The organism is Comamonas brasiliensis, assembly GCF_018292285.1.
Lineage (GTDB): Bacteria > Pseudomonadota > Gammaproteobacteria > Burkholderiales > Burkholderiaceae_C > Comamonas > Comamonas brasiliensis.
On sequence record NZ_JAANES010000003.1, the window covers coordinates 517,110 to 628,524 of the forward strand.

Below are 111,415 nucleotides of genomic sequence, written 5' to 3' on the forward strand. Positions count from 1 at the left end.
CAACCGCCTCAAGCGCGAGGCACCTGCGGCACCGGAGCAAGCACCTGCTACGCCTGAAGACATTCAGCTGCTGCGTGAGATCCGCGACAGCCTCAATCGCAAGGCTTGAGATCCTTCAGGTCTGATGACTGCAAGCCTGCCGACCCCGGCAGGCTTTTTTCATGGGGCGCTGGCGTGCATGCATCCGGACGGATGTCGCACCGAACTGCCGCCGAGAAACAGTCAAATCGCCAGACTGCGTGCCATATGTACGGCTTCGAGCAGGCTGGCCTCGTCAGCCACGCCCTGGCCGGCAATGTCAAAGGCCGTGCCATGGTCGGGACTGGTGCGCACCAGCGGCAAACCAAGGGTCACGTTGACGCCTTTTTCCACACCCAAATATTTGACTGGGATCAACCCTTGGTCGTGGTACATCGCCAACACCACATCGAATTCACCCGGATGGGCTGGCGTATTTCGCGCCCGCATGAAGACAGTGTCCGGCGCAAACGGCCCCTGCACATCCATGCCTTCGGCCTGAGCTGCCGCGATCGCCGGGGCAATGATCTCGATTTCCTCACGACCGAAGATGCCGCCCTCGCCCGCATGCGGATTGAGCCCGGCCACGGCAATGCGAGGCGCGCGTCCCAGATTCCTGCTCAGCGCCTGATGCGTGATGCGCAAGGTCTGCAGGATCTGCGGCCCGGTCATGGCCTCGATGGCCTCGCGCAGCGACACATGGATGCTGACCAGCACGGTGCGCAACTCTTCGTTCGCCAGCATCATGCGCACCGGCATCTGCTCGAGCGAAACGCCCGCATGGGCGGCCGCCTCGGCCTGCAGAAGTTCCGTGTGCCCGGGGAAAGTCACACCCGCCAGATGCAGCGCCTCCTTGTGCAGGGGCGCCGTGACCAGGGCGGCAATCTCGCCACGCAAAGCCGCTTGCGCGGCCCAGACCACGCATTGCGCTGCGGCCTGCCCGGCAGCTGCGCAAATCTGGCCATAGGGCTGAGGCCCCGCCAGTCCCGGCAGATTCAGCAGCGCGACAGCACCCTCCGGGACAGACCAGGCTTCGCCCGGCTCATCGATCACCACCACGGGCTGAGCGATGCACTGATCGCCCTCAGCAGCACGGGCGGCCAGCGCTGTGGCACGGCGCAGAGTCTGCAACTCGCCCACCACAAAGCAGCCGCGCATGGCCTGCGGCGCGGCCCGGAAGGCCTTGGCGATGATTTCAGGCCCTATGCCTGCGCAGTCGCCCTGGGTGATGGCGATGGTTTGGGTTGAAGCATTGACGGACATAGGCATCAGGGTCGCCGCAAGCTCCTCTGTTCTCAAGTGCTTGCAGCCATCAAAAGTGAGAGACGAAGGTCCGGGACCGGATCAGGCCGGGTTGTCGATATCGATGAAGCGGTGCTCCAGCCCGCACTCCTGGGCCACATGAGCCGCCACGGCCGGCGCGCCATAGCGCTCGGTCGCATGATGGCCGGCAGCAATAAAGCTCACACCCATCTCGCGCGCCAGATGCATCTGGGGCTCGGAGATCTCGCCGGTGATATAGGCATCGGCGCCGGCGGCAATCGCGGACTCGAAAAAGCCCTGCGCCCCTCCGGTGCACCAGGCCAGCTTGCGGATCGGCCTGTGCTCCTGTGCACCGGCCAGCGTCACCTTGCGCCCCAGCACGGCTTGCACATGTTCGGCCAGAGCGGCGGCATCGGCAAAGTCCGCATCGGCCAGCCAGCCCAGGTTCTGGTCGCCGAATGCGGCCTGTCCCTGCACTCCGAGCCGCGCCCCGAGTTGCGCGTTATTGCCCAGTTCGGCATGGGCATCCAGCGGCAGGTGATAGGCAAACAGATTGATGTCATGTGCCAGCAGCAGGCGGATGCGCTCCTTGAGCCAGCCCGTGATGCGACCATCCATGCCGCGCCAGAACAGACCGTGGTGCACGAAGACGGCATCGGCCCCGCCCTCGATCGCTGCCTCGATCAGGGCGCGACTGGCCGTCACACCGCTGACGATGCGACGAATCTCGCTCTTGCCTTCGACCTGCAGGCCGTTGGGTCCGTAGTCCTTGAAGCGTTCGGGCTGCAGCAAGGCATCGAACGCCTGCAGCATGTCTTGGCGGGTGGTCATCATGGGCATGATTGTCGCATCCGCCGCACTTCAAAATAAGGAGCTGCTAGCTCATGCAATTAAAGCATTTCAGTACTAAATACATCTGAACACACTTTCTAACATGCGATATAAGCTATTGTTTTCATAGTAACAAATCCCGGTAACGATCACGCAGCAAGTTTTTCTGCACCTTGCCCATGGCGTTGCGCGGCAGCTCCGAAACGACAACGCAGCGCTTGGGAATCTTGAAGTTGGCAAGCCGGGACTTGAGCGCGGCGACGATGGCGGCGCCGTCGAGCGAATGGCCGCTCCTGGCGACGACCACCGCCACCCCCACCTCTCCGAAATCCGGGTGCGGCACACCGACCAGGGCGCTCTCGGCCACGCCGGGCATATCGTTGATAAAGCCTTCGATCTCCGCCGGGTAGACGTTGTAGCCGCCGCTGATGATCAAATCCTTGCTGCGACCCACGATGGTGACATAGCCGCGCTCATCCACCCTGCCGACATCTCCGGTCCTGAACCAGCCGTCCGCAGTGAACTCCTGTGCCGTTTTTTCAGGCATGCGCCAGTAGCCCTTGAAGATATTGGGTCCCTGGACCTCGATGGCACCGATCTCGCCCGTGGGCAGCGGCAGCCCGCTGTCGCCCGCCACACGCACCCCCACACCGGGCAGCGCAAAACCCACGGTGCCACCGCGGCGCTCGTCCTGGCCACCGTGGCGCGCATCGGGCGCATAGGGGTTGGAGGTGAGCATGATGGTCTCGCTCATGCCATAGCGCTCCAGGATGGTGTGGCCGGTGCGCTGGCGCCACTCGCCAAAGGTTTCGATCAGCAGCGGCGCGGAGCCGGAGATGAACAGCCGCATCCGGCTGGCCGCCTCCCTGGTCAGCGCCGGCTCGGCCAGCATGCGCACATACAGCGTCGGCACGCCCATGAACACGGTGGCGCGCGGCATGGCGGCGATCACGGCCCTGGCGTCGAATTTCGACATCCAGATGATCTTGCTGCCATTGATGAGCGCGCCATGGATGGCGACGAACAGCCCGTGTGCATGGAAGATCGGCAAGGCGTGGATCAGCACGTCGCCGCCCTGCTCGCGCGTGCGCCAGCCCCAGTACTGCCTGAGCATGAGAGCGTTCGAGAGCAGATTGCCATGCGAGAGCATCGCCCCTTTGCTGCGGCCGGTGGTGCCGCTGGTGTAGAGAATGGCGGCCAGATCGTCGGCCCGGCACGGCACAGGCACCTGCACGTCGTCGAAGCGCAGCGCCTGCTCCAGCAGGCTGCCGTCCTGCGCTTCGCCCAGCGTGAAGACATGCTGCGTGCCGCAGGCCGCGGCCACCTTTGCCACCCAGTCCGCATTGCCGGGCGTGCACACCACCACGGCGGGCTCGGCATTGCCGATGAAATATTCGATCTCGGCGCTCTGGTAGGCGGTATTGAGTGGCAGGAACACATGGCCCGCCCGCAATGTGGCCAGGTACAGCATCAGCGCTTCGACCGACTTTTCCACCTGCACCGCAATACGGCTGCCGGCGGGCAGACCGAGCGAAGCCAGCCAATTCGCCATGCGCGCACTCATGCGGTCCAGATCGCGCCAGCTGTAGAGAAGCGGCTCACCTGCGGATGCCTGGGGCGACACGGCCTCGATGGCGACCTCATCCAGATCGGCTGGAAAGGCGGCACGCAGTGCGGTGAACATATTGTTATCAGACATACGAAGAACTCTCTTTGGTGGAAACCGATTCATTGCCCGGCCATGGCCCGCTCGGCAACGGCTTTCTGCTTCTTGCCATCGGCCTGGGCCCAGGCCTCGAACTCCTGGGGCGATGCCGAGGGATAGGCCACAACGCCCTGTTTTTCAAGCTTGGCCTTGACTTCCGGGTCGCTCAAGGCCTGGCGGCTGGCCTCGAACAGCTTTTGCGTGATCTCCCTGGGCAGCTTGGCCGGTCCATACAGACCGAACCAGAGCGTGAAGTCCGCCCCGTCGATGCCGGACTCCTGCATGGCCGGCAAATCGGGAAACAGCTGCGAGCGCTGGGCCGTCGTCACGGCCATGATGCGCAGCTTGCCGCCAGCGGCCATCGGCATCACCGAGGGCGGCGTGCCGAAGGTCATGTCCACATCGCCCGCGCCCACGGCCTGGATCGACGGCGCGCCGCCCTTGAACGGCACATGCAGCATGTCGATGCCGGCGGCATGTGCAAACGAGGCCCCCGCCAGATGGGTGACCACACCGGAGCCGGACGAGGAATACGTCAGCTTGCCGGGATGCTTGCGGGCCTGCTCGATCAGTCCGGCCACCGTTTTCTCGGGAAAGTCCTTTTTCACCGCCAGCAGCATCGGCGAATCGCTCCAGCGCATGATGGGCGTGAAGCTCCTGACGCCGTCATAGCGAGCACTCTTGTAAAGAATCTGGTCCGTGCCATACAGATTGGCAGAGCCCAGCAGCAAGGTGTAGCCGTCGGCTGGCGCCCGCGCCACCAGGTCCGACGCGATCGTCGTGCCTGCACCGGGGCGGTTGTCCACCAGCACCGGCTGGTTCAACACCCGCCCCAGCTTTTCGCTGACGATGCGCGCCACCGCGTCGGCGCCGCCGCCGGGTGGAAAACCTACCATCAGCGTGATGGGCCGCGACGGATAGCTGTCTGCCAGCACCAGCGCGCTGGCGCTCAGCAGGCAGGCCGATACCAATGCTTTCTTGAACATGCTTGTCTCCTTGGTGGAAGGTATGGATGTCTTTCGGCGGCAGGGCCAGTGCTAGCGGCCCTTGAAGAGCGGCGTGCGCTTTTCGCGCCAGGCCAGGCCGCCCTCGCGCAGATCCTCGGACTCGACCGAGCGCTGCACGTCGCGCGCAATCGCCTCGCGGTCCTGGCGACCGCAGGCAATCAGGTTCAGGTGTTTTTTCATGCCGGACAGCGGCAGGGGTGCCATCGCCCCCAGCGTCCCGGCCAGACTCGCCACGGTCTCGTCGAGCTCGGTGTGCGCCACCAGATGCGTCAGGAAGCCGCAGGCCTTCATCTGCTCTGCATCCAGGCGTTCGCAGGTCAGAAACAGGCGCTTGGCGGTATCGAGCCCCAGACGGCTGACATAGCGCTCCAGCCCCGAGGCATAGAAATGCAGGCCCAACCGCGCGGCGGGCATGAACATGTCCGCCGCCATCGAGCCCACGCGAAAGTCGCAAGCCAGTGCCAGATCGGTTGCGCCGCCATAGACACCCCCTTGAATGGCGGCAATGGTCACCGCGCGGCATTGCTCCACCACGTCCACCATCTCGCCGAAGCTGCTGCCTTCACTCTGGCTGTTTTCGATTTGTGATATATCGTAGCCACTGCAGAAATGCCTGCCTTCGCTACGCAACACCAGCACCCGCACATCCTCCCTCTGATTGACGCATGCTATGCATTCAATGAGCACCGGCAAATCATCGGGCGCCAGACGGTTCGCCACCGTGGGGCGCTGGAGTGTGATGGTTGCAACACGGTCCTGGAAATGCAGTCTTGGATTCATGCGTATCAGAAATATAAATAGATATATCTAATATTGAACAATGAAGCCCAAACATCCACCAACCGCAGAAACCCTAGACGCGCTCAGCATGCAGGACCGTATCCGGCTGGCACTGGAGCAAGACCTGCGCAACGGCGCATTGCGGCCGGGCGCCGCCATCGACGAACAGGCGCTGTGCGAGCGCTTCCAGGCTTCCCGCACGCCGGTCCGCGAGGCCTTGCTGCTGCTGTCTGCCAAGGGGATGGTGAGCATTCTTCCGCGTGTCGGCATCTACGTGCGCCACCTCGATCCCCGGGAGCTGATTGCAATGATGGAAGGGCTTGCCGAACTGGAAGGCGTGCTCGCGCGCCTGGCGGCCAGGCGCATCAACGCGGAGCAGAGAGCGCAGCTGCAAGCGGCTCTGGCGCAGACGGCGGCCCATGCGCAGACGGCCGACTCCATTGGCTACGAACAGGCAAACGCCAGATTGCATGATTTGATATATCAGTACAGCGGAAACACCTTTATCGTCGAGCAGACCCGCGAGGCCAGACTCAGGGTCGCACCGTACCGCAGCAAGATGTTTGAAAAGCCGGAGCGCCTGCTGCACTCCCAGACGGAGCATGAAACCGTGGTGGCCGCCATTCTGTCCGGCAACAGCGAAGTCGCTGCCGAGGCCATGCGCAACCATATCTCGGCGGGCGGGAGCGCCTTTGCCGACATGGTGCTGGGCACAGCCTCCGCACCCGCCATGCAGCCGCGCCGCCGCAAACGTGCGATCGGCGAAAAAAAAGGCAGCCACTGCTGACTGCCTTTTCTCATTCGCCTGTGCAGGCTCACGCCTTGCGCGGCTGCCAGCCCTTGCAGGCCAGCGGCCAGAAGCCCATGGCCATGCCCAGCACGCCCATGGCCGCCACATAGTGGGCAGGAGCCATCACGTCCACCTGCTGCCACACGGACACCAGCATGGGAGTCAGACCGCCGAACACGGCATAGGCCATGTTGTAGGAGAAGGACAGGCCGGTGAAGCGCACCTCGGGCGGGAAGGCCCGGACACCCACCACGGGCAGCAGCGAGATGGAGCCGACAAAGAAGCCCACGGTCGCATAGTTGCAGATCAGCGATGCCTCGTTGCCGGGCAGGTTCAGGTAGAACAGATAGGCCGTGGCCGTCATGCCGCCCCAGCCGATGAGCATGGTCAGCTTGGTGCCGATCTTGTCGGACAGCCAGCCCCAGAACACGCAGCCAATGGTCAGTGTCACGGTCGCCACGGCGTTGGCCTTCAGGGCCATGGCAGGCTCGATGTGGAACACTTTTTGCAGATAGGCCGGCGTGAACAGAATCACCACCACAATCGCCGTGGACAGCACCCATGTCATCAGCGCCACGACGACGCAGGCTTCGCGGTGGTCGCGCAGGATGGTCTTGATCGGCAGTTCTCGGTCGGCGGCCTTGCGGGCCTGCAGCTCCTGGAAGATGGGAGTCTCGTGCAGGAACTTGCGCAGATACACCGACACCAGACCGAAGACACCGCCCAGAATGAAGGGTAGGCGCCAGGCCCAGTCGTGGATCTCGCTCTGGCTGTAGGTGCTGTTGAGCCAGACCCCGATGATGGAGCCCAGGAAGATACCGCCGGTAATGCCGGAAGTCAGTGCACCGATCGCGAAGCCGTAACGCTTTTCGGGAGCATGCTCGGCCACGAACACCCAGGCACCGGGCATTTCACCGCCGATGGCGGCACCTTGCATCACGCGCATCAGCAGCAGCAGGATGGGAGCGGCCAGGCCTATGGTTTCATAGGTGGGCAGCAGGCCGATGACCAGCGTGGGCACGGCCATCAGGAACACCGACAGCGTGAACATCTTCTTGCGGCCCAGGATGTCGCCGAAGTGGGCAATCAAGATGCCGCCGATGGGGCGTGCCAGATAGCCGGCCGCGAAAATGCCCAGCGTCTGCAGCTGGCGCATCCACTCGGGCAGCGAAGCCGGAAAGAACAGGCTACCGATCACATTGGCAAAAAAGACGAACACCACGAAGTCATAAAACTCCAGCGTTCCGCCCAGGGCCGATAAGCCCAGGGTCTTGTAGTCCTCCCGATTCAGGAGGCGATTCTTCGCAGCAGCCGGCGCTTTGGCCGATGCAGCGTGGTCAAGCGTAGTCATGGTGTTTCCCAGATCGAACAACAGGACAGCGCGGATAAGGCCGCTGATCACGGGTCAACGTGCAGTGGCATACCGATTGCAGCGGGCTTCAGATGCAAAGCCACACCAGGCCGAATATGAGCACCTTGTGGGCAGTCATGGCGGCGTAAGCGCAGTCGAAAAAACATTCTAGGGTTTTCACTCATGGTTTCTGGCCGCGCAAAACTTTAGATGCCTGCAGTCCTATAGCCATCGCTCCTGCAATCTGCAAAGCTTTGCGTTATGCAATTGCGCGCAAGCAAATGTTCGCTTCGACGCCCGGTGCAGCCATGCTTCACAATGTGGGCTTGTTCTCCTCACTACCTATACGCATTACATGAAACGCACCTGGTTGCTGTTTTCGCAGGTCGTCACCGTGCTGGTGGCTATCTATTTTGTAGTGGCTACCCTACAGCCCACTTGGCTTCAGCGCGGAAACATCCGCAGCAATGCCGGAGTTTCGCTGCTGCAGGCCCCCTCTGCCCCGGCGGGTGAAGTCGCCCCGGGCAGCTTTGCGCCAGCCGCACGCAAGGCCTCGCCCGCCGTGGTCAGCATCAACACGAGCAAGGCGGTCCGCCACCCACGCGCCAACGATCCCTGGTTCCAGTTCTTCTTTGGCGATCAGGGCCCGCAGGAGCAATCTGGTTTGGGCAGCGGCGTCATCATCAGTCAAGATGGCTACATCCTCACCAACAACCATGTGGTGGAAGGCGCCGACGATATCGAGGTCACGCTGACCGACAGCCGCCAGGCCAAGGCCAAGGTCATTGGCACGGACCCCGAGACCGATCTAGCCATTCTCAAGGTCGAGCTCGACAAGCTGCCCGTCATCGTGCTGGGCAACTCCGACCAGGTCGCCGTGGGTGACCGCGTGCTGGCCATCGGCAACCCCTTCGGTGTGGGCCAGACCGTGACCAGCGGCATCGTCAGCGCCCTGGGCCGCAGCCAGCTGGGCATCAACACCTTCGAGAACTTCATCCAGACCGATGCCGCCATCAACCCGGGCAACTCCGGCGGTGCCCTGGTGGATGCCAACGGCAATCTGCTGGGTATCAACACGGCCATCTACTCGCGCTCGGGCGGCAGCATGGGCATCGGTTTCGCGATTCCCGTCTCCACGGCCAAGATGGTGCTGGACGGCATCGTCAAGGACGGCAAGGTCACACGCGGCTGGATCGGCGTGGAGCCCAACGAACTCTCGCCCGAGCTGGCCGAGACCTTTGGCGTCAAGGCCGATGCCGGCGTCATCATCACCGGCGTGCTGCAGGCCGGCCCCGCCGCCCAGGCCGGCATGCGCCCTGGCGACGTGATCGTCAAGGTGGGCGAGACCGCGACCCGCAATGTCTCCGAGCTGCTGACGGCCGTGGCCTCGCTCAAGCCCGGCGAAGCCGCCAAGTTCGATGTGCGCCGCGGCGACAGCGAAGTGGTGCTGAACATCACTCCGGGCGCCCGCCCTGCAGCCAGCACCCTGCAGCAGCAAAGCCGCCCCCGCCGTTGACGGACGCTTCCGCGAACCACACCAGCCAGCGCCAGTCGCTGGCTTTTTTCATGCTGCGGCCTGTTGCAAGCTGCAGCGAGCCATCACAGATCATCAGGAAATACGGCTCAAACGCTTGCAGGGAAAGCGCTGACAGCTATCAAAACAAAAGCCCTTGAATCACTTCAAGGGCTTTGCCGGGAGTTGGAGACGAAGATCAGTGGCCGTCCGTGGATTTCTCCACTTCCGTGCCCGTACCCTCCTCGGCATCGGGCGCACGCGACACCCGGCTGAACCAGCCGGCCCCCAGAATGCCGATCTCGTAGAGCAGGCACATGGGCAAGGCCAGGGCCAGCTGAGAGATCACATCGGGCGGCGTGATGACGGCAGCAATCACGAAGGCCAGCACCACGAAATAGCCGCGGAAGGCCTTGAGCTTCTCGATCTCCACCAGACCAAAGCGCACCAGCAGCATCACCACGATGGGCACCTGAAAGGCCGCCGCAAACGCGATGTAGAGCGAGAGGATCGCTTCCACATACGAGGCAATGTCGGGCGTGGCGGCCACGCTGGCCGGCGTGAAGTGCTGGATGAACTTGAACATATTGCCAAGCACAAAGAACTGTACGAAGGCAATGCCGGCATAGGCCAGCAGACTGCCGAACATGATCAGCGGCAGGGCGAACTTCTTCTCGTGGCTGTACAGACCCGGCGCCACAAAGGCCCAGATCTGGTACATGATCCAGGGCAGCGCCAGCAGCACGGCCACCATCATCAACACCTTGAGCGGCACGAAGAAGGGCGAGAAAACGCCCACCGCAATCAGCTTGGCGCCGGGCGGCATGTGCTCCTTGATGGGCAGGGCGATGAAGTCGATCAGGCCGTCGGGGCCCGGCCAGAACATCAGCAGCCCGACGCCGATCAAAACGCCATACAGGCTGTAGAGCAGGCGATCACGCAGCTCCATCAGGTGCTGGACAAACGGCTGCTCCGTGCCGGCGAGTTCGTCTTCTTTAGAGGGTTCGGACATGGTGCAAAACCGCGTCGGAGCCCGATCGGCTCCACACGCTTGAGAAACAACAACGCCCGTGAATCACGGGCAAAGAGCGACATGCGGGCAGCCAAGCCGGCCCACTGGGACCGGCCATGGCCGACCTTTCGGCCGGCAGGCTGCTGAGCTGCATGTTCAATGGAACTTCTTGGGGCGAAAGCGCGCCACGCGTGCCGCACCCGACTGGACCTTGCTGCGTACCCCGGCACGGGCCTTGTACCACTGGGGCACGGCACCGCGCTTGACGCGCCAGTTCTTGCGCGGATGGCGGTAGCTGGGCACCACGCTGCTGTGCGTATCCAGACCGGTGTAGCCACCTTCTGCGTCATAGGAGCCGAAGGACGAAGCCGAAGTCATGTTCGAGTCGTCGCGCAGGTCCTTGGTCGCATCGCTCCAGTCCTTTTCAAGATCGGAGGCCTGATTGCGCATGCTGGACTCCACGTCCCGCGCGGCGGTCTCGACCGTGTCCTTCATCTTGCGCAACTCATCGAGCTCCATGGAGCGGTTGACCTCGGCCTTGACGTCGGACACATAGCGCTGTGCCCTGCCAAGCAAGGTGCCCACCATGCGGGCCACGCGCGGCAGCTTCTCGGGACCGATGACCACCAGGGCCACGGCACCGATCAGCGCCATTTTGGACAGGCCAATATCAAACATCTAAATGTCAGTCCTGCCGCGATCAGCTCTTTTGCTTGGCTTCCACGTCGATGGTGGCCTTTTCGGCAGCCTGCTGGTTGGCCACTTGGCCGGTCGCGGCGTTGGCGTCGGCATCAGTCGCACCGTCCTTCATGCCGTCCTTGAAGCCCTTGACGGCGCCGCCCAGGTCGGAGCCGATGTTCTTGAGCTTCTTGGTGCCGAACACCAGAACCACGATGAGCAGCACGATCGCCCAGTGCCAGATAGAAAACGAGCCCATGAGAATCTCCTAGAAATTGCAAACCATTTTAGACGGGGCTTGTGACAGATACGAATCAATCACCCAAAAAGCCTGCAGTGCACAGCTCTATCGCCGCGTGCAGGCCCGCTGCGCCGCCAGATCAGCCCTTGAGCCAGGGGCGCGGACCGCCCATGACGTGCAGGTGCAGATGGTGCACTTCCTGGCCGCCCTCGCTGCCGGTGTTGACCACGATGCGGAAACCGCCATCGGGATAAGGGTTGCAGCCCTGCTCCAGCGCCAGTTTGGGAGCCAGCGCCATCATGCGGCCCAGCAGGGGCGCATCTTCGGCGCCGACCTGGGCCATGGAGGGGATGTGCTTCTTGGGAATCACCAGAAAGTGCACGGGCGCACCGGGGTGGATGTCATGGAAGGCGAACAGCTCCTCGTCTTCATAGACCTTGCGCGAAGGAATCTCCCCCTTGGCGATGCGGCAGAAAATGCAATGGGCGTCGTAATCGTGGTCGTGCATGGTCTCTGGTATCTCTACGGTTCATTACTCCGAACGCCCTGCCCTGCCCATGGCCCAGGAGGCCAGAAAGCAGGCAACGGCGTCGCCCCCTGCGGAGGCTATCCCCTATTCTCGTTGAATCGCAGCGTCTGCTTGACGCCAAGGTGCTCGCGGTTGAGCTGCAGCCATTGCTGGCCGCGCTCGCGGCCCAGCTCGAACAGCTTGCGCACCATGCCCATGTCTGCGCGCACCTTGCTCGAGGCGCCAAAGGGTTTGAGCACCGAGCCGCCGTCGATGCGGTGCATCAGCACATGCTTGTAGCGCTCCGGGTCCAGACGCTTTTGCTCCAGCAGCTTGACCACGAACTCGATGGCCCGCAGCTCGGCCAGCAAGCTGGCGTTGAAGGTGATCTCGTTCATGCGGTCCATGATCTCGCGGGCGGTATCGGGCGAGACATCGGACTCCTTGGGATTGATCTGCACCAGCAGGATGTCCCGGCTCCGGGTCTCGTAGATCAGCGGATACAGTGCCGGATTTCCCGAGAACCCGCCATCCCAGTAGCACTCTCCGTCAATCTCCACCGCCTTGAACAGCTGCGGCAGGCAGGCCGAGGCCATGATGGCGTCTGCCGTCACCTGCTCGCCCTTGAAGATCTTGCCGCCGCCCGTGCGCACGTTGGTGGCGCAGATGAAGAGCTTGGGCACCACGCTTGGATGAGCGGGATGGGCCAGCGTCTCGAAATCCACCACCCGTGTGAGCAGCTGCCGCAGCGGGTTGATATTGAGCGGATTGGTCTGATAGGGCGACAGAAACTGGTTGAGCACCCCCATGAACTGCTTGCTGCCCGGCAGCGGTGCGGCCCAGAACATCTTGCCCACGCTGCCCATGGTGCCCACGCCCTCCCACAACTCGCGCAGAGACTGGCGCGCCAGCTGACGCCCGAGGTAACGGGCGTCGTCCAGATTCTTTTCCTGCGCGGCCGCTTGCGCGAAGCCATGGGCCAGCGCCACGGCATTCATGGCACCGGCACTGGTGCCGCTGATGCCTTCAAAGATCAGGCCGTCATCGTCGAGCAATGCATCCAGCACGCCCCAGGTCAGCGCACCATGCGATCCCCCGCCCTGCAGGGCCAGGTTGAGGGTGTGGGAAGTCTCTGCAGCCATGGCACGATCCTGTGAAGGTTGAGGAACCAGGTAAGGGGCTTGGAGCCGTCGCTACGAACGCACAGCGGACCTATCCAGCGAATCTGCGCAATTTCCGCAGCTTATCCAGCACCGCGAGCATTGCACAGGCCCGGCACCCGTGTCAGCCTGCCGACCCGAATCTGTTGCAGTGCAGCAAAACCGCTTGCAAAAACAAAAAAGCCCCGGCCGTAAAGCGGGGGCTTCGATGTCGGGCAAAACCGGCTCAGGAGCGGATCGCGCGATTCTTGTTCATGGCGATCATGCCGCTGACGATGCGGTAGAGGAACCAGATGGAGATCAGCACCCAGGCCGGGTTGAAGATCAGCAGGCCCAGCAGGAAGAACGGGAAGGTCACCGCATAGAGCACGATGGCCCAGAGCACGCTGCGCAGACGCCAGGAAAAATGGCTCTCCTGCCAGGTGCCGCGCGCATCGTCGCGCTTGACCAGATCGATGACAACCGCAATCAGCAACAGCAGCACGCTGACCTGCGCGCCCGGCAGCACCGCGGCCACGGCCACGATCAGGTGCAGCAGATAGCTGACCCAGCCCCAGGCCTTCAGGCCCTCGACCTCGGCAGAGCCGCCGGGGCCTACATCGATGATGTCGCGATCGTCATTCATTCGTGCTTCCTTATTACTTGGCCGCCCCTTCCTGAGCAGCGCGTTCCTGGGCCTTGCGCAGGGCTTTTTCCTCCAGACCGCTGGTGCCTTCGCGGCGCTCCAGCTCGGCCACCACCTCTGCGGGCGTCAGGCCGTAGTGCGACAGCGCAATCATGGAGTGAAACCACAGATCCGCCACTTCATAGAGGAGCTTGCCCTTGTCCGCGCCATGATCGACATCCTTGGCGGCCATCACGACTTCGGTGGCCTCTTCGCCGATCTTCTTCAGAAAGGCGTCCGGCCCCTTGTGCAGCAGGCGCGCGACATAGCTTTTTTCGGGGTCACCACCATTGGCGACCTTGCGGCTTTCGATCACGGCGGCCAGACGGGCCAGTGCGCCCTCTACCGACGCGGTGTTTTGTTCAGACATGACTTTATTTATAGATGGAAGCAGGATCTTTCAAGACCGGATCGACAGCAAGCCACTGTCCGTCCTTGAAAACGCTGTAGAAGCAGGAGTGGCGACCGGTGTGGCAGGCGATACCGGGATCATGCCCCTCTTGCGTGATCTTGAGCAAAACCACGTCGTTGTCGCAGTCGATGCGCATCTCGTGCACGGTCTGCACATGGCCGGACTCCTCGCCCTTGAACCACAGCTTGTTGCGCGAGCGGCTGAAGTACACGGCGCGCCTCAGCTCGGCGGTCTTCTCCAGTGCCTCGCGGTTCATCCAGGCGAACATGACCACGTCGCCACTGCTTTGCTCCTGCGCAATCACGGGCACCAGCCCCTGCGCATCCCATTTGACTTGATCGAGCCAGCTCATTGCAGACCTTTGTTTTGTATAGCTGCCAGCGCAGGCCACCAGCCGATTTCAACCACAAAACATATGGAAAGCCGCTTGTACCCTGCGCAAGCCGCTCTCAAAATAATCTTATAAACGCACGGGAATGCCGCGTGCGCGCATGCATTCCTTGGCCTGCTGCACGGTGTACTCGCCGTAGTGGAAGATGCTGGCGGCCAGCACGGCATCGGCGCCGCCAATGGTCACGCCATCGGCCAGATCTTCCAGATTGCCGACACCGCCCGAGGCGATCACGGGCACGGCCACGGCATCGGCCACGGCACGCGTGAGCTTCAGATCGAAGCCGCTCTTGGTGCCGTCCTTGTCCATGCTGGTCAGCAGTATCTCGCCGGCACCGCGCCTGGCCATCTCCTCGGCCCAGCGCACCACATCCAGCCCCACGTTCTTGCGCCCGCCATGGCTGTACACATCCCAGCCCGGCCCCATGGGCGTGCCGCCGGGGCCGATGCGCTGCTCGTCCTCGGGCGTGCGGCGCTTGGCGTCGATGGCCACCACGATGCATTGCGCGCCGTACTTGTCGCTGCAGGCATTGATGGTGTCCGGGTTGGCAATGGCGGCGGAGTTGAAGCTGGTCTTGTCGGCTCCGGCATTGAGCAGGCGGCGCACATCTTCCACGCTGCGCACGCCACCGCCCACGGTCAGCGGAATGAAGACCTGCGAAGCCACGGCCTCGATGATGGGCAGGATCAGGTCGCGGCCATCGCTGGTGGCCGTGATATCCAGGAAAGTCAGCTCGTCCGCACCCTGGGCGTTGTAGCGCGCGGCAATCTCCACCGGGTCGCCCGCATCGCGCAGCTCCAGAAAATTGACGCCCTTGACCACGCGGCCGCCGGTCACGTCAAGGCAGGGAATGATGCGTTTGGCAAGCATGGACAAGTCTCGGAATATCTAGGAACAAGGGGGCCAAAGATACCACGGCCCCGCCTCCGCCCTGGACATCCATCCCCTTGCGCAGCCTGGCCGTGCAGGCATTGCACAACGCGCAAACCGTCCGGGCCGGAAAGCGGGCCGGCACCATTGCATCGCCGCCCGATCACCGGCCATTTTCTGAACGATTGGAAACACGCAGGTTCAGAAACCGGCCAGGGGCATTGGGATTCACCGATTCCTGCTGCTTCCAATTGAGTAACAGAAAACCCAGAGCCGGCTTCGGGATTCAGGACTTTCAGCTTTAGTTTCTTATCGAAACCAGCACGCCAGCACTTATTAACTGTCAGGCATGGGGCCATCGTCCATGTCCGGCCAGCCCGAAAACAGAAACCCTGTTACCAACCATGGACGGCAGCCATGCGGCAGGAAACCGCGTCAGTCAGGACTTTGAAAACCCTCGCCAGGCCAAGTCTGGCTTCATTGCAAGCCATTTTTCGGCCCTGACGGGCATACCCTGGATCATGTAAATAGAAACCCAATTTAGCTTCCAGATATACATAACGTAAAAAGATGTTATTTTTTACGCGGCGTTCTTGTTTGGATTGTTTTTATTAGTGAAACTATGAAAAAAATAAATCAATAGTTTTAGTATTTTCAAATCCACATTCCTCTGAATCAATGGGCGGAATCGGAATGCCATCCCGCTCGATGACCGTACTCAAGCGCAGGTGATCATCATGGATATGAGACGCCAATATTTCGGTACCGACGGAATTCGTGGGCGGGCTGGGTACTTCCCGATTACGCCGGACTTCGCCTTGCACCTGGCCCATGTGGTCGGACGGATGCTTCACCGCAGTGAAGAGCGCCCGACCGTGCTGATTGGCAAGGACACGCGCATCTCGGGCCATATGCTCGAAAGCGCGCTGGTGTCGGGCTTCAATTCCGCGGGTGTGAATGTGATGCTGGTCGGCACGCTGCCCACACCGGGCGTGGCCTACCTCACACGCGCCTTGCGGGCCAGTCTGGGGGTGGTGATCAGCGCCAGCCACAACACCTTCGAAGACAACGGCATCAAGTTCTTCAGCGCCAAAGGCACCAAGCTGCCCTATGTCTGGGAAGTGGCCGTCGAGCAAATGCTGCTCGACGAGCCGCACTGGGTCTCGGCCATCGCGCTCGGAAAAACGCAGGTCCTCGATGACGCCGCCGGCCGCTACATCGAGTTCTGCAAGAGCACCTGCGACCATGCATTCACCTTGCGCGGACTGAAGATCGTGGTCGATGCAGGCCATGGCGCGGCCTATCAGATTGCGCCCATGGTCTTTCATGAACTCGGCGCCGAGGTGGTGGCCATCGGCTGCGCTCCCAATGGTCTGAATATCAACCAGGGCGCCGGAGCCGCTCACCCTGAACTACTGGCCACCACCGTCTCGGGTTGCGGTGCGGATTTCGGCATCGCTCTGGATGGCGATGCCGATCGCCTGCTGGTCGTGGATGCGGCCGGGCGGCTCTACAACGGGGACGAATTGCTGTACCTGGTCGTCGCGGATCGCCTGGAGCATGACGAGAGCATTGCGGGCGCCGTCGGCACGCTGATGACGAATATGGCCGTGGAGCAGGCCTTCGAGCTGCTGGATGTGGATTTCATGCGTACCAAGGTCGGTGACCGCTACGTGCTCGAGGAGCTCAGCCGCCGCGGCTGGACCTTCGGCGGCGAGGGTTCTGGCCATCTGCTGATCCTGGACCGGCACAGCACGGGCGACGGTCTGGTCAACGCGCTGCAGATTTTGCAGGCCTGCGTGCGCACCGGCCGAACGCTGTCGCAATGGCTGTTGCCGGTGCAGCTCTATCCCCAGGCCCTGCTCAATGTGCACCTGCCGCCGGAGCGCGATTGGCGCAGCAATGCCCTGCTGGCACGGGTGCAGGCGCAGGTCGAGGCGGAGCTGGGCTCCACCGGACGGGTGCTGGTGCGGCACAGCGGCACGGAGCCGGTGCTGCATGTGATGGTGGAAGCCCAGGATGGCGATCAGGCCAGCCGCTGCGCCGAACGACTGGTCTCCGCAGCCAGGGATGGTTAGTTGGCCGACGCGACGGCTTCGCTCATGCCATAGAGGAAGCCGGATCCGATCGCTGCCAGCACGAGGAACTGGCTGACATACCCAAAGCAGCGCGTGAAAGATGATTTTTGAGCAGGTACGAATGGAAAACGTCTGTTACCGATTGACTCAAAGGGAGAACGCCATGAACCAGGACTCCGGGACTCTTCGCGCACAGCCAGATATCGCACAGTTGCTCATCGTGTCCGGGACCAGGCCTGAAATCATCAAGCTGGCCCCCGTCTACCATGCCTTGAAGCTGTCGCAATGGGCCAGGCCCATCTGGCTGCACACCGGCCAGCATGGCGATATGGCCGCTCAGATGCTGGACTGCTTCCATATCCAGCCCGACCATGTGCTGCAAAGACAGGGCAGTTCGCTGCTGGAGTTCGCCACCGGCTGCCGCACGCAACTGGAGTCCGTGCTGATGGAAACGGCCTGCGAGGCGGTGATCGTGCAGGGCGACACCGAGAGTGCTTTCCAGGGGGCATTGGCCGGCTTCTACTGCAAGGTGCCGGTCGTCCATGTCGAGGCCGGCCTGCGCACCTACAACCTGCATCGCCCTTTTCCCGAGGAAGGTCTGCGGCAGATGATAGGGCGCATTGCCAGCCTGCATCTGGCCCCCACGCTCAGAGCCCAGCAGGCGCTGGAGCGCGAAAACGTGGCCACGGAAAATATCGAGATGACGGGCAACACCGTCGTCGATGCCCAGCTATGGGCCAGCCAGCATCACCACATCCATCGCCGCATGCAGGGCCGAGGCCATATCTTGGTCACCATGCACCGGCGTGAGAACTGGGGCCCCGATGTGGACCATGTGTGCGAAGCCATTGCCGATATCGCGCGCGAGTTTCCCCAGGTGCCGGTGCTGTTCCCGGTCCACCTCAATCCGGTGGTCAAGGAGCCCGTCCATCGGCTGCTGGGCGGACTGCCCAATATCAAGCTGACGGAGCCTCTGGACTATCTGGCCATGCAGCAGGCCCTGGCCGATGCCTGGCTGGTGCTGACCGATTCCGGCGGGCTGCAGGAGGAAGCCCCCACCTTCAAGGTGCCGGTGCTGGTGTTGCGCGACGAAACCGAGCGCCCCGAAGTGCTGGAAGCCGGCTGCGCCGCCCTGGTGGGCGCAGACAGGAGCAAGATCGTGCAGTCCGTGCGCCAGCTGATGCATGACGATGCCGCCTATCGCCACATGCAGGCCAGCTCCAACCCGTTCGGCGACGGGACTGCCGCGCAGCGCACCGAAAAAAGACTGCAGCAGATGCTCAGGCCCGGGCATCCAGGTCTGGCACAGCAAGCCAGGGAAAGGACGCCCCATGTCCTGGCTTGACCTGTTCACCGGATACCTCTATGTGCTCAAGAGCATCGCCATCGTCATTGCGGTGGTGATCTTCATCAGCGGACTGGACGACCTGTTCATCGACCTCTTTTACTGGGGGCGGCGCACCTGGCGCGCACTGACCGTGTACTCGCGCCATGAGCATATGAATTACAAGGCCCTGATGGGGGTGGACGAGAAGCCGCTGGCCATCATGGTGCCCGCCTGGCAGGAGCATGGCGTGATCGGCAAGATGGCGCAGCTGGCGGCCACCACGCTGGACTACGAGAACTACCATATCTTCATCGGCACCTACCCCAACGATCCCCAGACCCATGCCGATGTGGAGCAGGTCAGAGCCCATTTCCCGAATGTGCACAGCGTGGTTTGCGCCCGCCCCGGGCCGACCAGCAAGGCCGACTGCCTCAACAATGTGCTTGATGCCATCTTCCAGTTCGAGCAGCGCTCGGGCATCGAGTTTGCGGGCTTCATCCTGCATGACTCGGAAGACGTGCTGTCCAAGCTGGAGCTGAGGCTGTTCAATTTCCTCGTGGATCGCAAGGATCTGATCCAGCTGCCGGTCTACCCCCTGGAGCGGCCGCTGCGCGAATTCACCGGCGGGCATTACCTGGACGAGTTTGCCGAGCTGCATGCCAAGGACATCGTGGTGCGCGAGGCCATGGTGGGCCAGGTGCCCAGCGCCGGGGTCGGAACCTGCTTCAGCCGCCGCGCCATCACGGCGCTGCTGGAGATGGGCGACGGCGTGGCCTTCGACACCCAGAGCCTGACCGAGGACTACGACATCGGCTTCCGGCTCAAGCAGCTGGGCATGCGCGAGATCTTCGTGCGCTTTCCCGTGCACGATGCGGACCAGCCGACCGATCCCGACCAGCCACGCCGCCCCGGGCGCAGCGCGCGCGAAGCCAGCGTCATCTGCGTGCGGGAGTTCTTCCCCGATACGCTGAATGCGGCGGTGCGACAAAAGTCCCGCTGGATCACCGGCATCGTGATCCAGGGCTTCAAGACCCTGCGCTGGACCAATAGCGGCGTGCTGAACTATTTTCTCTGGCGTGACCGCAAGGGAGCTCTGACCAATTTCGCCAGCTTCCTGGCCATGCTGCTGGCGATGCAGCTGATTGCCATCTGGCTCTACCAGCGCCTGGTGCCGGACAGCTACCGGTTTCTCTCCATCTTCCAGGGTGACTGGTGGCTGTACGCGCTGCTGGCCGCGAACTTCGTGCTGATGCTCAACCGCATTGCCCAGCGCATGTTCTTCGTCACCAGCTACTACGGCATCGTCCAGGGACTGATGTCGCTTCCGCGCCTGCTGTGGGGCAATCTGGTGAACTTTCTGGCCAACTGGCGGGCCATCGCCCAGGCGCTGCAGGCCAAGGATATCCGGCGCATGGCCTGGGCCAAGACCGACCATGACTTTCCCATGCTGGGGGAGGGACCCCGACTGCGCCAGCCCCTGGGTCAGATACTGATCGCGCAAGGCGCCTTGACCGAGAGCCAGTTGCAGGAGGCCCTGGTGCGCCCCACTCCGGGCCTGCGTCTGGGCAGTGCGCTGGTGCACAAGGACCTGATCAGCACCGCACAGCTGGCAGCCGCCGTGGCCCAGCAGGCCGGCGTTTCCTGGGAGTTCCTGGGAGAGCGCCTGATCCCCGACGAGATCGCGGCGCTGCTGCCGGCGCATCTGGCACTGCATTACAGCGTGGTGCCGCTGCGCGAAGAGGGAAAGACGCTGGTCCTGGCCAGCGAGTCGGTCATAGACCCGGTCTCGCACGCGGCCCTGGAGCGCAAGCTGGAGAGGCCTGTGCGCTACCTCATTGCCCCCAAGGGAGAGGTCACGGTCGAGCTGCGGCGTCTGTATGCAAGACAGCATGGGGAGCCGGCTCGCGAACTGCTTGCCTGGGCCGTGGAACGCAAGCGCGTCTCCCCCGAACAGGCGAAAGAGCTGTGGAAATTCTATGTGTCGCGACAGCTGATGCTGGGCGAAGTGTTGCAAGCCCTGGGCCGCATCGATACGGCCGTGCTGAATGCCTTGCTGCTCAGGCATGAGCAAAGCGATGACAGCCTGGGCATCTTCCTTGTGAACCAGGGGGCGTTGACCCAGGCCACGCTGGATGAAGCTCTGCGCCTGCAACAACAGTTGCAGGTCACCATGGCGCAGCTTCTGCGCCGCCTTGATGCCGCCCCGATCGTCTCCGTTGCTGCCTAGGTACCCATTTATGAAGCTTTCTCGCCCCATTCTGGTTCTTTCCCTTGCATGTGCCACCCCTTACGATGGAATGGCGCAGGTGGTGGATCTAGGTCCGGATATCAGCCCCAGACAGCGCTTTCAGGTCTATCCCCGGATAGACAAGGCGTATGAGGCCATGGCGCGCGGCGATGGCCAGCGCGCCATCTCCGAGCTGCAGCAAGCTCAGCGCCTGGCACCGGAGAACACCGAGATCGCCCTGCAGCTGGCTGCAGCCCATCGTCGCTTTGGCCAACCCGCACAGGCCGAAGCCGTATTGAAGGCCCAGCTTCAGCGTCACCCCGGCGATGCGCGTCTGGCCCAGGCCCTGCGCGATATGCACCAAGGTGCCGTACCGGCCAGACAGCCCGAACCTCAGGCCGTACCGGCCCCCCTGGCCCAGGAAGTGCCCAAGGCGCCCAGCGCTGCAGCGCCTGCCGCAGCCACGACAGCGCAGCCTGCGAAGGCTGCAGCACCGGCTGTGGACACCCCGCAGCGCCCGCGCAAGAACCCGGCGCCACCGGCCATGCCCCCGGGCTACGCCAAGGCCAGCCAGGCCTATGCCGCCACCGAGCGACGCGACTTCGCCGCTGCCCTGCCTCTGGCCAGGCAAGCCGTAGCGGCGGCCCCGGCACGTCTGGACTACCAGCGTCTGCTGGTCTATCTGCTGGTGGAGAACGGACGCTTCGACGAGGCCGAGGCCCGTGCAGCAAGACTGGACAATGTGAAACAGCTGCAGTCGGACGCCGATTGGCAGATGCTGCGAACCTCCATACGCCAGCGCCAGGCCCTGCGCCCCTTCGAGCAAGCCTTGCAGGCTCGCGAGCAAGGCGACATGGCCAAGGCCCTGCGCCATGCCGAGTCCAGCGTGCGTCTGGCACCGCAGGCGCTGGCGCCGCGCCTGCAATGGCTGGGCCTGCTGCTTCAGGATGGGCAGGCCGCCCAGGCACAGCGCGTGGCGGAACAAGGACTGGCGCTGCAGCATGATCCGGCACTGCAGGTGCTGCAGGGCGTGGCCCTGCATGTCCAAGGTCGCGGCATGGCCTCCGAACAGGCCTTCGACGCAGCGCTTGCCGCCCCCCATCTGTCGCGGTCGGAGCGGCAGAACTACGGCGTGATTGCCCTGGACGCAGCACTGGCAGCCGGCCAGACAGAACGAGCCCAGCGGCTGCTGCAAGCGCTGGAGACGGACAGCAATGCCGATGTCAGCAGCCGCCGCGAGCAGCTCAAGGCCCTGCGCTCCGCAACCCTTTCACGCGGCTATGAGCTGCCCTTGCCCCTGGTCAACTGCTTCAGCGCCGGCGATGTGCCCGGCTGCGAAATCTGGCCCGGACAGGAAGCGCCGAACCCTGCCTACAAGGTCGCCCAGGAGGCCTATCAGGCCTACGGCGATGGGCAATATGTGCTGGCGGCAGACAAGGCCGCTGCCGCCATAGAACTCAACCCCAGGCATCTGCCCTATCGCCAGCTGCGCCTGCAGGCCCTGCTGGCTGCAGGCCAGAAGGCGCAGGCGCTTGAAGAAGCCGATCAAACCCTGCAGCTGCAACCCGATGCCGTCGAAGTGCTGGCCCTGCGCAGCCGTCTGCGTCGCGAGCAGGGCATGACCGAGGCGGCCAATGCCGATGCACAGACAGCCTTGCAAATAGGCGGCCTGTCTCTGTCCAGCGAGGTGGATCTGCTGCTGCAACTGGGACGACGCGAAGAGGCTGCAGCACGTTTTGCCCAGGCCACCTCGGAGCCCGAGCTGCAGCAGAGCGCCGATCCAAATCTGGCCTATATGGCCATCCGCGTGGGCGATGATCGCAGTGCCCTGTCCATCTTCAACCGCGCACGGGACCAGGACCGCCTGCCGGACACGGCGCTGCGCGATGGCGCCTACACCGCCAGCAGGTTGGCCGAGAACGAGCAATCCATAGGCTACTTCAAACAGGCGATCAGCGCGGTCCATGAAGGCAGGCTGGACATGACGCCGCAGCAGCAATACGAAACGCGGCGCGAAATCTCCGACCGGGACCGCTCCTGGGGTGTCAACACCTTGCTGGGCTATCGCGGCATTTCCCTGGGTGCAGCCGGTGCCCAGCCTGGCCTGTATGGCGACGTGGCACAGCTCGTCAGCGAGGTGTACTGGCGCCCGCAGAAGTTCGGCGACGGCCGCTTCTGGGAGCTGTACGGCGGCGCAGCGCAAACCGTCTACAGCCGCCACGATGTACCCACCGGCGGCGAAACCACCCAGGGCGCCCTCGGCGTTCGTGCCAAACCGCTGAGCGATCACAACCTCATACTCGCGGTCGAACGGCGCGTGCGCATCGGCTCGCTGTCCAGCAACGACTGGTTGCTGCGCATGGGGTATTCGGGCGGCATGGGCACCGACCTGCGCGTCGATGTGCCCAGCTGGAACACCGTCAATGTGTACACCGAAGTGGGCCGTTTTATTCATCGCAAGCAAAACTACGCGACGTTCGAAGCCCAAGCAGGGCGCAGTTTCCGTATGGGGGGGGGCGACTCGAGACTGGTGCTGTTTCCGCACGCAGTCCTGGGCGCTGATTACAACTCTGAACGCACAGCCTCGGGCAAGCAAAGCTCAGTAGGCGCTGGCGTTGGTGTGAACATGCGTTTCTGGTTCCGCGAGGACCGTGACCATGCTCCTCGCTCCTACCTCGACCTCTCCCTGCAGTATCGCGCCCGGCTTGCCGGGGACGAACGAGGGAAAGGCGTGTTTCTACGTGCTGCCTTGGTATTTTGAGACGGCACGCCTGCAAGGCCGGAACCCATCGCCATTTCTAGAGTTTGTGGAGATGGTGTTCTTTGACACTTTTTCTTTCTGCCCCCCAGAAAGGAGACTCTCATGCACTCCCTCGATCAAAGGCAGGCCATGCGCGCGCTGCTCGCGCTGGCGCTGCTGAGCTGGGCCAGCTGGTCCCAGGCCTCCAACGTCATGCCGCCTCCCCTGCCACCTGGAAGCACCCAGATCCGCATGGATGTGGGCTCAGCCCCCGAAGAGCGCAAGCGCAACGAACGTGCGCACCACCACAAAGGACATTTCAAGAAGGATTTCACACGGGATGACACGCTGGATGCGCTGCCGGTCAAACCCGGCAACCCGTCCCCCGGCAGTCCACCGAAGGACAAGCCCAGTCCGGGCGGTCCATTCCGTGGCCAGCAGCAATAGACCCCATCGTGTAAAGATCTCAGGAGAGTCTCATGAAAACCCTAGGACGCATTCTCGGGGCATGGCTGCTCGCCATGCTCTTTGCGAGCCCTGGCGCTTTTGCGCAAACAGGCCCGCGCACGCTGATCCTCTATGACGCGCCGCCCAACACGGCCTACACAAAGCTCGGATTCGGCTACGCCATCATGCTGCGCAATCTGCTCGGACATTTCGACAGCAAGGTCGACATGGTCCCGGTGCAGAACTACACGGCAGGCCAGCTCAGCGGCTACGACGCCACGTTCTACCTCGGCTCGTACTACGACAACCCGGTTCCCGCCGCCTTCATGGCAGATGCCGCCAGCTCGAGCAAGACCATCGTCTGGTTCAAGTACAACCTCTGGCAGTTTGCCTGGGACCCGACCTACGGCTTCCAGGCCCGCTATGGCTTCAACCTGACGGCGCTGCGGGGCCTCAATGCCGCGCCGACCTCCAGCAACACCACGCCGGGGTTCTTTGACACCATCACCTACAAGAGCCTGCCCTTTGTCAAATACTACGCATACGACAGCACCACCGGCGCCGTCAATGCGGATCCCGATGTGGGGCTGACGGCCATCACCGATACCACCAAGGCGCAGAACCTGGTCTCCATGTCCAACCCCAAGACTGGCGAGCAGGCACCCTATGTGGTGAGGTCGGGCAACTTCTGGTATGTGGCGGATCTGCCATTCAGCTATATCGGGCCACGTGACCGCTATCTGGTGCTCACCGACATCCTGCACGACATGCTGGGAGTGAACCATGCCGAAAGCCACAAGGCCATGGTCCGGCTTGAAGACGTCAGCGCACTGGTCAGCGTGACGGCAATGAAATCGCTGACGGACTATCTCTACCAGCTGCGGATACCGTTTTCGATTGCGACCATTCCGTACTACAAGGATCCTCTTGGCGTCTACAACTCGGGAGTGCCGATGCAGGTCCCCATGTCGCAGGCCACGAACCTGAAGACTGCGCTCAACTATGCGCTGGCGCGCGGCGGCGAAGTCGTGATGCATGGCTATACGCACCAGTACAGCAATGTGCGCAACCGCTACACGGCCGTGAGTGGCGATGACTACGAGTTCTGGGACATCGTCAACAACAAGCCTGTTCCGGAAGACTCGACCGCCTGGGCATTGGGACGCTACCGGGCCGGTCTGCTGGAGCTGAGCCTCAACGGCTATCGCCCGACCGCCTGGGAGACTCCGCACTACCATGGCTCAGCGCTGGCATCCAAGGCCAGTACGCAGGTCTTTGCCAAGACCTATCAGCGCGTCGTGTACTTCACGGCTGACAAGCCCAATTTCAACGCAACGGTGGAAAAGGATTTTTCCTTGGGCCAGATCTTCCCCTACCCGATCAAGACCGACTACTACGGCCAGAAGGTGCTGCCTGAAAGCCTGGGAAATATCGAATACGACATCTCCCAGATCGACCCCACCTCCTCTTACAACTACACATGGCAGGACATTCTCACCAATGCCCAGTATGTGAAGACGGTGCGTGACGGTTATGCCTCGTTCTTCTTCCACCCGTTCTGGCTGGAGCCGCAAGTTGGAACCCCTGGTCTGGCGGACTTCAAGAGCCTTGTCAGCGGCATCTCCAATCTGGGCTTCACCTGGACGGTTCCCAGTCAGCTGCCATGAAGGAAAAGCGCTTTCTCCACAGGGAGAAAGCGCTCCACCTCATCGATATGACGATGCAACGATGCAGCAGACGCGAGGCTCTGGGCCTGGGCTGGGCACTGGCCTGCGGTCTGTCCGAGGCGAAGGCCAAGCCCAGCCTGCGCCTGCCCGGCATGGTCTGGCAGCCCAGTGCCGCCACGCTGCGTCCCCATGGCGCATGGCAGCGCCTGGGCATTCGACGCCTGCTGGTGCAATGGACGGCCGTGGACCATCTGAGCCTGGTGCCCGGCACCTATCTGCCCGCGATGAGCCGCAACCTGCCGGACTGGGAGCGCATCGCGGCCGAGCCCTGGGCGCAGGAGCTGATTCTCGGCCTGGCCGGCATGCATGACGAGGCCAGGGCGCGCGCCAGCCTAGCGGATCTGGCGATGCAGTCCTATGCCTTGAAGGCGGCCATCGCAGCGCTGCCGCTGCGGGTTGCCGGCTGGTACTTCCCGGTCGAGATCGACCCGACCTGGGCAGCGCCCAGTCAGCTCACCGAGGTGCTCAACAAACTGCCGCGTCCGCTGTGGATCAGCGCCTATGACAATGCCAATATGGGGCCTCAAGCGCTGGTGGACTGGATCATGCGCTGGATACCGGAAGACGTGGGCGTGTTCTTCCAGGACGGCGTCGGCGTGCACGCGCGCACGCCTTCCGTGGCACGCGAGTATCTGCAAATGCTGACGGCCCATCTGGGACATGCGCGTGTGCGCGTGATTGCCGAAGCCTTCCGGCCTGCGCCGGGCGGTGGCTTTCGCAGCGCCATGGCAGAGGAGTTTCTGCCGCAACTGGCGGCCTACCAGGGCTGGACGGTCTTCGCCTTCGACGGCCCGCATTATTTGAACCCGCCTCTGGTCGATGCCTTGGCGGATGCCCTGGGCAGCAAACCCCGCTGAGCAGCCTTGCGCCCTGCTACTGCGGCTTGGCTCATGGAGCCGGCGACAGGATTGAACAGGCTGGCGGCCCGCACGCCCACAGGTCTGTGCACGTGGACCGATCCAGGCTCGGGGTGGCCTCACCCCTGCCCGTTCAGTGCTTCAAAAGCATTCGAAGGTCTGCGCCGCCTGCCAGCGCTGGTCGGCTGCAAGAACCACAGGCGCATCAATGGCCGCCGCCTCCACGCACAGCATCTGCTGCCAGCTGTCGGCTTCCATGTCCTTGAGCGTGGCGCACAGTGCCGGTCCAGGATTCCAGACCACGGTTTCGCTCCAGGGCATATCCTGGGCAAGCTGCAGCCAGGGCTGGCCCGAGCTTTGCAGCTGCAGGGCTGCCGCCGCACGGGGATAGACGCGATCGGTCTCCGCACCGAAGGCTACGCTGCCCGTCTGCGTGACATGGGTGTCCGGCAAGGCCGCAGCCGCGTCCCAGTAGCTCAGCCCCTCAAGGCCGTGCAAGCTGGCCTGCTCGACCTGAGCCACGCGCAGATAGCCGTGCAAGGCAGCAGTGAAAGAAAGCTCCTGCCGGCCACGGTTATGCACGGCCAGCGCCACACGTAACATGCCGGGCCTGAGCTCGACCGTGAGCACGGCTTCAAAGGCATGCGGCCAGACAGCGCGCGTGGCTTCGCTGTCCGTCAGGCGCAGGGAGATCTGCGCACCATCCTCGCCCGATGGCTGCGCGGCATCGGCCTGCCAGTGGCTGATGCGCGCAAAGCCATGCTTGACCAGGGGGCCGCGTTGATTGAACTGGGGAAAGCAGACCGGAATGCCGCCGCGAATGGCGCTCTTGCCGTCATGGGATGCGCGGGAACTGAGGAACAGGCGCTCCTGCCCCAGGCCGACCCAGGACAGCACCTGGGCGCCCTGCAGGCAGATGAGCACCGAATCCCCCTGGCCCAGCTTCAGGGCAATCGCGGGAAGCCCTTTCCAGTCCAGGGCCTGGGCCTGAAACGTCAAATCACTCACCCGTGAGCTCGTCCGCACGCTCCTGGCCTGCGGCGAAGTCCAGGTCGCCGGTATAGATGGCGCGGCCGCAGATCACGCCTTCCACGCCTTCGTCCTGCACCTTGCACAGCGCTTCGATGTCGGCCATGCCGGCCAGACCGCCCGAGGCGATGACCGGAATCTTCAGCGACTGGGCCAGCTTGACGGTGGCGTCGATATTGATGCCGCTGAGCATGCCGTCACGACCGATGTCGGTGTAGATGATGGATTCCACACCCCAGTCCTCGAAGCGCTTGGCGGTTTCGATCACGTCCTGGCCGGTGAGCTTGCTCCAGCCATCGATGGCCACCTTGCCGTCCTTGGCGTCCAGGCCCACGATGATGTGGCCGGGAAAGGCGCTGCAGGCGTCCTGCAGGAAACCGGGGTTCTTCACGGCAGCGGTGCCGATGATCAGGTACTCGATGCCCAGATCGATGTAGCGCTCGATGGTGTCCAGATCACGGATGCCACCGCCCAGCTGAACGGGAATCTCGCCATTGACTTCCTTGAGGATGCTCTTGATGGCCGACAGGTTCTTGGGCTGACCCGCAAAGGCGCCGTTCAGGTCCACCAGGTGCAGGCGACGGGCGCCAGCATCCAGCCATTTGGCGGCCATGGCTGCGGGGTCTTCACCGAAAGTGGTGGACTGGTCCATATCACCCTGAATCAGGCGAACGCAGTGGCCGTCCTTGAGGTCGATAGCGGGGATGAGCAACATGATGGTGATCTGCTAGCAAGTTTGGCCGTCAGAAATGGCCAGTGCACAAAGAAAAACTTCAGGGCTTCCAGCCCAGGAAGTTGCGGAACAGCGCCAGTCCCTGGTCCGAGCTTTTCTCGGGGTGGAACTGGGTTGCGAAAATATTATCGCGTGCGACGGCACATGCAAAGAGGCCGCCGTAATCGGTCTCGGCCGCGCAATGCGTGCTTTGTTGCACCAGTGCATAAAAGCTGTGCACAAAGTAGTAGAAGCTGCCGTCCGGAATGCCGGCCCACAGCGCATGGGGCTTGCCGCCCTGCTGCGTCTGCTGCACCTGGTTCCAGCCCATCTGCGGCACCTTGAAGCGGCTGCCGTCGGCTTGCGTCCTTCCTTCCAGGTCGAACTTGCGCACATTGCCGGGAATCAGTCCCAGGCCCGGCACATCGCCTTCATCGCTGTGGTCGAGCAGCATCTGCATGCCCACGCAGACGCCGAACAGCGGCTTGTTGACTGCAGCATCGAGCACGGCCTGCTGCAGGCCCGATTCGCGCAGCTCGCGCATGCAGTCGGGCATGGCGCCCTGACCGGGCAGGACCACGCGGTTGGCGGCGTGAACCACCTCGGGATCGGCCGTGACAACCACGTCCCAGCCGGTATCGGCCGCAGCCGTGCGCACCGCCTGCGAGACCGAGCGCAGATTGCCCATGCCGTAATCGACCACGGCCACGGTGTTGTTCTTCAAACTCATAGCAGCTACCGCTTATGGAGATTGGTTTTTACAGACAAAAAGCTTTGAAATGCATTGTGAACAGGCGCATCAAGCTCCTGATTACAGAGCACCCTTGGTCGAGGGAATCACGCCGGCCATGCGCTCATCATGCTCCAGCGCAAAGCGCATGGCGCGCGCAAAGGCCTTGAAGATGGTTTCGCACTGGTGGTGGGCATTGAAGCCCTTCAGGTTGTCGATGTGCAGCGTCACGCCGGCGTGGTTGACAAAGCCCTGGAAGAATTCGAAGACCAGTTGCGTATCGAGCTGACCGATGCTGCCGGCGGTGAACTTCACATCCATGTGCAGACCGGGGCGGCCCGAGAAGTCGATGACGACGCGGCTCAGGGCTTCGTCCAGCGGCACATAGGCATGACCGTAGCGGCGAATGCCTTTCTTGTCGCCGATGGCCTTGGCGAAGGCCTGGCCCAGGGTGATGCCGATGTCTTCCACCGTGTGGTGGCCGTCGATGTGCAGATCACCCGCGCATTCGATGTCCATGTCGATCAGGCCGTGGCGCGCGATCTGGTCCAGCATGTGGTCGAGAAAACCGATGCCGGAGTTCAGGCTGGCCTTGCCCGTGCCGTCGAGGTTGACGCGCACGGCGACGCGGGTCTCGGCCGTGTTGCGCTGCACTTCGGCAATGCGCGGCAGGTTCTGGGCGATGGAGGGGACGATATTGCTCATAGGCTTTCTTTCAGTGCCGCCAGCATCTGGGCGTTTTCTTCGCGGGTACCCACGGTCAGGCGCAGGCAGTTGTGCAGCAGGGGATGCATGGCCGATACGTTCTTGACCAGCACGCCGCGCTGTTTCATCTCGATCTGGGCCTTGCCGGCGTCGCGCACGCGCAGCAGCACCATATTGGCTTCGGAGGGCCAGACCTTCTCCACGCCGTTCAGCGCGACCAGGGCATCGATCAACGGCTGGCGTTCGGCGCGGATGGCAGCGGCCTGCTCGGCATACAGGGACTCGTGCTGCAACGCAAAAATCGCCGTCTCGCAGTTGAGCACGCTGATGTTGTAGGGCGGGCGCACCTTGTCGATCTCGTTGACGATGGCCGAAGGGCCGATCAGATAGCCCAGACGCGCACCGGCCAGACCGAACTTGGACAGCGTGCGCATCAGCAGCACATGGGCATTGCGCGCAGGATCGGCCTTCATGCGGGTGATCCAGCTGCGGCTGGCGAAGGGCTGGTAGGCCTCGTCCATCACGACCAGACCACCGATCTCGGCCACGGCATCGATCACGGCCTGCACCTTGTCCTCGGCCCACAGCGTGGCCGTGGGATTGTTGGGATAGGCGATATAGGTGATGGCGGGCTGGTGCTCGGCGATGGCGGCTTGCATGGCCGGCACATCGAGGTCGAAGTCGGACGTCAGATTCACGCCCACGAAATCCAGCCCCTGCAGCTTGGCAGACAGCGGATACATCACAAAACCCGGCATGGGTGCCAGCATCTTGGCGCGGGCATTGTTGCAAGGCTGGGCCGTGGCCAGCGCCAGCAGGGTGATGATCTCGTCCGAGCCATTGCCCAGCAGCACCGATGTGCCAGCGGGGGCGCCGGCGTAGTCGGCCAGCATCTGCTTGAGCACTTCCTGGCGCTCGCCGGGGTAGCGGTTGATTTCCAGCGCGCCCAGATGCTCACCCAGCTTCTGCTGCAGCTCGGGCGGCAGACGGTATGGGTTCTCCATCGTGTCCATCTTGAGCAGGCCTTGCGCAGGCTGCACATGGTAGCCCTGCATGGCGCGCACATCGGCGCGGATGCGTTGCAGGGCTTTGGTCTGGATGTCTTGAGCAGTCATGGGTTCACTCCTTCACACGAGGCTTGCGTTGGCCAATGCAGTCGATACCAATCGCTGCGATTGTGGCGCTCAAGCCTCAAGATTCTGCGTGGCGGCTTGCTCCAGCGGGTGCACCACGGTTACGCCGCCAAACTCCGCCCCGTGGGGCAGATGCAGGCTCAGCATCTGGTTGCAGCCGCTGTGCTGGGCGCAGGCCACGGCCAGGCAGTCGCCAAAGTCCAGTGCATGGCGGGCCTGTACGGCCCAGGCCGTCTCCAGCGTGGCGGCGTCGGTCTTCCAGGGCGTCCAGGTCTGGTAGCGGCGGATGGCGGCGCGGGCATCGCCCTGAGGCAGAGGCAGGGCGGCCGTGGTCGCCTGGTCATAGAACTCCACCAATGCCTGATTGCTGGTGCGGCCGCTGCGGCTACGCCACAGCAGATCCAGCCATTCCAGCGTGGCCGCATACAGCGCACCGCCGGCCGCATCTTCCGCGGCAATCAACACCGAGGTATCGACAAACACGGGGTTCACTTGGCCACCTCGGCTTCGGCATTGCTGTGCGCTGCAGCCCGTTTGCTGCTGGCACTGCGCGCCAGGGATTTCGCCGACTGGCCGGCAGCTTGCCAGGTGCGCTCATCCGTGCGCCAGGCCAGATAGGCTCGCTCGTAGGCATCCTCGCGCTGCATCAGCTCGGCCATGAAGTCACCCAGCATGCGCGAGACGCTGCTGCCGCGCCTGGCCGCTTCGATGCGTGCCCAGTCAAGCACGCTGTCTTCGACAGTGATGGTGACGTTCTTCATGCCTCGCATGGTACACGAATTTCGTGCAACACGAAATTCGTGTACCCCGAAATCACACCGGAGCCAACATGGAGCAGGCGATGGCTCCCACCTGACGCAAGGCCTGCAGATGTTGCGCCGTCCAGTCGCCTCCCAAACCCACACGGACTCCGTGCCGGAAGCGACCGGCAGCACCAAACAACATTCCGGGCGCGATCAGGATCTGCCGGGACAAACAGGCTTGATGCAAAGCCATGCCATCCAGTGGCGCCGGCAGCTCCAGCCACAGCAGCAACCCGCCCGGAGGATCGCTGACCCGCGTGCCGGCAGGAAAGCTCTGCGCAATCACTTGCCTAGCTTGCTCGACCCGTGCAGCAATGACGGCACGCAACTGGCGCATGGCGGCATGATGGCCGGCCTGCGAGATCAGGTCGGCCAGAGCCAGCTCCAGGACTGCCGATTGACCGCCTGCCTGCATTTCCTTGATCTTGCGCACCTTGTCCGTCCAGCGCCCAGCCTCCAGCCACCCCAGGCGCAGGCCCGGCGCCAATGTTTTGGAAAAGGAATGGCACAGCATCACCTGGCCCGTGCCGTCATAGGACTTGAGGCTGCGCCGGGCAGCATCGCCTTCGGCCAGATCGGCATAGATGGCATCCTCGATCACCGGCAGCTCATGCTGAACTGCAAGCTGCACCAGCTTCTTGCGTTCAGCCTGGGGCATGCAGCTGCCCAGCGGATTGCTGAGCGTGGGCACCAGCAGCAAGGCCTTGACCGGCTGGGTTTCCAGCGCCAGTTGCAAAGCATCCAGCGACAAACCGTGGCGCGGGTGGCAGGGTATCTCCAGGGCCTTCAGCTGCAAGGCCTGCAGCACCTCCAGAAAGGAAAAATGTGTGGGCGACTCCAGTGCCACCACATCGCCAGGCTCGGTCACGGCACGCAGACACAGGGCCACACTGTCCATGCAGCCGCCAGTAATGAAAATGCGATCCGGGTCCAGACTGCAGCCCAAGCCCACGGCGTAGCGCGCCAGTGCACGGCGCGCCTCTTCATGACCGTCCGAACCTGGATAGGTACACAGCAGGTGGCGGTGCTTTTGCACGGCACGGGTCAAAGCACGGCGTACCCGGTCGGGGTTGAGCAGATCGATGCCCGGGGTACCGCTGCTGAACGACACCATGCCTTCCGGCTGCTCCCGCCCCAGCACGCGCTGTCCCAGCCAGTCCAGCGACACGGCCCGTGGACGACGCATGGGCCGGGCAATCTTGGGCTCGGGCAGTTGGACGGCGCGCGGCGCCACAAAAAAACCCGAACGCGGCCGCGCCGTGACCTGCCGGGCATCCTCCAGCCAGTGATAGGCCTGTACCACGGTGGTCTGCGCCACACCATACTGCCGCGCCAGCATGCGTACCGAAGGCAGTTTTTGCCCATGAGCCAGCGCCCCCTGTCGTATGGCCTGACTCAGTTGCCCGGCAATCTGCAGATATAGCGGTGTCGACGCATCAAAATCCATGGGCAGATTCTGTACTGGCACAGACAAGCACATGCAGCACAGATGAAAGCCAGGACGAGCAGTACAGATGCCCTGCCCCAGGTATCTGTACTCATCCAGATCCACTGCCGCTGTGGCTGGCAGTACAGATCCATCCTCGGCAAAGTCGGAGGCATGAACTCAGCTCTCGCCACCTCCTCCTGGAAAACCTTGTCCCTGCAAGCCGCCACCTCGGTGCAGACCATGCATCTGGGCGCCGGTCTCAGCCTATGGTTGCAGACACAAAGCGGCATTGTCTGGCTGACCTGCGAAGGACAGCCGAGGGACTACTTTCTGCAGGCCGGTGAATCACTGCGCTTTGACGGCCCCGCCCGACTCTATCTCGGCACGCAAGGCTCACAGGACGCGACCCTGCGCTGGAGCCGTGCTCGCGTTCGTACTTCATCGTCTCCTGCCGCAACTGCAGCACCCACAGTGCCGGCCACAGCCGCAGCGGCCTGAGGCCTCATGTCAAAGGCCGACCAGCTTCGGGCCACGGCAGCGCAGAACCGGCCTCAGCGCCGATACTGCGGCGGCGGCGCATACTGCCGGCCATCCGCCGGGAAGGCTACGGGGTCCCGGGAATCGCGTGGTTCCATCCCTTGCGTAGAGCGACGGGGCAGATCCGGGTCGCGCTCGTCAAGACGCACATCAAACAGCGCCGTACCAATCACACCCACATTGCGCGCATCGCCTGCGGGCGTATTGTTGGCATAGGCCCGGCCCTTGCCTGCAAAGCGAAATGCCGCCACCTCACGGTCGTTCTTGCGAAAGCCGTCGATCACCAGTCGCTCACCAGGGCGCAGCAGATAGCCGCTGCTGTGCACGCTGCCAGGCTGGCCGCTCAGCACATCCAGACCATCCACCGTCGCCACCACTTCGTAGAAGCGATTGCTGCGGTTGGTGTAGACCAGCTCATAGCGCTCACCATGGCGGCCCGCGACATGGAAGTCCCGGGCTCCGCGCGCGGAAAAAATGCGCAGCACCGACCCGCTTCCGTCGAGCAGCTGCAGCTCCACATCACCGTCTGCCAGCAGCGCATTGGTCTGCCGCTCAGCAGAGTTGCCGAGCGCACGCAGAATACTGTGCTCGTCCGAATAGCGAAGCTGGCTGACATCGCGCGGACGCTCGGGCGTCAGGCGCGATGCGTGCACCACCTTGGTGGCGGACTCCCGCCCTTCGCCCCATTGCGTGCCCAGCGTGGACTCGACCCTGGGCGTGCGCGGCGCTGCCGCCGCGCTCTCTGCGACCTGGGCCGAAGGCGGTGCACCGCAGGCGGCCAGCCCCGCGACCAGCAGCAGTCCGCCCAGCAGCCTCCAGCCGCGTTGCGGCCAGGAACTCATGACCTGATTCATCTTCACGCTCCCTTGTTGTGATTGGCTATTGAATGCTGCGCTGCCACGCAGCTCGCCGAGTGTCACAGCAAACCAGCGCTTTCCTGCACCATGAAACATCTGGAGATGATTTGCCCCGGAACGGGGGACATGCCGACCTGCCCGGCAATGAAGAAAGCCGTGGGCTGGCCACGGCTTCAAGGGACAAGCGCTCGCCGATTTACTTCAGACGCATTTCGGCTGCACGGGCGTGACCCTGCAGACCTTCGCCATAGGCCAGCACGGCAGCGGTCTTGCCCAGGATCTGGGCCCCAGCCTCGCTGACTTCAATGATGGAGCTGCGCTTCTGGAAGTCATACACCCCCAGAGGCGAGGAAAAGCGTGCCGTGCCGCTGGTGGGCAGTACGTGATTCGGGCCGGCGCAGTAGTCGCCCAGGCTCTCCGACGTATATGCGCCCAGGAAGATAGCGCCGGCGTGCCTCAGCAGAGGCTCCCAGCGGTGCGGGTCGCGGCTGGAGACTTCCAGGTGCTCGGGCGCAATGCGGTTGCTGATCGCGCAAGCCTCTTCCATGTCCTTGGTCAAAATCAGCGCGCCACGGTCGCTCAGGCTCTTGGCGATGATGGCCTTGCGCGGCATCTCGGGCAGCAGGCGGTCGATCGCGGCCTGGACGGCATCGAGATAGGCCGCATCGGGGCACAGCAGGATGGACTGGGCCAGCTCGTCGTGCTCGGCCTGACTGAACAGATCCATGGCCACCCAGTCGGGTGGGGTCGTGCCGTCGGCCAGCACCAGGATTTCCGAAGGACCGGCAATCATGTCGATGCCCACGATGCCGAACACGCGCTTCTTGGCGCTGGCCACATAGGCATTGCCGGGGCCGGTGATCTTGTCCACCTTGGGCACGGTGGCCGTGCCGTAGGCCAGCGCCGCCACGGCCTGGGCGCCACCGACGGTGAAGGCGCGGTGCACACCTGCCACATAGGCAGCAGCCAGCACCAGCGGGTTCTTCTGGCCCTGGGGCGTCGGCACGACCATGATGATGTCCTGCACACCAGCCACATGGGCGGGAATGGCGTTCATCAGCACGCTGGACGGATAGGCCGCCTTGCCGCCGGGCACGTAGATGCCCACGCGATCCAGCGGCGTGACCTTCTGGCCCAGCAGCGTGCCGTCCTCGTCACGGTAGCTCCAGCTCTCGCCATTGGCCTTCTTCTGCGCCTCGTGGTAGCTGCGCACGCGGCGTGCCGCCGACTCCAGCGCTTCGCGCTCGGCAGCAGGCAGGCTGTCGAACGCGGCTTTCAGCTCCTGCTTGGTCAGCTCCAGCGCCGCCATGGAATCGGCCTGCAGGCCGTCAAAGCGTGCCGTGTATTCCAGCACGGCGTCGTCGCCTCGGGCCTGGACATCGGCCAGGATGTCGGCGACCCGCTGCTCGATGGCTGCATCCGTGTCCGCCGACCAATGCAGACGCTGCGCGAAATCATGCTCGAACTGGGCATCAGCGGTTGACAGACGGGCGGGGGCAGCTACGAATTCCATAGTATTCACCAGTGGGGAAAATCAGTTGTTCTTGGCGGCAACGGCCTGCGCAAACGCATCGATGATGTGGCGCAGCGGAGCCTGTTTGAGCTTCAGCGAAGCCTGGTTGACAACCAGACGCGAGCTGATGTCCATGATGGGCTCGACCTCGACCAGATCATTGGCCTTGAGCGTGTTGCCGGTGGACACCAGGTCGACGATGGCATCGGCCATGCCGGTCAACGGAGCCAGCTCCATGGAGCCATAGAGCTTGACCATGTCCACGTGCACGCCCTTCTTGGCAAAGAAGTTGCGGGCGATCTCGGGGTACTTGGTGGCGATGCGCAGACGCGCGCCCTGCTTGACGGCCAGCTGGTAGTCGAAGCCGTTGCGCACGGCCACGCTGACGCGGCACTTGGCAATCTGCAGGTCCAGCGGCTGGTACAGGCCCTGGCCGCCATGCTCGATCAGCGAATCCAGGCCCGAGACACCCAGATCCGCGCCGCCGTATTGCACATAGACAGGCACGTCCGAAGCACGCACCAGCACCACGCGCACATCGGAGCGGTTGGTGTCGAAAATCAGCTTGCGCGACTTTTCCACATCCTCGGTCACCTCGATGCCGGCAGCGGCCAGCAGGGGCAGGGTTTCTTCAAAAATGCGGCCCTTGGACAGGGCGATGGTCACAGGCGTTGCGGTGCTCATGCGGAAATTCTCTCGATATCGGCGCCCAGGGCGCGCAGCTTGTCTTCCATGCGGTCGTAGCCACGATCCAGGTGGTAGATGCGATCGACGATGGTCTCGCCCTCGGCCACCAGACCGGCAATCACCAGGCTGGCCGAAGCGCGCAGGTCGGTCGCCATCACGGTGGCGCCGGACAGGCGCTTGCCGCCTTCGATGGTCGCCACGCGGCCATCGGTGGTGATGCGCGCGCCCAGGCGCACCATCTCGTTGACATGCATGAAGCGGTTCTCGAAGATGGTCTCGGTCACCATGCTGGTGCCTTCGGCCACCAGATTCAGCGCCATGAACTGGGCCTGCATATCGGTGGGAAAGCCCGGATATTCGGTGGTGCGAAAGCCCTGAGCCTTGAGCTTGCCGGAGGACGCCACCTTCAGGCCGCCATCCACGCAGTCCACGCTCACGCCCGCATCCTTGAGCTTGTCGATCACGGCGCCCAGATGATCGGCGCGTGCGTGGTGCAGCCAGGCTTCGCCGCCGGTGGCCGCCACGGCGCAGAGGAAGGTGCCGGCCTCAATACGGTCGGCCACCACCTGGTGCTCGCAGCCATGCAGCTTGTCCACGCCCTGAATCACGATATGGCTGGTGCCGTGGCCGGTGATCCGGGCTCCCATCTTGATCAGCATCTCGGCCAGATCGGTGATTTCGGGCTCCATGGCGGCATTTTCCAGCACCGTCTCGCCTTCGGCCAGCGCAGCCGCCATCAGGAAGTTCTCGGTACCGGTCACGGTCACCATGTCGGTGGTGATGCGTGCGCCCTTCAGGCGCTTGCGGCCTTCGGGCAGGCTGGCAAGCATATAGCCGTTTTCCACGGTGATGATGGCACCCATGGCCTGCAGGCCCTTGATGTGCTGATCCACGGGGCGCGAGCCGATCGCGCAGCCGCCGGGCAGCGACACCTTGGCATGGCCGAAGCGAGCCAGCAGCGGACCCAGGGCCAGCACCGAGGCGCGCATGGTCTTGACCAGCTCGTAAGGTGCTTCGGGCGTCAGGCTGTCGGGAGCCACAAAGCTCATGCCGCCGCGTTCGCCATGGGTCTCGGTCTGCACGCCCATATTGGCCAGCAGCTTGCGCATGGTGGCGACATCATGCAGACGCGGCACATTGTGCAGATGCACGGGCTCGGCGGTGAGCAGTGCGGCACACATTTCAGGCAGAGCGGCGTTTTTGGCGCCGGAAATGATTACTTCGCCCTTGAGGGGACGACCACCGTGGATCTTGAGTTTGTCCATGGCTTCAAGCCTTGAATGTTTATAGGTAAAAAATGCACTCAGCGCTTGTGTATCAAGCGCTGACAGCTATCAATCTTGCTTTGCAAGCCGCCTCAGGCCTGGGCAGCCGTCCATTCTGCCGGGGTATAGGTCTTCATGGACAGAGCATGGACTTCATCGGTGGCCATGCGATTGCCCAGCGTGGCATAGACCAGGCGCTGACGACCCAGCAGACGCTGGCCTTCGAACTGCGCAGACACGATGGTGGCAAACCAATGTCGGCCATCGCCTTCCAGCGCAATATGCTCGCAGGGCAGGCCGGCGGCGATCAGGTCTTTGAGTTGGTCTGCAGTCATGGGGAACCTTTATGCGCAAAAGCTGGCGAAACCGGTCATTGTCTCGCAAGCAGCCCTGCGTCAATTCTAAAAATCAGTTACGAATCTTGTAGCCGATGCGCAGCAGGTGCACGGCCAGCGCGCTCACGGCCAGCCAGGCAGCGCCCACGATGGCAAAGCTGAGCCAGGGCGAGACATCGCTCTGGCCGAAAAAGCCATAGCGGAAGCCGTCGATCATGTAGAAGAACGGGTTGACATGGCTGACCGCCTGCCAGAAGCCGGGCAGCGAGTGCACGGAATAGAACACGCCGGACAGAAAAGTCAGAGGCATGATCAGAAAGTTCTGGAAGGCCGCCATCTGGTCGAACTTCTCGGCCCAGAGGCCGGCGATCAGGCCCAGCGTGCCCATCAGGGCGCAACCCAGAAAGCCGAACACCAGAATCCACAGCGGCGCGGCAAAGTCGGGCACCGCAAAGAACAAGGTGACCACAAACACGCCCAGCCCCACCAGCAGGCCGCGCAGAATCGCCGCGCCCACATAGGCGCTGAACCAGGCCCAATGCGACAGCGGCGTGAGCAGCACGAATACCAGCGAGCCCATGATCTTGCTCTGCACCAGGCTGGACGAGCTGTTGGCAAACGCGTTTTGCAACATGCTCATCATCACCAGACCGGGAATCAGAAACGCGGTGTAGGGGATGCGGTCGTAGACCATGACCCGGCCTTCAAGCACATGGCCGAAGACCAGCAGATACAGCACGGCCGTGAGCACCGGTGCGGCCACGGTCTGAAAGCTCACCTTCCAGAAGCGCAGCACTTCCTTCTTGAGCAGGGTCTGCCAGCCGTTCATTGGACACCTCCTGCAGGAGCCTGTGTCCTGGAGCCTTCATTCATGATGTGGATGAACACATCTTCCAGATCCGCACGGCGGATCTCCACATCCTCGGGGGTCACGCCCGCCTCGCGCAAAGCGGCCAGCAGTTGCTCCACATCGCCGGCATGGGCTGCGGGAATCTGCACGATTCGACCGGTGACCCGCGCCCTGTCGGCCACGGCCTGGGGCAAGGCGCTGTCGGTCTTGAACTGCAACACATTGCTGGAAGCCGACTTGAGCAGCTCGCTCATGGGCGAGAGCTTGATGATCTCACCGCGCTTGAGCATGGCCACGCGGCTGCACAGTGCCTCGGCCTCTTCCAGATAGTGAGTGGTCAGCAGCACCGTATGGCCCTGCTTGTTGAGCTTGGCAATGAAATGCCACAGCGTCTGGCGCAACTCCACGTCCACGCCGGCCGTGGGTTCGTCCAGCACGATGATGGGCGGCTTGTGCACCAGGGCCTGGGCCACCAGCACTCGGCGCTTCATGCCGCCCGAGAGCTGACGCATATTGTTGTGGGCCTTGTCCGTCAGGCCCAGGCTGTCGAGCAGCTCGTCGATCCAGTCGTCGTTGTTCTTGACGCCGAAGTATCCAGACTGGAACTTCAAGGCCTCGCGCACATTGAAGAAGGGGTCGAACACCAGCTCCTGCGGCACGATGCCCAGCTTGCGGCGTGCATCGGCGTAATCGGCCTGCACATCGCTGCCCTGCACCAGCACGCGCCCGCCCGTGGCTTGCGCCAGTCCGGCGAGGATGCTGATCATCGTGGTCTTGCCGGCACCGTTGGGGCCGAGCAGACCGAAGAATTCACCTTCCTCGATATCCAGGCTCACCGATTTGAGGGCCTGGAAATCCCCCTTGGGGGTGCGGTAGGTCTTGGAGACGGATTGGAATGAGACTGCGGACATGGAGCCCATGATTCTAGGGCTTGCCCACAGCCTCTGCCTTGGCGGGGCTTAGCCGGACACAGTGATTCGTCAGCCTAGCCCTGCTGAGCGGTGGCGGCCGCATCGGGCACAGGAGCGGGCATCAGCAAGCCATCCACGCCATACAGCGCGGCCATGGACTGCAGCCCCTTGGGCAGACCTTCGACAACGAGCTGCTTGCCCGCCTCCTGCGCAGCGCGCCGGCAGGCCAGCAGCACGGCCAGGGCCGCCGAGTCGAAGACCTTGACGGCGCTGGCATCCACCACCACCCGGGCATCCGCATGGCCGATGACCAGCGGGCGCAGGCGCAGCAGACAGTCGCGTCCCTGACGATAGGTCAGTTCCTTGGGCAGTTGCAGAGGGTTGCTAGCTGAGCGGGCCATGACGTCTGAAGCGCTTTGCTTACTTGGTGGCCGTGGCCGGCATGGAGCTGCGCGAGGCCAGGGTCTTGATCAGGCCGTCGATGCCGTTGGCATTGATTTCCTGGGCAAACTGGTTGCGGTAGGTCTCCACCAGCCACACGCCGAGCACGTTGAAGTTGTAGAGCTTCCAGCCCGTAGCCTGCTTTTCCAAACGGAAATCGAGCTGCACGGGGTCGCCACGACCGTTGACCTGGGTGCGAACCAGCACATCGGTGTCACCGGCAGCCATGCGCACAGGCCTGACGGTAATGGTCTGATCGCCGACCTGGGACAGGGCTCCCGCATAGGTGCGAATCAGCAGGGCCTTGAACTCGTCCTGCAGCTTCTGGCGTTGCTCGGGCGTGGCCTGGCGCCAGGCCGGACCGACGGCAGCCGATGTCATGCGGCGAAAGTCCACATAGGGCATGACCTTCTCGTTGACCAGCGCATTGATCTTGCTGGAGTCGCCGTTGCGCAGCGAGGCATCCTTCTTGATGGTCTCCAGCACATCGGCAGAGACGCGCTTGACCAGGGCATCGGGCGCCTCCTCAGCGGCCTGGGCAGGCAAACCCAGATTCAGGGCGAGCATGGCACCTGCTGCCATGCCCCACATGCGACGAGTAATCTTCATTGCGTTTTTCTCCTAGGCCCGCAAGTGTCACCGCACTCGCGCAGCCTGTGCATCATGTTTGTAACCAAGCTCTACCGGCTCACTGGCCTTCGGGAGGCAGCTTGCCGGCGTTGTCGTCATCATAGTTTTCGAGACGACCATCGCCGCCGGACGCCGCGCCGCCAATGCGTGAGCGCAGATAGACATCGCGCACCAGGCTGTATTTGTCGAGCGCAACGGAGTCCAGCACATCGCCGGCCTTGAGCAAATTGGCCCGGTTGTTGACCATGCGCAGGCCGAACAGGCTGTTGCGCCAGCGCACATCGTCCATGGTGTTGGCGGGATAGCCGAAGGCGTCGACCGCCAGACCGGCCGAGTCACGCACCGTGGAAGGGCCCCAGAAGGGCAGCACCAGATACGGCCCCGTGGGCATACCCCAGCGGCCCAGCGTCTGGCCGAAGTCCTGCTTGCGGCGCTCGATGCCTGCCTCGCTGGCAATATCGAACAGGCCGCCTATGCCCAGCACCGTGTTCACGCTGAAGCGAACCATGGAGTTGTAGGCACCCTGGCCCTGCCCCTGCAGCACGTTGTTGACAAAGGACCAGGCATCGCCGAGATTGTCGAAGAAGTTGGTCACGCCCTGGCGCGCCACGCGCGGCGTCACGTTCTGATAGGCCGTGGCCACGGGCTTGAAGACAGCTTCGTCCACCCCTTCGTTGAAGGAATAGATGCTGCGGTTCATGGACTCCAGCGGGTCGGCCGGGTTGCCGGAGCCTGTGGTAGTCGCGCAACCGGACAGCAGTGCCGCTGCGCACACGCCAGCTGTCAGCGCTGCATGCTTGAGCGCCCGAGTCTTGTTCGACGCCAGTTTCGTTTGTGGGCTTGTTGTAGTCATCATTCTTTCGCTCCCCCGTTGGCTCCGTTGGCTGCGCCAGCACCGGAATCACCGCCCTGCTCGGCCTTGCTGTAGAGGAACTGACCGATCAGATTCTCCAGCACCACGGCAGACTGGGTGGCCGTCACGCGGTCGCCGGCCTTGAGGTTTTCTTCGCTGGCACCCGCTTCAATACCAATGTACTGATCGCCCAGCAGACCGCTTGTCAGAATTTTCAGCGAGCTGTCCTTGGGAAAGGCATAGCGGTTTTCCATGCTCATGGCCACGTCGGCCTGAAAGGTCTGGTCGTTGAAGGTGATGGACTCGATACGGCCCACAACCACGCCGGCGCTCTTGACCGCGGCCTTGGGCTTGAGCCCGCCGATATTGTCAAAACGCGCCGTGATCGCATAGGTCTTCTGGAAATTCAGGCTCAACAGATTGGCCGACTGCAAGGCCAGGAACACCAGGGCCAGAGCACCGATCAGCACAAACAGGCCGACCCAGACATCACTTTTCTTTTGCTGCATGATTTTTTACCTCTATCTGCTGTGCAGCCTCAAATGCTGAACATGGTTGCGGTGAGCAGGAAGTCCAGGCCCAGAACCGCTAGCGAAGCTACGACCACGGTACGGGTGGTGGCCCGGGAAACCCCTTCAGGCGTGGGCTTGGCCGCATAGCCTTGGAGCAGAGCCACAAAGGTCACGGCCAGGCCGAAGACAAAGCTCTTGAGCACGCCGTTGCCCAGATCGCTCCACCAGTCCACGCCCTGCTGCATCTGGCCCCAGAAGGCACCACTGTCGACGCCGATCATCACCACGCCCACCAGCCAGCCGCCCAGCACGCCGACGGCGCTGAAGACTGCGGCCAGCAGGGGCATGGTGATCAACCCGGCCCAGAAGCGCGGCGCCAGAATGCGTTTGACGGGGTCGACCGCCATCATCTCCATGGCCGACAGTTGCTCACCGGCTTTCATCAGGCCGATTTCGGCCGTCAGGGCCGTGCCGGCACGGCCCGCAAACAGCAGAGCCGTGACCACGGGTCCCAGCTCGCGCAGCAGGCTCAGGGCCACCATCATGCCCAGCGCCTCGGCCGAGCCATAGCGCTGCAGAATGTAATAGCCCTGCAGACCCAGCACAAAGCCCACGAACAGTCCGGAGACGCCGATGATGGCCAGCGAATAATTGCCCAGAAAGTGAATCTGGTCGCCGATCAGGCGCGGACGCCTGAGCGCCGGCCCCATCAAGCCCAGCAAACGCCACAGCAGGCGCGCACCGATCCCCATGTTGACCAGCTGGCAGCGCACTGCCAGGCCAATGCGTGCGAGAAAGTTCATGCACGCCTCCTGCTGCCGAAGTCCTCGTCGGCACTGACGCCGGGATAGTGGAACGGCACAGGCCCCGCGGGTCTGGCATGGATGAATTGCTGCACCAGCGGATCGCTGCTGGCGCGCACCTCTTCGGGCGTGCCCTGGGCGGCAACGCTGCCGGCCCCCAGAATCACCACATGGTCGGCCACGCGGAAGGTTTCCTCCAGATCGTGGGAGACCAGAATTGAAGTCAGGCCCATGGCATCGTTGAGCTGGCGGATCAGCTGCGCCGAAGTGCCCAGCGAAATAGGGTCCAGGCCCGCAAAAGGCTCGTCGTACATGATGAGCTCGGGGTCCAGTGCAATCGCACGGGCCAGTGCCACGCGGCGGGCCATGCCGCCCGAGACCTGGGAGGGCATCAGATCGCGCGCCCCGCGCAGGCCGACGGCATGCAGCTTCATGAGCACGATGTCGCGAATCAGCTCTTCGGGCAGATCGGTGTGCTCGCGCAGCGGAAAGGCCACGTTGTCGAACACGCTCATGTCGGTGAACAGCGCACCGAACTGAAACAGCATGCCCATGCGGCGACGCGCGGCATAGAGCTGCTGCGCATTCATGGCGGTCACATCCTGGCCGTCAAACAGCACCTGGCCCTGCTGGGCGTGGTTCTGCCCGCCGATCAGACGCAGCACCGTGGTCTTGCCGCCACCCGATGCGCCCATCAGCGCCGTGACCTTGCCGCGCGGCACTTGCAGGGACAGATCGCGCAGGATGACGCGGTCACCATAGCCAAAGGTGACATTGCGCAGTTCCACAAAGGGTGCGTTGGGTGACATGCGTGAATAGCCGCTCAAGAGAAAGCAAACTGGTATTGTGCCGACAAGCACGGCAAAAAGCTCGGGTTAGCCCCAAGTAAACATACATTCGTGAATGTTTCTTCAAGCCTTGGCCTGGATCATGGAGTCTTCACTCCTGTTTCAGGAGCTGTCAGCGCTTGCTGTGTATGCGCAAACTGCCTTTTTTGCGATATGAAACCGCATCGACAGCTGCGACTTATTTACAACATATTCTGCAGAAACGCCTTGGTGCGCTCATGCTGGGGCGCCGCAAAAAACGCCTCGGACGGGCCTTGCTCGACGATGTAGCCGCCGTCCATGAAGATGACGCGGTTGGCCACCTCGCGTGCAAAACCCATCTCGTGGGTCACGACCAGCATGGTCATGTGCTCCTCGGCCAGCTCGCGCATGGTGCGCAGCACCTCGCCGGTCAACTCGGGGTCCAGCGCCGAAGTGGGCTCGTCGAACAGCAGAATGTCCGGCTCCATGGCCAGCGCACGCGCAATTGCCACGCGCTGCTTCTGACCGCCGGAGAGGTGGTTGGGATAGGCATCGCGCTTGGCCGCCAGACCCACCTTGGCCAGCAGAGCCTCGGCCTTGGGGATGATGTCTTCGCGCTTCATGCCCTTGACGATGACGGGCGCCTCAATGATGTTTTCCAGCACCGTGAGGTGGGGAAACAGATTGAAGGACTGGAACACCATGCCCATCTTGCGGCCGATCTTGCGGATCTCGGCCTCGCTCACATACTGCGCCCTGGCCTCGCCCTCGGAGCGCGCCAGCACCGCACCTTCGATGCTGATGGTGCCTCGGTCAATCGTCTCCAGGTGATTGAGGCAGCGCAGGAAAGTGCTCTTGCCCGAGCCGGACGGGCCGATCACGGCCACCACCTCGCCGCGCAGCAAGTCCAGGGAGACGCCGCGCAGCACTTCGTTGTTGCCAAAGGCCTTGTGGATGCCCTGGGCGGAAATCATCACGTCAGGCGTCGTACTTGGCATATTTTTTCTCAAGATATTGGAAGCCCCAGGTCAGCACCAGGGTCATGATGAGATAGAAGGCCGCAGCCACGATGAAGGGCGTGAAGCTGAAGTCGCGCTGCACCACGCCGCGCGCCACGCGCAGCAGATCGTTGAGTGCCAGCACATAGATCAGCGAAGTGTCCTTGACCAGGGTAATGGTCTCGTTGCTGACGGGCGGCAGAATGCGGGCCCACATCTGGGGCAGCACGATGCGGCGCATGGTCTGTGCATAAGTCATGCCCAGCACCTTGGCACCTTCGTACTGGCCGCGGTCCACGGACTTGATGCCGGCGCGGAAGATCTCCGCGAAGTAGGCCGCGTAGTTCAGCGCAAACGCCACCACGGCGGCAGGAAAGTCGGGCAGGCGCACACCGATGTAGGGCACAAAGGGCAGCGCGAAGTACACGAACAGCAGCTGCAGCATCAGCGGCGTGCCGCGCATCAGCCAGATATAGGCGCCCACGGCGCTGCTCAGCGGCTTGATGCTGGAGATGCGCATCAGCGCCAGCGCCAGGCCCATGGGAATGGACAGCGCCAGCGTGATGAAGAACAGCTTGAGTGTGACAAGGGCACCAGCCGACATGGGCCCCAGGAGCGAAATTACATAGTCCATCAAATGGCCTTCAGTGTGGCGCTGCAGCTATCGAAAGCCCGCCACAGGCACGGGCGTGCGCAGGAGGAAGTGTTTGCACGCATTGTCGTCGCAAAAAAAACCGGCAATGCCAGGCATTGCCGGTGCAGTCCGTCAAAAAGGGATTAGTGCTTGATGACGTCGGCGCCGAACCACTTCTGGGCGATTTCAGCAGCCTTGCCGTCCTTCTTCATTTCGGTCAGCACGTCGTTGACCTTGTTGCGAGTGGCTTCGTCGTCCTTGCGGAAGCCCACACCGTAGTCTTCGGTACCGAAGTCCTCGGCCAGCACCACGTAGTTGTCGGGCTTCTTGTTGACGTAGTAGCGACCCACCACCTCATCCACCACCACCACGTCCAGACGGCCGGCCTCCAGGTCCATCATGGCAGCGATGTTGTCGCCGAAGAGCTTGGTTTCCTTGAACTTGTCCGACAGTTCCTTGTCCTTGGTCAGGGCGGTCACGGCGCTGGAGCCTTCCTGGGCACCCACGACCTTGCCAACCATGTCAGCCTTGCCCTTGATGGGCGAGCCGGCCTTCACGATGATGATCTGCTTGTTCACCATGTAGGGATCGGAGAACAGGATCTTTTCCTTGCGCTCTTCCAGAATGGTCAGGCCGTTCCACAGAGCGTCCACGCGCTTGCCCAGCAGCTCGGCTTCCTTGGCATTCCAGTCGATGGGCTTGAACTGCACTTCGATATTGGCGCGCTTGGCCACTTCACGGGCCATGTCGATATCGAAACCGACCAGCTCGTTCTTTTCGTCACGGAAACCCATGGGCGGGAAGTTGTCGTCCAGGCCCACCACCAGCTTGGCGGCAACCGCAGCAGGAGCGGGCGCAGGAACTGCAGCGGTGTTGCTTGCGGGCTCGTTCTTGCCACAGGCAGCCAAAATTGCAGTCAGGGCCACCGAGGCCAGCAGGGTACGTTTTTTCATGGCGTCAAAATTTGAAGTGGAAAAAGCGGAGACAGCAGGCTTTGTCTCCCGTCCGGGGCCACCGCAGCCGCTCCGAAGCCGGGCTGCCGCCAGCGCCGAATCCGCTATTGTCGCGCAGACGGGACAGAACGTCACTCGCCGGTCGCAAAACCATCACGACTTACGCAAAACAGGTTCAGGCATGACGGTTTCCTCAGAGGGCGGGCCGTTGTTGCATTCCTGTCTGCGCAAGTCCTCATCATGTGCAAGCTTGCCAAACTCCACACCATGCCACCACCGTCACCCGACACCAGCCAGCTCCCCGACGCCCTGCAGCAGGCCTATCGCAGCGCGCTCTACCGGGTCAATGCAGCCCAGGGCGCTGTCGCACAGACGCTACGCGCAGGTGAACACAACGACTGGCTCGGGCAACAACTGGGACGGCAGCTCATCCAGGCCGCCTGCTATCTCACGGCCTGCAATCCCTGGGGACAGCTCCTGGAGCCGGCAGAGAACGCCCGCCGCATGCGCGCCCTGCGCCAGGCTCTGGACAGCGAGGGCTGGCAGTATCTGGACGGCTGCGGCCAGGACCCGCTCGGCCATTGGCCTGCGGAAGACAGCGTGCTGATCTGGGGCATGGATGCCGACACGGCCCTGCAATGGGGCCGGCACTGGCAGCAGAACGCCGTGCTGTGGAGCGATGCCGACGCCCGTCCCCGGCTTCTGTGGCTGCGCTGACTTTTTGATAGCACCTTGCGCTTTACAGCAATCAAAAACCTATTGAAATCTATCTGAATTCTATTAAAGGCAAGCGCTTGCAGCTATCAAAAACAAAAGGCATTCCGGGGAATGCCTTTTGTGTGTTTTGTGTGATGACCCGCTGTGAATGATCAGCGAGGCAGTTCGCTGGCGCCCATCAGGAACTCGTCCACGGAACGCGCGGCCTGGCGGCCTTCGCGAATCGCCCACACGACCAGCGACTGGCCGCGGCGGATGTCGCCGGCGGCGAACACCTTGGGCACGCTGGTGGCATAGCCGCCGATGAAGTCGGTGCTGGCCTTGGCGTTGCCGCGTGCATCCTTGTCGACGCCAAAGGCTTCGAGCACGGTGGCAACCGGGTTCACAAAGCCCATGGCCAGCAGCACCAGATCGGCGGGCCAGACCTTTTCCGTGCCGGGCACTTCGCTCAGCTTGCCGTCCTTGAACTCGACCTGGACGGTGGTCAGGCTCTTGACCTTGCCCTTTTCGCCGCCGAATTCCTTGGTCGAGATCGCAAACTCACGCACCACGCCTTCGTCGTGACTGGACGAGGTACGCAGCTTGATCGGCCAGTAAGGCCAGACCAGGGGCTTGTTCTCCTGCTCGGGCGGCATGGGCATGACCTCGAACTGGGTCACGCTCTTGGCGCCGTGGCGGTTGGAGGTGCCCACGCAGTCGGAGCCGGTGTCGCCGCCGCCGATGACGATGACATGCTTGCCGTCGGCACGGATCTGGCCCTTGAGCTTGTCGCCCGCGTTGACCTTGTTCTGCTGGGGCAGGAACTCCATCGCGAAGTGCACGCCTTCCAGATCGCGGCCGGGCACGGGCAGATCACGCGACTGCTCGGAGCCGCCGGTCAGCAGCACGGCATCGAACTCGGCATTGAGCTGCTCGGGGCTGATGGTTTCCTTGGCCCAGTTGGTGACCTTGGAGTCCTTGCCCAGACCGTCCTTGCCGGCAATCAGCACGCCGGTGCGGATCTTCAGGCCTTCGGCCACCATCTGCTCGACACGGCGGTCGATCAGGCCCTTGTCCAGCTTGAAGTCGGGGATGCCGTAGCGCAGCAGGCCGCCTACGCGGTCGTTCTTCTCGAACAGGGTCACGTCGTGGCCGGCGCGCACCAGTTGCTGGGCCGCTGCCATGCCTGCAGGGCCGGCACCGACCACAGCCACCTTCTTGCCGGTCTTGTGCTTGGCAGGCAGGGGCTTGACCCAGCCTTCGCTCCAGGCACGGTCGATGATGGAGTGCTCGATGGACTTGATGCCGATGGCGTCGCCGTTGATATTGGCCACACAGGCAGCTTCGCAGGGCGCGGGGCAGATGCGGCCCGTGAACTCGGGGAAGTTGTTGGTGCTGTGCAGCGTGGTGATGGCGTTCTTCCAGTCACCCTGGTACACGAGGTCGTTGAAGTCCGGAATGATGTTGTTGACCGGGCAGCCGTTGTTGCAGAACGGCGTGCCGCAGTCCATGCAGCGTGCAGCCTGCACCTTGGCCTGATCGGTCGTCAGGCCGATGACGAATTCCTTGTAGTGCTTGAGACGTTCCGCAACGGGGGCATAGCCCTCTTCGATGCGCTCGTATTCCATGAAGCCGGTGGTCTTTCCCATGATCTTTAATCCTTGAAATCTGTGTTCGCTTGCAGTGCGGTGGCCGCCTGGCCGCCACCGCTTCGAGCCGTGTTTACTTGGCGGCTACTGCTTCTTTTTGAGGAGCTGCTGGCGCTTTCGCAGCTTGCTTTTCCTTCTGTTTGCGTTCAAAGATCTCGCCGAGTGCACGCTGGTACTCGGTCGGGAACACCTTGACAAACTTGGCACGCGCTGCGGCCCAGTTGTCCAGCAGATCACGGGCACGCTTGGAACCCGTCCAGCGGCTGTGAGCCTCCACCATATTGCGCAGCTGCTGATCGTCGCTCTGGCCGCGGTGCCAGATGCCGGGATCGACACGCGAGACAAACTCGTCGTGCGGCAGCACCTTCTCCAGCTTCACCGAAGCGGTGTTGCAACGCTCGGCAAACTTGCCGTCCTCGTCGTAGACATAGGCCACGCCGCCGCTCATGCCGGCCGCGAAGTTGCGACCGGTCTTGCCCAGCACGACCACGGTACCGCCGGTCATGTATTCGCAGCCGTGGTCACCCACGCCTTCGACCACCGCCGTGGCGCCGGACAGACGCACGGCAAAGCGCTCGCCGGCCACGCCGCTGAAGAAGGCTTCACCGCTGGTGGCGCCGAACATCACGGTGTTGCCCACGATGGTGTTGGTGGTGGTGGAGCCACGGAACTCATGGCTGGGATGCACCACCACTCGGCCGCCGGACAGACCCTTGCCGGTGTAGTCATTGGCTTCGCCGCTGAGGTTCAGCGTGATGCCGTTGCACAGGAAGGCACCGAAGGACTGGCCGCCCGTACCTTCAAAGTGGATGCGGATGGTGTCGTCTGGCAGGCCTTCGGCGTGATGCTTGGTCACCACACCCGAGAGCATGGCACCGACGGAGCGGTTGACGTTGCGCGCCACTTCCATGATGCGCACCTTCTCGCCGTTTTCGATGGCGGGCTTGCAGCGCTCGATGAGCTTGACGTCCAGCGCCTTGTCCAGCAGGTGATCCTGGCTGTCCACGTGGTAGCGGGCCACGTCGGCAGGCACTTCGGGCTGGGCGAACAGACGGCTGAAGTCCAGGCCCTGAGCCTTCCAGTGCTCGATGCCCTTGCGGGTGTCGAGCAGATCGGAGCGGCCGATCAGGTCGTCGAACTTGGCGATACCCAGCTGGGCCATGATCTGGCGCACTTCTTCGGCGATGAAGAAGAAATAGTTCACCACATGCTCGGGCTTGCCGGTGAACTTGGCACGCAGCACGGGGTCTTGCGTGGCCACGCCCACGGGGCAGGTGTTGAGGTGGCACTTGCGCATCATGATGCAGCCTTCCACCACCAGCGGAGCCGTGGCGAAGCCGAACTCGTCAGCACCCAGCAGAGCGCCGATGATCACGTCGCGGCCGGTCTTCATCTGGCCGTCGGCCTGCACACGCACACGGCCACGCAGACGGTTCAGCACCAGGGTCTGCTGGGTCTCGGCCAGGCCGATTTCCCAGGGACCGCCAGCATGCTTGATGGAGGACCAGGGCGAGGCACCGGTGCCACCGTCGTGCCCTGCGATCACCAGGTGATCGCTCTTGCACTTGGTCACGCCTGCAGCGATCGTGCCCACACCGACTTCGGACACCAGCTTGGTGCTGATGCTGGCGTGCGGAGCCACGTTCTTCAGATCGTGGATCAGCTGTGCCAGGTCTTCGATCGAGTAGATGTCATGGTGGGGTGGAGGCGAGATCAGGCCCACACCGGGCACCGAGTGACGCAGTGCACCGATGTAGTCGGAGACCTTGCCGCCGGGCAGCTGACCGCCTTCACCAGGCTTGGCGCCCTGAGCCATCTTGATCTGGATCTGGTCCGAAGAGGCCAGATATTCGGCAGTCACGCCGAAACGACCGGACGCGACCTGCTTGATCTTGGAGCGCAGCGAGTCGCCGGCCTGCAGTTCGATATCGGACTCGACCTTGTCCTTGCCGATGATGGAAGCCAGGGTTTCGCCCTTGCTGATGGGGATGCCCTTGAGCTCGTTGCGATAGCGCTTGGGATCTTCGCCGCCTTCGCCGGTGTTGCTCTTGCCGCCGATGCGGTTCATGGCAACGGCCAGCGTGGCATGGGCTTCGGTGGAAATGGAGCCCAGCGACATGGCACCCGTGGCAAAGCGCTTCACGATTTCCTTGGCCGACTCGACCTGGTCCACGGGAATCGCCTTGGCGGGGTCGAACTTGAACTCGAACAGGCCACGCAGCGTCATGTGGCGCTTGGTCTGGTCGTTGATCAGCTGGGCGTATTCCTTGTAGGTGCTGAAGTTGTTGGCACGTGTGGAGTGCTGCAGCTTGGCGATCACGTCAGGCGTCCACATATGCTCTTCGCCACGGGCACGCCAGGCGTACTCGCCGCCGGCATCCAGCATGGTTTCCAGCACAGGGTCGTCGCTGAAGGCGGCTTCGTGGTTGCGGATGGTTTCCTCGGCAATCTCGAAGACACCGATACCTTCCACGCGGCTGGCCGTGCCCGTGAAGTACTTGTCCACGGTCTCGCTGTTCAGGCCCACGGCTTCGAACAGCTGGGCGCCGCAGTAGGACATATAGGTGGACACGCCCATCTTGGACATGATCTTGGACAGACCCTTGCCGATGGCCTTCACATAGTGATAGATGGCCTTGTCGGCAGTGATGGGCGCAGCTTCGCGGCTGAAGATGTCGACCAGGGTCTCCATCGCCAGATAGGGATGCACGGCTTCCGCACCGTAGCCGGCCAGCACGGCGAAGTGATGCACTTCGCGGGCCGTGCCGGTTTCCACCACCAGACCGGCGGTGGTGCGCAGACCTTCACGCACCAGATGCTGGTGGATGGCGGACAGCGCCAGCAGCGCAGGGATGGCCACTTGCGTGGCGCTCATGTTGCGGTCGCTGATGATCAGGATGTTCGCACCGCCCTTGATCTCGTCCACGGCGTGGGCGCACAGCGAGGCCAGCTTGGCTTCCACACCCTGCTTGCCCCAGGACAGCGGGTAGGTGATGTCGATCGTCGAGCTCTTGAACTTGCCGTTGGTGCGCTTTTCGATATCACGCAGTCTGGCCATGCCTTCGAAGTCGAGCACGGGCTGCTGCAGCTCCAGGCGCATGGGCGGGTTGACCTGGTTGATGTCCAGCAGGTTGGGCTTGGGGCCCACGAACGACACCAGCGACATCACGATCGCTTCGCGGATCGGGTCGATGGGGGGGTTCGTCACCTGGGCGAACATCTGGCGGAAGTAGTTGTACAGCGGCTTGTTCTTGTCGGACAGCACGGCCAGCGGGCTGTCGTTGCCCATGGAGCCAATGCCTTCCTCGCCCTTTTCGGCCATGGGGGTCAGCAGGAACTTGATGTCTTCCTGCGTGAAGCCGAAGGCTTGCTGGCGGTCCAGCAGGGACAGCTCGGTCTTGGCTGCGGGTGCCTTGAAGTCGGCGGGGATTTCCACCTCGTCGAGCTTGATGCGCAGGTTCTCGATCCACTGCTTGTAAGGCTTGGTGTTGACGACGTTGGCCTTGAGCTCTTCGTCTTCGATCATGCGACCCTGCTCCAGGTCGATCAGCAGCATCTTGCCGGGCTGCAGGCGCCACTTGCGCACGATCTTGCTATCGGGCACGGGCAGCACGCCGGCTTCGGAAGCCAGGATCACCATATCGTCGTCGGTGATGCAGTAGCGCGAGGGGCGCAGACCGTTGCGGTCCAGCGTGGCGCCGATCTGGCGGCCATCAGTGAACACGATGGAGGCGGGGCCGTCCCAGGGCTCGATCATCGCAGCGTGGTATTCATAGAAGGCGCGGCGGCGCTCGTCCATGGCTTCGTGCTGCTCCCAGGGCTCGGGAATCATCATCATCACGGCCTGGCTGATGGGGTAGCCGGCCATGGTCAGCAGTTCCAGGCAGTTGTCGAAGGTGGCGGTGTCGGACTGGCCGGCAAAGCTGATGGGATAGAGCTTCTGCAGGTCTTCGCCCAGCACGGGAGAGGCCATCACGCCTTCGCGTGCCAGCATCCAGTTGTAGTTGCCGCGCACGGTGTTGATTTCACCGTTGTGGGCCACATAGCGGTAGGGGTGGGCCAGAGGCCACTCGGGGAAGGTGTTGGTGGAGAAACGCTGGTGCACCAGACCGATGGCCGAGACACAGCGCTCGTCGGCCAGATCGCGGTAGTAAACGCCCACCTGATCGGCCAGCAGCAGGCCCTTGTAGACCACGGTGCGGCTGCTCATGCTGGGAACGTAGTATTCCTTGCTGTGCTTGAGGCCCAGGTTCTGGATGGCGGCCGAGGCCGTCTTGCGGATCACGTACAGCTTGCGTTCCAGCGCGTCCTGCACGATGACATCGGCACCACGGCCGATGAAAACCTGGCGCAGGATGGGTTCCTTTTCCTGCACGGTGGGCGACATGGGCATGTCGCGGTTCACCGGCACATCGCGCCAGCCCAGCAGCACCTGGCCTTCGGCCTTGATGGCGCGCTCCATCTCCTGCTCGCAAGCCAGGCGCGAAGCATGTTCCTTGGGCAGGAAGATCATTCCCACGCCATATTCGCCAGCAGGAGGCAGAGCCACGCCCTGCTTGGCCATTTCTTCGCGGTAGAGCTGATCGGGAATCTGGATCAGGATACCGGCGCCGTCACCCATCAGAGGGTCAGCACCCACGGCACCGCGATGGTCGATGTTCTCGAGGATCTTCAATGCCCCCAGCACGATGTCATGGCGCTTCTGACCCTTGATATGGGCCACAAAGCCCAGACCGCAGGCATCGTGTTCGTTGCTCTTGGAGTACAGACCGTGGTCCTGGAGATACTTGATCTCGGCAGCAGTCGTCATGGGGAATCCTCTTATATCAATCGCGGGGAACGCAAGATTACGACATGACATGAAGTTATGCAATAAGTATTAATTGGGGTCAGATTCCAATTAATTACCAACTTTTTTTATTTGCATTTAATTGGGGACATATAAAAACAGAGAGAAGCAATCCAATAAAAACAAGGAGTTGGAAAAACTCCCTACTCCTCGTGCACCGAAGCTGTGCGTGCAGAAGGCCTGCCGGCCTTCTGCCGCTTCACGCGCCTCTCGGTTTTTTGTTGCAAATTTTCAATGAAATCAGGCTCGCCCAGGGCCCAGCCACGCAGTGCGGCATGGCTGATCTGTGCCTGGGTATCGGCATCCAGACCGGCCTCCACGGCCCTGACATAAGCAGCATCTCTGGCAAAGGGCGTGTTGCCCAGAGCCCAGAAAAGCGCGTGCGGGCTGATGAGCGCATCGCTTTGCAGGCCTGCGTTGTGCGCATAGCTGGACCAGGGCCAGTCCACCGCGCGCTGCACCAGCCCGTCGCGCACGGGGTTGAGATCCATGGAGACCATGGTGGCCATCAGCCATTGCTCGGCCTGCAGCACGGTGCAGCGGTAGCGCCCTTCCCAAAGAGTGCCGGTGCGCCCGTGCCGATTGTTGAAGTAACGCACATAGCTGCGCCCCACGGCCTGCATGAACTGGGGCACGCCCTGCTCCGTCCTGGGCGTCAGCAGCAGATGGAAGTGATTGGGCATGAGCACATAGGCATGCACATCGACCTCGAAGCGCCGCGCCATCTCGCGCATCAGATCCAGCATGACCAGACGATCCTGCGCGTCCACAAAGATCTCGCCGCTGTTGTTGCCACGCTGGATGATGTGGTGCGGCATGTTTGCCAGCGTGAGACGGGGAAGACGGGCCATGGAGCGGACTTGGACAGGGGCGACAGGGAAGGCGTTTCGGTCATTATGAAGCGTCGCGCCAGGGCCGACGCCCCCTCATCACAGATGCATGCGGCCCGAAGCGCTCAGCAACTGGCTGATGTGGCGCGTAGCGGCCAGCAGTTGCGGCAGCAGCCGCTCGCGCATCATCTGCTCGCTGGTGCGGTTGGCCTGGCCACTGATGTTGAGCGCCGCCACCGTCTGGCCGCGCGCATTGCGTATGGGAGCGGCAACCGAGATCAGGCCCTCTTCCAGCTCCTGGTTGAGCAGGGCCCAGCCCTGCTCGCGCACGCGGGCAATCTCGGCATACAACTCGTCGTCGCCGGTCAGCGTGTGGCGCGTGAAGGCGCGCTGCTCGCGCCGGGCCATCAGCGCCCGCAGTTCCTCCGGGGGCAGCGCCGCCAGCAGCACCCGACCCATGGATGTCCAGAAAGCAGGCAGTCGCGAACCCACGCCCAGATTGGTACTCATGATCTTGTGCGTGTGCACGCGCAGCACATAGACCACGTCCAGACCTTCGAGAACGGCGGCCGAGCATGACTCCTTGACCTCGTCCACCAGCGCCTCCATGGCCGGTTCGGCCAGATTCCACAACGGCGTGGAGCTCAGATAGGCAAAGCCCAAATCCAGGATGCGCGGAGTGAGTGCGTAGTACTTGCCGTCGCTGCGCACATAGCCCAGCGTCTGCAGCGTCAGCAGGATGCGCCTGGCACCGGCACGTGTCAGACCCGTGGCGGCAGCCACTTCGCTGAGCGTCTGCTCCGGCGCCCTGGCACTGAAAGAACGTATGACTTCCAGCCCCCGGGCAAAGGACTGCACATAGCTGTCGCCGGGCTTGAGCGGGCTCGCATCGGCCTCTCCAGGGGTTTTCCCTGATGTGGTTTTTACAGTCTCCATTTTCTTCATCCTTTCCTACAATTCTTTTAGCGAACAAATGTTCTATATGCGAACATTTTAGCGCCAATAGCGCAAGTCTTTGTAGAGAAAATTGGAGACACCCATGATCAACAAGATCGCCGACTCGGTCGCTCAGGCCCTGTCCGGCATTCAAGACGGCTCCACCGTGCTCATCGGCGGCTTCGGCACCTCGGGCATCCCCGGCGAGCTGATCGACGGCCTGATCGCCCAGGGTGCACGCGAGCTCACCGTGGTCAACAACAATGCCGGCAATGGCGACACCGGCCTGGCCGCCCTGCTCAAGACCGGCCAGGTACGCAAGATCATCTGCAGCTTCCCGCGCCAGGTGGACAGCTGGGTCTTCGACGAGCTGTACCGCAGCGGCAAGATCGAGCTCGAGCTGGTGGCCCAGGGCAATCTGGCAGAGCGCATGCGCGCCGCCGCCGCAGGCATAGGTGCCTTCTTCTGCCCCACGGCCTATGGCACCGAACTTGCCAAAGGCAAGGAAACGCGCGAGATCAACGGCAAGCACTATGTGCTGGAGTACCCGATCCATGGCGATGTGGCCCTGATCAAGGCCGAAAAAGGCGACCGCTGGGGCAATCTGACCTACCGCATGTCGGCGCGCAACTTCGGCCCCGTGATGGCTTCGGCCGCCAAGTTCACCGTGGCCACCGTGCATGACATCGTGGAGCTCGGCCAGCTTGACCCCGAATCCGTGGTCACCCCGGGCATCTATGTGAGCCAGGTGGTGAAGATCGAGCGCGTGGCCACCCAGGCCGGCGGCTTCAAGAAGGCGGCCTGAGCCAGCCAAGGTCCAGCAAGGAGATACAAGCGTGAGCTATCAAAAACGAAGCAAGGACGAACTGGCACTGCGGGTGGCCCAGGACATTCATGACGGTGCCTATGTGAATCTGGGCATAGGCCAGCCCACTCTGGTGGCCAACCACATCCCCGCAGGACGCGAAATTGTTCTGCAAAGCGAGAACGGCATTCTGGGCATGGGCCCGGCACCGGCGCCCGGCTCCGAAGACTACGACCTGACCAATGCAGGCAAGCAGCCCGTGACCCTGCTGCCCGGCGGCAGCTATTTCCACCACGCCGACAGCTTCGCCATGATGCGCGGCGGCCATCTGGACATCTGCGTGCTCGGAGCCTTCCAGGTTTCGGCCACGGGCGACCTGGCCAACTGGAGCACCGGCGAGCCCGGCGCCATTCCTGCCGTGGGCGGAGCCATGGATCTGGCCATTGGCGCCAAGCAGACCTGGGTGATGATGGATCTGCTCACCAAAAAGGGCGAGAGCAAGGTCGTGGCCCAGTGCAGCTACCCGCTGACCGGCCTGGGCTGCGTCAAGCGCATCTATACCGATCTGTGCACCCTGGCATGTACACCCGAGGGGCTGCGCCTGATCGACAAGGTCGAAGGCCTGGAGCACGTCGAACTCGAACGCATCGTCGGCCTGCCCATCGCGGCCTGAACTTCAGGCCAATCCAGTCCGCACCAGAAGCTCAATTTTCATAACGGAGACATGCCATGAGCAACCAGAACCAAGCCTTTATCTGCGACGCCATCCGCACCCCCTTCGGTCGCTACGGCGGCGCGCTGTCCAGCGTGCGCACCGATGATCTGGGCGCCCTGCCCATCAAGGCGCTGATGCAGCGCAACCCCAATGTGGACTGGACCGCCGTGGCCGATGTGCTCTATGGCTGCGCCAACCAGGCTGGCGAGGACAACCGCAACGTCGCCCGCATGTCGGCGCTGCTGGCCGGCCTGCCCATCGATGTACCCGGCGCCACCATCAACCGCCTCTGTGGCTCGGGCCTGGACGCTGTCGGCACGGCCGCGCGTGCCATCAAGTCCGGCGAAGCCCGCCTGATGATTGCCGGCGGCGTGGAAAGCATGAGCCGCGCGCCCTTCGTCATGCCCAAGGCCGAGTCCGCCTTCAGCCGCAACAATGCCGTCTACGACACCACCATCGGCTGGCGCTTCGTCAACAAGCTGATGAAAGCCCAGTTCGGCGTGGACTCCATGCCCGAGACCGCCGAAAACGTGGCCGACGACTTCAGGATCGAGCGCGAAGCCCAGGACCGCATGGCCCTGGCCAGCCAGGAAAAGGCGGCGGCCGCGATTGCCGCCGGCCATCTGGCACGCGAGATCGTGCCCGTCTCCATCGCCCAGAAGAAGGGTGACCCCATCGTCGTGAGCCAGGACGAACACCCCCGCGCCACCACCATCGAGGCACTGGCCAAGCTCAAGGGCGTGGTACGCCCCGATGGCACGGTCACGGCCGGCAACGCCAGCGGCGTCAACGACGGTGCCTGCGCCCTGCTGCTGGCCAACGAGGAAGCGGCCAGCCAGTATGGCCTGGTGCCGCGCGCCCGCGTGGTCGGCATGGCCGTGGCCGGCGTCGCGCCGCGCATCATGGGCTTCGGCCCCGCTCCCGCAGTGCGCAAGGTGCTGGCCCAGACCGGCCTGACTCTTGACCAGATGGATGTCATCGAGCTCAACGAAGCCTTTGCCGCACAAGGCCTGGCCGTGCTGCGCGATCTGGGCATTGCCGATGACGACCGCCGCGTCAACCAGTGGGGCGGCGCCATCGCCCTGGGCCACCCCTTGGGCGCATCGGGTGCCCGCCTGGCCACCACGGCCGTGAACCAGCTCCATACCCTGGGCGGCCGCTACGCGCTGTGCACCATGTGCATCGGCGTGGGTCAGGGCATTGCCGTGGTGCTCGAACGCGTCTGATCCCGACTGCGGCAGGGACCGGCCAAGCCCGGCCTGCTGCCGCACCCCTGCCTCTCACACCAAAACAACGACCGCCGGAGTGCAGCTCTTTTCGGAGCTGCGCCACCGCGGCAGCCCGCGCCCCGGCCACTGGCCGGCGGTGTCTTGCTTTTTTCCGGAGACCTAGATGTCCAATTCCCTTTCCCTGTCTCGCCGCCGCAGCCTGCAGACCCTGGCAGCAACCGCCCTGTTCGCTCTGGGCACTGCTCCCGCCATGGCCCAGTCGCCCTATCCCAGCAAGCCCATCACCATGATCGTGCCCTTCTCGGCCGGCGGCACGACCGACATCCTGGCGCGCGTGGTGGGTCAGGCCCTGAGCACCGAACTGGGCCAGAGCATCATCATCGACAACCGTCCCGGCGCAGGCGGCAATATCGGCGGTCAGGCCGCTGCACGCGCAGCCGGCGACGGCTACACCCTGTTCATGGGCACGGTGGGCACGCACGCCATCAACGAAGCCCTGTACAAGAAGATGCCCTTCGACCCGGTCAAGGACTTCGCCCCTCTGACCCGGGTTGCCAATGTGCCCAATCTGCTGGTCGCCCACCCCAGCCAGCCCTTCAAGACGGTCAAGGAAATGATGGCCTATGCCAAGGCCAATCCCGGCAAGCTGAACTTCGGCTCCTCGGGCTCGGGCAGCTCCATCCATCTGTCGGGCGAGCTGTTCAAGTCCATGACCCGTCTGGACATGGTGCATGTGCCCTACAAGGGCAGCGCGCCGGCCATCACCGATCTGCTGGGCAACCAGATCGCCATCATGTTCGACAACATGCCCTCGGCCATCCAACATGTGCGCTCGGGCAAGCTGCGCCCCATCGCCGTGACCACGGCCAAGCGCTCGCCCGAGCTGCCCGATGTGCCCACGGTGGCTGAAGCCGGCGTGCCCGGCTACGAGGCAACCTCCTGGTTCGGTCTCTTCGCGCCGGCCAAGACACCGACCGACATCCAGCAAAAACTGCATGCCGCCATTGCCAAGGTGCTCAAGGACCCCGCCGTGATCAAGAAGATCAACGACCAGGGCGGCGAAGTCGTGATCGACACCCAGGATGGCTTTGCCAAGTTCATCGACGCCGAAACCAAGAAGTGGGGCAAGGTCGTCAAGGACTCCGGCGCCAGCGTTTGAGATCCAACACACCCCCTGAGCCGCTGCGCGGCCTCCCCCGTGGCACAGCGCCCTCTCCTTCGGGAGGGGGACGACAGCCTCGCTGCGGGACGGCCCTTGCTCGCTGTCCCTGGCTTGATCCACGCCAGTTTCATGCGCTGCTGCGCGCTCTACTTCACTCATCGTCTGCGAGTCTGTATGACCACCTCCCTGCTCTCCACCGCCAGCGGCGATTTCCGCATTGATCTGCAAGGCCCTGACGACGCCCCCGTGCTCGTGCTGTCCAACTCCCTGGGCACCACGCTGGAGATGTGGGATGCACAGGCAGCTGCCCTGCGCAGCGAATTTCGTGTGCTGCGCTACGACACGCGCGGCCATGGCGCCAGCGTCTGCAACGACGGCCCCTACAGCTTTGACCAGTTGGGCCGCGATGTGCTAGCCATCCTCGACGCGCTGCAGGTACAGCAGGCGCATTTCTGCGGTATCTCCATGGGCGGCCTGACCGGCCTGTGGCTGGGTGTCAATACCGGCCAGCGCCTGCGCAGCCTCACCGTGGCCAACAGCGCCGCCCGGATCGGCGTGGAGTCGGCCTGGCTGGAGCGAGCCGCCCAGGTGCGCGCCAGCGGCGCAGCCGGCATGCAGGCCCTGGCCGAATCGTCGCCCGGCCGCTGGTTCACGCCCGGCTTTGCGGCTGCCCAGCCCGCCGTGGTGCAACGCGCCCAGGGCTGGATTGCCGGCATCGCGCCCGAAGGCTATGCCAGCTGCTGCGAAGCACTGGCCCGCGAAGACCTGCGCGCTGCGATTGCCGCCATCGCCACGCCCACGCTGCTGCTGGCCGGCGCCCACGACCCCGTGACCACGGTGGCCGATGCGCAGGCCATGCAGGCCGCCATTGCGGGCTCGCAGCTGGTCGAGCTGCAGGCCTCGCACCTGTCCAACCTGGAGGCGCCCGAGGCCTTCGAACAAGCCCTTGCCGGCTTTGCACGCCAGCACTGACCAACGCCGCGACGACCGGCTGCCCGCATCCGGCAGCGGCCGCCACGGCCTGTGATACGGAGACCGGCATGCCCACTGCCTCCCGCCGCTGGAGACACCGCCCCGAAGGCTCGACCTGGGGCGATTTCGGTGAAGACGACCAGCTTGGCCGCCTGAACCTGCTGACCCCCGAGAAAGTCCGCCAAGGCGTGGCCGAAGTGCAGACCGGCCAACGCTTTGCGCTGAGCCTGCCCCTGGACTACCCGGGCGGCAGCGCCCTCAATCCCAACCGCAAGCCCCCGGTGCTGCGTCCGCTGCAGCGCAAGGGTCGCGTCAATTTCAACTGCCTGCTGCAGGAGCTGGAGCCGGGCCGCACCGACGTGCTCTCGGACGACATGGTCATCCTGTCGCTGCAGTACTCCACGCAGTGGGACGGCCTGGCCCACGTGGGCGCCCTGTTCGATGCCAACGGCGACGGCCTGCCTGAGCCGCTGTACTACAACGGCTTTGCCGCAGGTATCGACATCGTGGGCCCGGCCGAGCTGAGCGGCACCGGCATTCCCGCGCGCCTGGACGACAGCGCCAGCACCAGCTGCGCCAAGGCCCTGGGCATCGAAGGCATGGCCCGCAACGGCGTGCAGGGCCGCGGGGTGATGGTGGACCTGCGTGCCCATTTCGGCGACGCACGCACCGTGGTCGGCTACGAGCAGCTGATGCAGGTCATCGTCGCCGACGGTGTGCAGATCGAGCCCGGCGACATGCTGTGCCTGCACACCGGCTTTGCCCAGCGCGTACTGGACATGCACAAAAACCCCGACCCCGAGCTGCTGGAACACGCCTGCGCCGTGCTTGACGGGCGCGATGCGCGCCTGCTGCAGTGGATCACCGACAGCCAGATCGCCGTCATCGCCACCGACAACTACGCGGTCGAGGCCTTCCCGGCGCGCCCCGGCGCTGCCTGCTGCGCGGCCCTGCCCCTGCACGAGCATTGCCTATTCAAGCTGGGCGTGCACCTGGGCGAGTTATGGCACCTGACGCCGCTGGCGCACTGGCTGCGCGAGCACGGTCGCCACCGCTTCCTTCTCACGGCACCGCCGCTGAACCTGCCGGGAGCCATCGCCTCGCCGGTCACACCTGTCGCCACGGTCTGAGCCCAACACCGGAGCCTTTATGCCCTTCATCATCGAAACCTTCGACAAGCCCGGTCACCAGGCCGTGCGCCAGGCCCATCGCCCCGCGCACCTGGGCTTCCTGGACACCCACAAGCACCTGCTGCTGGCCTGCGGTGCCAAGCTGGCCGACGACGGCAGCGACCTCGGCGGCGGCCTGTACGTGGTGGAACTGGACACGCGCGAAGCAGCCCAGTCCTTCATAGAGTCCGACCCCTTCTTCACCGCCGGCCTGTTCGAGCGCGTGTCCATCACCCGCTGGCGCAAAGCCTATGTGGCCGGCGCCAGCCACCTGCCTGCGGCGGCCTAGCCCCCGTCCGGCAGCCCAGCCCTTTCCCGCATTCCGTCCGAAAGTATTGCCATGTCTTCCCAGAACGCTTCCCTTCCCGTCCGTCCCCGCGTGCTGATCACCGGCGGCGGTGCCGGTATCGGCGCTGCCGCCGCCGAGCGCTGCCGTGCCGACGGCTACGAGCCCGTCATCATCGACCGCGTGGTCGATCACGTTCCGGGCGGCATCCAGGCCGACCTCAGCAATGCCGAGGACACGGCCCGCGCGCTGCGTCTGGCCCTGGAAGGCGGCCCCATCACGCGCCTGGTCAACAACGTCGGCGTGGTCGTGCCCAATGACGCCGCATCCCAGACCCTGGCCGAGTTCGACCTGGCCGTCTCGCTGAACCTGCGCTGCGCCTTCCAGTGCATGCAGGCCCTGCTGCCCGGCATGAAGGAGGCGGGCTTCGGGCGCATCGTCAACATGTCCTCGCGCGCCGCGCTGGGCAAGGACCTGCGCACCGCCTACGCTGCCACCAAGGCCGGCCTGATCGGCATGACTCGCGTCTGGGCTCTGGAGCTGGGACAGTGGGGCATCACGGCCAACGCCATCGGCCCCGGCCCCATCCGCACCGAGCTGTTCGACAAGGCCAACCCGCCCGATGCACCGCGCACGCAGAAGATCATCCAGTCCGTACCCGTCAAGCGCGTGGGCACGCCCGAAGACGTGGCCCATGCCGTGTCCTACATGCTCGACGAGCGCAGCGGCTTTGTGACCGGACAGGTGCTCTATGTCTGCGGCGGCATGACCGTCGGCGTAGCCTCGGTCTGATCAGGCCCTGAGCCGCTTCGCGGCCTGCCTAGCCGCGCGCCTAACCTATCCCGCGCCGCAACCGCTGCGGCACGGCGGCTTTTCTCCCCAAATCCAGACAACATCGGAGACCGGCGTTCATGTCGAAAATCACCGCATTCTTCACCGAGCTGATGCGCAAGTATCTGCCCGACCCCTTCGTCTTTGCCATCCTGCTGACCCTGTTGACCATGGTCCTGGCCTTTGCCGTGGAAAGCCGGCCCGTCAACCTCGTGGTCGAGGACTGGGGCAAGGGCTTCTGGAGCCTGCTGGCCTTCACCACGCAGATGGCCGTGATCCTGGTCATGGGCTATGTGCTGGCGGCCGCGCCCCTGGTCAACCGCTTCCTGGACCGCATCGCCAGCCACGTGCACACGCCGCGCCAGGCCATCATCGTGGCCACCATCGTGGGCTGCGTGGGCAGCTACCTGAACTGGGGCTTTGGCCTGGTGATCGGCGGCATCATGGCGCGCAAGCTGGCGCTCAAGGTCAAGGGCGTTCACTATCCGCTGATCATCGCCTCGGCCTATACCGGCTTCACCATGTACAGCCTGGGCTTCTCGGCCACGATTCCGGTGCTGATCTCGACCAAGGGCCACACCTTCGAGAGCAGCATGGGCCTGATCCCGCTGACGCAGACCATCTTCTCCGCACCCATGCTGCTGACCAGTCTGGCCGTGCTCATCGCCCTGCCGCTGCTCAACGCCGCCATGCACCCCAAGGCCGGCGAGAAGATCGTGGAGCTGGACCCCGCCGTGGCCGCCGACGAAGGCAAGGGCGGCGCAGGCCACGACCTGCTGGGCGACCAGAAGACCCTGGCCTACCGCCTGAACAACAGCCGCGTGCTCAATCTGCTGATCGGCCTGTGCGGCATGGCGTATGTGGTGCTGCATTTCGTCAAGGGCGGCAACCTCGACCTGAACATGATCAACTTCTTCATCCTGTTCCTGGGCGTGCTGCTGCTCAGGACGCCCATGCTCTACGTGGAAAAGGTCAATGAAGGCGTCAAGACCATCGGCGGCATCATCCTGCAGTTCCCCTTCTACGCAGGCATCATGGCCATCATGCATGGCTCGGGCCTGGTGGAGTCCATCGCCCACATCTTCGTGAGCATCGCCAGCGAGCACACGCTGCCGCTGTGGGGGCTGGTCAGCTCCTTTGTGATCAACTTCTTCGCGCCCTCGGGCGGCGGCCACTGGGTGCTGCAGGGCCCGTTCATGATCGACGCGGCCAAGACCCTGGGTGCCTCTCAGGCCCAGACCGCCATGTCGGTGATGCTGGGCAATGGCTGGAACGACCTGGTCCAGCCCTTCTGGATCCTGCCGGCCCTGGCCTTGTCCAAGCTCAAGCTCAAGGACATCATGGGCTATACCGTGGTCTCCATGATGCTGGTCGGCGTGATCTACGCGAGCACCATGCTGATCTGGCCGCATCTGTAACCGGGCGCCGGCGCTCTTTTTCCGTTTTTCCGTTCACATCCTCACCTAGGAGAACCCATGCTGTACATGGTCGAAATGATTGTCCAGATCCCTCACTCGCTGGACCCTGCCCTGGTCGCGCAGATCAAGCAGGACGAGAAGGAATACTCGCAAAAGCTGCAGCGCGAAGGCAAGTGGCGCCATATCTGGCGCGTGGTGGGCGAATACGCCAACGTCAGCATCTTCGACGTCCAGAGCAATGACGAGCTGCACGGCCTGCTCAGCGGCCTGCCGCTGTTCCCCTATATGCAGATCAAGGTCAGGCCCCTGGCCAACCACCCCTCCTCCATCGTGCAGGAGTAAGCACGACAGCGGCGGGCAAGCGCCCGCCCATCACAAAGCCCATGCAGCTCCTGGCCGCATGGGCTTTGCTTTTGATAGCTATTACCGCCTGCTCACAAAGGATTTCAATATGTTTTGTACATGAAATCTTTATCAATAAAGCGACAGAAGCTCCTATAAAAAGAGCTTTCGCGCCTTCGCTGCTGCCTGCCCCAGGCCGCGTCCTTGCAGGCCTTCAGGTATAGCGCTTGGCGCGCAGATTGTTCTTCATCTGCTCCAGCGCCGGCTGCAGCGCAGGCCCGATGCGCAGTGCCACGCAGGTCGCCAGCACGTCGATGATGAGCAGGTGCAGCAGCCGCGAGACCATGGGGCTGTAGCGGTCGTAGCCTTCGGGATGATCGGCGGCCAGATGCACCTGACAGGCCCAGGCCAGAGGGGAGCCGCTGGCCGTGATCGCAATCGTGGTGGCCCCGTTCTTGCGGGCGATATCCGCCGCATCCATCAGATCTCGTGTGCGGCCCGAGTTTGAGATGATGACTACGCAATCGCCCGGCCCCAGCAAGGTGGCGCTCATCACCTGCATATGGCCATCGCTGGTGGCCAGACTGGTCACACCGAGGCGGAAAAACTTGTGCTGGGCATCCAGCGCCACGATGCCCGAATTGCCGGCGCCGTAAAACTCGATGCGCTTGCCGGTCTGCCAGGTCGCGGCAATCGCCTGCGCAGCCTGCTCTATGGCCGCCGTGCTGGCCGCATTGCGATACTGCAGAAAAGCGGCAACCGCGTTGTCCACCACCTTGACCATGACATCGCTGGTCTTGTCATCGCTGTCCACACTGCGATGGATGAACGGTACGCCCTCGCTGACGCTGCCCGCAAGTTTGAGCTTGAAGTCCGCCAGGCCGTCGTAGCCCATGCTGCGGCAAAAGCGCACCACCGTGGGTTTGCTGACATGCGCCCGCACTGCCAGCTCTCGCACCGGCAGATGAGCGAAGGCCCGCGGATCGGCCAGTACCAAGCGTGCAACACGCTGCTCTGCAGGCGCCAGGGACGGAAGGGAGGCGGTAATGCGATCGAGCATATTGGCGCGGATGAGGTGGAGGCAATAAATGCGTGCGTAAAAGGGCGAGCATAAGACCGAAGCGCCTCACCGGCCGCAAAACTTGAATATTTCCGCAAATAAATAGGCAAGCGCAGATATTCAGCAGGGTTTGCCTTGATACATCATCAAACAGAGTGTCGGCAGGCTCGTTTTCAATCAGGGATTCACGCTCTACACTTGCTGGTTAGTTTGAAATACAGCAAAGGATGGACATGAATCAGTTGGAGGCGCTCAAGCAATTCACAACCGTGGTCGCGGACACCGGTGATTTTCATCAACTGGCGCAGTTTCAACCGCAAGATGCCACCACCAATCCATCCCTGATTCTCAAAGCGGTTCAAAAGACCGAATATGCACCCCTGATGCGCGCCACCGTGGCGCAATTCAAAGACAGAGGGCTGGACGAAATCATGGACCGGACGCTGGTGCGCTTCGGCTGCGAGATTCTGAACACCATACCCGGCCGTGTTTCCACTGAAGTCGATGCCCGCCTGTCTTTCGACACCGTGGCCACGGTCACGCGCGCCGAGCGACTGATTGAGCTGTATCAGGCGGCCGGCATCCACACCGAGCGCGTGCTCATCAAGATCGCCGCCACCTGGGAAGGGATTGAAGCGGCCCGCATTCTCGAGCAGCGCGGCATTCACACCAATCTGACGCTGCTGTTCTCCTTCTGCCAGGCCGTTGCCTGCGGCCAGGCGAAGGTCCAGCTGATCTCGCCCTTTGTGGGCCGCATCTACGACTGGTACAAAAAGCAGGCCGGCGCGCAGTGGGATGAAGCCGCCATGGCCGGCGTCAATGATCCGGGCGTGCGCTCGGTGCAGAAAATTTACGACTACTACAAGCACTTCGATGTTTCCACCGAGGTCATGGGTGCAAGCTTTCGTAATACCGGCCAGATTCTGGCTCTGGCGGGCTGCGATCTGCTTACCATTGCACCTGAGCTGCTGGCCCAGCTCCGCGCACAGCAGGACGACGCCATGCCTTTGACTCGTGCCCTGGACCCGGACAAGGCCAGAGCCCAGCCGCAGGAACGCGTTCTGTACGACCAGGCCTCGTTTCGTTTTGCGCTGAACGAAGATGCCATGGCCACGGAAAAGCTGGCCGAAGGCATTCGCGCTTTCACCGCAGACACCCTGAAGCTGGAAGCATTGATGCAGCAAGCGGCTGCATGACTGACTGGAATTTCCTTTGACGCCTCTTTGTCACGAGCTGCCTGCCTGGCAGGCTTTGCAAACCCATTACCAGTCGCAGATCCAGCATCTGGATCTGCGCCAGGCTTTTGCACAAGACCCACAACGTCTTGATGTCCTGAGCATGCAGGCGCCGCATGTCTTCGCCGATCTGTCGAAGAACCTCTGGACTCGCGAGACCGAAGCCTTGCTGAGGCAGCTTGCCGTCGAGAGCCTGCTCGCGCGCAAGCGCGACGCCATGCTGGCCGGCGCAGCCATCAATACCAGCGAGCAGCGCAGCGCGATGCACTGGCTGCTGCGCACTCCTGCAGACGGCGGGCAGCTAGCCCAGAGCCCCGTGCTTCGATCCTGGCCCCAGGACATGCACTCGGCTCTGCATGACGTGCACGACACGCTGGATCGAATGCTCGCCCTGGCCGATCAGATCAAGGGCAACCAGCAGATCACCGATATCGTCAATATCGGCATCGGCGGCTCGCACCTGGGCCCGGAAGTCGTGGTCAATGCCCTTGAGGACTGGATAGACAAGGACAAGAACTTTCACTTTGTCTCCAATGTGGATGGCCACGAACTGGGACATGTGCTGCGCCGGGTCAAACCGGAAAGCACGCTGTTCCTGATTGCCTCCAAATCCTTCACCACGGCCGAGACCATGCTGAATGCACGCTCGGCCAGACAGTGGTTTCTCGATCATGGCGGCAGCGAAGATCCGCAGGCCCCATGCTCGATCGACCGCCACTTTGTGGCCCTGACCACCAATACGCAGGCGGCCGCAGAGTTCGGCATACAGCGCACACTGGGTTTCTGGGACTGGGTGGGTGGACGCTTTTCGCTGTGGTCTGCCATCGGGCTGCCCATTGCCATCGCCATAGGCTCGGAGCAATTCAGAGCGCTACTGGACGGTGCGCATGCGATGGATGCCCACTTTTTCACTGAGCCTCTGGAGAACAATCTCCCGGTGCGCCTGGGCCTGCTGGACGTCTGGTATCGCAATTTCTGCCACTTCTCCAGCCGCTGCATTGCGCCTTACAGCCATGGACTGCGCCGCCTGACAGCCTATCTGCAGCAGCTGGAGATGGAGAGCAATGGCAAAAGCATCAGCAAGAATGGCACTCGGCTCTCTGCTCCCACAGCACCGGTGATCTGGGGCGAACCTGGCACCAATGGGCAGCATGCTTTTTTCCAGATGCTCCATCAGGGGCCGGATGTCATACCGGTCGAGTTCATCGCCCTGCGCGACGGCGGCAAATATCTGGGCGAGCACCATCAAAGCCTGGTGGTCAACGCGATTGCCCAGGCCCAGGCGCTGATGGTGGGGCGCTGCGGCGAAGGCCAGGAAAAGGACTGCGACGGCAATCGCCCCAGCAGCTTTCTGATGCTTGAGAGACTGGACCCCGCCTCTCTGGGCGCCTTGATTGCGCTGTATGAACATCGCATTTTTGTCTCGGGCGCCATCTGGGACATCAACAGCTTCGACCAGTGGGGCGTGGAGCTGGGCAAGAACCTCGCCAAGCAGCTACATGCCCGCAAGAGCCACAATGACTGGTCGGGAGTGGACGCTTCGACACAGGAGCTCATGAAGCGCCTCATGGAAAGCCACTGAACTGCCACTGCGGCCCCGTAGCACTCTCATGCTCCGGGGCCACAGCTTGAGCCCGCTCAGGCTGCGCTGGCTTGCTGCAAATGGGGATAGCGCACGCCGGCCAGACCTTCCAGTCCGAATTCCGCAAGCAACTGGCGCAGACGTTGCGCCGCACTGCGCTTTTTCTGCCCCGTGTAACGAGCCACGATCAGCTCGTTCTTCATGCTGTGCTCCCAGCCCACCAGCTCAGTGACCGTGACCTGGTAGCCGCAAGCCTCCAGATACAGACAGCGCAGCACATTGGTAATCTGGCTGCCCATCTCGCGCGTGTGAATCGGGTGGCGCCACAGCTCGGCCAGCGGAGTGCGCGCCAGGCTCACGGCCTTGGTCTGGCGCAGACATGCTGCCACTTCTGCCTGGCAGCAAGGCACCAGCACCATGGCCCTGGCCTGCTTTTCCAGTCCGAAGGCGATCGCATCGTCGGTTGCCGTATCGCAGGCATGCAAGGCCGTGACCACATCGAACTGTGCGGGCATGAAGTCTGCTCGTGTGGACTCTGCCACCGACATATTGAGAAACTCCATGCGCTCAAAGCCCAGCTCCTTCGCCAGCTTCTGAGAGGCCTCGACCAAGGGCGCACGCGTCTCGATACCGTAGATCCGTCCCTGATCCAGGGCCTTGAAATACAGGTCGTAAAGAATAAAGCCCAGATAGGACTTGCCTGCGCCATGGTCGGCCAGCGTCACAGCCTGTCCATTTCCGGACAGTTCCGTCAGCAGAGGCTCGATGAACTGATAGAGGTGATAGACCTGCTTGAGCTTGCGACGCGAATCCTGGTTGAGCTTGCCCTCGCGCGTGAGGATATGCAGGGCCTTGAGCAGCTCTATGCTCTGGCCGGGCTTGAGCCCCAGTTGCTCGGCAATATCTTGTGCCCCTGCTTGGGCGGGCTTTTGCAGGCTCTGCCTTTTTTCGGTCTTGCCCATCACTTCTCAGCCTTTGTCTCACCATGGCCGGTCACCGGGCAGCGAGCCCCGACATCCAGATCCAGCCAGCCTTCGATGCCGATCTTTTCCAGCGTTTCCATATTGCGCTCGTAAATCGTTTCGGCTTCCGGAAACACTTCCACCGCCTTGTCGATGCTGTCTTCGCGCAGCAAATGCAGGATGGGATAGGGAGAGCGGTTGGTGCAGTTGGTGACATCGTCCACATCCGTGCCCTCAAACTGGAACTGCGGATGAAACGAGGCAACCTGCAGGATGCCACCCAGATCCAGCTCCTCGACCATGGCGTCGGCCACTTCGAGAAAGTCATTGAAGTCCAGGAAATCCTGCAAGGCATGGGGCAGGATCAGCAGCGTGGTATCGCGTTTTTCCGCACTGGCTTCGGCCAGTGCCTCGAGCTCGCGATGCAGGGCATCAGCCACGCCCTGCGCATCGCTCGCATCGCTGACGACATAGTGGATCTGGGCTTTGACATGCACGCCCTTTGCGAAGGGGCAAAGGTTGAGTCCGATGACCGCCTTTTCCAGCCAGCGCACGGTATCCGCAATCACAAGCTCTGGCGGGAAGGCCTGATCGGCGATGGTTGAAGTTTCGGTCATGACAAGGCCCTTCCAAAATGCAAACGGGGGCTATCGCCCCCAAAGAATGCGCACTGGGCGGGAAATATTCCGGCTCTAGATACACAGAGCAGATATTTTAGCGACCCGGCATGGGCCATGCTTGCCAACGACCGCAAGACCGTTGGCGAGCATCCTTCAGGCCTCTGCCAGCAGTCTCATCCCGGTGATGCGCTCATGCTCGTGCGCCGCATAGCGGTCCGTCATACCCGCAACAAAGTCGGCCACCACGCGCGCGCGCTCATGCAGGGTATCGGCAAGGTGGGCGCGCTGCACAAAGCGAGGTTTCATGCGCTCGGGCTCCAGCATATAGGCGGCAAACAGCTCTTTCACGACCTGCTGGGCATTGTTCATGGTCTGCATGACCTGAGGATGCCGATAGAGCTGATGGAACAAAAACTGCTTGAGCACCAGGGACTGTGTCTTCATCTCCGGACTGAAACCTATCAGCGTCTGCCCATGCTGGCGCACCTGCTGCACCGAGCGCACACCCGCCTCCTCGAGGCTGGCCGATGAGTGACGGATAACGTCATAGACCTGATCACTGAGCATGCGGCGAATGCTTTCATAGAGCAGCTTGCGCTGGGCATCCGGCACTGCCAGATCGGGCCACTGCGCCAAAGTGGCCGCATGGTAGCGAGCAAACAAAGGCACGGCATCGCGCAACTGGGCCATGGTGATCAAGCCTGACCGAACGCCATCGTCGACATCATGGGCGTTATAGGCAATCGCGTCGGCCAGATTGCATAGCTGGGCCTCCAGAGAAGGCTGGGTTCCGTCCAGAAAGCGCTGAGCTACCCCGCCAGGCTCGCGCGCATTCAATATCTGCGCATTGCCGCGCGAACAATGCTTGAGAATGCCTTCTCGCGTCTCAAAAGTCAGGTTCAGACCATCAAAGGCCGGATAGCGCTCCTCCAGCCTGTCGACCACCCGCAGACTTTGCAGATTGTGTTCAAAGCCGCCATGAGGCTTCATGCACTCGTTGAGCGCATCCTGCCCCGCATGTCCAAACGGCGTGTGTCCCAAATCATGGGCCAGGCAGATGGCTTCAACCAGGTCTTCGTCCAGGCGCAAAGACCGCGCGATGGAGCGCCCCAGTTGAGCCACCTCCAGAGAATGCGTGAGCCGGGTACGAAACAGATCTCCCTCATGGTTGACAAAGACCTGGGTCTTGTAGACCAGTCGCCTGAAGGCCGAGGAGTGAACAATGCGGTCCCGGTCGCGCTGAAAATCGCTGCGCGTGGGGGCCTGGGGTTCGGCAAAGCGACGTCCACGGCTTTGCTGGGGATGGCAGGCATAGGGAGCCAGAGCAGTCATGCAAATCGCCTCAACAACTCGATGCAATGACTCTAACAGCTAGGGCCAGCCCCGCACCCCCAACCCGTCAAGCGCAGCAGCTGTCTATCATTTCGCGCACCAGCGCATCTGGAGCAGAGCGCATCACAGCCTTGCCGGGGCCATCGATCAGCACAAAGCGGATTTCACCGGCTTCGGATTTCTTGTCGACCCGCATCAGCTCCAGATATCGGCCGGCGTTGTCGCGGGCATCGATGACCGCTCCGCGCACCGGCAAACCCGCACGCCCAATCAGAGTACGCAGGCGAGTCACAAAGCTCGCATCCACCATGCCCAGACGCAGGGAGAGCTCTGCCGCCATCACCATGCCGGCCGCCACGCCCTCTCCGTGCAGCCAGTTGCCATAGCCCATGCCGGCCTCGATCGCATGGCCAAAGGTGTGACCAAAATTGAGAATTGCGCGCAGACCGGACTCCTTCTCGTCCTGGCCCACCACCCAGGCCTTGATTTCCACGCTGCGCTTGACGGCATGGGCAAGCAGGCCGCGATCACGGCGCAGCAGGCCGTCCATGTTCTGCTCGAGCCAGTCAAAGAACTGCATATCGGCAATCGGGCCGTATTTGATGATTTCACCCAGACCTGCGCTCAATTCGCGCTCAGCCAGGGTATCCAGCGTGACCAGATCGCAAAGCACCAACTGCGGCTGGTAGAAGGCCCCAATCATGTTCTTGCCCAGCGGGTGGTTGATGGCCGTCTTGCCGCCCACCGAGGAGTCGACCTGGGAAAGCAGCGTGGTCGGCACCTGCACAAAAGGCACGCCGCGCATATAGCTGGCGGCAGCAAAACCCGTCATATCCCCCACCACCCCGCCACCCAGTGCAAACAGCACCGTCTTGCGGTCGCAGCCGTGCTGCAGCAGGGCGTCGAAAATCAGGTTCAGCGTCTGCCAGTCCTTGTGCGCTTCGCCATCGGGCAGCACCACCTCATGAACCTGGGCATATTGGCTGCTCAAAGCCTGCTTGAGCGCCGACAGGTATAGCGGAGCCACCACATCATTCGTCACGATCAACGCCGACGCCGCCTTGGGCAAGGCCTGCCACGTGGAGCCCAGGGCAAGCTGGCCCTCTGCAATCACGATGGGATAGCTGCGCTCTCCCAGATCAATACGCACTATTTCCACGTTCAACCTCTCTCAAAATACATCGCAGGCACGGCATACAGCGTGTTGGCCAACCGGCGCTTCAGCCCCATCACGAATGCTGACCAAGTTCGATCTGCATGGCCACTCGCTGGGCCACCTGCGCAGCGGACAGGCCGCTTCCCGCCACCACAAAGTCCGCCACCTCCTTGTAGAACGGGTCCCTTAGGGCATGCAGATCCAGCAATCGCTGCAAGGGATTGTCCACCTGCAACAGGGGACGCTGAGTATCCCGCTGCAGACGCTTGGCAATTTCATGCGGTGACGCGCTCAGATAAACCACCTGAGCATGCTCTGCCAGCTCCCGTCGGTTCTCAGCCTTCAGCACGGCACCGCCACCTGTGGCAACCACTGTTTTCTCGGGGCGCGCAAGCAGCACTGCCAGCACCTCCTGCTCGACATCCCGGAACCTGGGCTCGCCTTCCTTGGCAAAGAATTCGCGAATCGTGCAGCCGATGTGCTCTTCAATGGCCGTATCCACGTCCACAAAAGGCATGGACCAGCGCTTGGCAAGATAGCGTCCGATGGTGGATTTGCCGCAGCCCGGCAATCCCACAAGAGCAATATGAAATTTATTTGTAACAGTCATCGCGTTACCGTCATCCGCCAATCCGGCCAGTCCGTGATTCTCGCAGCCCGCAGATATTACAAACAAAAAGGCCCGCATTCATTCATGCGGGCCCCATGCCAAAACTGATAACGGCTATTTGCTGCTGCTGCGTGCCTGGTTCAGCATCTTGGGAGTGATGAAAACCAGCATTTCACGCTTGGTAGAGGCCTTGGTGTTGCTGCGGAACAAATGCCCCAAGACTGGCAGATCACCGAACAGCGGCACCTTGTTGAGCTGGTTGGTTTCCTCCATTTCAAAGATGCCGCCGATCACCACGGTGCCACCATTTTCGACCAGCACCTGGGTCTTGATGTGCTTGGTATCAATGGCCACACCCTGGGTCGTGGTCTCGCCACGGCTGTCCTTGTTCACATCCAGATCCAGAATGATGTCGCCTTCAGGAGTGATCTGTGGAGTCACCTCCAGCTTCAGCACCGCCTTCTTGAACGAAATCGTCGTAGCGCCATTCGGCGCCGTGACGGAATACGGATATTCCGTGCCTTGCTCAATCAAGGCCTTGTTCTGGTCTGCCGTCACCAGACGAGGGTTGGAGATGATCTTGCCATCACCTTCAGCTTCCAGAGCGGACAATTCCAGTGACAGAAAACGCGTCATCGAGCTATTGAAGACCGAAAATGCGACCTGCCCTACAGTGTTGATTCCTGAGACGCTGGCCGGCAAATTGACAAAATTGCCACTTGGAAACTTGGAGCTAGATCCCGATCCACTATCAGGCAAGAACTGAGACGATGTCATGGAAGCATTGCTGCCAACCGCTCCACCACCAAACTTCACACCCAGCGAACGACCGAAGGTGTCGCGCGCCTCGACAATGCGAGCCTCAATCATGACCTGACGCACGGGCACATCCAGGGTCACCAGCAAAGCCTTCATCTCCTCGAGCTTGGTCGGCGTGTCCGTCACAAACAGCTGATTGGTACGGGGCTCGGAAATAGCGGAACCTCGCGATGACAGGAAGCGCGTACTGGCCCCTGTACCGCCGCCGCCACCTGTCGAAGTCGTGATCTGCTGCAGGATGTCTGCGGCTTTTGCATAGTTGAGCTGGAAGCCTTGCGTGCGCAGAGGCTCGAGCTTCTGAATCTCCATGGCAGCCTCATAGTCACGCTTGGTACGTGCATCGATCTCGTCCTTGGGAGCGATCCAGAGCACCGAGCCGGACTTGCGCATGCCCAGCCCCTTGGCATCCATGATGATCTGCAGAGCCTGATCCCAGGGGACATCCTTCAGGCGTAGCGTCAAAGCACCGGTGACCGTATCCGAGGTGACAATATTGAAGTTCGTGAAATCCGCGATGACCTGCAGCAGGGAGCGCACTTCAATATTCTGAAAATTGAGCGACAGTTTTTCGCCGCTGTATCCCGGGCCCTGGGTCAGCTTGCTGGTATCGATCTTTTTCTGGCGCACTTCCACCACAAACTGATTGTCACTCTGATAGGCGCTGTGCTCCCAGTCACCCACGGGGTCGATACGCATGCGCACCCGGTCGCCTTGCTGGGTGGTCGAGATCGTCTGCACCGGCGTGCCGAAATCTCCCACATCCAGTTTTTTGCGCAGACTCTCAGGCAGGGCTGTACGCAGGAAGTCCACCGTCAGGCCCTTGCCCTCCTGGCGCAGATCCACCCCAATCTGGCTGCTGCCAAGGCTGACCACGATCCGGCCGGAGCCATCACTGCCGCGGCGAAAGTCGATACCACGAATCGGTGCGGCATCGGAGGAGGCTGTCTTGCTCTCGAATACCGGAGCCATGGCAGGCGCTGCAGCCGTAGCAGATGCCGCAGCACCGGCGGGATCAAGCAGGATCAGCAGAGAGTTTCCCTGCCGCTGCAGGCGGTAGGTGGTGGCCGTCTTCAGGTTCAGTACCAGACGCGAGCGGCCCGATGCCTCCACCAGATTCGCCGAGCGCAGATTGCCTTGATTGAATTCCAGCAGTGACTTGCCCGAGCCGTTGCTCACGCCCGGAAAGTCCAGCGCGATACGCGCCGGAGACTGCACGACAAATCCGGTCGGATCGGCGGCCAACGGCTCGGACATCTCGACACGGATGACCTCGGAGCCTGACTGCAAAGTACCGGTCACCGTCTCGATACGCGCCTGGGCCCAAGCTGCCGAAGAAAGCAAAAGGCTGCTCAGGGTCAGACCCCAACGGGCCTTCGCCATAGTGCTGCGGTTAATACCCATCATTTGCCAACCTCCTGCAACTCCAAAGTGCTTGTTCTTTCAATCCAGTCACCACCGCCATCCTGGACAATCTCTCTGAGCTGGATGGAGTTTTCCGTTATCCGGGTGATCTTTCCGTAGTTCTGCCCCAGATAGTTACCAACACGTACCTGATAAAGCAGGCCACCGACTCTGACCAGCGCCGTAGGCACATTCTTTTTGTCCAGGCTGCCCACCATGGTCATGGTGTCCAGCGGCTCAGCCTCCAGCGGTTCCTTGCGGCGGCTCAATTCCGGTGTCAGCAAGGCCGTGCTGATATTGGATTGCGCCGACTCCTTGCGCAAAACCTGAATCAGCTTGAGCGGATTGAAGGGGTCCATGCCGTCGGCCCCTGTATATGCCTGAGGCTTGAATGGCTTGGGCTCCTCCAGCGGCGTCACGCGAGGCTTGGCATTGGCGCGCTCCTGCGCCATCCATTCACGCAACTGGTCCTCTTCGGAAGAAGTACAACCTGCCAGCAAGGCACTACCCATCAGGAGCAAGCAGATAGGGCTCAAGAATGCCTTGCTCATTTCTTCCCCTTGGCTGCGTCACGCTGCGCCTTGACTTCGTCCGCATCCAGATACCGGAAGGTACGCGCCGTAGCATCCATGGACAGCACATCCGTATCCTTGCCGCCGGCACCAGGAGCGATCGACAGATTGTTCAAAGTCACAATACGGGACAGAAAAGCGATATCCGAGGCAAAAGCACCGATGTCGTGGTAGCGCCCTGTCACTTTCAGGGCAATCGGCAGCTCGGCGTAGTACTCCTTGGTCACCATGCCACCGGGACGGAATACTTCAAACTGCAGACTACGCCCCAGTCCTGCCTGATTGATATCGGAAAGCAGAGCGGCCATCTCGGCCTTGCTGGGTAGCTGCTTCTCCAGCTGCGTCACATATTGCTGGACCTGCTCGCGCTGCTTCTTCAGGCCATCGAGGCTCACGGCCTTGATCATCTTCCTGGAATAGTCCTCACGCAGGGTCACCTCGGCAGCACGCTCGGCTTCAAGCTCTTCTTCATAGTCTTTCAGGATGACAAACCACAGCAAGGCTGCCACAGCCACTGCAACGGCGACATACAGCAATGCCTTGGGCAGCGCCGGCCAGACCGAAGGGTCGTTGGGATCCAGATTCCGGAATTGGCGCTGAATTTTTTCCTGCAGCGCCGCGAAATCGATATCCAGAGATTTCTTGGTCTTTGCCATCACTGCGCCTTCACGGAGGGGCTTGCAGCAAGCAGATTTTTCTCTGCATCGCTGGCCCGGGTCAGATTGAAGCGCAAGGTGAACGCAGCCGCGCGGCGCTTGTCCTTGGCGGTCACATCAACGGTCTTGGCCACGATCTCCATCAGTTCCGGCTTGGAGAACCAGGGCGAGCCATCGGTCAGATTGCGCAGCATCTCGGAGATACGCTCGTTCGACTGTGCGGTGCCCTGCATGGTCACAGACAGGCCGTCCTGCTTGATGCTGCTGATGTAGACACCGTCCGGCAGCTGCTTGACCAGTTCGTTAAGCATGTAGACAGGCAGATTGCGGTCGGACTGCAAATCCTCCACGGCCTTCTGGCGTGCGCGCAATGCCGTGATCTCTGCCTCCAGCCCTTCGATTTCCTTGATCTGTGTTTCCAGAACCTTGATTTCGGAACGCAGCAAATTGTTCTTGTTCTGCTGGCCCTCGATCATCATCTGGAAGTACCAGTAGATCAGCGCGGCGATCAGCAGGCCGCCCAGCGCGGCCAGCACCATATTGACCTGGAACGCCTCTTTGCGGCGCTTCTTGGCTGCCTCGCGGTGCGGTAAAAGGTTGATCAATATCACTCTTGAAACCTCCGCATGGCCAGACCGCAAGAGGTCAGATAGGACGGCGCTTCACGCGCCATCTTTTTCAGACGCACACCGCTGCCAATTTCCATGCCATCGAAGGGATTGGCAAGGCTGCAGGCACAACCCGTCTGCTGGCTGACGGCTTCCACCAGCCCCGGCAAGGACGAGGACCCGCCCGCCAGCAAAATATGGTCGACGCGGTTGTAGGGAGTGCTCGTGAAGAAGAACTGCAGCGCACGTGCCACTTCCTGGGTCAGACTTTGCACAAAGGGCTTGAGCACACCTGCCGCATAGTCATCTGGCAATTCACCGCTGCGTTTCTTGGCTTCTGCTTCCTCCGGAGAGAAACCATACTGGCGTGCAATCAGCTGCGTCAGCTGCGCACCGCCAAAAGCCTGGTCACGCTCATACAGCACTTCATCATTGCGAAGCACCTGCATGCTGGTGGTCATGGCCCCCACCTCGAATAGTGCGACAACGGCGTCACGCCCCGCATTGGGCAGACGCGACACCAGACGCGTGGCCGCCATGCGCGCGGCATAGGGCTCGATATCGATGACGATGGGCTTGAGACCGGCCGCCTCGGCCAGGCCCTGGCGGTCCTGCACTTTTTCCTTGCGCGATGCCGCGATCAGCACATCCACATCGCCGGGCGATACCAGCGAAGGACCAACGACGCAGAAATCCAGGCTCACCTCGTCGAGCGAGAACGGAATGTACTGGTTGGCTTCGGACTCGACCTGAACTTCCATCTCCAGTTCGGTCAAACCGGAGGGCAGAGTGATCTTCTTGGTGATCACGGCTGCCGCTGGCAGCGCCATGGCAACCTGCTTGGTACGCGTTCCGCTTTTCTTGACCAGGCGGCGTACCGCCTCTGCCACTTCATCGAATTTTTCAATATTGCCGTCGGTGATCCAGCCTTTTTCAAGAGGCTCGATCGCACAACGCTCCAATTGCCACTCGCCGGATTTGCTTTTGGCCAGTTCGACCAGCTTCACGCTGGAGGAGCTGACATCAATGCCAAGCAAAGGTGCAGGCTGACGGCTGAATAAAGAACTCAGAGCAATCAACATGCCCCCCCAGGTTTGTAAGAATGGAAACAAAAGCCAGCAATACCCTGGAATCCTAGCAGCAAGCTATAGCAGCACATGCTTTGCTGCAGCGCTTTGCACCATATTTCGTGGCCAAAAAAAGACAAACTTGTGTAACGTCAAACAGCAGGAAAGCCACCCCTTGCCCAGAGTGGTGCTTACCCTGTGATTTAGGATTCGACCAAAGTGCGGCCCCCAACCAGCCGCCGAGATGCTTTTCCGGGAGGCATTTCTATAATGCCCTACCCCTTGTCAATACTGCGAAATGCCGCCATCAGAACATTCTGCCCACCAGGCCCCAGCGCCTGGCTCCCAAGCTCCCAAGAAACGCATGCACTGGCTGCTGCGCTCCATTTTCTGGCTGATCGGACTTGCCGTCGCCGCTGCCCTGGCCGCTTTGCTGGCCGTGGCCGTGGCGCTGGCCATGGCTTACCCCAATCTCCCCGATGTCTCCGAGCTCGCAGACTACCGCCCCAAGCTACCGCTGCGGGTGTATTCCAGCGAAGGGGCTCTGCTGGGTGAATTCGGCGAAGAACGCCGCACCCTGACGCCCATCAACGAGATCCCCAAGGTCATGACGGATGCGGTGCTGGCCATCGAGGACACCCGCTTCTTCGAGCATGGCGGCGTGGACTACAAGGGCATGCTGCGTGCCGCGCTGGCCAACCTGGGCAAGGTCAAGAGCCAGGGCGCCTCCACCATCACCATGCAGGTGGCGCGCAATGTCTACCTTTCCTCCGAGAAGACCTATACCCGCAAGATCTACGAAATCCTGCTGACCTTCAAGCTTGAGCATCTGCTCACCAAGGAGCAGATCCTCGAGATCTACATGAACCAGATTTTCCTGGGCAATCGGGCCTATGGCTTTGCAGCAGCCTGCGAAGCCTATTTCGGCCATCCGCTCAAGGACATCACGGTGGCCGAAGCCGCCATGCTGGCCGGCCTGCCCAAGGCCCCCTCGGCCTACAACCCGATCAGCAACCCCAAGCGCGCCCGCATCCGTCAGCTCTACATCATCGAGCGCATGGAGGAAAACGGCTTCATCACTGCAGAGCAGGCCAAGCAGGCTCGCGAGGAGCCACTCAAGCTGCGCACGGCGGCCAACTCGACCCGCGTACATGCGGAGTACGTGGCTGAAATGGCCCGCCAGCTGATCTTTGCCCAGTATGGCAACGACGCCTACACCCGCGGCCTGAACGTCTACACCACCCTCAATGCCGGTGAACAAGAGGCCGCCTACAAGGCTTTGCGCGAAGGCATCATGAACTACGAACGCCGCCAGAAGTACCGCGGCCCCGAGAAGTTCATCACCCTGCCCAGCAATGCGCAGGAGCTGGAAGACGCCATTGACGACGCCCTGGCCAACCACCCCGACAACGGCGACGTGGTTGCGGCCGTGGTGCTGGAAGCCTCGCCACGCAAGATTGTCGCGGCCCGTGCGGACGGCACCCATTTCGAAATCACCGGCGACAACCTCAAGCCCGCCGAGTCCGGCCTCAGCCCCAAGGCACCGCCCAACATCAAGATCCGCCCCGGTGCCGTGATCCGCGCCGTCAAGAACGCCAAGGGAGCCTGGGAAATCACCCAGTTGCCCGAGGTCGAGGGCGCTTTTGTCGCCATGTCCACACAAACCGGCGCCATCCGCGCGCTGATCGGTGGATTCGACTTCGAAAAGAACAAGTTCAACCACGTGACCCAGGCCTGGCGCCAGCCCGGCTCCAGCTTCAAGCCCTTCATCTACTCGGCGGCGCTGGAGCACGGGTTCTCGCCTTCCACCATGATCAATGACGCACCGATCTTCTTCAGTGCGGCAACCACCGGTGGCCAGCCCTGGGAGCCCAAGAACTACGACGGCCGCTACGATGGCCCCATGACCATGCGCACGGGCTTGAACAAGTCCAAGAACATGATCTCCATCCGGTTGCTGCAGGCCATCGGCCCCAAGACCGGGCAGGAATGGGCCACGCGCTTCGGCTTTGAAGCCGCCAAGCAGCCCGCCTACCTGACCATGGCCCTGGGCGCCGGCTCGGTCACGCCGCTTCAGATGGCAGGCGCCTACTCGGTGTTTGCCAACGGCGGCCATCGCATCAACCCCTGGCTGATCGCCCGCGTGACCGACCACAAGGGCCGCATCCTCTCCGAGTTCACCCCTCCGGCGGTGAAGGAGCTGCCCCAGGCCATTCCCGAGCGCAATGCCTTCCTCACCGGCACCTTGCTCAATGATGTGGCACGCGTGGGCACGGCTGCACGTGCGCAGGCCACACTCAAGCGCCCCGACCTGTATGGCAAGACCGGTACCACCAATGACTCGGTGGATGCCTGGTTTGCCGGCTACCAGCCCGGCCTTGCAGCGGTCTCCTGGATCGGCTACGACACACCGCGCAATCTGGGCTCGCGTGAAACCGGTGGCGGTCTGAGCCTGCCCATCTGGATCAGCTTCATGCAGCACGCGCTCAAGGGCGTGCCTGTGGCCGAAGTGCAGGCACCGCCCGGCGTGGTCAATATGGGCGGCGACTGGTATTACGAAGAAAACGCCCGCAACGGCGGCGTCTCCAGCCTCGGCATGGAAGGCGCCTCCGACCCGAACGCGGGTGGCAATGCCGGCCCAGGTGCCACCCAGCCACCGGCTGCGGAAGAGCGCAGCCGCATTCTGGACCTGTTCAGAAACTAAGCACTCGCAAAGCAAAAAGCCTGCCTCTCATCGAGGCAGGCTTTTTTTTATGCCAGCGCCCTGAATGCTCAGGCCAGAGCCTTGAACTCCAGCGCCATGCCAGACTGCTCGCTCGCGTATTGCGTCAGGTTGGCAAAGAACTCGCCAGCACCCTTGGTGTCCAGCCAGACCTTCTTGTCTTCGTCAAAGCGATAGTGAAAGCCGCCAGCCTTGGCCGCCAGCCAGATTTCATGCAAGGGCTTTTGCTGGTTGATGACAATCTGGCTGCGATTGGCAAATACCAGTGTCACCATGCCCCCCACGCGCTGGGCATCAAGGTCGGCATCGGTTTCGTCATCAATGCGGTCGCAGCATTTCTCCACAGCCAGCAGAAGTTGGTCGGCGCGGTCCAGATATTCAAGGTCAGTCATTACAATTTGCCCATGTTGAAAGCCAACCAAATTCTAGTCAGGAGCATTGCCCTTGCGGCTTGTGCGGCGTCCCTCGCAGCACTTTCGGCCTGTGGACAAAAAGGCCCGCTCTATCTGCCCACCGATCCTGCCGCCCAGGGCCGTGCCACGCTGCCCGAAACGCTGGGCATTTCCAGCAAGCCCTCCACCACAGAAACACCTGCGACCCAAACCAAGCCGCCGATCGAGGCCGGCGAGACGGGCCAGACCGATGCCAAGCCCTGAGGCTTGATGCACATCAACATGTCGCCCAGGCTTACTCTCTAGAGTGACGGCATCTTGTCCTTTGACAAACCGTCATGTCCATTGAGCTCTATCGCGACAAAAACCACATCTGTCTGATGTTCACCGACCTCATCGAGGAGGACGGCCAGGCCATTCAGGCCAATCAGTTCCTGATTGTGGACCACGGCACGGGAGCCATCATCGATCCCGGCGGCAACCTGGCTTTCAACGAGCTGTTCATGGGCATGTCGCGGCATTTCCCGCCGCAAAAGCTCGCCTATCTGATTGCCTCGCATGCCGACCCGGACATCATTGCCTCGCTGGACCGCTGGATGAGCAGCACGCGCGCGCAACTGGTCATCTCGCGCATCTGGGAGCGCTTTGCACCGCACTTCACCAAGGTGGGCAAGACGGAAAACCGCGTCATCGGCGTGCCCGATGCGGGCGGGCGCCTGCCCTTGGGCCATAGCGAACTGGTGCTGCTGCCCGCGCACTTCCTGCATGCCGAGGGCAACTTCCACTTCTACGACCCGATCAGCAAGATTCTGTTCACCGGCGACCTCGGCGTATCCCTGACCACCGGCGCAGAAGCCCAGAAGCCCGTTACCGACCTCGCCCCGCATATCGCACGCATGGAAGGCTTTCACCGTCGCTACATGGTCTCCAACAAGATTCTGCGGCTGTGGGTGCAGATGGCGCGCCAGCTCCAAATCGACATGATCGTGCCCCAGCATGGCGCTCCCATCATGGGCAAGCAGGCGATCGGCGATCTGTTCAATTGGCTCGAAGGCCTGCAATGCGGCATCGACCTGTTCGAGCAGGATGCCTACCGGCTTCCTTCGGCGCAGATCGACCCGGTCTCGCGTCAGCTGCGTACCGCAGCCGGCTGACGGCTCCTGAAAGCGCGCACCACTCGCCAGCCCAGCAAGGCTCCGAGAATGGCGGCATAGACCGCAACCTCTGCAAAATTGTTCTTGCCGGCGCGCATCCAGAAGAAATGCAGCAAGGCCAGTGGCACCGCCACATAGACTGCGCGGTGCAACCACTGCCAGCGCTTGCCGCCCAGGGCCCTGAGCATGAACTTTGGCGAGGTGACCGCCAACACCAGCAGCAGCAGCCAGGTGCTGAAACCCACCAGAATAAACGGACGCTTGGGGATATCGGCCACGATATCGCCCCAGTCCAGCCCCATGTCGAACCAGGCATAGCAAAGCAGGTGCAGACAGGCGTAGAAGAACACATACAGACCCAGCATGCGCCGGTAACGCACCAGCAGATTCCAGCCGCTGATCTGGCGCAGCGGTGTCACCGCCAGCACGATGCAGAGAAAACGCAGAGTCCAGTCGCCCGTGCTGCGCAGCAGGGCTTCGGCCGGATTGGCCCCCAGCCCGTCGGTGAACGCCGCATAGAACAGCCATGCGCAAGGCAGCAGGCACAGCGTGAAGACCAGTGGCTTGGCCCAGGGCTTGAGCAACCAGGCCTGCATCAGTAGAACTTCTTCAGATCCATGCCCGCATACAGCGACGCCACCTGATCGCCATAGCCGTTGAACAGCAGGGTCTTGCGTCGCTTGGCGAACAGCCCGCCCTCGCCGATGCGCCGCTCGGTGGCCTGGCTCCAGCGCGGATGATCGACCTCGGGATTCACATTTGAATAAAAGCCGTACTCGTTGCGTGCCGCCTTGTTCCAGGCGGTGCCGGGCTCCTTGTCGGTCAGGCGGATTGCCACCAGCGACTTGGCACTCTTGAATCCATATTTCCAGGGCACGACCAGGCGCAGCGGCGCACCATTCTGGTTGGGCAGGACCTCGCCGTACATGCCGAAGGCCAGCAGCGTCAGCGGGTGAATGGCCTCATCCAGCCGCAAGCCTTCGGTATAGGGCCAGTCCAGCACGCCGCTTCTGAGTCCGGGCATCTGGGCCTTGTCAGCCAGGGTGACGAATTCCACATACTTGGCGCCGGAGAGCGGCTGCACTTTCCTAAGCAGCTCGGACAGCGAGTAGCCCACCCAGGGAATGACCATGGACCAGCCCTCCACGCAGCGCAGGCGGTAGATGCGCTCCTCCATGGGCGCGAGCTTGAGCAGGCTGTCGATGTCCAGGGTCTGCGGCTTCTGCACCAGACCTTCGATGCGCACCGTCCAGGGCCGGGTCTTGAGCGTGTGTGCATTGCGTGCGGGCTCGTCCTTGTCCAGACCGAACTCGTAGTAGTTGTTGTAGCTGGTCACGTCCTGGTAGCTGGTGGTCGCCTCCACGGTCATGGCGCCCGCCACCTTGCTGGCCACGCCCTTCAGTGCGGGTAGATGCACGCGATCGGCCGCAGCCAGCGCATCACGGCCGGCCCAGCCTGCCAAGGTCGCGCCCGCAGCGCCCATGGCCAGGGTCTGCAGAAAATCCCGGCGCTGCAGGTATTGGGTCCGAGGCGTGATCTCGCTGCCCAGTGGATGTTCAAAGCCTTGGTTGCGGTGACGTATCAGCATAGGAATGCTCCCAAACGACGATCAAGAGTAGTGCGATTTGGAAGCCCCCTGCGTCAGCAAAGTTCCTCCGAACTTCTGAATAAAAAAGGAGCTGCTTGCGCTTGTTGATCAAGGATTTCAGACTGTTTTCAACCTGAAATCCTTATTCAATCAGCGCAAGCAGCTCCTGTTTTGTGGAGTGCCTGGTGCGAGGCCTACAGCTCGCCGTAGCTGTGCAGGCCCGACAGAAACATGTTCACGCCCAGGAAGGCAAAGGTAGTGACGGCCAGACCCGCCAGCGCCCACCAGGCGGACACCGTGCCGCGCAGGCCCTTCATCAGGCGCATATGCAGCCAGGCCGCATAGTTGAGCCAGACGATCAGCGCCCAGGTTTCCTTGGGGTCCCAGCTCCAATAGCCGCCCCAGGCCTCGGCCGCCCAGAGTGCACCGAGCACGGTGGCGATGGTGAAGAAGGCAAAGCCTACGGCGATGGCCTTGTACATCACGTCGTCCAGAATTTCGAACGAGGGCAGACGGGCCGCAATGCGCTTGCGCGAGAGCAGGATGCCGGCCACGATCAGGGCCGAAATGCCGAAGTACACCATCCAGTAGCTGCCGCCGTTCTCGGTCGCGCCCTTGCGAAAGACGATGGGCTCGAAGCACAGGACCACGCCCAGCAGCCACAGCGGCGCAAGCTTGTACCACTTGGTCTCGGTGGCCTGCTGCTTGATCAGATAGGCGAACGCCACCATGGCCGACAGCGCAAACGTGCCGTAGCCGATGAAGTTGGCGGGCACATGCAGCTTCATCCACCAGCTCTTGAGGGCAGGCACCAGGGGCTGAATCTCATGGGCCTGACGCACCAGCGTGTACCAGAGCAGAAAGCCCACGGCCGCGCTGACCACCAGCATTACAAAGCCGCCCAGGGCGCGCGTGTCGTAATGCTGCTCGTAGTACAGATAGAAGATGGCCGTCATCCAGCAGAACATGACGAACACTTCGTAGAGATTGCTGACGGGGATATGGCCGATGTCCGGGCCCAGCAGATAGCTCTCGTACCAGCGCACCATGGTGCCGATCAGCGCCATCGCGACGGCCAGCCAGGCCAGGCGCGAACCCAGCAGCGACATGACCGAGCGCTCGCCCTTGGCGAACACGCCGATCCAGTAGAAAGCCGTGCTGATGAAGAACACCATGCTCATCCACAGGATGGCGGACTGGCTGGAGAGGAAGTACTTCAGGCCGAAGACGGTCTCCGAGCGCGCCAGCTCGCCGCCATCCGCTCCCTGATAAAGACCGATAGCCAGGAGCGAGCATCCCGCCACGCTCAGCATCAGCACTGCCAGCGGGCGCCAGAACCAGCCCAGCCAGATCATGGCAGGGATGGTCGCCAGCAAAATGCCCTTCTCATACACATCCATATAGGCGGCATAGCGCTGCAGCGCATAGCCCAGGCCCACGGCCACCACGACCGCGAACAACCAGTCAAACCAGTTGCGGCGGGCGAAATAGCCTTCATTCAAAGTCAATGTCGTGGTTGCGGTGTTCATACAGAACCTCCGGGAGTCTTCTTTTGTAAGGGCTTGGCCCCGATCAGCTTGTCGGCCAGCATGGCGAACTCGCGGTCGCCATCCATGGTCTTGCGGTTGGTGGACAAGGCCATGTTCGCATGGCTGCCACCATTCGCAGGGGTCAGCCAGATCCAGATACGGCGGTCACGCACGTACAGCATGGCAAAAACGCCGATGATCAGGAAGAGGCAACCGAGGTAAACAATGTTTTTACCAGGAGCGCGTGCCACCTGGAACACGCTGGCCTGGACCTGCTTGAAGTCCTGCAGCATGAAGACCACGGGCGCCGGGTAGAACTGCGCATCGCTGAGCGAGAACACCGATTGCGTCATGAAGGCCTGGGTCTTCTCGTCGTTCTCGAAAGGCTTGAGTCCCGCCTGCTGGCGCACCTGCTGGGCCAGCTCGAACAACACGCCGTTCAGAATCCGCACCAGCACCTCGCCGGCGCGCTCGCGCTCGGCCTCGGGCACGTTGCTGTCCATGAAGCCCGATATCGCCTGCAGGCCACCGAGCTGACGGCCGTCGGGAGCCTTGAGCTTGCTGTCCTGACCGGCGAACAGCTCCAGCGCCTTGAGCGCAGACTGCGTCAGCGGCTCGGCCAGTTCGGGCTTGGAGACATCGACCGCCCGCTGCACATAGGCGCGCGCCGCCTTTTCGGCCTGGGTCTTGTTCTGCATGGCCTGACGCAGCTGCATGAAGGTGTTCATCGTGCCCTCGGGGTCGGCAGGCACGCGCAGATAGCGCATCTGGTCGGCCTGGTTCTCACGCACGCCAAGCAGGAATACGGGCTGGCCGTCGCCCGTGTCCACGGGCAGCATGTAATTCTGGAACTCGCGCGCCTGACCCGAGGCATCGCGCAGCTTGTAGCCCACGCTGGGGCCGATATTGCGCAAATCCTTCTTGTCCGTGGTCTTGTGGGCTGCACCCAGGCGCTCATCAATGGCCTGTCTCAGATCGACCTTGCGCACATCGGTGCCCGCGCCCTTGTCCTGGCCACCGAAGTTCTCCACATTGATGGTGCGCAGCGCCGTGTACTCCAGCGTCACCTTGTCCTGCTGGCCATCGGCCAGCTTGCGCACGAACTCGGTGGAGTTGCCGATCACGCCCTCCACGTCGAAGGGCTGGGAGACGCCATCCATGGGCACTGCATGCAGCTTGACGCTGGAGCCGCCGTCATCGAAGCTGCTCTGGTAGATCTCGATGCCCTTGTAGCTGGCCGGATGGTTCACCTCCACGCGCTTTTCCAGCTTCTCGCCGGTGGCGCGGTCATGAATCACGATCTCGCTGGCAAACAGCTTGGGCATGCCGGTGGAGTAGTACTCCACGATGAATTTCTTCAATTCCACCGAAAATGGCAGATCTTGCAGCAAGATGCCGTCCGATTGATTCAGGATGGCCGTACCGGACTGCGTACCTTCGGAGACCATGAGGTTGCCGCGGAAGGTCGGATTCTTGATGGACAGACGGTGCTCGGGCGCCACGTCCGAGATCATGCCGCCGCCGGTGTAAGGTGTTTTGCCGCCCAGCAGCATCTGGGCTCGCACGATGAGGTCGCCGTCGAACAGCCCGCCGATACAGATCAGCACGATTGCGCAATGCGCGGCGATATAGCCCAGCTTGTTGGCCGCACCGGCCTTGGCAGCCAGCATCCAGCCGGTGCCGGGCCCGGCCGCCGTGTCGCGCTGCTGCATCTTGACCTTCCAGCCGCCAGATACCAGTTGCTGGCCGAGGCGCTTGGCCGCCTCTTCGGTACTGCCCGCCACATCGGCCTCGGCGCGATGATGGAATGCCTTGAGGCTTTGTTCGCGGAGGTTTTCCTTGTAATTGCGGATATCGGCCAGATATTTGGGAGCATGGCGGCTCACGCAGAGCGAAGTGCTGATGACCAGAAACGTCAGAATCAGCAAAAACCACCAGGCGCTGTAGACCGCATTGAGCTTGAGCGCCAGAAACAGCTGCGCCCAGAAGGGGCCGAACTGGTTGACATAGTTGACCAGCGGTTCATGTTGCTTGAGCACCGTGCCGATGACCGATGCGATGCAGATCACCGTGAGCAGTGAAATCGCAAAGCGCATGGAGGCCAGCAACTCCAGAGTCGCGCGCACTGCCTGTGAGCGAGAGGAGTCACGATCGCGAAGTGGAAGGTCTGACATGGGGATGAGATAGAGCCGAACGCAAAAAGGCGGGCCATCTGCTGAACTAGCCGATGGGCCCGCCTGACTTGGGGGGTGCCAGATGCCTGAAAGTTCCCGGAGTCACCCGCGCATCTGGTGAAAAGGATTTTTAACGCAAGCCAGCTATATAGTCTGCCACGGCCTTGATTTCGCGATCATTAAGCTTGGCAGCAACCTGGGCCATGGGAATGCTATTGCTGCGCTTGCCGTCGCGAAAGTCCGTCAACGACTTCACGGTATATTCAGCATGCTGACCCGACAGACGCGGGTACTGGGCCGGAATGCCGGAACCGTTGGGGCTGTGGCAACCCGCGCAGGCGGCAATCTGGCGCTCCTGAATGCCGCCGCGGAAAATGCGCTCACCCAGGGCGATGGAGTCCTTGTCCTTGGAGAAGCCGTTCTTGGGCACCTGGGTATGCAGCCAGGCCGCGATATTCTGCATATCGCCATCGCTGAGCGTGGAGGCAAAGCCCTTCATCACCGGGTCGTTGCGCTTGCCGTCCTTGAACTCGCGCAGTTGCTTGACCAGATACTCGGGGTGCTGGCCTGCGAGCTTGGGCTGCAGAGGAATGGTGGAATTGCCGTCTGCGGCATGGCAGGCGACGCAAACCGCCCCATAACTGGCTTGCCCTTTGGCAGCATCCGCCTTGACAGGTGTTTCTCCCGCTGAAAATGCGGGGAAGGCAGGTGCTGCGAAAATGGCAGCAGTCAGCAAAGAGGCAAGCAACTTCATATCAAGGGGCTGGGTCTATTGTTGAGAGCGCGAATCCGTCAAATTCTACAATGGGCCTCCCTGAAATAGTTACCGTCATGACCCATGCTTCCCCGGATACCACTGCCGGAAAAACACTTTCTTTGATCGACAGCAAGCTTGCGATGGGCTGGATGCACACCGCACGCTTTTTTACGACCGCAGCCCAGCTCAATCAGCTGCCCAAGGTCGAGGTTCCCGAGATCGCCTTCGTCGGTCGCTCCAATGCTGGCAAGTCCACCGCCATCAATACCCTGACCCAGCAAAAGCAGTTGGCCTTCGCCTCCAAGAAGCCCGGCCGCACCCAGCACATCAACCTGTTTTCGCTGGGCAAGCAGGGCGTGACCGATGCCGTGCTGGCCGACTTGCCCGGCTATGGTTACGCGGCGGTCTCCCGCACCGACAAGGAGCGCTGGCAGCGCGTCATGCTCAACTATCTGATGAGCCGCGAAAGCCTCTCCGCCGTGGTGCTGCTGTGCGACCCGCGCCTGGGCCTGACCGAACTCGACGAAGCCCTGCTGGACGCCATCCGTCCTCGCGTGGAGCAAGGTCTGAAGTTCCTCATCGTGCTGACCAAGGCCGACAAGCTGACCCGCGCCGAGCAGGCCAAGATCCTGTCCATCACCAAGCTCAATGCGGGCGGTGGCGAGGTGCGCCTGTTCTCCGCCCTCAAAAAGCAGGGCGTGGACGATGTGGCCCAGTTGCTGTGGCACTGGTGCCACCCCGAGGGATTGCCCCAGGCAGGTTTGCCCCAGGCGGGAATGCCCCAGGCTGCTCCCGTCACCCAAGCGACGCCCGCTGACGAAACGCCTGCGCAAAATCAGCCATAGGCGCTTATCTTGCAAGCGCCAGAAGCTACAAAAAGGAGAGCTTCATGGTCATGACTTGCACGCATACCCTGTCCACAGGGGTTGAACTGGAATGCCGTACCAGCGGCGAACCGGGTCAGCCCCTGTTGCTGTTTCTGCACGGCTTTCCCGAAGGCGCCTTCATCTGGGATGCGCTGCTTGCGCAATTCGGCAGCCGCTATCGCTGCGTGGCCCCCAATCTGCGCGGTTATGGCCACTCCAGCCAGCCCACGGCCATCAGCGACTACCGCGCCAAATACCTGGTGGAGGATCTGGCCGCCCTGATTGCGCTGGAAAGCGCCGACAAGCGCGCTGCCTGCGTGATTGCCCATGACTGGGGCGGCGCCGTGGCCTGGGGCCTGGCCAACCGCTACCCGCAGCAGCTCGAGCGGCTGCTGATACTCAACTCCCCGCATCCGGGCAGCTTCTTGCGGGAGCTGCAGTCCAACCCGGTGCAGCAGTCCGCCAGCCAGTACATGCATTTCCTGCGCCGACCCGATGCGCCCGAGCTGCTGGCCGAAAACGGCTGGCAGCGCATGCTGGGATTCTTTCAGAACCCAGACGGCAGCACGCCCGCATGGCTGACACCCGAGCGCAAGCAGCAATACCGCGAGCATTGGGATCTGGGCGTGCACGGCGCCTGCATGTTCTACGCGGCCAGCCCGCTGGTGCCGCCCCGCCCCGGCGGCAGCGCCGATGAACTGCAGGACATTCGCGAACTCAGCCTGCCCGATGAAATGCTGCACATTCCTGTGCCGGTGCGCATTCTCTGGGGCGACAGCGACCTGGCACTGCAACCCGCTTTGCTGCATGGGCTGGAGCGATGGGTGCCACAGCTGGAGATAGAGCATCTCCGGGGCTGCAGCCACTGGGTGGTCCATGAGAGGCCCGAGGCTGTGCAGCGCGCCCTGACCGAGTTTCTTCAGACGCCAGTGCGCTCCTGAAAAGGAAGCTCCTGGCGCCCAGCCATCATGGCATGGAGAACGATCTGCCGCCTATTTCCCGGAGTACAGCGATGGCTCGCCGTCCGGGCGTGTCTTGAAGCGTTTGTGCACCCAGTAATACTGCGGAACCATGGTCATGATGGCGGCCTGCAACTCGCGGTTCATGCGGGCGGTGTCGGCCACATGGTCGTCCGTCGGGAAGTTCTCCCAGGCCGGCGTCAGCTCCGCCACATAGCCCTCAGGCGTCATGCGGTTGTAAAGCGCCACCACCTTGGCCTTGCCCAGGCGCGCAAAGCGCGAAAGCGAGGGAATGGTGGCCGTGTCCTGGACCGCGAAAAAGGGCACGAACACCGAGTCGTTCTTGCCATAGTCCATGTCGGGCAGCAGATACAGCAGCCCGCCCTTGCGCAGGCACTGGATGATGGGTTTGACGCCATCTGCACGGTTGAGCATCTTCACATTGCCGAAGCGCTGGCGGCCATTCATGAACCAGCGATCCAGGTCCGGATCGGGATTGGTGGCGAAGATGGAAGTGAACTCGCGTTCGGTATTGAGCGGCAGAGCCAGGCCACCGGCATCCATGCTGTAGAAATGCGGCGCGAAGACGATGGTGGGCGTATCGCCCTCCAGCTCATGCGTGGCCCCGACCAACTTGACACGGCTGCGCACCAGCTCCTCGGAGCCGAACCACAGCCAGCTTCTGTCGAGAAAGGTTTGGCAAAAGACTTCAAAAGACTCCTTCGCCCAGGCTTTGCGCTGTGCCTCAGGCACATCGGGAAAGCACAGCTCGAAGTTGCGCAGCGCGATGCGCCGACGCTGGCCCGCCACCACAAACAGCACACGTCCCACAACCTTGCCCAGCCCGCGCAGCAGGGGCAGCGGCAGCTTGGCCAGCACATGCATGCAGCCGATGGCGATCTTGCTGGCACTCATGCCTTCTCCCCCGAGATTTGCTTGTCTTCACGCGGCTGCTTGTAGCGGCCGTAGCCCCACAGGTATTGTTGCGGAGACTGGCGGATGGTGGTTTCCATGGCGCGGTTGATCAGCGCCACGGTGGCTTCCAGCGATTGAGATTCGGGCACAGGCAATTCCTCTAGATACAGCGTATAGCCCCGCCCCCAGGACTTGCGCTCGCACCGAGCCACGATGACCGTGGCCCCGGTTTGCAGCACCAGTCGCGCTGCCAATGTCATCGTATACGCATCGCGGCCGAAAAAAGGCGACCAGATGCCCAGCCCGTTGGGCGGAACCTGATCGGGCAGCAAACCCACGGCAGCGCCCTGGCGCAGGGCCTTGATCATCTGACGCACGCCCGCCAAGGTGGTGGGAACGGCCTGGACGCCGGGACGATTGCGCGCGGTTTCCAGAATTTCGGCCAGCCAGTCCTGGCGTGCGGGGCGGTAGAGCACGGTGATTGCGCCATGCCGATCCGACCAGCGCCGCGCTGCGGCCTGCACCGACATCTCGAAGCAGCCCAGATGTGGCGTGAGAAACACAATGCCCTTGCCACGCGCATAGGCCTGCTCGACCACGGCTTCGTTGACGATGTCGCATTCCGGCAACTGACCCAGCCAGATGCGCGGCATCTCGAACACCATGCGCCCCGCGTGTCCCACCGCAGCCCTGACCTGCGCAAAGGCATAGCCGGCCTGTGCGGCATTGGCTGCAAATCGGCGCCGATAGGTGGGAGATAGCGCCCAGGTCACCCATCCCATGGCAGCGCCAAGGCCATGCAATAGCCATAAAGGCAGTGCAGCAAACAGTCGAAACAGGGAAGGCATTAGAATAGCGGGGTCGCTGAGTTAAAGAGCAACTTGCAGGGCGACGTAAAAACAAAACTGCTAAAGCGTTCGCCAGACTTCGAAGCTCGGGCAACGCAATTGCCCAAGCAACAAGGAGTTATATCAATGGCGAACAGCGATTTTCTGTTTACCTCGGAATCGGTTTCTGAAGGCCACCCCGACAAGGTTGCCGACCAGATCTCTGACGCGATTCTGGACGCTATTTTCACCCAAGACCCGCACAGCCGCGTGGCTGCCGAGACACTGACCAACACCGGTCTGGTGGTATTGGCCGGTGAAATCACCACCGGTGCGAATGTGGACTACATCCAGGTCGCACGCGACACCATCAAGCGCATCGGCTACGACAACACCGAATACGGCATCGACTACAAGGGTTGCTCGGTGCTCGTCGCCTACGACAAGCAAAGCCAGGACATCGCCCAGGGCGTGGACAAGGCCAGCGATGACGAGCTGAATACCGGGGCTGGCGACCAGGGCCTGATGTTCGGCTACGCCTGCGACGAAACGCCCGAGCTGATGCCCGCGCCCATCTATTACGCGCACCGTTTGATGGAACGCCAGGCCCAGCTGCGCAAGGATGGCCGTCTGCCTTTCCTGCGCCCGGACGCCAAGAGCCAGGTGACCCTGCGCTATGTGGACGGCAAGCCCCACAGCATCGACACCGTGGTGCTGTCCACACAGCACAGCCCCGATCAGTCGGAAACGGCAACCAAGATGAAGGCATCGTTCACCGAAGCCATCATCGAAGAGATCATCAAGCCCGTGCTGCCCTCCGAGTGGCTGCTGGACACCAAGTACCTGATCAACCCCACCGGCCGATTCGTCGTGGGCGGACCTCAGGGCGACTGCGGCCTGACCGGTCGCAAGATCATTGTGGACACCTACGGCGGTGCCTGCCCCCATGGCGGCGGTGCGTTCTCCGGCAAGGATCCAACCAAGGTGGACCGCTCGGCTGCCTATGCCGCCCGCTATGTGGCCAAGAACGTGGTGGCTGCCGGTCTGGCGCGCCAGTGCCAGGTGCAGGTTGCCTACGCCATCGGCGTGGCCCGCCCCATGAACATCACCGTGTACACCGAAGGCACAGGCGTGATTCCCGATGCGGAAATCGCCAAGCTGGTGGCCGCGCATTTCGACCTGCGCCCCAAGGGCATCATCCAGATGCTGGATCTGCTGCGCCCCATCTACAGCAAAACCGCCGCTTATGGTCACTTCGGCCGCGAAGAGCCCGAGTTCACCTGGGAACGCACCGACAAGGCAGCTTTGCTGCGTGCCGCTGCCGGTCTGAAGTGATTCAGGCCCCCCGCAAAACGGGTCTGAGGATCTGAGGGCTTGCCCCCAGCCTCGTCAAGAAGCCACCGCGAACCATTGCGGTGGCTTTTTTGTTGTCGGATCAAGCCGACAAGGATTTCCCCCAAATGAGCACCGCGAGCATGCGCCTGGCGACTTAGGCTTGAAACATCGCTTCAGACAAAGGAGTTCCGATGCTCAAGTGGGCCATTATTTTTGCCATCATTTCCCTGGTGGCCGGTGTTTTCGGCTTCACCGGCGTAGCCGCAGGTGCAGCCGGCATAGCCAAGATCCTGTTCTTTATTTTCATTGCCGTTGCCGTGATCTTCGTGGTTCTGGCCCTGCTGGGCATTGGCGCAGTCAGCTAGTCGACACCGCCGGACCCGAAACACCAACCCAAATGCCTGCCTTGCGCAGGCATTTTTTCATGTGGAACGGACTTAAAGCCCCCGGGCAGTCAGCGCCAGCGTCTGGCTGAAGCCGGGCTTGGCCCGGTAAAGCTGGGCGGGCCGGTGCGCTCCGCCACCCTGCATGGCCCCAGGCACGGGCTCCAGCCAGTCCATCTCATCCATCTTGCGCCTGAAGCTGACCTTGTTCAGCGGCTCGCCCAGAATGTTTTCATAGACCTGCTGCAGCTGCGGCAGCGTGAAGGTTTCGCCGCACAGATGCACGGGCAAGGAGGAATACAGGCTTTTGCTGCGCACTCGCTCCAGGGCGGCATCCAGAATGGCCCGGTGATCGAACGGCAGCTGCGGCAGGGCCGAGAGCGGCACCACGCTGATGTCGGCGCAATCGGGCGGCAGGTTCTGCACGGGCAGCAGAGCGCAATAGGCGATTGCCACCGACCAGCCGCGCGGATCGCGTGCCGGGCCGCTGAAAGTAGCCAGTTGCTCAAGATAGGCACCTTCTATGCCTACCTTGGTTCTGAGCACGCGCGCCGCACTGGCCTTGGCGTCCGCATCCTCATCGGTATGAATGAAGCCGCCTGGCAAGGCCCACACCCCGGCAAAAGGTGCAGCCTGACGACGCAGCAGCACGGCATGCAGTTGCTGCTCCACCAGGGTCAGCAGCACCACATCCACACTGACCTGCACCGCTTCCCTGCGCTCATCGCTTTGATTCATTTTTTTACCAACTTCGTTTTTCTTGGCTGATTATTTCATACGAGCTCAAAAATACTTAGTTGCAAAAATATTTTAAGTGTTTTAGACTGCAGACATTGCATCTCGCAGGAAAGCTGAACACCATGAGTCATCCACAAACCCAGCTGCTCATCATTGACCCGCAAAACGACTTCTGCGATCTGCCTGCCGACTGGTGCCCCCGCTCACCAGACACTCATCAGCAGATGGCGCCCAGTCTTCCGGTGACAGGTGCTCATGCCGATATGCAGCGCCTGAGCAGTTGGATGGCAGCCCAGGGAGACAAGCTGGGCCAGATCACCATCACTCTGGACTCGCACCAGGCTTATGACATTGCCCATCCCGCCTTCTGGCAACAGCGCGATGGCCGTGCCGTCCTGCCATTCACCCCGATCACGGCAGCGCAGGTCCATGCCGGCGACTATGCACCGCGCAACGCTGCCGAACGCGAACGCACGCTGCAATACCTGGATCAGCTGGAGGCCCAAGGCAGCTACACCCTGATGGTCTGGCCGCTGCACTGCGAGATCGGCAGCTGGGGCCATGGCATGCATGCCGGCGTGCTCGCGGCCTGCCGCCAGTGGCAGAAGCTGCAGCACCGTGCCACCCGCCATGTCTTCAAGGGCATGAACCCCTGGACCGAGCACTACAGCGCCATTCGCGCCGAGGTGCCCGATCCGCAGGACGACGAAACCGGACTCAACACTGCCTTGCTGGCCCAGTTGCGCCAGAGCAGCACCCTGGTGATCGCGGGCGAGGCCAGCAGCCACTGCGTTCGCGCCACCACCGAGCACATCGTGGAGCACTGGGGCAGCAGCGACTACTCGCGCATCGTGCTGCTGACGGACTGCATGAGCCCGGTCGCCGGATTCGAGGCCGCGCACCGCGACTTCCTGCAACGCATGCGTGCAACCGGTGTACGCTGCGAAACCAGCGCCAGCTTTGGCTTATGAGACAAATCAGCCTCTAGCGCCCATGGATAAAGCGCTAGCAGCTCATATTTTTGAAAAGAAGAACGGCATGAAGCCCATCATCACCAGCCTGCTGGACACCGACCTCTACAAATTCACGATGTGGCAGGCCATGCTGCACCGCCACCCCCAGACCGAGGCCGAGTACGAATTTGTCTGCCGCACGCCCACCGCCTTCCCTCTGGCCGAGCTGCTGCCCGAGGTGGAGCGCGAGCTGGACGCCCTGTGCAGTCTGCGCTTTGACCAGGGCGAGCTGGACTATCTGGCAGGTCTGCGCTTCATGAAGAGCGACTTCATCGACTTTCTGCGCATCTTCCAGTTCCAGCGTGCCTTCATCCGCGCCTGGGCCGAGGGCGACCGGCTCCATATCGTCGCCAAGGGCCCGCAAGTTCATGTGATGGGCTTCGAGATCTATGTGCTGGCCATCGTCAACGAACTGTACTTCCGCCGCTTCGATGCCGAGGCCGCCCTGGTCGAAGGCCGCAAGCGCCTGCAGGTCAAGCTGGCCCAGCTCAAGCACTTGGCTGTCGAGGCCAAGCTGCACAACCCCTTCGAGCTGTTTGACTTCGGCGTGCGCCGCCGCTTCTCGGGAGCCTGGCAGCGCGAGGTGGTGCAGGCCTTTGCCCAGGAGACCGCGCAGTGGTTCAAGGGCACCTCCAATGTGCTGCTGGCGCGCGACCTGAACCTGGTGCCCATCGGCACCATGGCCCATGAGTATCTGCAGACCTATCAGGCCCTGGGCGTGCGCCTGCGCGACTTCCAGGTAGCCGCCCTCGAGGACTGGGTGCAGGAATACCGCGGCGACCTCGGTATCGCCCTGACCGATACCGTGGGCATGGACGCCTTTCTGGCCGACTTCGACATGTACTTCGCCAAGCTGTTCGACGGCCTGCGTCATGACTCCGGCGATCCGTTCGAATGGGGCGAGAAGGCCATTGCTCACTATGACCAGCTGCGCATTGCCCCGCAGAGCAAGCGCCTGGTGTTCTCGGACGGACTGGACCTGGACACGGCCCTGGCGCTCTATCACCGCTTTGCCGATCGCATCCAGTGCGGCTTCGGCATAGGCACGCGACTGACCAATGACATGGGACTGACCACGATCAACATCGTGATGAAGCTGACCCATGCCAACGGCCAGCCCGTGGCCAAGATTTCGGACTCGCCCGGCAAGACGCTGTGCAACGACGAGACCTATCTGGCCTATCTGCGCCAGGTCTTCAACATCCCTGAGCCTGCTGCCAAGGCAGCCTGAATCTTCGGAGGCAACCATGCTGAAAGTCACCCTCGCCCAGCTCAACTACATGGTGGGCGACATCAGCGGCAATATCCGCCGCATGAGAGAGGCCGCAACCAGGGCCGCGGCCGAGCAGGCCGACCTGGTGGTGTTTTCGGAACTGTCGCTGTGCGGCTACTACCCAGGCGACCTGCTGGACGAGCCCAGCTTTCTGCAAAGGCTGGATGCTGGTCTGCAGGAGCTGCTGCAGGCCACGCGCCAGTTCCCCGATCTGCACTGGGTCGTGGGCGCACCCACGCGCCACGATGGCCCCGGCAAACCGCTGCACAACAGCCTGCTGGTGCTCAAGAACGGACAGATTCGCCTGCAGTACGATAAGCAACTGCTGCCCACCTACAACATCTTTGACGAGCGCCGCCACTTCGAGCCCGGAGCCGACACGGCCAAGGTGCTGCGCGTGGGCAACTGCCAGGTGGGCTTTCTGGTCTGCGAGGACGGCTGGAACGACCAGGGTGCCGACTACGCCACCAACCCCTTTGTGCGCATGGGCGATGCGGCCCCCGATCTGGTCATCAGCATCAACGCCAGCCCCAGCCACCTGGGCAAGCGCGAGCAGCGCCACGAGGTCTTCACCCAGGCGGCGGCACGTCACAAGCTGGCCATCCTCTATATCAACCAGATCGGCGGCCAGGATCAGATCGTGTTCGACGGCGCCTCGTTTGCCGTGGAGCCCGAGGCGGGGCTGGTGTTTGAAGCCAGGCGCTTCGAGGAAGATGTCTACACGCTGGAGTTGAATGCGCAGGGCCGGTTTCAGGCCTGCGACGGCACTGCCTTGCCAGCCGTGCCGACGCAAGGCCTGGCCACCATGGAGTTCTACCGTCAGCAGATCGTGCTGGGCCTGCGCGACTATGCGCGCCGCTGCGGCTTCAAGCAGGTGGTGGTGGGCAGCTCGGGCGGCATCGATTCGGCATTGACGCTGGCCCTGGCTGTCGATGCCCTGGGAGCGGAGAATGTGGTCGGCATCACCATGCCGTCCAGCTATTCCTCGGCCGGCTCGGTCGACGACTCCGTGCTGCTGTGTCGCAATCTGGGCATCAGACTCTACGAGCATCCGATCAAGGAACTGGTCACCACCTATGCGCGCCAGTTCGAGGCCAGCTTTGGCGAACCGCTCAAGGGCCTGGCACTGGAGAATCTGCAGGCCCGCGCACGCGGCACCACGCTGATGGAGTTTTCCAATGCCTTCGGCCATCTGCTGCTGACCACGGGCAACAAATCCGAAGTCTCGGTGGGCTACTGCACCCTGTATGGCGACACCAACGGCGGCCTGGGCCTGCTCGGCGATCTGTACAAGACCGAGGTCTTCGAGCTGTCACGCCATATCAACCGCCATGCGGGCCGCGAGCTGATCCCGCAGGCCATCATCGACAAGCCGCCTTCGGCCGAACTGGCTCCCGGCCAGAAGGATGAGGACAGCCTGCCGCCCTACGCCGTGCTCGACGAGATTCTCAAATGGCATATCGAGGGCCAGCACCTGTCCAGCAAGGAATATGCGCAGGCCGCGGCCTTTGTGGATAGGCTGCGCACAGAAGCCGGTGGCCCCGAGACCATTGCCCGCGTGCAGAAGCTGGTGTTCCGCAGCGAATACAAGCGCCGCCAGGCTCCGCCCATGCTCAGAGTACGCCCACGGGCCTTTGGCACGGGCCGGCAGATGCCGATTGCGGCACACTACGAATAGCAATGCCCGGCATCTGCTTGAGACAAGCTGGCAACGCCTTGCAGCACCTTGGGTGCGGCCGAGCGCTTGGCGGCTTGTCTCGAATGCCGACTTTGGCCGTACCGGGCCTGATTAAACATTAAAAAGTGAGCTAATTCTGCTTACCCAGTAAGCGTTTGGCACGCTTTTTACCCATATTTTGCCCTTGCGGGCGCCGATTTCTGTACGGGTTTCGCTCTCATGCCTCAAGCCAGTCCCAACACCTCCAGCAAGCGTGTCATCGCCGCCGCACCCGAGACCCTGCCCACCTCGGTGCCTCTGCATACTGCCGTGCTGATCGGCCGCTTCCAGCCTCTGCACAACGGCCATATGGCCTTGCTGCACGCCGCACTGGAGCGGGCTCGCCAGGTCGTGGTGGTGCTGGGCAGCGCCTGGCAGGCACCCAACCCCAAAAACCCGTTCAGCTGGCAGGAGCGCGCGCAGATGCTGCGCAATGCGCTATCGAAAGAGGATGCCGAGCGCGTACGCTGCGTTCCCGTGCGCGACTATTACAACGAGCCGCTGTGGGTGCATGCCGTGCGCGAAGCCGTGCAGGCCCATGTGCCCGAAGGCGCGAGCGTGGCACTGGTCGGACATTTCAAGGACTCCAGCAGCAGCTATCTGGCACGCTTTCCGGGCTGGGAGCTGATCAGCCTGCCGCGCCTGGGTCAGTTTGACGCCACGCCACTGCGCGAAATCTTCTTCGGTGAAGGCGACGCCTCGCCCGAAACCATGGATGCGGCTCTGGCCAGGCTTTCCTCCCAGATGCCCGAGAGCACGCTGGACTTTTTGCGCCGCTGGGCCCAGACACCGCTGTATCTGCGCCTGCAAAAAGAATGGCATATGTTGCAGGACTACAAGCGGGCCTGGGCCAAGGCGCCTTATGCACCGGTGTTCGTCACCGTGGATGCGCTGCTGCGCTGCCGTGCCAAAGGCCAGGATCAGGTGCTGCTGATCCAGCGCGGCCATGCTCCAGGCCAGGGCCTGTGGGCGCTGCCCGGCGGCTTTCTGGAGCAACGTGACAGCCTCTGGCAATCCTGCATGCGCGAGCTGCGTGAAGAAACCTGCTCTTCCATCAGCGAGGCCGACCTGCTGGCAGCCCTGCAGGCCGTGCAGGTCTTCGATCACCCAGACCGCAGCCTGCGCGGGCGTACCATTACCCATGTGCACTATCTGGATCTGGGCGTGCAGCCCAGCCTGCCCCCGGTACAGGGCGCGGACGACGCTGCCCTGGCCCGCTGGGTGCCGATTGCCGATCTGCCCCGCATGGAGGCCGAGTTCTTCGAGGACCATTTCCAGATCCTGTGCCAGTTCCTGCCCGTGACTCTGGCTCAGAACGAGCCCGAGCGCCAGGTCGCCTGATACACAAAACCATAGCTTCAAGCGCTTTACCATCAAGCGCTGGAGCCACTTTTTCCTGATATTTAATGAGCCAGCTCCATATCCGCCCCGCCACCGAGCAAGACATCGACCTGATCTTGCACTTTGTGCGCGAACTCGCCATTTATGAAAAGGCCGAGCATGAGGTCAAGGCCACGCCCGACCATGTGCGTCGCACGCTGTTCTGCGCCAACCCAGCCGTCTTCGGCCTGATCTGCGAGATTGACGGCCAGCCCGTGGGCTTTGCCGTGTACTTCTTCAACTATTCCACCTGGCAGGGCCAGCACGGCCTGTACCTGGAAGACCTGTACATCACGCCTGACGCACGTGGCCACGGCGCCGGCAAGGCCCTGCTCCAGCATCTGGCCCGAGTTGCCATGGAAAAGGACTGCGGCCGCTTTGAATGGAGTTGCCTGGACTGGAACACGCCCTCCATCAAGTTCTATGACAGCCTGGGCGCCCTGCCGCAGACCGAGTGGATCCGCTATCGCATGAGCGGCTCGGCCCTGCAGGCCATGGCTGCTGGCGACAAATAGGACTGAGCTGCAGGCCGGATCATCCAGAGTGATGTGTGTAGACCTTCAAAATGATGCGCACCCCTTTTCAGATTGAGTGTACGCAACATCAACAATGCGGCGCGTTCGCGCTTGCGCCAAAATGAATGGTTTTGCAAAACAATAACAAAGGCGGCAATCAGTGCTGACCTTTCACACTATCTCTGGAATCCAGAATGCCAAGCTATCAAGAACTCATCGCTCAGAAAAGTGCGCTGGACAAGCGCATCGAAGAAGCGCGCAGCACCGAAGCCAAGGAAGCCCTGGCCACCGTCAAGCAACTGATCGCCACCTTCGGCTTTACCTCTCAGCAGGTCTTCCCCTGGAAGCCTGAAGAAAAGAAAAAGGTCGAGGCCAGGTACTACGACCCCGAAAGCGGCGCGACCTGGACCGGCCGCGGCAAGCCTCCGAAGTGGATCGAAGGCAAGGACCGCAGCCAGTACGAAATCAAGACCACGCCTACCGTGGACTTCAGCGCCCCTCGCGACGAAAAGAACCCGTTCCCGGTTCAGTAAACGGCCGGGCCCGTTCAGCCCCCAGCGGCCTGCTCCGTCGGCAGCGGCGCCTTGAGCATGCGCACCAAGGCTGTCACGTTCAGGCACTGGATGAGCAGATCTCCGTCATTGGCACGGATCAAGCGATCCACCAGTTGATCTGCCGCCCCCGCCATTGCAGGCGCCAGTCGCAACTGCCCGCTCTCGAAGCGCACCACGCCTTCGAGATCGCTGACCAGCACGCCCAGCTTGAGCCCCTGGTGCTCCAGCACGATCACCTGGCTTTGCGCCGTCCTGGTCACGGGCTTGCCAAAGAGCATTGCTCCCAGATCAAAGACCCAGACATAGCCAGCCACGACTCCCTGGCTGCGCCGCGCCAACGTTCCCACGCAGTGCGGCAAGCGACCGGCTGAAACGGGGGCGATGGCCGAGGCACTCTGGGCCTCGAGCACGCAGGCCGCATCGACGGCAAGCACGCTGCGCCCCACAAAAAAAGTCGCCATCTCCATACCCAATGCGCTGCCCTGACTGGCCGCCGCCAGGCCTTGCACCCTGGTATTGCGGCGACCGACAGCCGCCTGGGCATCGTCCTGCACGGCACCAAAAGCCTGCACGGACAGCGCAAGCACCTCTTCGCGATAGCCGTCGCTGCGTTTGAACTCCCGGTAGCCGCTACCCGCCGTGATCGCCACCACGCAGTACTGACCTTGGTACACCATGGCACGGGCCATGCTCTGGCCTGGCGCCAAGGCCAGCATCTGCGGCGGCAGATCCAGCCGCATGCCCGGCTGCAGCTGCACATCCGAGGAGGACATGACCATGCCTGATCGGTTCAGATAAGCCACCTGTCTGCTGGTTGCGCCTCCTGCCTGCACGCCGGTCACGCCTTCCAGCATGGCCTTGAACTCACGCTGTGCATGAAACACCAGGCCGATCCCGCCCAGCACCATCCCGTCGACGTTGCGTATGGCCGCGTGATAGACATAGGTCGGGCCATCATCCTCGTGCTGCACACAGGGCCTCCATGGAGACACGTGATAGGCCTGGGTCCCTGCCAGCGCCAGGACCTGATGCAGGCTGTCCGCCTCTATATGGCTGCCCAGCAGCTCGTGGCTCTCAGCCTGCCCTCTATGGCTGACGGCCACGACTTTGCCGCGAGCGTCGTAGACCATGATTTGCTGGTAGACCGTATAGAGATCGTGAATGCCGGTGAGCAACCCGCACACCTCGCTCACCAGATCCCCCGCCTTCTCCCCCAGGGCCAGGGCTTCCAGCAAATCGGACAGCTGCGGCGTCAGTGCCCACCAGCGGCAGTCGTTGGCGCGCTCGTAGAGATTGCGATCCAGCAGATCCACCAGCAGACTCGTCAGCAGGCTGTTGTCCCGCAGTGCGGTATTGAGCACCGTGCCATAGAGCGCATCAATGGATTGGGAGAAGACCTCGTTCGTCCGCGCCCCCGTCTCGCCAATCTGCTCCAGCACGGCTTGCAGCCGCGTGTTGTCCATCTGCTTGCCTGCAGTCATCACCCGCCCGTTCCAGACCACACGGCGTATGGTGTCCGCCGCGCTGTGGATGGCGTGCAGGGGCGGGCAGAAACGATGTGCATGCGTCAGCAGACCCTGAGCCACCGCGGCATCCAGCCCATCCAGACCCGCTTGCGATTGAAGACCGAAGGCCAGCTCCAGCGGCGTCATGATCTGCGCTCGCCAGCCCTTGGGGCCCATATAGCCTTGATAGCCTGCCGATGCCGCAGACTGCACCAGATAGGTGCGTCCCCCATGCACATGCAGCACGCTCGCACCATCACGGTGAGGCTGCACATTCGCGCCCACACCAATCCAGTGCAGATCGCTGCTGGCCAGCACCTGACCCTGCTCATCCAGCAGCAGGGCGATGCTGGTCTGCGCCTCTGGTGCGCCACTGCCGTCGACCTGGTCGCGTCCGCTCCAGATGCCTTGCATCTCACCGTCGAAGTCAAAGCACAGGCACAGCACGCCCATGGCTTGCCGGTTGATGGGGTCCAGCATGCGATGCGCATAGATCAGACCGCTGTCATGGCCCGGCAGCAGGTCGGTGGCACCAAAGCTCTGCACAAAGCCAGGGCTTTGCAGCGCACGGGCAATCAACGCATCCCGGCATGGCTGATCTGTGGCCTGACTCCTCTCGCGCGCACTCGCTCGCACCCTGCCCTCGGCATCCAGCAGCAGAATGTCCGCATAGACCGTGTATTTACTCCGATACGCCTGCAGACGCTGGGTGATGGCTGCCTCATCGCCATCCAGCCCAGCCATGAAACCGCACAGCACGGCATCGGTCGCCAGAAACCCCACATCGGCCGTGCGCTCGTAGAGATTGCGCACCAGGGTATCGATCAGATGCTGTGCCTGACTGGACAGCCCTGCCGTCACTCCAGCCACCGCCTGCATGACCATGGAGCGCACCAGATCCTGCTCCAGCCGCTCGAAGCCGCCACGCGTGGCGGCCATCATGGGCAACAAGGCCTGAGCTTCCTGAGGGCAATTCATCTTGGCGGAGGACTCTATGAGCCGCCACATCAGATTCAGCTCTCTGAGCGAACTCTCGCAGCGCCCGACTTGGCGCATATGAGGAATGAAGACGTCTGTCTGCAGCAGATCCTGGGCGCGCTGCGCCGGGGCAGTCATGGTTTCTAGAGGCATGTTCTGGCAGAGCAAAAGCCAGGCCTATTTGTAAAAACACGTTACACATGACCCAGAACAAACCCTGCTCCTTGAGCAATTTGCCCTCTGATCGGCTGGGGGGAGGTCTTGAAAGCTCGGGAAATTGCCTTATTATTAGCACTCGATGGGGTTGAGTGCTAACAGCTTGACCCTAGATATTCCGAATGTCGGCCAGGATGGCTGGCAAGTCTTGTTTCAACTTTGTTGATGTATTTAGGAGTTGGTATGAACCTGCGTCCCCTGCACGATCGCGTGATCGTCAAGCGCCTCGAAAACGAAACCAAGACAGCCTCGGGCATCGTGCTCCCTGATGCTGCCACCGAGAAGCCTGACCAAGGTGAAGTGCTGGCTGTGGGTCCCGGCAAGCGCAATGACAAGGGCGAACTGATCGCCCTGAACGTGAAGGTCGGCGACCGCGTTCTGTTCGGCAAGTACTCTGGCCAAACCGTGAAGATCCACGGCGACGAGCTGCTGGTCATGAAGGAAGACGACCTGTTCGCAGTCGTCGAGAAGTAATCCTTCCCGAACACCTCCCCTATTCATAGCTGCCGGCGATTGATTGATAAGCGCTGGCAGAACATTTGAACCCCATTCTTTAGGAGCCAAAAATGGCAGCAAAAGACGTAGTTTTCGGCGGTGAAGCACGTGCACGCATGGTTGAAGGCGTGAACATTCTGGCTAACGCAGTCAAGGTTACCCTGGGCCCCAAGGGTCGCAATGTGGTGCTGGAGCGCTCCTTCGGCGCCCCCACCGTGACCAAGGACGGCGTGTCCGTGGCCAAGGAAATCGAACTCAAGGACAAGCTGCAGAACATGGGCGCCCAGCTCGTGAAGGAAGTGGCCTCCAAGACCAACGACATCGCTGGTGACGGCACGACCACCGCTACCGTGCTGGCCCAGGCCATCGTGCGCGAAGGCTCCAAGTACGTGGCTTCCGGCCTGAACCCCATGGATCTGAAGCGCGGCATCGACAAGGCTGTCGCAGCCCTGGTGGAAGAGCTGAAGAAGCAATCCAAGGCCACTACCACCTCCAAGGAAATCGCCCAAGTCGGCTCGATCTCCGCCAACTCCGACGAATCCGTGGGCAAGATCATTGCCGACGCGATGGACAAGGTCGGCAAGGAAGGCGTGATCACGGTTGAAGAAGGCAAGTCGCTGGACAACGAACTCGACGTCGTCGAAGGCATGCAGTTCGACCGCGGTTACCTGTCGCCCTACTTCATCAACAACCCCGAAAAGCAAGCCGCTGTTCTGGACAACCCCTTCGTGCTGCTGTTCGACAAGAAGATCAGCAACATCCGCGACCTGCTGCCCACACTGGAAGCTGTAGCCAAGGCCGGCCGTCCTCTGCTGATCATTGCCGAAGACGTCGAAGGCGAAGCCCTGGCAACTCTGGTGGTGAACACCATCCGCGGCATCCTGAAGGTGGTGGCCGTGAAGGCACCTGGCTTCGGCGACCGCCGCAAGGCCATGCTGGAAGACATCGCCATCCTGACTGGCGGCAAGGTCATCGCTGAAGAAGTGGGCCTGTCGCTGGAAAAGGTGACCCTGGAAGACCTGGGCCAAGCCCAACGCGTCGAAATCGGCAAGGAAAACACCACCATCATCGACGGTGCTGGCCAAGCTGCTGAAATCGAAGCCCGCGTCAAGCAAATCCGCGCTCAGATCGAAGAAGCGACCAGCGACTATGACCGTGAAAAGCTGCAAGAGCGCGTGGCCAAGCTGGCCGGCGGTGTTGCCGTGATCAAGGTTGGCGCTGCCACCGAAGTCGAAATGAAGGAAAAGAAGGCCCGCGTGGAAGACGCCCTGCACGCTACCCGCGCTGCTGTGGAAGAAGGCATCGTGGCCGGCGGTGGCGTGGCCCTGCTGCGCGCCAAGCAAGCCGTTGGCGCCCTGGCTACCGGCAATGCCGAACAAGACGCTGGTATCAAGCTGGTGCTCAAGGCTATCGAAGCCCCTCTGCGCGAAATCGTGGCCAACGCCGGTGGCGAGCCTTCGGTGGTCGTGAACGCCGTGCTGAACGGCTCCGGCAACTACGGCTTCAACGCTGCCAACGACAGCTACGGCGACATGCTGGAAATGGGTATCCTGGATCCCACCAAGGTGACTCGCACTGCTCTGCAGAATGCCGCTTCCGTGGCTTCCCTGCTGCTGACCACCGAGTGCATGATCGCTGAAGCCCCCAAGGCTGATGCAGCTCCTGCCATGCCCGACATGGGCGGCATGGGTGGCATGGGTGGCATGGGCATGTAATTGCTCTGCTGCTACCGGGTGGTCTGCACCATCCGGTTTTGCGCAAAAGAAAAGGCCGCATCTGCGGCCTTTTCTTTTGTGTCGCGCTTCACGAGCTGCTCGGCTCCGGACACAAAAAAGCCAGCCGATATCGGCTGGCTTTTGCATCCAAGGATTTGCCTCAGAAGCGATGACGCAGACCGATGGTAATGCCGGTACGCTTTTTCGCGCCATTGGCATCAAGCATCACGCCCGCACCGCCCTTGGTCTTGGTGTGGTCCACCGCGAAATATGCATCGGTACGCTTGGAGAAGGCATAGTCGGCCACGGCAACGATAAAGTCAGCCTTGCCATTGAAGGCGCCAGTCGCCGATCCCGATTGCTTGGCATGGTAGTAGTGCATGCCGGCATTGAGCTGCGGAGTGACCTGGTAGCCAAAGCCCACCTTGAACATCTCACGCTTGTTGGCAAAATTGCCAGGTGCATTGCCCGCGATAAAGCCACCATTGGACGAACCTGTCCAATATGCGTTGAGCAAGCCGGCATCAAAAGCAGCACCTGCGCCCGCAGCCGCCAGACTATCCTTGACCTTGTTCTGGCCATAACCAGCCATCAGATAAAGAGGCCCGGTGCGATAGGAGCCGCCCAATGTCCAGGCATCCACATCGGTGCCGGCCGGCAAGGTCGAGCGCTGGAAAGCGCCACCCACAGAAATGCCGTTGGCAGAATAGCGCAGATAGCCACCTGCCGTCTTCAATGCCAGTCCGCCCGGAGTCATATCCACTCCAGCCCCTTTCTTCGCAAAGGTATTGCTTTCGTCAAACGAGTACTGCAAGCCCGCACGAACAGGGCCAAACTCGGCCACGTACTTCAGCATATTGTTTGCACGCGCGCCCAGAGACATGCCGATTTCAGGCTTGTAGGCATCCATATAAGGGGAATATGGGAACGATGCGTAGGTGGAGGTCACCAGATCGAACAAGACGTTGTATTGGCGACCCATGGTCAGCTGACCAAAGCTGGTGCTGCGCAAGCCTACCCAGGACTGGGCGAAATAAGGCTGTGCGGTGCTTGGAGTGCCGGAATCCGTCCAGAAACGATTTTCCAGATTGGCAATCGCCGACAGGCCGCCCCCCAGATCTTCCTTGATATTGATACCCCAGCGGCTTTCGGACATGCCGCCGCCAATCATTTTGGTCAGACCGCTTTTATTCGCTCCCTCATTATTCGTATGGCGAATTGCCGCATCCACAATGCCATATAGCTGAACGCTGCTTTGTGCATATGCCAGAGTTCCCATGGTTCCCAGCACAGCCAAGGCCAATGTTTTTTTCACAAATGAAGCTGCCATTGTGTTGCCTCTCTCTTAATTCAATTCGCAAACAGTTGGTGGAAAATTCATTCTAGAAATGCTTTCCTCAACCGCGCGAGCATTGGCACAAGCGCAACACAGGCCTTTCCCTCTGGGGGCAAACCTCTCAGCAATCACCCTTTAAGGTCTAACCCGGAAAAACAAAAAAAGGCCTGTCTTTCGACAGGCCTTTGGCTTTTAAGCAGTTACTGGCTTACACCAGCAATTGATTAGAAAGCGTGGCGGATACCAACTTGCACGCCAGCTTGGTTACGGCCGGAACCGTCAGCCTTCAGGCCCACGGTGTCGCTCACACCCTTGGCAGCCAGAGCGATAGCGGAACCGTCTTGGTTCTTCAGGTAAGCAACAGTGCCGTACAGAGCAGTGCGCTTGGACAGGTTGTGCACATAGCCCAGCGACAGTTGGTGAGCCTTAGCAGGACCTTCTTGGTCGTAGTAAGCGTACTGAGCCTTCACTTCGCCCACGCCACCCACGGGAGCGGACACGCCCAGCAGGTAGTTACGGAACTTGGCGCTGGAACCAGCATCGGGCTTGTACTTGATTTGCTGAACGTTACCCACAACCTTGGCCACGCCGAAGTTGTAAGAAGCGCCGATGGACATTTCGTCACGGTCGCCAGTGCCGCCGTTCAGAGTGCCGTAAGCAGCAGTCACGCTCAGGGGGCCGTTGTCGTAGCCAACGTTACCACCAGCATAACGGCCGGTCTTGCCCACGCCTTGCTTTTCGTCGAAAGCGTAGCTCACGTTAGCAGTGAAGCCGCTGAAGTTGGGCGAAGAGTACGACACCATGTTGTTAGCACGGATGGTGTTGGCGTCAGCACCGAAAGCACCGCCAGCAGTCGACCAGGCCTTGAAGCCCAGGTTTTGGCCGATACCGGTAGCGCCGAACAGGTCATACTTCAGACCAGCACGGAAAGTGGGGGTGGTTTCACGACCCAGGCGAACTTCACCGAAGTTGCCGGACAGACGCACTGTGGATTCGCGCTTGAAGTTGAAGCCGGAAGCATTGCCGTCGTCACCGAAGATTTCGCCTTCCAGCCAGAAGCCAGCCTTCAGACCGCCACCCAGGTCTTCAGTACCGCGCAGGCCCAGTCGGCTAGTAGCGTTACCGCTGCTGTGCACGCCGTACTTGGCATCGTTACCGGAAGCGTTGTCCACGTAGGAAACGCCGGTGTCAACGATACCGAACAGAGTCACGGAAGATTGAGCCATTGCGGCGCCGGAAGCGGCCAGCACTGCCAGGGCGATCAGAGATTTTTTCATTACGAGTTACTCCAAGGTTTAGAAGGGCGCCGGTTCTATGGGAGAGAGACTTGAGCCTCGAGCTCCACCGGTTTCCCGCGCCAACCTCCTGGTGGGGAAGTTGGGTCTATTGCACCAGACCCCCGAGCCCAGCGCAAAGGAATTCACCCAAAACTGCTCGATTCGGCGCGTTTTCGTTGCACCACCGCAACAAACTCCAGACCGCACTAGCGGGCACACCCTTAGGGGTTTCAGCCTAGCATTGCCCCAGCGCAAGTTGCGGATGAATCACTCTGGTGTACCTTATGTGCATTGACGCCACACGGGCGCCGCACTGAGCTCTTTTCACCATGGACAAGTTTCTGACCGCTGCCGATGCAGCTCTTCGCACTCTCTTTGCCGACCCGGTTGCCTCCGAGCGTTCGCCCGCTACAGGAATTGCCGAAGCCGATTTGAGTGATGAGCAGCGACGGCTCTCTGCAGCCTTGATGCGCGTCAATCATGTAGGGGAGGTCTGTGCCCAAGCCCTGTACAACGCCCAGGCCATGGTCACCAAGGACATGGAGCTGCGCGAGCATCTGCTGCACGCCGCGCGCGAGGAAATGGACCATCTGGCCTGGACCCGGGAACGCCTGCATGCCCTGGGTGGCAGGCCTTCGCTGCTGAACCCGCTGTGGTTTGCGGGCGCTTTTACCATCGGCACGATTGCTGCCAAGTTCAGCGATGCCGCCAGCCTGGGTTTTGTGGTCGAGACCGAAAACCAGGTCTCCGCCCACCTGGGCAGCCATCTGGGCCGCCTGCCCGAGGAGGACGAGGCGTCACGAGCCGTAGTGGAGCGCATGAAGGATGACGAGGAACGTCATGCCGCTGCAGCGATCGACGAAGGTGCGATGCAACTGCCCCCGATTGCTCAGGGACTGATGCGTGTGGCCGCCAAGGTCATGACGATTACAGCGCATCGCATCTGACCTATCACACCGAGGCAGGCACTTTGTTCAACAAAAAAACGGGCCTTAGCGGCCCGTTTTTTGTGATCGTGAGTGCGCCTCAGGCTTCGACGATGTCGAAACCCGTAGTGATTTCTGCCGTCTTGCCCAGCATGATGGTGGCCGAGCAGTATTTGTCGTGGCTCATGGCGATGGCGCGTTCGACGGCGCCGGCAGGCAGGTTCTTGCCGCTGACCGTGAACTGCATGTGGATCTTGGTGAACACCTTGGGATCGGTCTCGGCGCGCTCGGAAGTCAACTGCACGCTGCAGCCCTTCACATCGTGGCGACCGCGCTTGAGGATGAGCACCACGTCGTAGGCCGTGCAGCCGCCGGCGCCGGCCAGCAGCATCTCCATGGGGCGCGGAGCCTGATTGCGACCGCCGTTGGCCGGATTCTTCTCGTCCGGTGCGCCGTCCATATTGACCACATGGCCGCTGCCGGTCTCTGCCACAAAACCCATGCCCGAGCGCGTTCCGGTGGCCGCGCCTGTCCAACTAACCGTGCATTCCATTGTTTTTCCTCTCGAAACTGTTGCAATTTTGCATCAAATACATAAAAACCCGAATCTTTTGATGCACAGAAAACACAAGCCTCATACAATACAACCCAAGCGTTACCTGTGAGGTCAAACCCGCAGGCAGACTGCAGATTACTGGTTAATCCCGATCTGTATCGCACCCTTTGTCTCCTCCACCTCCTCTAATGGTGGATTCAGCCCCTAGCTCTTGAGCTAGGGGCTTTTTTTCGTGCCTGCTCCCTGGGTTTCTCAGAGCAACAGCATGCACCTCTTGAGCGAGTACTGCAGCGCAGCAAGCAAGCGCCTATCATGGTCGGCTTCCATGCACCCGGCAGGCTGATTACCCTGGCTTCGGTGCTCTGCTTTCGATTTGCACCATGACTCAAGCCCTGACCCCTGCCGATTATCTGACTCGCATCCTCAATGCACGCGTCTATGACGTGGCCGTGGAGTCGGATCTGGACATTGCCAAGAATCTCAGCCGCCGCCTGCACAACAAAGTGCTTCTGAAGCGCGAGGACCAGCAGCCCGTGTTCAGCTTCAAGTTGCGCGGCGCCTATAACAAGATGGCCAATCTGACGGCCGAGCAGCTGCAAAAGGGCGTGATCTGCGCCAGCGCGGGCAACCATGCCCAGGGCACGGCGATGAGCGCCAAGAAGCTGGGCTGCCGCGCCGTGATCGTGATGCCCACCACCACGCCCCAGGTGAAGATCGATGCCGTGATCGCACTGGGCGGCGAGGCGGTGCTGGCCGGAGAAAGCTACTCGGACGCCTACAAGCACGCCGTCAAGCTGCAAAAGTCCGAGGGTCTGACATTTGTCCACCCCTTTGACGACCCCGATGTGATTGCCGGCCAGGGCACCATCGCCATGGAGTTGCTGCGCCAGCTGCAAAAGCTGGGCAGCCAGCGTCTGGATGCCATCTTCGTGCCCATCGGCGGCGGCGGCCTGATTGCCGGCATTGCCAACTACATCAAGGCCGTGCGCCCCGAGGTGAAGGTGATCGGCGTGCACACCAAGGACTCGAACGCCATGATGCAGTCCGTGCAGGCGGGCGAGCGCGTGGAGCTGGCCGATGTCGGCCTGTTCGCCGACGGCACGGCCGTGAAGCTGGTGGGGGCGGAAACCTTCCGCGTCACCCAGGGCCTGGTGGATGACTATGTGACCGTGGACACCGATGCCGTCTGCGCCGCCATCAAGGACATCTTCACCGACACCCGCTCCATCGTCGAGCCCTCGGGCGCTCTCGGCGTGGCGGCCATCAAGCAGTACGTGGCCAGGCACAAGACCAAGGGCGAAACCTACGCCGCCATACTGAGCGGC

General features: G+C 62.2%; 108 protein-coding genes (2 of these 108 only partly in view). 41 read left to right on the plus strand and 67 right to left on the minus strand.

All coding sequences use genetic code 11. The annotated features are described in order from the left end of the window. A protein-coding gene (mscL, locus tag DJFAAGMI_RS15030) for a large conductance mechanosensitive channel protein MscL (protein WP_003058572.1) crosses the window boundary here: on the plus strand, positions 1–109 show its 3' end. It extends 326 nt beyond the left edge of the window; 109 of the gene's 435 nt are visible here — the last part of the coding sequence; its start codon lies off the left edge, out of view; the stop codon is at positions 107–109. Between the two features lie 113 nt (positions 110–222). Here mscL and pdxA read toward each other — a convergent pair whose 3' ends face one another. From pdxA to DJFAAGMI_RS15055, 5 genes are all read right to left on the minus strand, one after another. Then, a complete protein-coding gene (gene pdxA, locus DJFAAGMI_RS15035) occupies positions 223–1,281 on the minus strand; it encodes a 4-hydroxythreonine-4-phosphate dehydrogenase PdxA (RefSeq protein WP_211457953.1) in 1,059 nt (352 codons plus the stop codon). A gap of 81 nt (positions 1,282–1,362) precedes the next feature. After that, the gene (locus tag DJFAAGMI_RS15040) at positions 1,363–2,121 is read right to left on the minus strand and encodes a Nif3-like dinuclear metal center hexameric protein (protein WP_283245776.1); all 759 of its coding nucleotides are present in this window, start codon (positions 2,119–2,121) and stop codon (positions 1,363–1,365) included. A 115-nt stretch (positions 2,122–2,236) separates the two neighbouring features. Next, the gene (locus DJFAAGMI_RS15045) at positions 2,237–3,811 is read right to left on the minus strand and encodes a malonate--CoA ligase (protein WP_211457725.1); all 1,575 of its coding nucleotides are present in this window, start codon (positions 3,809–3,811) and stop codon (positions 2,237–2,239) included. 29 nt (positions 3,812–3,840) lie between these two features. Then, positions 3,841–4,803: a Bug family tripartite tricarboxylate transporter substrate binding protein gene (locus tag DJFAAGMI_RS15050; RefSeq protein ID WP_211457726.1), complete on the minus strand. Its 963-nt coding sequence runs from the start codon at positions 4,801–4,803 to the stop codon at positions 3,841–3,843. Between the two features lie 51 nt (positions 4,804–4,854). Continuing rightward, a complete protein-coding gene (locus tag DJFAAGMI_RS15055; protein WP_211457727.1) occupies positions 4,855–5,604 on the minus strand; it encodes an enoyl-CoA hydratase/isomerase family protein in 750 nt (249 codons plus the stop codon). Positions 5,605–5,692: 88 nt separating this feature from the next. Here DJFAAGMI_RS15055 and DJFAAGMI_RS15060 point away from each other — a divergent pair, with 88 nt between their 5' ends. Further along, positions 5,693–6,391, plus strand: coding sequence for a GntR family transcriptional regulator (locus tag DJFAAGMI_RS15060; protein ID WP_211457728.1), 699 nt, complete (start codon positions 5,693–5,695; stop codon positions 6,389–6,391). A 28-nt stretch (positions 6,392–6,419) separates the two neighbouring features. Here DJFAAGMI_RS15060 and DJFAAGMI_RS15065 read toward each other — a convergent pair whose 3' ends face one another. Beyond that, positions 6,420–7,745, minus strand: a complete 1,326-nt coding sequence (locus tag DJFAAGMI_RS15065) for an MFS transporter (RefSeq protein WP_211457729.1) — start codon at positions 7,743–7,745, stop codon at positions 6,420–6,422. A gap of 355 nt (positions 7,746–8,100) precedes the next feature. Between DJFAAGMI_RS15065 and DJFAAGMI_RS15070 the strand changes: the two genes are divergently transcribed. After that, positions 8,101–9,261 (plus strand): trypsin-like peptidase domain-containing protein, encoded by a 1,161-nt coding sequence (locus DJFAAGMI_RS15070; protein ID WP_167006326.1) that lies wholly within the window; start codon positions 8,101–8,103, stop codon positions 9,259–9,261. 196 nt (positions 9,262–9,457) lie between these two features. On the opposite strand, the gene tatC is transcribed toward DJFAAGMI_RS15070, so the two are convergent. The 9 genes from tatC to hisF all read right to left on the minus strand — a co-directional run bounded on the left by tatC (position 9,458) and on the right by hisF (position 15,194). Beyond that, on the minus strand, positions 9,458–10,270 hold the full coding sequence (gene tatC / locus DJFAAGMI_RS15075) for a twin-arginine translocase subunit TatC (protein WP_034348270.1): 813 nt from the start codon (positions 10,268–10,270) through the stop codon (positions 9,458–9,460). Positions 10,271–10,426: 156 nt separating this feature from the next. Continuing rightward, positions 10,427–10,948, minus strand: coding sequence for a Sec-independent protein translocase protein TatB (gene tatB, locus DJFAAGMI_RS15080; RefSeq protein WP_003062149.1), 522 nt, complete (start codon positions 10,946–10,948; stop codon positions 10,427–10,429). A 22-nt stretch (positions 10,949–10,970) separates the two neighbouring features. Next, positions 10,971–11,207, minus strand: coding sequence for a Sec-independent protein translocase subunit TatA (gene tatA / locus DJFAAGMI_RS15085; protein ID WP_003058595.1), 237 nt, complete (start codon positions 11,205–11,207; stop codon positions 10,971–10,973). 121 nt (positions 11,208–11,328) lie between these two features. Further along, positions 11,329–11,697, minus strand: coding sequence for a histidine triad nucleotide-binding protein (locus DJFAAGMI_RS15090; RefSeq protein ID WP_211457730.1), 369 nt, complete (start codon positions 11,695–11,697; stop codon positions 11,329–11,331). A gap of 98 nt (positions 11,698–11,795) precedes the next feature. Continuing rightward, a complete protein-coding gene (locus tag DJFAAGMI_RS15095) occupies positions 11,796–12,839 on the minus strand; it encodes a patatin-like phospholipase family protein (RefSeq protein WP_211457731.1) in 1,044 nt (347 codons plus the stop codon). Positions 12,840–13,083: 244 nt separating this feature from the next. Next, positions 13,084–13,482, minus strand: coding sequence for a DUF4870 family protein (locus DJFAAGMI_RS15100; protein ID WP_003058601.1), 399 nt, complete (start codon positions 13,480–13,482; stop codon positions 13,084–13,086). A gap of 13 nt (positions 13,483–13,495) precedes the next feature. Further along, positions 13,496–13,891 carry a phosphoribosyl-ATP diphosphatase gene (locus tag DJFAAGMI_RS15105; protein ID WP_043003521.1) on the minus strand — a complete coding sequence of 132 codons (396 nt, stop codon included), beginning with the start codon at positions 13,889–13,891 and terminating at the stop codon, positions 13,496–13,498. 4 nt (positions 13,892–13,895) lie between these two features. Beyond that, positions 13,896–14,324, minus strand: a complete 429-nt coding sequence (gene hisI, locus DJFAAGMI_RS15110; RefSeq protein ID WP_349305232.1) for a phosphoribosyl-AMP cyclohydrolase — start codon at positions 14,322–14,324, stop codon at positions 13,896–13,898. A 69-nt stretch (positions 14,325–14,393) separates the two neighbouring features. Beyond that, positions 14,394–15,194: an imidazole glycerol phosphate synthase subunit HisF gene (gene hisF, locus DJFAAGMI_RS15115; protein ID WP_003058607.1), complete on the minus strand. Its 801-nt coding sequence runs from the start codon at positions 15,192–15,194 to the stop codon at positions 14,394–14,396. 743 nt (positions 15,195–15,937) lie between these two features. Here hisF and glmM point away from each other — a divergent pair. The 7 genes from glmM (at position 15,938) to DJFAAGMI_RS15150 (ending at position 26,597) form a co-directional block, all read left to right on the plus strand. After that, complete coding sequence (gene glmM / locus DJFAAGMI_RS15120) at positions 15,938–17,272, plus strand: phosphoglucosamine mutase (RefSeq protein WP_211457955.1); 1,335 nt, start codon at positions 15,938–15,940, stop codon at positions 17,270–17,272. 163 nt (positions 17,273–17,435) lie between these two features. After that, the gene (gene wecB, locus DJFAAGMI_RS15125; protein WP_211457733.1) at positions 17,436–18,617 is read left to right on the plus strand and encodes a non-hydrolyzing UDP-N-acetylglucosamine 2-epimerase; all 1,182 of its coding nucleotides are present in this window, start codon (positions 17,436–17,438) and stop codon (positions 18,615–18,617) included. Continuing rightward, complete coding sequence (gene nfrB / locus DJFAAGMI_RS15130) at positions 18,604–20,826, plus strand: cyclic di-3',5'-guanylate-activated glycosyltransferase NfrB (protein ID WP_211457734.1); 2,223 nt, start codon at positions 18,604–18,606, stop codon at positions 20,824–20,826. The genes wecB and nfrB overlap by 14 nt, the downstream gene beginning before the upstream one ends. Before the next feature lie 10 nt (positions 20,827–20,836). Beyond that, positions 20,837–23,587 carry an NfrA family protein gene (locus tag DJFAAGMI_RS15135; RefSeq protein ID WP_211457735.1) on the plus strand — a complete coding sequence of 917 codons (2,751 nt, stop codon included), beginning with the start codon at positions 20,837–20,839 and terminating at the stop codon, positions 23,585–23,587. A 102-nt stretch (positions 23,588–23,689) separates the two neighbouring features. Then, on the plus strand, positions 23,690–24,013 hold the full coding sequence (locus DJFAAGMI_RS15140; protein ID WP_211457736.1) for a hypothetical protein: 324 nt from the start codon (positions 23,690–23,692) through the stop codon (positions 24,011–24,013). A 32-nt stretch (positions 24,014–24,045) separates the two neighbouring features. Beyond that, positions 24,046–25,680: a DUF2334 domain-containing protein gene (locus DJFAAGMI_RS15145; protein WP_211457737.1), complete on the plus strand. Its 1,635-nt coding sequence runs from the start codon at positions 24,046–24,048 to the stop codon at positions 25,678–25,680. A 47-nt stretch (positions 25,681–25,727) separates the two neighbouring features. Then, positions 25,728–26,597, plus strand: coding sequence for an alpha-amylase family protein (locus DJFAAGMI_RS15150; protein ID WP_249334334.1), 870 nt, complete (start codon positions 25,728–25,730; stop codon positions 26,595–26,597). Between the two features lie 141 nt (positions 26,598–26,738). Here the strand turns inward: DJFAAGMI_RS15150 and DJFAAGMI_RS15155 are convergent, their stop codons facing one another. The 8 genes from DJFAAGMI_RS15155 to DJFAAGMI_RS15190 all read right to left on the minus strand — a co-directional run bounded on the left by DJFAAGMI_RS15155 (position 26,739) and on the right by DJFAAGMI_RS15190 (position 33,156). Further along, on the minus strand, positions 26,739–27,605 hold the full coding sequence (locus DJFAAGMI_RS15155) for a D-hexose-6-phosphate mutarotase (protein ID WP_211457739.1): 867 nt from the start codon (positions 27,603–27,605) through the stop codon (positions 26,739–26,741). Beyond that, positions 27,598–28,341 carry a 1-(5-phosphoribosyl)-5-[(5-phosphoribosylamino)methylideneamino]imidazole-4-carboxamide isomerase gene (gene hisA / locus DJFAAGMI_RS15160; protein WP_211457740.1) on the minus strand — a complete coding sequence of 248 codons (744 nt, stop codon included), beginning with the start codon at positions 28,339–28,341 and terminating at the stop codon, positions 27,598–27,600. The genes DJFAAGMI_RS15155 and hisA overlap by 8 nt, the downstream gene beginning before the upstream one ends. Positions 28,342–28,399: 58 nt before the next feature. Next, positions 28,400–29,068 carry an imidazole glycerol phosphate synthase subunit HisH gene (hisH, locus tag DJFAAGMI_RS15165; protein ID WP_211457741.1) on the minus strand — a complete coding sequence of 223 codons (669 nt, stop codon included), beginning with the start codon at positions 29,066–29,068 and terminating at the stop codon, positions 28,400–28,402. Between the two features lie 81 nt (positions 29,069–29,149). Further along, a complete protein-coding gene (gene hisB / locus DJFAAGMI_RS15170) occupies positions 29,150–29,773 on the minus strand; it encodes an imidazoleglycerol-phosphate dehydratase HisB (RefSeq protein ID WP_003058637.1) in 624 nt (207 codons plus the stop codon). Beyond that, positions 29,770–30,888: a histidinol-phosphate transaminase gene (gene hisC / locus DJFAAGMI_RS15175; protein ID WP_211457742.1), complete on the minus strand. Its 1,119-nt coding sequence runs from the start codon at positions 30,886–30,888 to the stop codon at positions 29,770–29,772. The genes hisB and hisC overlap by 4 nt, the downstream gene beginning before the upstream one ends. Positions 30,889–30,957: 69 nt before the next feature. Continuing rightward, a complete protein-coding gene (locus DJFAAGMI_RS15180; RefSeq protein WP_003058641.1) occupies positions 30,958–31,398 on the minus strand; it encodes a PIN domain-containing protein in 441 nt (146 codons plus the stop codon). Next, the gene (locus tag DJFAAGMI_RS15185) at positions 31,395–31,667 is read right to left on the minus strand and encodes a hypothetical protein (RefSeq protein ID WP_211457743.1); all 273 of its coding nucleotides are present in this window, start codon (positions 31,665–31,667) and stop codon (positions 31,395–31,397) included. The genes DJFAAGMI_RS15180 and DJFAAGMI_RS15185 overlap by 4 nt, the downstream gene beginning before the upstream one ends. Before the next feature lie 52 nt (positions 31,668–31,719). Further along, positions 31,720–33,156 (minus strand): aminotransferase-like domain-containing protein, encoded by a 1,437-nt coding sequence (locus DJFAAGMI_RS15190; RefSeq protein ID WP_211457744.1) that lies wholly within the window; start codon positions 33,154–33,156, stop codon positions 31,720–31,722. A 153-nt stretch (positions 33,157–33,309) separates the two neighbouring features. Here DJFAAGMI_RS15190 and DJFAAGMI_RS15195 point away from each other — a divergent pair, with 153 nt between their 5' ends. Next, positions 33,310–33,636, plus strand: coding sequence for a DUF2917 domain-containing protein (locus DJFAAGMI_RS15195; protein WP_211457745.1), 327 nt, complete (start codon positions 33,310–33,312; stop codon positions 33,634–33,636). 53 nt (positions 33,637–33,689) lie between these two features. On the opposite strand, the gene DJFAAGMI_RS15200 is transcribed toward DJFAAGMI_RS15195, so the two are convergent. From DJFAAGMI_RS15200 to DJFAAGMI_RS15275, 16 genes are all read right to left on the minus strand, one after another. After that, positions 33,690–34,517, minus strand: a complete 828-nt coding sequence (locus DJFAAGMI_RS15200; RefSeq protein ID WP_249334336.1) for a hypothetical protein — start codon at positions 34,515–34,517, stop codon at positions 33,690–33,692. Between the two features lie 211 nt (positions 34,518–34,728). Beyond that, positions 34,729–36,045, minus strand: coding sequence for a histidinol dehydrogenase (gene hisD, locus DJFAAGMI_RS15205; protein WP_211457747.1), 1,317 nt, complete (start codon positions 36,043–36,045; stop codon positions 34,729–34,731). 21 nt (positions 36,046–36,066) lie between these two features. Continuing rightward, the gene (gene hisG, locus DJFAAGMI_RS15210) at positions 36,067–36,729 is read right to left on the minus strand and encodes an ATP phosphoribosyltransferase (RefSeq protein ID WP_211457748.1); all 663 of its coding nucleotides are present in this window, start codon (positions 36,727–36,729) and stop codon (positions 36,067–36,069) included. After that, positions 36,726–37,997: a UDP-N-acetylglucosamine 1-carboxyvinyltransferase gene (gene murA, locus DJFAAGMI_RS15215; protein WP_211457749.1), complete on the minus strand. Its 1,272-nt coding sequence runs from the start codon at positions 37,995–37,997 to the stop codon at positions 36,726–36,728. The genes hisG and murA overlap by 4 nt, the downstream gene beginning before the upstream one ends. Positions 37,998–38,089: 92 nt before the next feature. Next, positions 38,090–38,332 carry a BolA family protein gene (locus DJFAAGMI_RS15220; protein ID WP_003058653.1) on the minus strand — a complete coding sequence of 81 codons (243 nt, stop codon included), beginning with the start codon at positions 38,330–38,332 and terminating at the stop codon, positions 38,090–38,092. 73 nt (positions 38,333–38,405) lie between these two features. Then, entirely contained in the window at positions 38,406–39,161 is a 756-nt protein-coding gene (locus DJFAAGMI_RS15225) for an ABC transporter permease (RefSeq protein WP_003058656.1), read from the minus strand. After that, on the minus strand, positions 39,158–40,093 hold the full coding sequence (locus DJFAAGMI_RS15230; protein WP_211457750.1) for an ABC transporter ATP-binding protein: 936 nt from the start codon (positions 40,091–40,093) through the stop codon (positions 39,158–39,160). Before DJFAAGMI_RS15230 ends, DJFAAGMI_RS15225 begins: the two co-directional genes overlap by 4 nt. Before the next feature lie 74 nt (positions 40,094–40,167). Next, positions 40,168–40,494, minus strand: a complete 327-nt coding sequence (locus tag DJFAAGMI_RS15235) for an STAS domain-containing protein (RefSeq protein WP_211457751.1) — start codon at positions 40,492–40,494, stop codon at positions 40,168–40,170. A 19-nt stretch (positions 40,495–40,513) separates the two neighbouring features. Next, positions 40,514–41,143, minus strand: a complete 630-nt coding sequence (locus DJFAAGMI_RS15240; protein ID WP_211457752.1) for an MlaC/ttg2D family ABC transporter substrate-binding protein — start codon at positions 41,141–41,143, stop codon at positions 40,514–40,516. A gap of 79 nt (positions 41,144–41,222) precedes the next feature. Continuing rightward, complete coding sequence (locus tag DJFAAGMI_RS15245) at positions 41,223–42,020, minus strand: MlaA family lipoprotein (RefSeq protein ID WP_211457753.1); 798 nt, start codon at positions 42,018–42,020, stop codon at positions 41,223–41,225. Continuing rightward, on the minus strand, positions 42,017–42,526 hold the full coding sequence (gene mlaD / locus DJFAAGMI_RS15250; RefSeq protein WP_003058666.1) for an outer membrane lipid asymmetry maintenance protein MlaD: 510 nt from the start codon (positions 42,524–42,526) through the stop codon (positions 42,017–42,019). Before mlaD ends, DJFAAGMI_RS15245 begins: the two co-directional genes overlap by 4 nt. 29 nt (positions 42,527–42,555) lie before the next feature. Beyond that, positions 42,556–43,332 carry a lipid asymmetry maintenance ABC transporter permease subunit MlaE gene (mlaE, locus tag DJFAAGMI_RS15255; protein WP_003058669.1) on the minus strand — a complete coding sequence of 259 codons (777 nt, stop codon included), beginning with the start codon at positions 43,330–43,332 and terminating at the stop codon, positions 42,556–42,558. Next, positions 43,329–44,141, minus strand: coding sequence for an ABC transporter ATP-binding protein (locus tag DJFAAGMI_RS15260; RefSeq protein ID WP_211457754.1), 813 nt, complete (start codon positions 44,139–44,141; stop codon positions 43,329–43,331). The genes mlaE and DJFAAGMI_RS15260 overlap by 4 nt, the downstream gene beginning before the upstream one ends. 221 nt (positions 44,142–44,362) lie before the next feature. After that, complete coding sequence (locus DJFAAGMI_RS15265) at positions 44,363–45,139, minus strand: amino acid ABC transporter ATP-binding protein (RefSeq protein ID WP_283245778.1); 777 nt, start codon at positions 45,137–45,139, stop codon at positions 44,363–44,365. After that, positions 45,120–45,773 carry an amino acid ABC transporter permease gene (locus DJFAAGMI_RS15270; RefSeq protein ID WP_003058677.1) on the minus strand — a complete coding sequence of 218 codons (654 nt, stop codon included), beginning with the start codon at positions 45,771–45,773 and terminating at the stop codon, positions 45,120–45,122. The genes DJFAAGMI_RS15265 and DJFAAGMI_RS15270 overlap by 20 nt, the downstream gene beginning before the upstream one ends. Before the next feature lie 143 nt (positions 45,774–45,916). Next, positions 45,917–46,726 (minus strand): amino acid ABC transporter substrate-binding protein, encoded by an 810-nt coding sequence (locus DJFAAGMI_RS15275; RefSeq protein WP_211457755.1) that lies wholly within the window; start codon positions 46,724–46,726, stop codon positions 45,917–45,919. A gap of 267 nt (positions 46,727–46,993) precedes the next feature. Here DJFAAGMI_RS15275 and DJFAAGMI_RS15280 point away from each other — a divergent pair, with 267 nt between their 5' ends. Next, on the plus strand, positions 46,994–47,443 hold the full coding sequence (locus tag DJFAAGMI_RS15280; protein ID WP_211457756.1) for a DUF3293 domain-containing protein: 450 nt from the start codon (positions 46,994–46,996) through the stop codon (positions 47,441–47,443). Between the two features lie 152 nt (positions 47,444–47,595). On the opposite strand, the gene DJFAAGMI_RS15285 is transcribed toward DJFAAGMI_RS15280, so the two are convergent. The 4 genes from DJFAAGMI_RS15285 to DJFAAGMI_RS15300 form a co-directional block, all read right to left on the minus strand. Further along, the gene (locus DJFAAGMI_RS15285; RefSeq protein WP_211457757.1) at positions 47,596–49,071 is read right to left on the minus strand and encodes a glutamate synthase subunit beta; all 1,476 of its coding nucleotides are present in this window, start codon (positions 49,069–49,071) and stop codon (positions 47,596–47,598) included. A 73-nt stretch (positions 49,072–49,144) separates the two neighbouring features. After that, positions 49,145–53,881 (minus strand): glutamate synthase-related protein, encoded by a 4,737-nt coding sequence (locus DJFAAGMI_RS15290; protein WP_211457758.1) that lies wholly within the window; start codon positions 53,879–53,881, stop codon positions 49,145–49,147. 182 nt (positions 53,882–54,063) lie between these two features. Next, a complete protein-coding gene (locus tag DJFAAGMI_RS15295; protein ID WP_211457759.1) occupies positions 54,064–54,771 on the minus strand; it encodes a transposase in 708 nt (235 codons plus the stop codon). 78 nt (positions 54,772–54,849) lie between these two features. Then, positions 54,850–55,686: an IclR family transcriptional regulator gene (locus DJFAAGMI_RS15300; protein ID WP_211457760.1), complete on the minus strand. Its 837-nt coding sequence runs from the start codon at positions 55,684–55,686 to the stop codon at positions 54,850–54,852. Positions 55,687–55,789: 103 nt separating this feature from the next. Between DJFAAGMI_RS15300 and DJFAAGMI_RS15305 the strand changes: the two genes are divergently transcribed. The 10 genes from DJFAAGMI_RS15305 (at position 55,790) to catC (ending at position 64,615) form a co-directional block, all read left to right on the plus strand. Then, positions 55,790–56,491 (plus strand): 3-oxoacid CoA-transferase subunit A, encoded by a 702-nt coding sequence (locus tag DJFAAGMI_RS15305; protein ID WP_003058692.1) that lies wholly within the window; start codon positions 55,790–55,792, stop codon positions 56,489–56,491. Between the two features lie 31 nt (positions 56,492–56,522). Continuing rightward, the gene (locus DJFAAGMI_RS15310) at positions 56,523–57,164 is read left to right on the plus strand and encodes a 3-oxoacid CoA-transferase subunit B (protein ID WP_211457761.1); all 642 of its coding nucleotides are present in this window, start codon (positions 56,523–56,525) and stop codon (positions 57,162–57,164) included. A gap of 56 nt (positions 57,165–57,220) precedes the next feature. After that, positions 57,221–58,432, plus strand: a complete 1,212-nt coding sequence (pcaF, locus tag DJFAAGMI_RS15315; RefSeq protein ID WP_043370885.1) for a 3-oxoadipyl-CoA thiolase — start codon at positions 57,221–57,223, stop codon at positions 58,430–58,432. Positions 58,433–58,598: 166 nt separating this feature from the next. Then, complete coding sequence (locus DJFAAGMI_RS15320) at positions 58,599–59,594, plus strand: Bug family tripartite tricarboxylate transporter substrate binding protein (RefSeq protein WP_211457762.1); 996 nt, start codon at positions 58,599–58,601, stop codon at positions 59,592–59,594. 177 nt (positions 59,595–59,771) lie between these two features. Next, positions 59,772–60,569 carry a 3-oxoadipate enol-lactonase gene (gene pcaD, locus DJFAAGMI_RS15325; RefSeq protein ID WP_211457763.1) on the plus strand — a complete coding sequence of 266 codons (798 nt, stop codon included), beginning with the start codon at positions 59,772–59,774 and terminating at the stop codon, positions 60,567–60,569. A 68-nt stretch (positions 60,570–60,637) separates the two neighbouring features. Continuing rightward, positions 60,638–61,699 carry a cyclase family protein gene (locus tag DJFAAGMI_RS15330; protein ID WP_211457764.1) on the plus strand — a complete coding sequence of 354 codons (1,062 nt, stop codon included), beginning with the start codon at positions 60,638–60,640 and terminating at the stop codon, positions 61,697–61,699. Positions 61,700–61,718: 19 nt separating this feature from the next. After that, positions 61,719–62,027, plus strand: coding sequence for a YciI family protein (locus DJFAAGMI_RS15335; protein ID WP_003058698.1), 309 nt, complete (start codon positions 61,719–61,721; stop codon positions 62,025–62,027). A 51-nt stretch (positions 62,028–62,078) separates the two neighbouring features. Further along, complete coding sequence (locus DJFAAGMI_RS15340; RefSeq protein ID WP_211457765.1) at positions 62,079–62,816, plus strand: SDR family oxidoreductase; 738 nt, start codon at positions 62,079–62,081, stop codon at positions 62,814–62,816. A gap of 119 nt (positions 62,817–62,935) precedes the next feature. Beyond that, positions 62,936–64,273 carry a short-chain fatty acid transporter gene (locus tag DJFAAGMI_RS15345; protein WP_167006440.1) on the plus strand — a complete coding sequence of 446 codons (1,338 nt, stop codon included), beginning with the start codon at positions 62,936–62,938 and terminating at the stop codon, positions 64,271–64,273. 57 nt (positions 64,274–64,330) lie between these two features. Continuing rightward, positions 64,331–64,615, plus strand: a complete 285-nt coding sequence (catC, locus tag DJFAAGMI_RS15350; RefSeq protein WP_211457766.1) for a muconolactone Delta-isomerase — start codon at positions 64,331–64,333, stop codon at positions 64,613–64,615. A 214-nt stretch (positions 64,616–64,829) separates the two neighbouring features. Here catC and DJFAAGMI_RS15355 read toward each other — a convergent pair whose 3' ends face one another. Further along, positions 64,830–65,675, minus strand: a complete 846-nt coding sequence (locus tag DJFAAGMI_RS15355) for an SIS domain-containing protein (protein WP_211457767.1) — start codon at positions 65,673–65,675, stop codon at positions 64,830–64,832. A 233-nt stretch (positions 65,676–65,908) separates the two neighbouring features. Here DJFAAGMI_RS15355 and tal point away from each other — a divergent pair, with 233 nt between their 5' ends. Then, positions 65,909–66,871, plus strand: a complete 963-nt coding sequence (tal, locus tag DJFAAGMI_RS15360; RefSeq protein ID WP_211457768.1) for a transaldolase — start codon at positions 65,909–65,911, stop codon at positions 66,869–66,871. Between the two features lie 16 nt (positions 66,872–66,887). Further along, positions 66,888–68,492 (plus strand): glucose-6-phosphate isomerase, encoded by a 1,605-nt coding sequence (gene pgi / locus DJFAAGMI_RS15365; RefSeq protein ID WP_211457769.1) that lies wholly within the window; start codon positions 66,888–66,890, stop codon positions 68,490–68,492. Between the two features lie 56 nt (positions 68,493–68,548). Here the strand turns inward: pgi and DJFAAGMI_RS15370 are convergent, their stop codons facing one another. From DJFAAGMI_RS15370 to DJFAAGMI_RS15415, 10 genes are all read right to left on the minus strand, one after another. Beyond that, complete coding sequence (locus DJFAAGMI_RS15370; RefSeq protein WP_211457770.1) at positions 68,549–69,454, minus strand: class I SAM-dependent methyltransferase; 906 nt, start codon at positions 69,452–69,454, stop codon at positions 68,549–68,551. Then, positions 69,454–70,071 (minus strand): DUF1415 domain-containing protein, encoded by a 618-nt coding sequence (locus tag DJFAAGMI_RS15375; protein ID WP_211457771.1) that lies wholly within the window; start codon positions 70,069–70,071, stop codon positions 69,454–69,456. The genes DJFAAGMI_RS15370 and DJFAAGMI_RS15375 overlap by 1 nt, the downstream gene beginning before the upstream one ends. A gap of 156 nt (positions 70,072–70,227) precedes the next feature. Further along, a complete protein-coding gene (locus tag DJFAAGMI_RS15380; protein WP_211457772.1) occupies positions 70,228–71,406 on the minus strand; it encodes a deoxyguanosinetriphosphate triphosphohydrolase in 1,179 nt (392 codons plus the stop codon). Positions 71,407–71,473: 67 nt separating this feature from the next. After that, on the minus strand, positions 71,474–72,571 hold the full coding sequence (aroB, locus tag DJFAAGMI_RS15385; protein WP_211457773.1) for a 3-dehydroquinate synthase: 1,098 nt from the start codon (positions 72,569–72,571) through the stop codon (positions 71,474–71,476). A gap of 64 nt (positions 72,572–72,635) precedes the next feature. Next, the gene (locus DJFAAGMI_RS15390; RefSeq protein ID WP_019043032.1) at positions 72,636–73,172 is read right to left on the minus strand and encodes a shikimate kinase; all 537 of its coding nucleotides are present in this window, start codon (positions 73,170–73,172) and stop codon (positions 72,636–72,638) included. A gap of 114 nt (positions 73,173–73,286) precedes the next feature. Continuing rightward, positions 73,287–75,395, minus strand: a complete 2,109-nt coding sequence (gene pilQ / locus DJFAAGMI_RS15395) for a type IV pilus secretin PilQ (RefSeq protein ID WP_211457774.1) — start codon at positions 75,393–75,395, stop codon at positions 73,287–73,289. After that, on the minus strand, positions 75,392–75,943 hold the full coding sequence (locus DJFAAGMI_RS15400; RefSeq protein WP_211457775.1) for a pilus assembly protein PilP: 552 nt from the start codon (positions 75,941–75,943) through the stop codon (positions 75,392–75,394). The genes pilQ and DJFAAGMI_RS15400 overlap by 4 nt, the downstream gene beginning before the upstream one ends. Next, positions 75,940–76,620, minus strand: a complete 681-nt coding sequence (locus tag DJFAAGMI_RS15405) for a type IV pilus inner membrane component PilO (protein WP_211457776.1) — start codon at positions 76,618–76,620, stop codon at positions 75,940–75,942. Before DJFAAGMI_RS15405 ends, DJFAAGMI_RS15400 begins: the two co-directional genes overlap by 4 nt. After that, positions 76,620–77,231 (minus strand): PilN domain-containing protein, encoded by a 612-nt coding sequence (locus DJFAAGMI_RS15410; RefSeq protein ID WP_211457777.1) that lies wholly within the window; start codon positions 77,229–77,231, stop codon positions 76,620–76,622. Before DJFAAGMI_RS15410 ends, DJFAAGMI_RS15405 begins: the two co-directional genes overlap by 1 nt. Then, positions 77,228–78,310 (minus strand): pilus assembly protein PilM, encoded by a 1,083-nt coding sequence (locus DJFAAGMI_RS15415; RefSeq protein ID WP_370527729.1) that lies wholly within the window; start codon positions 78,308–78,310, stop codon positions 77,228–77,230. Before DJFAAGMI_RS15415 ends, DJFAAGMI_RS15410 begins: the two co-directional genes overlap by 4 nt. 349 nt (positions 78,311–78,659) lie before the next feature. On the opposite strand from DJFAAGMI_RS15415, the gene DJFAAGMI_RS15420 reads away from it, so the two are divergent. Continuing rightward, the gene (locus tag DJFAAGMI_RS15420) at positions 78,660–80,999 is read left to right on the plus strand and encodes a penicillin-binding protein 1A (protein WP_211457778.1); all 2,340 of its coding nucleotides are present in this window, start codon (positions 78,660–78,662) and stop codon (positions 80,997–80,999) included. Between the two features lie 68 nt (positions 81,000–81,067). On the opposite strand, the gene cyaY is transcribed toward DJFAAGMI_RS15420, so the two are convergent. Then, entirely contained in the window at positions 81,068–81,409 is a 342-nt protein-coding gene (cyaY, locus tag DJFAAGMI_RS15425; RefSeq protein ID WP_003058729.1) for an iron donor protein CyaY, read from the minus strand. Between the two features lie 12 nt (positions 81,410–81,421). On the opposite strand from cyaY, the gene lptM reads away from it, so the two are divergent. Both lptM and DJFAAGMI_RS15435 read left to right on the plus strand, forming a co-directional pair. Continuing rightward, positions 81,422–81,673 carry an LPS translocon maturation chaperone LptM gene (lptM, locus tag DJFAAGMI_RS15430; protein ID WP_211457779.1) on the plus strand — a complete coding sequence of 84 codons (252 nt, stop codon included), beginning with the start codon at positions 81,422–81,424 and terminating at the stop codon, positions 81,671–81,673. A gap of 74 nt (positions 81,674–81,747) precedes the next feature. Then, entirely contained in the window at positions 81,748–82,563 is an 816-nt protein-coding gene (locus DJFAAGMI_RS15435; protein WP_211457780.1) for an oxygen-binding di-iron domain-containing protein, read from the plus strand. On the opposite strand, the gene DJFAAGMI_RS15440 is transcribed toward DJFAAGMI_RS15435, so the two are convergent. The 5 genes from DJFAAGMI_RS15440 to DJFAAGMI_RS15460 all read right to left on the minus strand — a co-directional run bounded on the left by DJFAAGMI_RS15440 (position 82,539) and on the right by DJFAAGMI_RS15460 (position 88,608). Further along, on the minus strand, positions 82,539–83,159 hold the full coding sequence (locus DJFAAGMI_RS15440) for a protein-methionine-sulfoxide reductase heme-binding subunit MsrQ (RefSeq protein ID WP_211457781.1): 621 nt from the start codon (positions 83,157–83,159) through the stop codon (positions 82,539–82,541). The two genes, DJFAAGMI_RS15435 and DJFAAGMI_RS15440, sit on opposite strands and share 25 nt — an antisense overlap. Next, complete coding sequence (gene msrP, locus DJFAAGMI_RS15445; protein WP_211457782.1) at positions 83,159–84,151, minus strand: protein-methionine-sulfoxide reductase catalytic subunit MsrP; 993 nt, start codon at positions 84,149–84,151, stop codon at positions 83,159–83,161. Before msrP ends, DJFAAGMI_RS15440 begins: the two co-directional genes overlap by 1 nt. 194 nt (positions 84,152–84,345) lie before the next feature. After that, positions 84,346–85,680: a c-type cytochrome biogenesis protein CcsB gene (ccsB, locus tag DJFAAGMI_RS15450; RefSeq protein WP_043003569.1), complete on the minus strand. Its 1,335-nt coding sequence runs from the start codon at positions 85,678–85,680 to the stop codon at positions 84,346–84,348. Then, positions 85,677–87,854 (minus strand): cytochrome c biogenesis protein ResB, encoded by a 2,178-nt coding sequence (locus DJFAAGMI_RS15455; protein WP_211457783.1) that lies wholly within the window; start codon positions 87,852–87,854, stop codon positions 85,677–85,679. Before DJFAAGMI_RS15455 ends, ccsB begins: the two co-directional genes overlap by 4 nt. 130 nt (positions 87,855–87,984) lie before the next feature. After that, positions 87,985–88,608 carry a c-type cytochrome gene (locus tag DJFAAGMI_RS15460; RefSeq protein ID WP_211457784.1) on the minus strand — a complete coding sequence of 208 codons (624 nt, stop codon included), beginning with the start codon at positions 88,606–88,608 and terminating at the stop codon, positions 87,985–87,987. Positions 88,609–88,685: 77 nt separating this feature from the next. Here DJFAAGMI_RS15460 and yihA point away from each other — a divergent pair, with 77 nt between their 5' ends. Further along, positions 88,686–89,456 (plus strand): ribosome biogenesis GTP-binding protein YihA/YsxC, encoded by a 771-nt coding sequence (yihA, locus tag DJFAAGMI_RS15465; RefSeq protein WP_249334348.1) that lies wholly within the window; start codon positions 88,686–88,688, stop codon positions 89,454–89,456. Positions 89,457–89,500: 44 nt separating this feature from the next. After that, positions 89,501–90,418, plus strand: coding sequence for an alpha/beta fold hydrolase (locus DJFAAGMI_RS15470; RefSeq protein ID WP_211457785.1), 918 nt, complete (start codon positions 89,501–89,503; stop codon positions 90,416–90,418). Between the two features lie 51 nt (positions 90,419–90,469). On the opposite strand, the gene DJFAAGMI_RS15475 is transcribed toward DJFAAGMI_RS15470, so the two are convergent. Together DJFAAGMI_RS15475 and DJFAAGMI_RS15480 are read right to left on the minus strand one after the other, a co-directional pair. Beyond that, positions 90,470–91,351, minus strand: a complete 882-nt coding sequence (locus tag DJFAAGMI_RS15475; RefSeq protein ID WP_211457786.1) for a lysophospholipid acyltransferase family protein — start codon at positions 91,349–91,351, stop codon at positions 90,470–90,472. Next, on the minus strand, positions 91,348–92,199 hold the full coding sequence (locus DJFAAGMI_RS15480) for a lysophospholipid acyltransferase family protein (protein ID WP_211457787.1): 852 nt from the start codon (positions 92,197–92,199) through the stop codon (positions 91,348–91,350). The genes DJFAAGMI_RS15475 and DJFAAGMI_RS15480 overlap by 4 nt, the downstream gene beginning before the upstream one ends. Before the next feature lie 126 nt (positions 92,200–92,325). Here DJFAAGMI_RS15480 and metK point away from each other — a divergent pair, with 126 nt between their 5' ends. Beyond that, positions 92,326–93,513 carry a methionine adenosyltransferase gene (metK, locus tag DJFAAGMI_RS15485; RefSeq protein WP_003061970.1) on the plus strand — a complete coding sequence of 396 codons (1,188 nt, stop codon included), beginning with the start codon at positions 92,326–92,328 and terminating at the stop codon, positions 93,511–93,513. A gap of 191 nt (positions 93,514–93,704) precedes the next feature. Next, on the plus strand, positions 93,705–93,878 hold the full coding sequence (locus DJFAAGMI_RS15490; protein WP_003058756.1) for a DUF1328 domain-containing protein: 174 nt from the start codon (positions 93,705–93,707) through the stop codon (positions 93,876–93,878). 72 nt (positions 93,879–93,950) lie between these two features. Here the strand turns inward: DJFAAGMI_RS15490 and DJFAAGMI_RS15495 are convergent, their stop codons facing one another. After that, positions 93,951–94,634 (minus strand): NUDIX hydrolase, encoded by a 684-nt coding sequence (locus tag DJFAAGMI_RS15495; RefSeq protein ID WP_211457788.1) that lies wholly within the window; start codon positions 94,632–94,634, stop codon positions 93,951–93,953. Positions 94,635–94,756: 122 nt separating this feature from the next. Here DJFAAGMI_RS15495 and DJFAAGMI_RS15500 point away from each other — a divergent pair, with 122 nt between their 5' ends. The 6 genes from DJFAAGMI_RS15500 to DJFAAGMI_RS15525 all read left to right on the plus strand — a co-directional run bounded on the left by DJFAAGMI_RS15500 (position 94,757) and on the right by DJFAAGMI_RS15525 (position 101,065). Further along, complete coding sequence (locus DJFAAGMI_RS15500; RefSeq protein WP_211457789.1) at positions 94,757–95,605, plus strand: cysteine hydrolase family protein; 849 nt, start codon at positions 94,757–94,759, stop codon at positions 95,603–95,605. A gap of 67 nt (positions 95,606–95,672) precedes the next feature. Beyond that, positions 95,673–96,878 (plus strand): nicotinate phosphoribosyltransferase, encoded by a 1,206-nt coding sequence (gene pncB, locus DJFAAGMI_RS15505; protein WP_211457790.1) that lies wholly within the window; start codon positions 95,673–95,675, stop codon positions 96,876–96,878. A 16-nt stretch (positions 96,879–96,894) separates the two neighbouring features. Beyond that, positions 96,895–98,598 (plus strand): NAD+ synthase, encoded by a 1,704-nt coding sequence (locus DJFAAGMI_RS15510; protein ID WP_211457791.1) that lies wholly within the window; start codon positions 96,895–96,897, stop codon positions 98,596–98,598. A gap of 219 nt (positions 98,599–98,817) precedes the next feature. Beyond that, positions 98,818–99,978: a bifunctional nicotinamide-nucleotide adenylyltransferase/Nudix hydroxylase gene (locus tag DJFAAGMI_RS15515; protein ID WP_211457792.1), complete on the plus strand. Its 1,161-nt coding sequence runs from the start codon at positions 98,818–98,820 to the stop codon at positions 99,976–99,978. A 65-nt stretch (positions 99,979–100,043) separates the two neighbouring features. Then, positions 100,044–100,532 (plus strand): GNAT family N-acetyltransferase, encoded by a 489-nt coding sequence (locus tag DJFAAGMI_RS15520; protein WP_211457793.1) that lies wholly within the window; start codon positions 100,044–100,046, stop codon positions 100,530–100,532. 194 nt (positions 100,533–100,726) lie between these two features. Next, entirely contained in the window at positions 100,727–101,065 is a 339-nt protein-coding gene (locus tag DJFAAGMI_RS15525) for an H-NS histone family protein (RefSeq protein ID WP_043003578.1), read from the plus strand. A 14-nt stretch (positions 101,066–101,079) separates the two neighbouring features. Here the strand turns inward: DJFAAGMI_RS15525 and DJFAAGMI_RS15530 are convergent, their stop codons facing one another. Next, positions 101,080–103,707, minus strand: coding sequence for a chemotaxis protein CheW (locus tag DJFAAGMI_RS15530; RefSeq protein WP_211457794.1), 2,628 nt, complete (start codon positions 103,705–103,707; stop codon positions 101,080–101,082). Between the two features lie 261 nt (positions 103,708–103,968). Here DJFAAGMI_RS15530 and groES point away from each other — a divergent pair, with 261 nt between their 5' ends. Next, the gene (groES, locus tag DJFAAGMI_RS15535; protein ID WP_003058782.1) at positions 103,969–104,259 is read left to right on the plus strand and encodes a co-chaperone GroES; all 291 of its coding nucleotides are present in this window, start codon (positions 103,969–103,971) and stop codon (positions 104,257–104,259) included. A 92-nt stretch (positions 104,260–104,351) separates the two neighbouring features. Then, complete coding sequence (gene groL / locus DJFAAGMI_RS15540; RefSeq protein WP_019043013.1) at positions 104,352–105,995, plus strand: chaperonin GroEL; 1,644 nt, start codon at positions 104,352–104,354, stop codon at positions 105,993–105,995. Positions 105,996–106,155: 160 nt separating this feature from the next. Here the strand turns inward: groL and DJFAAGMI_RS15545 are convergent, their stop codons facing one another. Together DJFAAGMI_RS15545 and DJFAAGMI_RS15550 are read right to left on the minus strand one after the other, a co-directional pair. Continuing rightward, positions 106,156–107,325 (minus strand): porin, encoded by a 1,170-nt coding sequence (locus DJFAAGMI_RS15545; protein WP_043003580.1) that lies wholly within the window; start codon positions 107,323–107,325, stop codon positions 106,156–106,158. 230 nt (positions 107,326–107,555) lie between these two features. After that, complete coding sequence (locus tag DJFAAGMI_RS15550; RefSeq protein ID WP_211457795.1) at positions 107,556–108,608, minus strand: porin; 1,053 nt, start codon at positions 108,606–108,608, stop codon at positions 107,556–107,558. A 329-nt stretch (positions 108,609–108,937) separates the two neighbouring features. On the opposite strand from DJFAAGMI_RS15550, the gene coq7 reads away from it, so the two are divergent. Further along, positions 108,938–109,555 carry a 2-polyprenyl-3-methyl-6-methoxy-1,4-benzoquinone monooxygenase gene (coq7, locus tag DJFAAGMI_RS15555; protein ID WP_211457796.1) on the plus strand — a complete coding sequence of 206 codons (618 nt, stop codon included), beginning with the start codon at positions 108,938–108,940 and terminating at the stop codon, positions 109,553–109,555. A gap of 79 nt (positions 109,556–109,634) precedes the next feature. Here the strand turns inward: coq7 and DJFAAGMI_RS15560 are convergent, their stop codons facing one another. Next, positions 109,635–110,087: an OsmC family protein gene (locus DJFAAGMI_RS15560; RefSeq protein ID WP_012837016.1), complete on the minus strand. Its 453-nt coding sequence runs from the start codon at positions 110,085–110,087 to the stop codon at positions 109,635–109,637. 383 nt (positions 110,088–110,470) lie between these two features. On the opposite strand from DJFAAGMI_RS15560, the gene ilvA reads away from it, so the two are divergent. Next, positions 110,471–111,415, plus strand: the 5' portion of a protein-coding gene (ilvA, locus tag DJFAAGMI_RS15565; RefSeq protein WP_019043008.1) for a threonine ammonia-lyase, biosynthetic. 609 nt of this gene lie beyond the right edge of the window; the window shows 945 of its 1,554 coding nt (coding positions 1–945); its start codon is at positions 110,471–110,473; its stop codon lies off the right edge, out of view.

Excerpts from the sequence above, each read along its gene's own strand:
- pdxA (WP_211457953.1), bottom strand. The coding sequence starts at position 1,281 with ATGTCCGTCAATGCTTCAACCCAAACCATCGCCATCACCCAGGGCGAC.
- DJFAAGMI_RS15040 (WP_283245776.1), bottom strand. The coding sequence starts at position 2,121 with ATGCCCATGATGACCACCCGCCAAGACATGCTGCAGGCGTTCGATGCC.
- DJFAAGMI_RS15045 (WP_211457725.1), bottom strand. The coding sequence starts at position 3,811 with ATGTCTGATAACAATATGTTCACCGCACTGCGTGCCGCCTTTCCAGCC.
- DJFAAGMI_RS15050 (WP_211457726.1), bottom strand. The coding sequence starts at position 4,803 with ATGTTCAAGAAAGCATTGGTATCGGCCTGCCTGCTGAGCGCCAGCGCG.
- DJFAAGMI_RS15055 (WP_211457727.1), bottom strand. The coding sequence starts at position 5,604 with ATGAATCCAAGACTGCATTTCCAGGACCGTGTTGCAACCATCACACTC.
- DJFAAGMI_RS15060 (WP_211457728.1), top strand. The coding sequence starts at position 5,693 with ATGCAGGACCGTATCCGGCTGGCACTGGAGCAAGACCTGCGCAACGGC.
- DJFAAGMI_RS15065 (WP_211457729.1), bottom strand. The coding sequence starts at position 7,745 with ATGACTACGCTTGACCACGCTGCATCGGCCAAAGCGCCGGCTGCTGCG.
- DJFAAGMI_RS15070 (WP_167006326.1), top strand. The coding sequence starts at position 8,101 with ATGAAACGCACCTGGTTGCTGTTTTCGCAGGTCGTCACCGTGCTGGTG.
- tatC (WP_034348270.1), bottom strand. The coding sequence starts at position 10,270 with ATGTCCGAACCCTCTAAAGAAGACGAACTCGCCGGCACGGAGCAGCCG.
- tatB (WP_003062149.1), bottom strand. The coding sequence starts at position 10,948 with ATGTTTGATATTGGCCTGTCCAAAATGGCGCTGATCGGTGCCGTGGCC.
- tatA (WP_003058595.1), bottom strand. The coding sequence starts at position 11,207 with ATGGGCTCGTTTTCTATCTGGCACTGGGCGATCGTGCTGCTCATCGTG.
- DJFAAGMI_RS15090 (WP_211457730.1), bottom strand. The coding sequence starts at position 11,697 with ATGCACGACCACGATTACGACGCCCATTGCATTTTCTGCCGCATCGCC.
- DJFAAGMI_RS15095 (WP_211457731.1), bottom strand. The coding sequence starts at position 12,839 with ATGGCTGCAGAGACTTCCCACACCCTCAACCTGGCCCTGCAGGGCGGG.
- DJFAAGMI_RS15100 (WP_003058601.1), bottom strand. The coding sequence starts at position 13,482 with ATGAATGACGATCGCGACATCATCGATGTAGGCCCCGGCGGCTCTGCC.
- DJFAAGMI_RS15105 (WP_043003521.1), bottom strand. The coding sequence starts at position 13,891 with ATGTCTGAACAAAACACCGCGTCGGTAGAGGGCGCACTGGCCCGTCTG.
- hisF (WP_003058607.1), bottom strand. The coding sequence starts at position 15,194 with ATGCTTGCCAAACGCATCATTCCCTGCCTTGACGTGACCGGCGGCCGC.
- glmM (WP_211457955.1), top strand. The coding sequence starts at position 15,938 with ATGAGACGCCAATATTTCGGTACCGACGGAATTCGTGGGCGGGCTGGG.
- wecB (WP_211457733.1), top strand. The coding sequence starts at position 17,436 with ATGAACCAGGACTCCGGGACTCTTCGCGCACAGCCAGATATCGCACAG.
- nfrB (WP_211457734.1), top strand. The coding sequence starts at position 18,604 with ATGTCCTGGCTTGACCTGTTCACCGGATACCTCTATGTGCTCAAGAGC.
- DJFAAGMI_RS15135 (WP_211457735.1), top strand. The coding sequence starts at position 20,837 with ATGAAGCTTTCTCGCCCCATTCTGGTTCTTTCCCTTGCATGTGCCACC.
- DJFAAGMI_RS15140 (WP_211457736.1), top strand. The coding sequence starts at position 23,690 with ATGCACTCCCTCGATCAAAGGCAGGCCATGCGCGCGCTGCTCGCGCTG.
- DJFAAGMI_RS15145 (WP_211457737.1), top strand. The coding sequence starts at position 24,046 with ATGAAAACCCTAGGACGCATTCTCGGGGCATGGCTGCTCGCCATGCTC.
- DJFAAGMI_RS15150 (WP_249334334.1), top strand. The coding sequence starts at position 25,728 with ATGACGATGCAACGATGCAGCAGACGCGAGGCTCTGGGCCTGGGCTGG.
- hisA (WP_211457740.1), bottom strand. The coding sequence starts at position 28,341 with ATGTTGCTCATCCCCGCTATCGACCTCAAGGACGGCCACTGCGTTCGC.
- hisH (WP_211457741.1), bottom strand. The coding sequence starts at position 29,068 with ATGAGTTTGAAGAACAACACCGTGGCCGTGGTCGATTACGGCATGGGC.
- hisB (WP_003058637.1), bottom strand. The coding sequence starts at position 29,773 with ATGAGCAATATCGTCCCCTCCATCGCCCAGAACCTGCCGCGCATTGCC.
- hisC (WP_211457742.1), bottom strand. The coding sequence starts at position 30,888 with ATGACTGCTCAAGACATCCAGACCAAAGCCCTGCAACGCATCCGCGCC.
- DJFAAGMI_RS15185 (WP_211457743.1), bottom strand. The coding sequence starts at position 31,667 with ATGAAGAACGTCACCATCACTGTCGAAGACAGCGTGCTTGACTGGGCA.
- DJFAAGMI_RS15190 (WP_211457744.1), bottom strand. The coding sequence starts at position 33,156 with ATGGATTTTGATGCGTCGACACCGCTATATCTGCAGATTGCCGGGCAA.
- DJFAAGMI_RS15195 (WP_211457745.1), top strand. The coding sequence starts at position 33,310 with ATGAACTCAGCTCTCGCCACCTCCTCCTGGAAAACCTTGTCCCTGCAA.
- DJFAAGMI_RS15200 (WP_249334336.1), bottom strand. The coding sequence starts at position 34,517 with ATGAGTTCCTGGCCGCAACGCGGCTGGAGGCTGCTGGGCGGACTGCTG.
- hisD (WP_211457747.1), bottom strand. The coding sequence starts at position 36,045 with ATGGAATTCGTAGCTGCCCCCGCCCGTCTGTCAACCGCTGATGCCCAG.
- hisG (WP_211457748.1), bottom strand. The coding sequence starts at position 36,729 with ATGAGCACCGCAACGCCTGTGACCATCGCCCTGTCCAAGGGCCGCATT.
- murA (WP_211457749.1), bottom strand. The coding sequence starts at position 37,997 with ATGGACAAACTCAAGATCCACGGTGGTCGTCCCCTCAAGGGCGAAGTA.
- DJFAAGMI_RS15220 (WP_003058653.1), bottom strand. The coding sequence starts at position 38,332 with ATGACTGCAGACCAACTCAAAGACCTGATCGCCGCCGGCCTGCCCTGC.
- DJFAAGMI_RS15225 (WP_003058656.1), bottom strand. The coding sequence starts at position 39,161 with ATGAACGGCTGGCAGACCCTGCTCAAGAAGGAAGTGCTGCGCTTCTGG.
- DJFAAGMI_RS15230 (WP_211457750.1), bottom strand. The coding sequence starts at position 40,093 with ATGTCCGCAGTCTCATTCCAATCCGTCTCCAAGACCTACCGCACCCCC.
- DJFAAGMI_RS15235 (WP_211457751.1), bottom strand. The coding sequence starts at position 40,494 with ATGGCCCGCTCAGCTAGCAACCCTCTGCAACTGCCCAAGGAACTGACC.
- DJFAAGMI_RS15240 (WP_211457752.1), bottom strand. The coding sequence starts at position 41,143 with ATGAAGATTACTCGTCGCATGTGGGGCATGGCAGCAGGTGCCATGCTC.
- DJFAAGMI_RS15245 (WP_211457753.1), bottom strand. The coding sequence starts at position 42,020 with ATGATGACTACAACAAGCCCACAAACGAAACTGGCGTCGAACAAGACT.
- mlaD (WP_003058666.1), bottom strand. The coding sequence starts at position 42,526 with ATGCAGCAAAAGAAAAGTGATGTCTGGGTCGGCCTGTTTGTGCTGATC.
- mlaE (WP_003058669.1), bottom strand. The coding sequence starts at position 43,332 with ATGAACTTTCTCGCACGCATTGGCCTGGCAGTGCGCTGCCAGCTGGTC.
- DJFAAGMI_RS15260 (WP_211457754.1), bottom strand. The coding sequence starts at position 44,141 with ATGTCACCCAACGCACCCTTTGTGGAACTGCGCAATGTCACCTTTGGC.
- DJFAAGMI_RS15265 (WP_283245778.1), bottom strand. The coding sequence starts at position 45,139 with ATGCCAAGTACGACGCCTGACGTGATGATTTCCGCCCAGGGCATCCAC.
- DJFAAGMI_RS15270 (WP_003058677.1), bottom strand. The coding sequence starts at position 45,773 with ATGGACTATGTAATTTCGCTCCTGGGGCCCATGTCGGCTGGTGCCCTT.
- DJFAAGMI_RS15275 (WP_211457755.1), bottom strand. The coding sequence starts at position 46,726 with ATGAAAAAACGTACCCTGCTGGCCTCGGTGGCCCTGACTGCAATTTTG.
- DJFAAGMI_RS15280 (WP_211457756.1), top strand. The coding sequence starts at position 46,994 with ATGCCACCACCGTCACCCGACACCAGCCAGCTCCCCGACGCCCTGCAG.
- DJFAAGMI_RS15285 (WP_211457757.1), bottom strand. The coding sequence starts at position 49,071 with ATGGGAAAGACCACCGGCTTCATGGAATACGAGCGCATCGAAGAGGGC.
- DJFAAGMI_RS15290 (WP_211457758.1), bottom strand. The coding sequence starts at position 53,881 with ATGACGACTGCTGCCGAGATCAAGTATCTCCAGGACCACGGTCTGTAC.
- DJFAAGMI_RS15295 (WP_211457759.1), bottom strand. The coding sequence starts at position 54,771 with ATGGCCCGTCTTCCCCGTCTCACGCTGGCAAACATGCCGCACCACATC.
- DJFAAGMI_RS15300 (WP_211457760.1), bottom strand. The coding sequence starts at position 55,686 with ATGGAGACTGTAAAAACCACATCAGGGAAAACCCCTGGAGAGGCCGAT.
- DJFAAGMI_RS15305 (WP_003058692.1), top strand. The coding sequence starts at position 55,790 with ATGATCAACAAGATCGCCGACTCGGTCGCTCAGGCCCTGTCCGGCATT.
- pcaF (WP_043370885.1), top strand. The coding sequence starts at position 57,221 with ATGAGCAACCAGAACCAAGCCTTTATCTGCGACGCCATCCGCACCCCC.
- DJFAAGMI_RS15320 (WP_211457762.1), top strand. The coding sequence starts at position 58,599 with ATGTCCAATTCCCTTTCCCTGTCTCGCCGCCGCAGCCTGCAGACCCTG.
- pcaD (WP_211457763.1), top strand. The coding sequence starts at position 59,772 with ATGACCACCTCCCTGCTCTCCACCGCCAGCGGCGATTTCCGCATTGAT.
- DJFAAGMI_RS15330 (WP_211457764.1), top strand. The coding sequence starts at position 60,638 with ATGCCCACTGCCTCCCGCCGCTGGAGACACCGCCCCGAAGGCTCGACC.
- DJFAAGMI_RS15335 (WP_003058698.1), top strand. The coding sequence starts at position 61,719 with ATGCCCTTCATCATCGAAACCTTCGACAAGCCCGGTCACCAGGCCGTG.
- DJFAAGMI_RS15340 (WP_211457765.1), top strand. The coding sequence starts at position 62,079 with ATGTCTTCCCAGAACGCTTCCCTTCCCGTCCGTCCCCGCGTGCTGATC.
- DJFAAGMI_RS15345 (WP_167006440.1), top strand. The coding sequence starts at position 62,936 with ATGTCGAAAATCACCGCATTCTTCACCGAGCTGATGCGCAAGTATCTG.
- catC (WP_211457766.1), top strand. The coding sequence starts at position 64,331 with ATGCTGTACATGGTCGAAATGATTGTCCAGATCCCTCACTCGCTGGAC.
- DJFAAGMI_RS15355 (WP_211457767.1), bottom strand. The coding sequence starts at position 65,675 with ATGCTCGATCGCATTACCGCCTCCCTTCCGTCCCTGGCGCCTGCAGAG.
- tal (WP_211457768.1), top strand. The coding sequence starts at position 65,909 with ATGAATCAGTTGGAGGCGCTCAAGCAATTCACAACCGTGGTCGCGGAC.
- DJFAAGMI_RS15370 (WP_211457770.1), bottom strand. The coding sequence starts at position 69,454 with ATGGGCAAGACCGAAAAAAGGCAGAGCCTGCAAAAGCCCGCCCAAGCA.
- DJFAAGMI_RS15375 (WP_211457771.1), bottom strand. The coding sequence starts at position 70,071 with ATGACCGAAACTTCAACCATCGCCGATCAGGCCTTCCCGCCAGAGCTT.
- DJFAAGMI_RS15380 (WP_211457772.1), bottom strand. The coding sequence starts at position 71,406 with ATGACTGCTCTGGCTCCCTATGCCTGCCATCCCCAGCAAAGCCGTGGA.
- DJFAAGMI_RS15390 (WP_019043032.1), bottom strand. The coding sequence starts at position 73,172 with ATGACTGTTACAAATAAATTTCATATTGCTCTTGTGGGATTGCCGGGC.
- pilQ (WP_211457774.1), bottom strand. The coding sequence starts at position 75,395 with ATGATGGGTATTAACCGCAGCACTATGGCGAAGGCCCGTTGGGGTCTG.
- DJFAAGMI_RS15400 (WP_211457775.1), bottom strand. The coding sequence starts at position 75,943 with ATGAGCAAGGCATTCTTGAGCCCTATCTGCTTGCTCCTGATGGGTAGT.
- DJFAAGMI_RS15405 (WP_211457776.1), bottom strand. The coding sequence starts at position 76,620 with ATGGCAAAGACCAAGAAATCTCTGGATATCGATTTCGCGGCGCTGCAG.
- DJFAAGMI_RS15415 (WP_370527729.1), bottom strand. The coding sequence starts at position 78,310 with ATGTTGATTGCTCTGAGTTCTTTATTCAGCCGTCAGCCTGCACCTTTG.
- DJFAAGMI_RS15420 (WP_211457778.1), top strand. The coding sequence starts at position 78,660 with ATGCACTGGCTGCTGCGCTCCATTTTCTGGCTGATCGGACTTGCCGTC.
- cyaY (WP_003058729.1), bottom strand. The coding sequence starts at position 81,409 with ATGACTGACCTTGAATATCTGGACCGCGCCGACCAACTTCTGCTGGCT.
- lptM (WP_211457779.1), top strand. The coding sequence starts at position 81,422 with ATGTTGAAAGCCAACCAAATTCTAGTCAGGAGCATTGCCCTTGCGGCT.
- DJFAAGMI_RS15435 (WP_211457780.1), top strand. The coding sequence starts at position 81,748 with ATGTCCATTGAGCTCTATCGCGACAAAAACCACATCTGTCTGATGTTC.
- DJFAAGMI_RS15440 (WP_211457781.1), bottom strand. The coding sequence starts at position 83,159 with ATGCAGGCCTGGTTGCTCAAGCCCTGGGCCAAGCCACTGGTCTTCACG.
- msrP (WP_211457782.1), bottom strand. The coding sequence starts at position 84,151 with ATGCTGATACGTCACCGCAACCAAGGCTTTGAACATCCACTGGGCAGC.
- ccsB (WP_043003569.1), bottom strand. The coding sequence starts at position 85,680 with ATGAACACCGCAACCACGACATTGACTTTGAATGAAGGCTATTTCGCC.
- DJFAAGMI_RS15455 (WP_211457783.1), bottom strand. The coding sequence starts at position 87,854 with ATGTCAGACCTTCCACTTCGCGATCGTGACTCCTCTCGCTCACAGGCA.
- DJFAAGMI_RS15460 (WP_211457784.1), bottom strand. The coding sequence starts at position 88,608 with ATGAAGTTGCTTGCCTCTTTGCTGACTGCTGCCATTTTCGCAGCACCT.
- yihA (WP_249334348.1), top strand. The coding sequence starts at position 88,686 with ATGACCCATGCTTCCCCGGATACCACTGCCGGAAAAACACTTTCTTTG.
- DJFAAGMI_RS15470 (WP_211457785.1), top strand. The coding sequence starts at position 89,501 with ATGGTCATGACTTGCACGCATACCCTGTCCACAGGGGTTGAACTGGAA.
- DJFAAGMI_RS15475 (WP_211457786.1), bottom strand. The coding sequence starts at position 91,351 with ATGAGTGCCAGCAAGATCGCCATCGGCTGCATGCATGTGCTGGCCAAG.
- DJFAAGMI_RS15480 (WP_211457787.1), bottom strand. The coding sequence starts at position 92,199 with ATGCCTTCCCTGTTTCGACTGTTTGCTGCACTGCCTTTATGGCTATTG.
- metK (WP_003061970.1), top strand. The coding sequence starts at position 92,326 with ATGGCGAACAGCGATTTTCTGTTTACCTCGGAATCGGTTTCTGAAGGC.
- DJFAAGMI_RS15490 (WP_003058756.1), top strand. The coding sequence starts at position 93,705 with ATGCTCAAGTGGGCCATTATTTTTGCCATCATTTCCCTGGTGGCCGGT.
- DJFAAGMI_RS15495 (WP_211457788.1), bottom strand. The coding sequence starts at position 94,634 with ATGAATCAAAGCGATGAGCGCAGGGAAGCGGTGCAGGTCAGTGTGGAT.
- DJFAAGMI_RS15500 (WP_211457789.1), top strand. The coding sequence starts at position 94,757 with ATGAGTCATCCACAAACCCAGCTGCTCATCATTGACCCGCAAAACGAC.
- pncB (WP_211457790.1), top strand. The coding sequence starts at position 95,673 with ATGAAGCCCATCATCACCAGCCTGCTGGACACCGACCTCTACAAATTC.
- DJFAAGMI_RS15510 (WP_211457791.1), top strand. The coding sequence starts at position 96,895 with ATGCTGAAAGTCACCCTCGCCCAGCTCAACTACATGGTGGGCGACATC.
- DJFAAGMI_RS15515 (WP_211457792.1), top strand. The coding sequence starts at position 98,818 with ATGCCTCAAGCCAGTCCCAACACCTCCAGCAAGCGTGTCATCGCCGCC.
- DJFAAGMI_RS15520 (WP_211457793.1), top strand. The coding sequence starts at position 100,044 with ATGAGCCAGCTCCATATCCGCCCCGCCACCGAGCAAGACATCGACCTG.
- DJFAAGMI_RS15525 (WP_043003578.1), top strand. The coding sequence starts at position 100,727 with ATGCCAAGCTATCAAGAACTCATCGCTCAGAAAAGTGCGCTGGACAAG.
- DJFAAGMI_RS15530 (WP_211457794.1), bottom strand. The coding sequence starts at position 103,707 with ATGACTGCCCCGGCGCAGCGCGCCCAGGATCTGCTGCAGACAGACGTC.
- groES (WP_003058782.1), top strand. The coding sequence starts at position 103,969 with ATGAACCTGCGTCCCCTGCACGATCGCGTGATCGTCAAGCGCCTCGAA.
- groL (WP_019043013.1), top strand. The coding sequence starts at position 104,352 with ATGGCAGCAAAAGACGTAGTTTTCGGCGGTGAAGCACGTGCACGCATG.
- DJFAAGMI_RS15545 (WP_043003580.1), bottom strand. The coding sequence starts at position 107,325 with ATGGCAGCTTCATTTGTGAAAAAAACATTGGCCTTGGCTGTGCTGGGA.
- DJFAAGMI_RS15550 (WP_211457795.1), bottom strand. The coding sequence starts at position 108,608 with ATGAAAAAATCTCTGATCGCCCTGGCAGTGCTGGCCGCTTCCGGCGCC.
- coq7 (WP_211457796.1), top strand. The coding sequence starts at position 108,938 with ATGGACAAGTTTCTGACCGCTGCCGATGCAGCTCTTCGCACTCTCTTT.
- DJFAAGMI_RS15560 (WP_012837016.1), bottom strand. The coding sequence starts at position 110,087 with ATGGAATGCACGGTTAGTTGGACAGGCGCGGCCACCGGAACGCGCTCG.